The organism is Bacillus sp. FSL L8-0199, assembly GCF_038005705.1.
Classification (GTDB): Bacteria; Bacillota; Bacilli; order Bacillales; family Bacillaceae_G; genus Bacillus_A; species Bacillus_A cereus.
In genome coordinates, this window is the sequence record NZ_JBBOTS010000001.1 from 5,067,974 (window position 1) to 5,183,316 (window position 115,343).

The window sequence follows — 115,343 nt, forward strand, 5'->3', positions numbered from 1 at the left end:
ATTAAACCTTTCACAGCCTGGAGTAAGTATGCATATACGCAACTTAGAAAACGAATTTGGCACTACGCTTATTCAACGCTCCCCGAAGCACGTCCAAGTTACTGAAGCTGGAAACATATTATATATACATGCAAAGCAAATGCTCTCTCTTTACGAAGATGCTAAACAAGAAATTAATGAACTACATAACGTTGTAACAGGAACACTTCGCATTGGTGCTAGTTTTACAATTGGCGAATACTTACTTCCAAAAATACTGGCTAACTATGCGAATGAAAATCCACACGTCGAAGTTCATACTTTCATCTCAAATACAGAAGACGTTTTGCAAAGCCTTCGCTCTAATCAAATTGATATCGGCCTAGTGGAAGGACAAGTCGTATACGCCGACGTAGATGTTGAAACATTTATGCAAGATGAAATGAAGCTCGTCGTCCCGCCAAATCATCCATTACTCCGCACAAATGAAATAAATGAAAGTACACTCCAAGATCAAGTATGGGTATTAAGAGAAAGTGGTTCTGGTACACGCGCTTATAGTGACCGCTTTATTCATCAACACCATTTAAAAATGAAACGATTCTTTACATTCAGTAGTATCCAAAGCGTAAAGGAAGCTGTTAGTGCCGGGCTTGGCATCGCTATCCTTTCTGATTGGACTGTACGGAAAGAGCTATTAGCAAAAGAACTATTCCACGTCGAAGTTCCAAATGAACAACTAATCCGTCCGTTTTCCATCGTGCGCGGTAAATATTTCATTCCATCTAAAGCCATTCAAGTGTTCTTAAATCATGTAGATTCTTTTGCGAAAAAACAGAGTTGACCTTCACATTAGTGTGAAGGTTTACAATACATGTAAAAGGAGTGAAATACATTGCGAATTGGAGAATTATCAAAAGAAACTGGCATTAGTGAAAGATCACTAAGACATTACGAAGAAAAGGGCTTACTCCCTTCTAAGCGCCTTGCAAATGGCTACCGTGATTTTGATGAAAGTGCCATCGAAAAAGTGGAGCTTATTCAAATGTACTTACAAATTGGCTTAAATTTAGAAGAGACGGCAAGGATGCTGCGCTGCCTTGAAATTGAACCGCACCTGTACGACAATCCGTGCAGCAGTATCCTTACACTTTACGAAGATAAACTCAATGAAGTAACAAAGCAAATCACATTACTTTCCAACATCCAAACGAATTTGCAAAAACACGTTTCACTCCTAAAACATGCAAAAGAAAAGGAGTGATTACATGTTTGTTATACATGGCAGTTCAAGACAAAACGGAAATACAGAAGCTTTAACACATATGATGATAGAGGACATTGAAACAGAACAAATTTATTTGCGTGATCATACCGTCTATCCTATTACAGACCAACGTCATGATGCAGAAGGATTCCAATCCGTAAATGATGACTATGAGCAGTTAACGAAACGCATGCTAGAACACGACACGATTATCTTTGCTACACCATTATATTGGTACGGAATGAGTGGACATATGAAAAATTTTGTTGATCGCTGGTCACAAAGCTTGCGCGATACATCCCTTCATTTCAAAGAAAAAATGAAAGGCAAAAAAATGTATGTTGTCATCGTTGGCGGGGACAACCCAAAGGTAAAAGCATTACCGCTTATTGCTCAATTCCAATATATCTTTGATTTTGTTGGCTCTTCATTTGAAGGTTATGTTATTGGGAATGCGAATGGACTGGATGAAATTAAAAACGATGCTGAGGCGCTGACAAAAGCACAATTGTATAATGATACATTCAAAAATAGCGAACAGAAATAAGTTTGACAAACCCTTTTGTATGCGCATACAATAAAAGTAATATTATGAAAGGAAGGTACTTTGACCAATGAAGTTCTAATTCTCTTATTTATTTCATCCATCACAAATAGTGAACAAAAATGATGAAAACTAGCAGAGGATTAGTCTGTCCATTTGTCGATACTTTCTTTCGAAACGATCATGTAAAAAATCGTTTATTTATGTACGATTTTTTACATACAAGGGCGACGTTTATCCTCTCTAGTGAAACTAGGGAGGTTTTTTTATGACTATTTTATTCGCAAGTAATATTGAAAAAAGCTTTGGTGATCGCACACTATTTACATTACCATCACTGGAAATTCAAGCACAGGATCGCATAGGAATTGTCGGAGTCAACGGAGCTGGTAAATCTACGTTATTACAAATATTAAGTAAAGAAATAGAAGCTGACAGAGGCATAGTAACTCATCATAGTTCTATCAGCATCATTCCTCAGCTTAGTGAGGAACTACCGGAAACCGCTTCCTCTCTCTCAAAAGGAAAATGGAGTATTTCAAATGTTACAGATGCAATGAGCGGCGGTGAGCGAATGCGGCTAAAGATTGCCCATGCTCTCGAACAGGATGCAGGCATTTTATTCGCTGATGAACCAACAAGCCACTTAGATATGGTTGGTACAGAGCAATTAGAAAAGGCACTCTTATCTTATAAAGGGGCTCTTGTTTTAATATCACATGATCGTGAATTTCTAGATAATATATGTACTAAAATTATTGAAATTGAAGACGGTACGATTCAAGAGTATAAAGGGAATTATTCCAACTATCGAAAACAAAAAGAACGTGAACGAATACAAAAACAAGCAGAGTATGAGCAATATGTACAAGAAAAAAATCGTTTAGAGCAGTCCATTTTACAAAGAAAGCAACGTGCTTCTAACATGACAAAAATCCCAAAACGGTTCAGCTCATCTGAATCTAAACTGTATAAATTAAGTGGGGCTCACGGCCAAGAACAGGTTAGCAAAGCAGCAAAAGCATTAGAAACACGCCTCGAAAAATTAGAAAAGAAAGAAAAGCCGAAAGATTTTTCTCAAGCTCAGTTTGACGTACAATACCATACACCGATTCATAGTAAAGTGGCAGTACAGTTTAATAAAGCAACAAAGAAAATAGGCGACCGCACACTATTTAAAAATATGAATGGAACTATTGCCCCTGGTGCAAAGCTTGCCGTTTTAGGGGCAAATGGAAGCGGCAAAACCACTTTGTTCAACATGCTTCTCACAAACGAGCGTGGCATGCAGCTATCGAAAAGTTGTAAAATTGGATACTTCGAACAAACATTATCTATTTTAAAAACAGATAAAACCATTTTAGAAAATGTTCTAGAAGAAACAAACTATACAGAAGCATTCGTTCGCACAATACTTGCACGACTTCTATTCCGCCGTGAGGATGTTCATAAACCTGTGCACGTTCTAAGCGGGGGTGAACGAATGAAGGTTGCACTCGCAAAAGTATTTTTAGGAAACTATAATATGCTTCTGCTAGATGAACCGACAAACTATTTAGACTTAGCAACGCAAGAAGAATTAGAAACCATGTTACAAGAATATCCTGGCACAATACTTTTCATTAGCCATGACCGTGCCTTTATTCGCTCTGTTGCAGACCATATTCTACAAGTAGATGAGAGTGAACCAAGAATCTTCCACGGTAATTACGAGCAATACACAAAAAGAACCACTGGAGATTCTGTAAACGTTACTGAGCAAGAATTGTTACGATTACAAACAAAATTAACAGAAGTCATCAGCCGGATTTCCATTCCAAATCATCACGATGACATCACATCTCTCGAACAAGAATACGCAAAATTATTAACTCAAATTCAAAAATGTAAAGAAGCGCTCTGATGTCTTCCCTATATATCGACGGGGCCTTCCACATTTCCCAAGAAATATTGACACTTCGACATATAAAGTAAAAAGCCGTGCATCAGCACGGCTTTTTACTTTATATGCGGACAGCAGTCCCGCTCACTGCAACCATTAGCATCCCTTCGCGAACTACTTCGTAATCCACGTCAATACCAACAATTGCATTTGCATTTTTTTGTCTTGCGAAAGTTTTCATCTCTTCCATTGCGATGTCACGCGCTTCTTTTAATTTACTTTCATAAGCGCCAGCACGACCACCGACAACGTCACGGACAGAGGCGAAAAGGTCACGAACGATATTCGCACCCATAATCGCTTCTCCATTGACGATATCGATGTACTCAATAATTTCTTTTCCTTGAATTGTAGACGTTGTTGTTACAATCATACTTTATTACCTCCCATATGAGATTTTTACCTACTTATGGTGCACTAATTCAGCACAAATTATATTTACGAACTAAACTGCGCTTCGTATAATCTGCTGTATCCTCCGCCTTGCTCAATTAATTCATCATGTGAACCTTGTTCTGCAATACCATCTTTATTTACAACGACGATGCGATCTGCATTTTTAATCGTTGCAAGTCTGTGAGCGATAACTAGCGTTGTGCGACCGACAGCTAATTCAGCAAGCGATTTTTGAATCGCAAGTTCTGTCTCTGTATCTAGTGCAGAAGTTGCTTCATCCAATATTAAAATTGGTGGGTTTTTCAAGAACATACGAGCAATAGCTAGACGCTGCTTTTGTCCACCTGAAAGTTTCACGCCGCGCTCACCGATAACAGTATCTAAACCTTCCGGCTGTGAGTAAATTAAATCTTCTAACTGCGCACGTTTTACTGCCTGCCAAATTTCAGGCTCTGATGCCTTTAAATTTCCGTAAGCGATATTTTCACGAATTGTTCCTGAAAATAAGAACACGTCTTGCTGCACAATTCCAATTTGCTTACGAAGTGAAGATAATGTCATATCTTTCGTATCAATCCCATCAATTTGAATTGATCCAGATGATTGCTCATAAAAACGTGGTAATAGGCTACATAACGTCGTTTTCCCAGCTCCTGATGGTCCAACGAACGCAACCGTTTCACCTGCATGTATTTTCAAACTAATGTCATTTAAAATTGGTTCTTTATTTTCATATCCGAACGTAATGTTGTTATATTGAATATCACCATGTACATGTTTAACTTCCATTGCATCTTTAGAGTCTACAATGTCAGGCTCTGTTTCAAGAAGCTCTACATACCTTTTAAAACCAGCGATTCCCTTCGGATAGCTTTCGATTACCGCGTTAATTTTTTCAATTGGGCGGAAGAAAATATTCGTTAATAGAACGAATCCGATAAATCCACCGTACGTTAATTCTCCTTGCAGAACAAACCATGTACCGCATATTAAGACGAAGAGCGTTACGAGCCGCATGAGCATATAACTAATCGATGAATTTAACGCCATAATTTTATACGCCATTAATTTCGTTGTACGGAAACGAGCGTTGTTGACAGCAAATTGCTCTTTCTCAAACTTTTCATTTCCGAATGCTTGTACAACACGAATTCCCCCAACATTGTTCTCAATGCATGCATTAAAATCAGCAACGTCTGAGAATAAACGTCTAAATGTACCTGTCATTTTTTTATTGAAGTAAAGTGCTAACCATAATAGGAATGGAATGACGAAGAACGTTAATAACGCTAACTTCCAGTTAATCATCATCATAAATGAAAATGCCCCAACTAAAGTCATTACGGCGATAAATAAATCTTCCGGTCCATGATGAGCAATTTCCCCAATTTCCATTAAATCGTTTGTAAGGCGGGAAATTAAATGACCTGTTTTATTATTGTCAAAAAATCTGAATGATAGCTTTTGAATATGATCAAATAATTTCTGCCTCATATCTGTTTCAATGTTAACACCAAGCATATGTCCCCAATATGTAACGACATATTGTAAGCCTGCATTTAACATATAAACTGCGAGTAAACCGAAACAAGCCCATAAAATAAGCGTCCAGTTTTGCCCTGGCAATAACTTATCAATAAATTGATTTACGATAAGCGGAAAGCCGAGTTCTAATAATCCTGCGACAACCGCACAAGAAAAGTCGAGTATAAATAAACCTTTATACGGTTTATAGTACGAGAAAAATTTACGCAGCATATCTTACCTCCATTTTCCAAAATTAAAAAGACTCCCTAAATGATAACCATTATCAAATAATTATTCAAGTTATCCGTCTATGAAACTGAAAATAAGCTTTGCGATAGTTGTCGTTTTTTGCTGGAAAGTCGATATATTCGAATAGTCGCCGATATATTTCGAGTTGCGCTGATATATTTGCAAAATCGCCGATATATTTCAAGTTGCGCTGATATATTCGGATAATCGCCGATATAAATTTCATTTACTAACTATCCTCCCCCCAAAAAACAAAAAAGGTACCACCACAAGGTGATACCTTTCCTTCTATTACATCGCTTCCGAATCCCACTCGTGCTCCTGCTCAACGAATACAATACCTAATTCGTGATGCCCACCAGCATATAATGCAGTTTGTGCAAGACGAAGCTCACCATTTGTATCTAATACTTCTAATTTACAAAATGCTCCTGTCGTCTTCGTTTGAAGCGCATCATAAAATTCCTCAGCGCTTTTTGGAATAACTCCATTTACTCTCGTAATAATTTCTCCAGGTAGTAATTTCAGCTCTGCTCCAATTGTATTTGGAATTGTATCTAGTACAACGAGCCCATCATTGCGTGCAGCAAAATATGCTGGTCTTGTTTCATCGGCAATTTTCTCTTGCATCGAGATTGTGAAACGCCCAAGCATTGCGACTCCCATCGCGATAATTGCAAGTACGTGCCACCAATAACTTGCGATTCCTAAAATAAGCACAAGTCCTGCTAATCCATAAACACGTCTTCCTGTAAATAATAAAGCTTCCGTCGGCTCATAACTTTTAATCTTTCTCATAAATCCAATTAAAAATGGAACGAGGAATAGAGAATATGTATTTGAACCTATTGAAACGACAGGCCACCATGAAATAAACTGTGTTACCGCATCACCCGGTACAAGAATAAAAATAGGAACGATCCATAAACGCTTTGATTCGTGTAAACCAATCTTTAATCCACGCTTCCCCTTCCTAATCCTCGGCGTCGAATATCCTACTGCGTTTTTAGAAATCAATAAACCTTCTACAATAAGCATAACGCCTAGTAAAATAGCAAGGGATACAATGGTACTCTCTTCACCTTCTCGAAGCTGTAAGAAGGAAACTGGTAGCTTAGAAGATAATAAAACACATACAATCGCAATGCTAAATGTATAAGCTGCCGATAAATATCGATACATAGCCGTTAATCCAAATAATAACGTCCAAATTAAAATGGCCCATAAGCTTGCTTTAGAAACAACAAGTCCAAGCCCAATCGTAATAATAGATACTACTAATCCGTATCCAATCCCTGCAAATAGAGAGGTTCGCAGTTCAAACCAAATATCATAAACTTTAAAAGAAAAATCTTTTCGTTCTCTTAACATACGTAAGTATCCAACGAAGATACTACTTATTACAAATATATAGACAGCAGGGTGTAAGAAAAAACGTCCAACTGCCCGCATTATTTCAAAAATCCACGCCTCCATGAACTCATTCACCACCATTTATATCATTCTTTCTTTTTATATTATCATAACTAAACAAACGTTTGTTTAACACAAAAAAATACAGGCAGCAAACTGCCTGTATTTCTTCTTATTTTGCCATTAATTTTAATGCTGACTGTAATTGTAGATCATTTTCTCCAGAACGAATTTTTTCGATAATTTTAGTTTGAATCGCTTCAGCTGTCTTTTTATCAAGCTGTCCTGTCGCTTCCATCTCATTTGCATTTTGGAATGCTTTCAGAGCCGATTCTGTCTCTTTACTAAAGTATCCATCTTCACGACCTGGTACATACCCTAAGCTCTTAAGCATTTCTTGAGCATGTTTTACTTGTACATCATTTGAATTGTATGAAAGTGTTTTTTCAATTTGAATTGGTGTCGCATGATAATAATTTGGTTGCTTCACTTCTACTGTTGGCGCGATTCCTTTTTTATGAATCCAGTTCCCATCCGGTGTTAACCATTTAAACATCGTTAATTTAATGTTGCTGCCGTCTTTAAATGGAACAGCTTGCTGGACAGTACCTTTACCAAATGTCTTTTCACCAATTAAATCGTATCCTTCTCCTTCTTTCAGCGCACCCGCTAAAATCTCTGAAGCAGAAGCACTTCCATTATCAATTAATACTGAAATTGGATATGGTTTTCTCGCTTTCAGTTCCGTAGAGAATTTCTTCTTCTCACCATTTCGCTGCTCTACTTGTAGCATCGGCTTTTTATTCGTCATAATTTCCCCTAGTATATCTTCTACACTATTTAAATAGCCACCAGGATTACCACGCACGTCAATAACTAAGCCTTTTATATTTTTCTTCTCTAACTCTTTTAACTGATCCTTAAATTCTTTCGCTGTATTTTCAGCAAAAGAAGTGATTTGCATATAACCGATATCTTTTCCGCTCTCTTGCTTCACAGAACTAAACACTGTAAAGATTGGAATTTTTTCACGCTTAATTTTAAATACGATCGGATCAGTTACTCCCGCACGTTTAATTTCAATTGCGACAGTCGTTCCCTTTTTACCACGAATTTTTAATACTGCTTCTTCACGTGATAAGTCTTTCACACTGTTTCCATCTACAGATAAAATTTGGTCATTCGGTTTAATTCCTATCTTTTCTGCTGGTGAACCTTTAATTGGCGATACGATAATAAGCTTACCGTCCGTCTTGTTCACCTCAGCCCCAATCCCCTCTAATTCGGGATCAAGCGATTCACTAAACTGTTTGGCTGTTTCTTTATCCATATACGTGGAATAAGGGTCCTTCAGCGTAGACAACATACCTTGTATTGCACCTTCAACTAACTTTTCATCTTTCACGTCTTCCACATAACGTGAATCAATTAGTGCATACGCCTCATTAATTTTTGCCAAATTCCCTTGCGCAGTGCTAGCATTCCCACTCGAAATTGTTTGCGTTACTTCTGATGGGTTAACCCCAAATACAGACATGCCTGCAAACATTCCGCCAGCACCAATTAAAAATGCAACAACCATTCCAATAATTGCAACTCTACGTTTCAATGCGGAATTCCCCTTTCCAAAACACACAGGTGGTGTAGCAAAAGGCATCACACAGTGTGTGATGCCTTTACCTATTTCTACTATATGATAAGCTTGTACGAATTATGTTTGCAACTTTTTATACTTTTAAGAAGCGACGAATTGACATTACACTTCCCCACATACCGATTAAAGCACCGATTAACACTAGTAAACCAGCTAATTGGAATACGAACGGACTGTATGGTAGAAGCTCGAAAATTGTTCCGCCAAGTTTTTCATTAAACACACCTTGCAACGAATTATACGTAATTAGAATTAGGCCAATTGGAATAATTGATCCTAATACTCCTAAGAATAATCCCTCTAGCAAGAATGGCCAACGAATAAACCAGTTTGTTGCACCAACAAGTTTCATAATTTCAATTTCTGTACTACGAGCATAAATTGTAATTTTAATTGTATTAGAGATTAAGAACATCGCTGTGAATAAAAGACCAGCAATTAACGCAATCCCAATGTTACGACCAGTTTTTACAGTATCAAATAATCGTTCAACTTGTCCTTTTCCGTACTGAACATTACTAACAAACTGCATTTTTTCAACCTTCTTCGCGATTGTCGCTGTATCGGTTGGTTCTTTTGCTTTTACAACGAATACGTTTTTAAGTGGATTATCTTGTTCAAATAACTCAAACGTTTTTCCACTATCACCTAAGCTTTTAATTAAACGTTTTAACTCTTCTTCTTTAGAAGAATATTTAATAGAATCTACTTTTGCAATCTTACTCATATCTTCTTCTAATTTCTTTTGATCCGCTTCTTTTGCAGCTGGATCAATGTGTACACGAATCTCTACATCTTGCTCTACTTTCGTCGCAAAATGGTTCATATTCATAATCGCTGTTAAAAAGACACCTACAAGTAATAATGTAACTGTTACTGCACTAACAGAAGCAAATGTCATCCATCCGTTACGTGATAGATTCTTTACACCTTCTCGCAAATGTCGACTAAGGGTCTTAGCCTTCATATCCGTATCCTCCCTCAATCTCATCTCGAACAATTTTTCCGCCTTCAATCGCGATTACACGATGACGGATTGTATTTACGATATCTGCATTATGCGTCGCCATAACGATCGTTGTGCCGCGCTCATTAATGCGAGTAAAAATATTCATAATATCAAGAGCTGTTTCAATATCTAAGTTACCTGTTGGCTCATCGGCAATTACAACCTTTGGTCTATTTACAATTGCTCTTGCAATAGCCACACGTTGTTGCTCCCCACCTGAAAGCTCACTTGGAAGTGCGTCTGCACGATCTTCAAGGCCTACAAGACCTAGAACTTCTGTTACACGCTCACGAATTGCATCCGGTTCTTCTTCAATTACTTCTAAAGCAAACGAAACATTCTCATATACTGTTAATTTAGGCAACAATTTGAAATCTTGGAAAATTACACCTAATTGACGACGGAAATACGGAACGTCTCTTTCTGCCAATGTTTCGATAGTAAGTCCATTTACATTAATAGATCCTGTAGATGGTTTCTCTTCACGATACATCATTTTAATAAATGTAGATTTCCCGGCTCCACTCGGTCCAACTACGTATACGAATTCACCTTGTTTAATGTTAACTGTAAGACCAGCAATGGCTTTCATACCATTCGGGTACTCCTTATAAACATTCGTCATTTTTATCATTATTTATCACCCAATACTTAATGATTTTTTTCAAAATACTTTTCTGTACATCTGAAAATAAAAGACATCCTTCATTTTCATTTAGTCATCCTTGTTGAAGGTAGTTTACTTATGCTTTCTCATAAGCAATACCACTCTATGTAATATATTTCAGCAAAATTCTACAAACCCCATTGTAACATCAAACGGTTTCCAATTTGGATACATTTTTGTTACAGTTATGTTACATACCAGAAAAAAGGAAAACGAGTTGACTATATTATCAACTCGCCCATTTCACCTTTTTTATTTATGTTCAGCTAACCATTCAGACACTTTTTTCGCATCTTCACCTTGAATAAGTCCTGGTGACATTGAACCACGGCCTTTTTTAATAATCTCTTCGATATCTGTAGCGTCGTACTTACCGCCTACTTTTCTTAAATCAGGTCCAGTTGCCCCTGATAAATCTGTTGCGTGACATCCCGCACAACTTCTTTGGAAAATTTGTTCTGCGCTGTCTGTGCTTGCAGACTGTTTCGAAGACTTACTCTCTTCTTTATTTCCGCATGCTCCTAAAGCAAAAACAACCGATGTCCCTAGCGCAATAGCCAACAATTTCTTTTTCACTTCTATCGCTCCCTATTGTTGATATTCTTTTTATTCCTAGCACACTCATTTTCATTATAAGCATTATCTTTATATAGAAAAACTAAGGTGTATTTCATATTCCTCAAAAATACAGTGAGAACCTTGATAAAATAAAGCTTTCATAAGTTGTTTCAATTCTGTGAACAACTTAAAAAACTTCTATAAAGTATCCTTTTTAAAAGGAAAATTAGAAAAGTTCTATATAAATCTTTACCCTATTACCGCTCTATTTTACTATTCTCTACTTTTTACAAAACAATATACAGCATTGTAATCTACATATAATCCCATCAAAAAGAGAAGTTGTCGTTTCCAACTTCTCTTCCTCTTTACTTCATCTATAAAAATAGAATCAAATTCTTTATATCCTCTATTGTCCTCAGCATGCGCCAACAATTTCGTTGGCTTTTTTTCGCTTATTAGATACGAGAACGTAAGTAAGCATCAATAAATGGATCAATCTCTCCATCCATAACAGCTTGTACGTTACCAACCTCCGTATTTGTACGATGGTCTTTTACAAGAGAATACGGGTGGAATACGTAAGAACGGATTTGGCTACCCCATCCGATTTCTTTTTGCTCTCCGCGAATTTCATCTAATTCTGCTTGTTGCTCTTCTAGTTTCTTTTGATATAATTTCGCTTTTAACATTTTCATCGCATGCTCACGGTTTTTAATTTGAGAACGCTCCGACTGACATGTTACAACCGTATTTGTCGGTGTATGTGTAATACGAACTGCTGAATCTGTCGTATTTACGTGCTGCCCACCAGCTCCACTTGCTCGGTACGTATCAATTTTTAAGTCTTCTGTACGTACTTCGATTTCAACTTCATCATTGAACTCTGGTACAACTTCACAAGATACGAACGATGTATGACGGCGCCCTGAAGAATCGAATGGTGAAATACGTACAAGACGATGTACACCTTTCTCTGCTTTTAAGTAACCGTAAGCGTTATGACCTTTAATTAATAAAGTTACACTCTTAATACCAGCTTCATCACCTGGTAAATAATCAACCGTTTCTACTTTGAATCCGCGTTTTTCAGCCCAGCGTGTGTACATACGTAATAACATAGAACCCCAGTCTTGTGACTCAGTTCCACCTGCACCTGGATGTAATTCTAAAATCGCATTATTTTTATCATAAGGATCACTTAATAGTAACTGAAGCTCATACTCATTCATTTCTTGAATTAAGCCTTTTACTTCTGATTCTAATTCCTCATGTAAATCTTCATCATACTCTTCTTTTAAAAGCTCATGCGTGATTTCTAAATTTTCGAACGTCTCATCTAACTGACGGAACTTTCCAACCATATCTTTTAACGCATTCGCTTCATTAATTACAGCTTGTGCGCCTTGTTGGTCATCCCAAAATCCTGCGCCCATCATTTTTTCTTCTAATTCTGCAATTTGTTTCTCCTTAGTAGGGAGGTCAAAGAGACCCCCTAAAAGCCGCTAATCGCTTAGCCATTTTCTCTAATTCCTGTCTAATTTCTACTAATTCCATTTCCTTCACCTCTATGTAATTGCTATTACTTTCGTATGAAAACAAGGGAAACTCTCTCCACTTATTACGGAGAGAGTTTAATCCTTCTTAATTATACATTTTTGATATAAAAGTTTGCAAAACAGCCAAAGCTACCGTCCTATATTACTGAACGATACCACAGCAGTTTTTATATTTTTTACCGCTACCACATTTACATAAATCGTTGCGGCCCACTTGGTCACCTTTTACAACTGGCTTTTTCTTTGCTTCTTCGCCATCGCTAGAAGGATGAACAGCTTCACCTTGAACAACTTCTTGACGTTCTAAGTTTTGTTCAATTTCAGCTTTCATAATGTAACGAGAAATTTCCTCTTCAATAGAGGCAACCATTGACTCGAACATCGCGAACCCTTCCATTTGGTACTCACGAAGTGGATCGATTTGACCGTAAGCACGTAAATGAATACCTTCACGAAGGTGATCCATCGCATCAATATGCTCTGTCCATTTCGTATCTACAACGCGGAATACAACAACCTTCTCAAACTCACGCATTTGCTCTTCTGGCATAAGCTTTTCCTTTTCATTGTATCGCTCTATTAATTTCGCGATAATCGGTTCGCTCATTTCCTCAGGAGCAAGGCGACGTAATTCTTCTTCTTTTACATCTCCGTCTTGAAGAAGGTTTGTATTTAAGTAGTCAACAAGACCTTTAATGTTCCAATCTTCTTCAATTTCCTCTTGTGTATGAAGGGCAACAGCACGTTCTACTGTAGATTTCATCATACCTTCAATAATGCCGCGTAAGTTGTCAGACTCCATTACCTCTTGACGCTGTTTGTAAATAACTTCACGTTGTTGACGAAGTACATCATCATATTGCAGTAACTGCTTACGTGCATCATAGTTATTTCCTTCAACACGTTTTTGTGCAGATTCTACCGCACGAGAAACCATTTTACTTTCAATTGGCTGAGAATCATCCATACCAAGGCGGTCCATCATTGCTTTCATATTATCTGAACCAAATCGGCGCATTAATTCATCTTCCATCGATAAGTAGAACTGCGTAACACCAGGGTCCCCTTGACGACCAGCACGACCACGTAACTGATTATCAATACGACGACTTTCGTGACGCTCTGTACCGATAACTGCTAAACCAACGTTTTTCACATCGTCTCCAAGCTTAATATCTGTACCACGACCTGCCATGTTCGTCGCGATTGTTACAGCACCTTTCATACCAGCCTCTGCAATGATATCTGCTTCACGAGCATGGTTTTTCGCATTTAAGATGTTATGACGTACACCTTTACGCGTTAACATTTTTGAAATAAGCTCTGAAGTTTCAATTGCAACTGTACCTACAAGAACAGGTTGCCCTTGTTTATGACGATTTACAATATCCTCAACAACAGCATTGAACTTACCTTCCATTGATTTAAAGATTAAATCGGCACGATCATCACGAATAATCGGTTTGTTTGTCGGAATTACAATAACGTTCATATTGTAAATGTTACGGAATTCCTCTTCCTCTGTTTTCGCTGTACCAGTCATACCAGATAATTTTTCATACATACGGAAGTAGTTCTGGAATGTAATTGTTGCAAGCGTCATGCTTTCATTTTGAATTTCTACACCTTCTTTTGCTTCAATCGCTTGGTGTAATCCTTCGCTATAACGACGACCTTTCATAAGACGACCAGTGAATTGGTCTACAATTACGATTTCGCCTTCTTGTACAACATAATCTGTATCACGGTGCATAACAACGTGTGCACGAAGTCCCTGATTAATATGGTGAAGAAGTGCTACATGTTTTAAATCGAATAAGTTTTCAATATGGAAAGCTTTCTCCGCTTTCGTAATACCATCTTCTGTTAGCATTACATTTTTCGTTTTCACATCAAATGAATAATCTTTTTCATTTTCTAACGTACGAACAAATGCATTTGCAAACATGTATAGCTCTGTTGATTTTTGAGCTTGTCCTGAAATAATAAGCGGCGTACGTGCTTCATCGACTAAAATAGAATCGACTTCATCGATAATAGCAAAGTGAAGTGGACGTTGAACGCACTGCTCTTTATATAAAACCATGTTATCACGTAAGTAATCGAATCCAAGCTCATTATTTGTGCTATACGTAATATCAGCAGCATAAGCCTCTTGTTTCTCTTCGCGTGACATACTATTTAAGTTAATTCCTACCGTTAAGCCAAGGAACTCATGAAGTTGTCCCATTTCGCTCGCATCACGTTGTGCTAAATATTCATTGACTGTAACAACATGAACACCTTTTCCTGTTAAAGCATTTAAATATACAGGTAATGTAGATGTTAACGTTTTACCTTCACCCGTTTTCATCTCAGAAATATTCCCTTCATGTAAGGCAATACCACCCATTAACTGTACGCCATATGGACGCATTCCAAGAACACGAGTTGCCGCTTCGCGAACAACCGCGAAAGCTTCAGGTAGTAGATCATCTACTGTTTCACCTTTTGTTAGACGTTCTTTAAATTCAAGCGTCTTTCCTTTTAATTGTTCATCAGTTAGTGGCTTAATAGATGACTCTAATGCATCAATTTGCTCAACTGTTTTCTGCATACGTTTAATTTGGCGTTGATTTACATCAAACACCTTTTTTAAAATACCGATCATAGGAAATACGCTCCTCTTTTTATTAAAATAAAACTTCCGATTGTTTTTCTTTTTCTCTATTACAATCAGTCGTTATAAAAATCAAATGTATGTTATGCCAATTTTTCTCCTAATTAAAAAAACTAAAATGTATATACCTAATGATAATTGTAACACTTGTCTCATAACTATGACAACAATCGGCAAGATGTCGGGCCTTATATTCAAAAAAAGTTTTTATTTCATTTGTTACGTTCCTTTTCTCTGTCTCGCTATTTCAATTTCACGTTACAAATTTCGTATTCAATCTAAGTCATATTCTTTCAAGTTTCCTTTTAAAGAATATGACTACCAGAAATTCCTTAATAAAATCTAAATCAACAATTACAAAAAGCCGGAAACTTTGCAGGTGCAGCATCCATAGATACTTACACCTACAAAAAAACTCCGACTTTAAAAGATATTGTTATGTTGCAAGATCTACAAACACCATTAAAATATAGCTGTATCAATCATAAATTTTATTAATTTATCGGTATTTCTAATTCATGATATTTCCCTTTCTTATCCTTTATACAAGAAATGAATTTCACTTTAGTTGATTCATTTGAAAAGTTTTTATAATTTTTATAAGGGTCATCTCCTATAAAATAATTTGTCCCTATATACCCTCGTACTGTTTTACCAGCAGGTATTACAGGATCAAACTGATATTTTTTAGGTAATTCCATTGAATAAGGGATTAAATTATAAAACTCACCTATTTTAGAATAAAACATTGTATCGGAAATAGACTTATTACTAAGCAAGTTAATATCTCGATTTGTTGTATTTGTAATATCTAAAGGTAAAACATACGTCACTACTTCACGGTCTTCATAGGGATCATAAACTTTTGTAGGATCAAGAGGATTGAGTGCATGAAACGTAACTCCTTGCCCATCTTCAAAAGTTCTATTAGATAAAAACTCATCTTTTACCACTTTATAAGATTCATTATTAAGATTTAATGTTTTAAATCTTAATAAACTAGCAAATATACATAGCAACAGACATAATCCAATACTTATTAAGATATGTTTTCTCGTCACTCTTAATCTACCAACTTTCCATTATTAACATGTACAATACGATCTACCATTTCATTATCTAGAACATGCACATCATGACTGGCTACAACAATAGTCGTTCCCTTGGCTTTTTCTACTTTCAAAATATCTAAAACATCTTTTATCCCATCACTATCTAAAGCATTAGTTGGCTCGTCTAATAACAGTAATTTTGGTTGTTCCATTAAAGCTTGCGCTATCCCTAAACGTTGTTTCATACCTAAAGAGTATCTTTTATACTTTCTCTTATCTGTTTTATCAAGTCCAACCCTTTGAATAATATTATAAATCTCCTCATCGGAGATTTATAATATTAATCGATGATAAAAATTTCAAATTCTGAAAACCAGTATACCCTGGAATAAAACTTGGATATTCAATCAATATTCCCATAGAATCAGGAAATTGCTTTTGTTTTCCAATTATTTCATTATCTATATAAACAACTCCAGAATTCAAACGCATTAACCCTGATATAGCGCGTAAAATCATCGTTTTACCAGAGCCATTATGCCCCTTCAAAACTAAAAATTCGCCTTTTTTTACTGACAAACTAATATTATCTAACACAATATTTCCTTTTAATCTTTTCGTCATACATTCACATTTAATATAATTGTCCATAAATTATTCACCTATCACATCTAGTTTTTTAAAACAAAAACTACCTAATAAAATCATTACAACAACAATTACTACTCCTATTAAAAGTAAATCATTATATTGAATAGATTGATTATTACCTAAAGTCAATTGAATTGAACTGTGATCAACAAAATACCAACGATTTGGCATAACAAAAGAGCCTAAAAAATAAATACTATGAAAGAAAATAGACAAAAATAGGTACAACAACATTAGTACAAAAACAATAGTTATCGGTATATAAAAAGTTAAGAACTCAAAAATCAAAGCTAATAAAAAGCTTATAATTATTTGAATTAGCATAGTACCTAATATCTTATAAGGAAATTGACTATATAAATTTAAAAAATTATACTCGCCTAAAGAAAGCAAATAGTAAGCGCTAAACCAAATAAAATACATACCAATCCAAATAATAATTATATAAAAAAACAAAGATAATATTTTCGTTAACCACAGAAAATGCTTCTTCTTAACACGAGGAAATAAATAAACACCATTCTGTTGAATATCTGAAAAAGCAAAATCCCCTACAAGCAACAAAGGAGTGATTTGAAAGAATATCCAATAAAAAGGGATAGAAAATCGCCCCTCCTTATAAAAATAAGATAAATCCACAAAGTCTACTCCATGAAAAAATCGATAAAAGGTAACATCTACTAATACAGATTCTTTACCATTACTAAGAGGCTGATTGTCTAAAAAAGCAATTGCAATAATAGCGTAAATTAAGAATTAAAAAACCATTATCTTGATGGAATCTCGAAACCTTACATATAAATCTCTTTTTAACAAATAATATAAGATCATAATGTAAACTAGACCACCTCTGTCTCATCATTCATAGAAATATAACTTTTTTTAGATAAAATCCATACACTTATAAAAAAGATAAAAAAACAGCCAAATAAGCGTATAAATAAACCAGTAGCATCTTCAAAGACATTTATATAAAAAGCATTTGTAAATAAAAATCCATGTAATATAAATCTATCTAATAAAACAGCAGTAATCATACATATTATTACAAGTAAACTAGGTAAAAATAATTGCAATAAAGCACTTATCATACATATAAAAACACTCGCAAATAATTGAATGCAAAATAATAATGGATAATTTACATCAACACTAGTTACAGCCATCATAGTTGACATCAAAAACAACTGTAAAATCATACTCCCAGCAAAAAAGTAAACAAAAACGAATAATTTTAAATAATATATAGAAACTAATTTCAATGCATTATTCACTCTGTAAACAACATAAATACTAAAAAAGTTCGACATAGAATATACAGAAAAAACAATTGTTAAAGGAATAAATATAGTCGACAAATTATACAACGACATAACCTTATACAAAGCTTCCAATTCGTTCATTTGCTCTTTTATAATTCCGGTTTCAAAATAATTGAACAAACAACCAATGATACTGACATTAAGTAAAAAGAGAATACTTAACCAAACATATTTCATCCTTATAGTTTCTTTCATAACATTATAAAAGAACATGCTTCCTACTCCCCCGTAAATAAAGAACTACAGAACAAAACCAAATACATAACAGTACACTAAGAAAAATTTGTAATTCAAAAAAGCCAAAATCTTTAATTAAATAATCTTTAGGATTGAGAATCCCTTTTCCAATACCAAGCCAAAAAATATGTAAAATAAATGGAACTAAATAAATAAAATAAACTCGTTTTATAAAAAACGAAACTGATAAAGCTAAACTCGAAAAAACCGCACCGTATAAACCATTTAAAAATACATACATTAGAAAATATAAAGTAGGGTACTTATAATAAACTATATGAAATTGAGCTGTTGGCGAAACAGTAGAAGCCATATAATTTAATATTGGATGCGGAGCAACTGTTGGATAAGTCATCACATATAAATAAAAATTAAATAGTAAAGGGACACTTATAATAAAAAAAGATACAATAAAATTAATAAAATAAAGCAGCTTAAAATAATAACATGTTCCCATCTTAGAAATAACAGGATAAATAAATCCATAATTTTTATCAATTCTATAAATCCCTGCTACAGCCATTGCGGAAAGCATAGGAAATATAAGTAAATAAAACTCACTATAAAACGATAATCTATTAAAATATAAAATATTAGATAAATATGGGGATACCTTTATAATCCCAGCATCGTTAAATCCTTTAGTTGTCACAAACATAGCAATATATTGAGCAATAACAATTACTAACATAATAAATAAAGACAACCAAAACATCCTACCTTTTAAAATCCTTCCTAAAAAGTAACTCATCTATAGCTCATCCATAAACCATTAAATTTAAATCTTTTTTAATATGAACAATTGATCCGCAACACCATAACATTTCTTTTCTTTATTTAACCAAATGTAACGAAAAGAAACATTTGCTCTCTCTCCTTCAAATTTAGGAAACTCAACTTCATACTGATAAACATCATTTGTGCCTTTTCTTTTTACACTCTTAACTTCTTGTTTCCACTGAATTACTTCTCCATCAGTTTGTTCAATCCGTCCCAAGAGATACGTTGGTTTTTTCTTATTCGTAACACCCGTCAAAAAAACATAATAATTTTCTGGTATAACTCCTAATTTCAATTTTTTATTTGAAAGCTTATCCTCTATTAAACTATCATTTTTTTCTATTTGTCCTTGAAAGAAATCATCACCATTTTCACTTTCCAAAAACACTTGTTCAAAAATAGTATTTTTGTTAATTCCTTTTAATTCAATACTTTTCAAATTATCTTTTTCCGTTAAAGTATCTTCAATATGTACAATAGGTTCATCTACTTTCTTTTGACAAGAAACTAAGAAACTAATACTCAATATAAAAAAACAAACTAAAATATTTTTTGAAATAAACCTCATTACAGCTCCTCCTATTTTAAAAATGAAATAACAGGAAAAGTCGTATAATCCGGATTTGAAACTATACGACTTTTTCTAGCACTATAAAATAAATAATTTCAATTTATAATTTCTAAATCAATATTCAATGTAAGGTCCACTAGGTCTTACACTATCAGGACTCCAAGCAGTAGGATAAGCATTATTTTCTCTAGAATAACCACCAAATCTCACAGGCACATTTTTCCCATGGTTTTCATATGCATAATTTTGAAAAAGATATGTTCTACCTGGTATCACTGTTCCTTCATGCTTACCTGAAACATTTACCCATTTTCTATCTTCTGCATTTTTATTTTTATCTGCTTCTGTCCAAACATTGAAAGAACCTCCGCCCTTCTCACTGCTCTTCACACGCATATACATAGAGGTAGGCGTCTCTTTAGGACGTGCATTAGTATAATCATATGGACTCCAAAGTCTAAAGGTAAAATTCACATGGTCATCCCTTGTACTAGCCTTAGCCGGTTCGGTTAAAGCGAAAGTACTAGCTAAAATACCTAACGATAAAACAGATCCAAATATAAAACGACTTTTTTTCTTAATGCTCACTAAAAGCACCTCCGATAATTTGTAGCATTATATTGATTGTATTTTTCCACTGAATGAATAAAATCAATATAATACAATATTATGGTAACAACACCTCAACACACCTTCAATGGATTTCAGAATATTTAATATTACTTTTACACTTGCGAACATTTCGTTAAATTTTTAAAAACAATACTATATCCCTAGCAAAGAATTACTTGTAAAGGTAGCTACATTCCTATGCTTGTTCCAAATAATAAAGAGTAACTCACCTCTCTAAGTTTCGAATTTTCTCCTGCTGTTTTGAGGAAATACCGCCTAAAAATCACTTCTTAATGAAATCGGCTACTTATAAAACTTTTTTAACCTTGCTGCGAAAAATACAAAAAAAGCGCAGCCATTTCGGCTGCGCTTTCGAATTATTATTTAGTTTCGATTAAACCGTATTTCCCATCTTTACGGCCATATACAACATTAGTTTCGTTTGTATCAGCATTTGTGAAGACGAAGAAATTATGTCCTAGCATATCCATTTGTAGGATTGCCTCTTCAACGTCCATCGGTTTTAAATCGAATCGTTTTGTACGTACAAGTTCTAATTCATCTTCTTCTACCTCATCCAAAACAGCTACTGCTTCTGGAAGGATAAAGTTCGTTTTCATAGAACCTTTCTCACGTAACTTACGATTGACTTTTGTTTTATGTTTACGAATTTGTCGCTCAATTTTATCAACTACTAAATCGATAGCAGCGTACATATCGCTATTAGTTTCTTCTGCACGAAGTAATAAATCAGTAAATGGTATTGTTACTTCGACACGTTGCTTGTCAGAGTATACTTTTAAATTAACTTTAATCTCTGGGAATGTATCAAAATAACGCTCTAACTTACTTAGTTTTTTCTCTACATATTCCTTTAATGCTGGAGTTACTTCAATATTTTCACCACGAATGTTGAATTTCATAGATGAATTCCTCCTTTCAAGCCTATGTATTATAATTTCGACATTGGCTTAAAAACTCCTTCTAACTTTTTTAAAAAAATTAGTGGAATTGCGATTTTTTTATCGTTTTTTGTTGAAATGAAAAGATGCATCGTTTCTATCTTTATTTTATCCTATTAACATCGTGAATAACGAATATTTCTGTGGACAATTCGTTACAGAAAAGAAACAACTTTTTGACAACTTATCCTATAACAAAAACCCCTTGCGAAAAACAAGAGGTTCTACTATATATAACGTTGCCACAAATGCAGCTTTCTCTTCCAAAAACAATATACCCTACAGTTTCACAACATTAGCTGCTTGTGGTCCACGTGCTCCATCTACAATGTCAAACTCTACTTGTTGCCCTTCTTCTAATGACTTATATCCATCTTGTTGAATAGCAGAAAAATGGACAAATACATCGTCACCATCTTCACGCTCAATAAACCCAAATCCCTTTTCTGCATTGAACCATTTCACTCTTCCTTGCATGTTCATTCCATTCCCTTCACTCTAAAAATCAGGGCATTCGCCCCATATTTTGACTATAACGAATGACAACATATGAAGTCAAAGAAGACTTATCGCCTTTTTATTATCCCTTTCGACACTTCCATATTAACTTCTACAAAGTGTCAAACTAGATACTTCCCTTGCCCCTCTTTCATATAACAAACTTCCGATTTGCCTAACTGTAATCCCTGTCGTATACACGTCATCAACGAGTAAAATATGTTGCCCAGAAAACATCTCTTCTCCCTGAAAATAAAAAGGATTGCTTCCTGACACCCTTTCTTTACGTGTCTTCTTACTTTGCTTTTCTGTTTCCCTTCTTCTTAATGATGGATAAGAAATTTTGACAGGCAAACAAGTTGCTAATAACTCAGCTTGATTAAAACCACGTTCAATTTCCCTTTCCTTACTAAGCGGAACAGCGATAACGGTTGAAACATTGGCAAAATACTTTTGAAATAAACTTCGAAAAGGACGATAAAAAATGTGCACTAACTCTGCATCCCCCCGAAACTTAAACTGTGCTACTATTTCTTTCATCTCATCATCATACATATATAACGAACGGTTTTTAAAAGAACGATACTTCTCCTCTTTCGTCCACCTTATACAATCTATACAAATACCGTCTTCTTGAAATGAGGCAGGAACAAATTCTAAAGGTCGCCCGCACTCCATGCAAATTTCTCCTATAATATAGGAAAGTTTCTGCTCACATCTATCACATATATATTTTCTATGACACTTTACAAAAAAAGTGTACCAACTAATCTTTTCTACAAAACACTCATCACAAAGTAAACAATGCATTAATCGATCAATCCTTGTTCTTTCGCATTTTTATTCATACCTTGAATATGTTTTTTCGCGCGCACCATCGCCTCTGTCTTGCCATAGTGAAAATAAATGACCTCTCCATACGGTGCTTCAAAGCTCCGCCCTGCTCGGCCCGCAATTTGTACGAGCGCACTTTCTGAAAATATTTCTTCTTCCGCCCCTAAAACTGCGACTTGCAAATTTTTCACCGTTACGCCTCGCTCTAAAATTGTCGTTGTAACTAATAATGGGATTTCTCCCTTTCTGAAAGCCGCTACTTTTTCTTTTCTCTCCGGATCTTCTGCATGTACACCTTCAATTCGATTATTTAATGGTTTTAACAACAAGCTTATTTCTTCTATATATCGCACATGGGGGACGAATAAAAAAATAGGGAATTTTTTATTTAAGTATGTTTGTAACCACTGTAGTAAAACTCGAGGAATTCTTTTATGAATGAGGTTTTTTTTCCAATTCCCGCACCAACAAAATAAAGGAACTGGCAACGGATGACGGTGATATCGTCCAGAAACAATAACACCTTTTTGTTCACCTTTTCTAAATTTTCGCTTCCACGTTTCATCTGGAGTCGCAGTTAAATAAATACGCGCCGCTTTTTCTTTCATCGCTTGTTTTACCGCGTACTGTAACATTTGATCTGCACAATATGGAAAAGCATCTATCTCATCTACAACTATGACATGAAACGCCCTATAATAACGTAATAATTGATGCGTGGTCGCAACGACTAATACTGCATCTTTTTCTTTATCTACACTCCCTCCATATAAAGCCGCTACCTTTATATATGGAAATACTTCTTGTAATCTCGGTGCTAATTCCAAAACAACATCCGTTCTTGGCGTTGCGATACAAACTCTTTCTCCTTTTTGAAGCGCTTCGTTAATACCGTAAAACAACATCTCTGTTTTCCCAGCCCCGCAAGTAGCTAGTCTTGAATACCGAAAAAATTCGAGACAAAACAAAAGAGCACAGCCTGTATATAAAGTGCGACCAACACTCTATATACCGTCCACCTGATTGCGCCAGGTAAACACTTGCTATACTCTCATGAATTATTTTACATCATGTAGGGTTTCTTCAGCAACGTTTACCAAATTGGTGACGTTGCTTTTTTGTTTCCACAAAGGGGACATATAATATGGAAAGAAAACGTATCGATGTTATTGCAACTAAAGAAGCCTTCCACAATCTTTCTACATTCAAAGAAGTAGAAGAACTAAATAAAACTGTACGTGCATACAGAGACACTATCCGTATGTCTATTAAACGTACTGACGTACAATCTAAACTTATTACATTACTTGAAATTTTAAAGCGTCACAGTTGTAAATATGTAGGTGTTAGTTTCCTATGTAAAAATAGAATCGCTGAAAAAATGGAAGTTTCATATAAAACTGTACAACGTTTAATGAAGAAACTTGTGGATCTAGAGATGATTAAGCAAGTAGCAATGAAGCGTTCAAACGATATGTTACAAACTTCTAACGCTATTATCATTCAACCAATTGTGGAAGAAGTGTCCGACAAGGTAGATACTAAAAGTCCTAAAAAGTGTCCTACCATTAAAACAACCCCTGTTTCCTTAAAACAAAATATAAAAGATATAAACAAACGTAATAGTAATGAGAATGGCAATACTCCAGAAGAGAATATTGAACAAGCTGATTTTGTTGCTCACTGGGTACCACAACGTTTCGTTTCTTTAACTAGCTCTTTCTATTCTGAATCTAAAACAATTCAAGAACTGTGGAAGGTCGTAAGACAGTGCAATAAAGTTACAAATTTCTCTACAGGTGATAAAGCATTTGATAAGGACCAGGAGCTTACTATCGGCTTAAAAGCTATTAAAGAATTTGTTATGAAAATTAAGTCTGGTGCAAAAATGAAGAAGGGTAAATTCGCTTATTTCAACGGAATTGTAAACAACTTAATGGACAAGTTCTACTTTGATAAAGAATTTATGGGAGCATAATACCCCCTTAAAAATACGAACAAGTGTTTGATTTTTTGACATTATCTTGGTATTATATGGCTATATATTTCATACACAAAGTGAGGATACATACAATGAAACCATTAACTCCTAGACAAGCTGAAATACTAACATTCATCCAAGAAAAAGTCATAGAAAACGGATATCCTCCCACTGTAAGGGAAATCTGTAAAGCGACTGGACTGGCTTCTAGTTCCACAGTTCATGGGCATTTAATGCATTTAGAAGAGAAAGGTTATATTCAGCGAGATCCATCTAAACCTCGTACAATTAAAATTTTACAAGGAGGATTTAAACATGATTACCAATCCAATAGCATTTGAAAAGGACAAATTGATTAGGGATATTTATTCCAAACAAAAGGGTATTGGAGCTTTATTATTAAAATGCAAATACCGGCCAGAGATTGCGCACCTTATTTATAAATGGCATTCTCATAAAAACTTTTTTATCCAAAACGCTGCTATTACAAATATACCTTTAGATGAACTTAAAGAAAGACATAAGCAAGTTACTCAATTACTTGAGCAAGTAGAGTTATATACAATACAGTAAACATTGATAAATAATCCTAATATCTCCAATGTTTGATATAATGATTTTGTTATTAATTATCCGGAGGTTATCTCATGAGTTATGATACTGTAGCATCGCTACAACGTATGCAACAATTAGAACAAGCTCAAGCTGCAGCTGGGAAACGTTTAGTGCTAAAGCCAATATATTCGTCTGTAGATGTTGCGTTGATAATCGTTGCGGTTATTCTATTTATTCCAACATTTACTTTCTCTTTAGTGGCCTTTTTAGTTTACTATTATACAAAATTCTTTTTCATGAAAACACGATTAGTAAAAAATGTAGCTACTGGTGAAAAATTTTACGTTGATAAACAAGACTTCAAACAATATAAGAGGAACTTTAAGAAGAAAGAAAAACAAGTTAGAAGAATTTCTGATTTATAACAAACTACTGATTGCGATATTCATTTGCTAAATAGAAATATAATTAAGGGAGAATTATAATGACAAATTCTTTTGATAAAAAATCTTTAGATGAGAAAAGACAATGGTATGAGGAAGAAGTACAGAATTCCCAACCCTATAAACAGTCGGCTGCATATACAAAGGCCTTAATAGAAGATTTTAGAAAAGGACTATATGTAATCCCATTAGCTACTAGCCGAGATTATACATTATATAAAGAATCAGCTTTAATATTCGGCTGTGCTGATTTAGCAGGTTCATTACTATCTATAGATATGGTGTCTAGAGAAATATTGCTTAATGCTTCTAAGAGAGAATTAAGATATATGTTAGAAGCGGTAATAAAATATGCGGCTGTCGATCAGATATGCCATGGAAAAACATTAGAGGAAAAACTGGATTACTTATATAAAGAAATTCCTCGTTCTTCTATTAGTCCTATTAATGAACTTAAAGGTTTAACGGACCTTATGATTGCGGATACGAATGATCTTTACTCCTTACTATCACAATTTATACATCCGTCTATGAAGCAAATTAAGGAATATAAACTACAGTATGAGAATGGAAAAATCGGATTTGAAACACATAAAGAAATAGATTCCTTTAACCGTTTATTATTTAGGACTTTTGATACTATTTTATATTTATTATTAAAAAACATGGGGTATTATGTAACTAAAGATGTTTTTTACATTCTGAAAGATGATCCAAAATGGAAATTTTTCAATGGGAAACATGTTAAAACATTACCTAATAAATATAGATCAGAAATCCAAACTAAATAAAAAAGCCGACTCATTAAGAGCCGGCCCTTTTTATGATTACTATTTAAATGAACCCCAACTACTAACACGTTTTTCGTTTGAAGTTTCACCTGTTGCAATGTAACCATATCCGTTTGAACGCGGTTGACGTATCCACACATAACCGTCTTTTTCATAACCATACGCATCATATGTTACATTATCACCTTTATTAAGCGTAGCAATAATATTGCCGTCTCTTGGTTTATCACGTAAATGGATTGTTCTATCTAAAGTGAATACACCGTCTTGTTTGGTAAACCAACTAGAATCATATTGACTAGCTGCCATTGTTTCCTCTACTCCAGTAAACCAAGATAAAGATTTATCGCCAATCAATTGATTCAAATCACACTTACCAATACCAGGGACATTACCTGTCTCTGTGTATTGCCAAATATCGCATGGATAAGCTGGCTTGTTACCGCCATAACGAGGAATCCAAACAAAGTCAGATTTTACATTTGCCATACCAAACGGAGCATACATATGATGACCAACGTATAAACCAACTTTCTGAGCACCTAATCGGCGTAATTCATCAATAAATGCTTGTGTGCCCGCTCTCATATCATTCATTGTTTTTACTTCCACATCCGCAACCCATACTGTCGCGCTCTTGTCTCCACGATTCCAAAAGTCACGAGCTTCTATTCGTGCATCATTTTCAGAAACGAAGCGACAGAATGCATAGTTACCAAAAGGAATACCATGTTGCTTCATGGCTTGTACATATCCTTTATACAATGGATCTACATAATTTGAACCATCTTGTACACGAGCGATGATGAAATCAATGTATTGCTTTGCTATAGGCCAATTAATGTCACCATTCCATTTTGAAATATCTACAACGTAACCCATTATTTATCGTCTCCTTCGCTATTTACATCATGATCAGACCAAATACCTAATGCGATACCAACTGACAGCAAATAAGGTGCTAATTCATCCAAAAAGCTCTTAGCTTCTGGCACACCAAATTTCGTAAATAAAAATCCAAGTAAAGAAAAAACCGCAACCCATGTTTTCCAGTTGCGGAATCGTTTTTTAATATTTTCTTTTGACATATTACATGCCACCCTTCATTAGTAATCCTAATAACCCAGCTACAATCGCCCCAATGATGATTCGGAGAATCCATGTGGTATTTGCACTGATTTTATCTAATTGTTTATTAATGTTGATGATGTCCTTTTCATTCCCTAAAGTACGAGACTCTAAGCTTCGAATGTCATTCTTTATATCTTTCTGATCAGACTTAATTTGGAGAATCTCTTGCTTTAAATCCTGAATTTCTTTCATTATTCCACTCCTTTCAAAATAAAAAGAGAAGCACATTATGTGCCCCTCTTAATCTATAAAATCCGTATTTTATTAAAAGTAAAATTTAATATAAAAAACGTGGTAATATTATCCTTGGAATATATAAACACATAACAAAGGAGAACATAATGAATAAACGTTATTTAGAATTAGATTCTTTACGTGGTTTAGCAGCACTTTTTGTATTATTTTATCATTGTTTAAGAATATTCCCGGAATTCGATGCTGAGAATCCTATTCAAAGCAACAATTTTCTAGTTAATATTTTAAACAACACGCCTCTACGTGTGATATGGTCTGGTCACGAGTCAGTTATACTATTCTTCATTTTAAGTGGATTTGTATTGTCACTTCCATATTATAAAAATAAAAAGATAGAATACAAAACCTACTTGGTAAAACGATCATTCCGTATTTACATTCCCTATTTCGTAGCTATGATATTTGCTATTACAGCAACCCTTATGTTATCAAAAAACGGGATTTCAATGTATAGCGATTGGTTTAACAGAATTTGGACATATGATACTTCATTCTTAGATATTTTAAATCACATTTTATTTTTAGGTTATTACAACTCGAATCAATACAACACGGTCATATGGTCATTAGTTCACGAAATGCGTATATCTATCATTTTTCCTTTTCTAATGGTTTTTGTTTTGCGATTTAATTGGAAAACAAATATCATAATTTGTCTATTGCTAAGCCTTGTTTCTTTTGTATTTACTAAAACATTCATGCCAATCTATAATACGGATATTGCTAAAACTGTACATTATATGTCTTCATTTATGATAGGCGCTCTTCTGGCTAAGCATATAGAATTTCTTGTTGGTTTTTATGGAAAGATGAGCAAATCAAAAAAAATAATTGCATTTTTAATAGCGATTATTTCATATACATATCAAGGATTATTCCCGCATATTAACTTAATACATAAATTTTTGATTAATGAATATGCAATTACTGCAGGAAGTTCGTTATTTATTATAATTGCTCTATCTTCTGAATCCTTTTCAAGTTTTTTAAATTTAAAGCCTATATTATTCTTAGGTAAAATATCCTACAGCCTATACCTTTACCATACAATAATACTATTCTCGTTAATTTACACTTTTAACGATGTACTTCCTATTTATATTATTTTATTAAGTACAATTGTTATATCTGTAATCGTTGCAAGTATTGCGTACTATTTAGTCGAGAAACCATCTATGAAGTTAGGTAGAAAGCTGAAAAATAAACAAGAAGAACAAAAGAAAATAGCTTAAACCGGGTATTTACAATTACCCGGTTTTTATTATTTTCATCAAACAGTAAAGGGAAAACCAAAAAGTAAAAGATAGTGCGCAACCATAACGAATACCTTTTATAAAGTTATCATTTCTCTCCATAACTCCTCCTGTTTTCAGTTGACTTACAAAATATGATAATTAAGTTGTATTAACCTACCGTTAAAAAGATGATAATTAAATGTGAAAATTATTTAATTCCCGAAGAAAGTTACTCCAAAGTGACAATTATCTTCTATGTTTGCTATATGGATAGCAACTCCTGAATTGTCGTAGGATTTTATATCAGCATATCCTACAGTAATTCCGCCTACTTTAGGAGTATACTTGTAGCTATTCTGAAACCAATCACCTAAAGTTGTAGCCACAGGTCTTTTTGCGAAAATCGAACGGGTTCAGATGATAATGTATATATCATATCGACATTGATTTAATAAGTTTTAAATAGCATATATCCATCTCTTTTCAAAATAAAAAGAACAATTTATTACTGTTCTTTAGGTTCCGTTTGTTCAGTTGTGCTACTATCTTCCGTTCCTCCTGGTTCTTTTGGTCCTTCTTTAACAGGAACAACTTGCTTTACATCGATTCTAGAGAAGATGTAGTCGCCAATTACGACTGTGATTGTATTATTACTGTTCAATTGCTCATTTAAGAAAATCGGGTCATAATCGTTTGTTGTAATCTCAATTACTTTCCCACCATTTGTATGAACCTCTACCTTTTTAGTACCTTCCACATCAGAAATACTTAATGGAATAATACGTTTTACATCAATACGTTGAATAATGAAATCACCAATCAATACCGTGATTAAATCATTACTATTTAACTGATCATTAAGTACTTGTGCATCGTACATTTCAGTTTGTATTTTATGTTTTAGTCCACCTTGTGTATGGATTTCAATTGTTTTCATTAGAATGTACCTCCTATACGTGATTGAATGAATAAACGTGAAATAATATTAGCATTTACTCGTCCTAATTTATCCGGTGTAATAGTTATCTCATGCCACTTGTTACGCTCTATTTTCCCTCCACCATCTTTAGAAAGATAAGGAATAAGATTAATATTCTGCGCTGATGTAGAATCCACAGGGACTATATTTCCATCTACCTTTACTGTTACTCTACTTGGCTTCTCTGATAACTTGTAAATACCATGCTGAATATCATGCATATGGTCAGGCAAGCTGATAGTATGCGTATGATTTGGGATATTAATTTCATGCGTATGATTCGGAATACTAATTTGATGTGTATGATCGGGAATTTGCACACTATGTGTATGTGCCGGTATAGTAACACTATGAGAATGTGCTGGTATATTCACTTGGTGTTTATGCGATGGCACATTAACCGTATGACTATGTGAAAAAGCATCACCAGGGATAACAACCTCATGTAAATGGTATCCCCAATTCTCTGAACCTACACTGTTTTGTGGAACACCAGACATTAAATGCATCTCTGCAAATGATTTTTGTGTTGTACTTGGAACTGCACCTCCACCTGCTTCACTAGTAAATGAACCACCACCACCTGAAGTAGAAGTTTGTGTACTTCCTCCACCAGAACTAGAAGTTTGAGTAGATCCTCCTCCGCTTGAAGTCGAGTTTACAACTCCACCACCTGCACTGGTTGAATTTACAACAGCTCCACCTGCAGATGTAGATTCCACAATTGCTCCTCCACCTTTAGTTGCTTTACTATACGCCCTAAATTCTTCAATCTCATATGTCAGTATAAGAGAGTTTATATTCACCAGATCTTCTGGTAAAAAGAACTTAATTACAGCTGGGTTTTCAGGGTCACAATTATCGTTATAATCGTGTGAATCAATATTTGTAGCACCTTGTGAATATGTCTCATTAATCTTTTGCCTACGCTCCAAATCAGCTTGTGTTGTCCCTAAATCTTCAATAGGATCTCCAATCACCAAACTCATATTTAACGGATTACCAGTAACATCAGATTTACTTTTCTTCATTAAACGTACATCTACTTCAATTCCTAATTCTTCATCATTAATCCGAATCAACTTTCCAACTTCGTATTTTTCCAATTTATATGGGTCAATCAACTCATAATCGATAGATTCTACAGAATAAGAAACTTTTGGAATGCATTTTTTATTTAACATTGCTTGTCCTGAACTAAATAACGTGTCTACATTTTCGAATCGTTTATCCGCCCATATATACTTGTGGATACCATATTTATCAATAATATGTTGTGGTGCTTCAATATACGGTTTACCTGTAGGATTCACTTTTGAGATATCCAATTGGTTAACTCCTTCACCATACCCTAAACAATACAATCGAGTAATGATATCTGTAGGATCTTCCTCTTTACGAATACCTTTAAGGTTCTTTCTATATCTTATTTCACCAGTTATTTCATTACTTACTTTCACAAGATTTAATGTCCAAGGGTAATTGCCAATCGAATCATCCCATGTCCACTCATACGGTTCATCAAATGGTTTTGGCACACTAAACACTGGCCCCAATACTGTATTTTCGTGTTCCCAACTGTAATGAAAATACCTAATGAAATCACATTTCCCTAGTCGCCAATGTTTAATTTCTTGTTGGCTCAGTAAATATTCAAGTACTTCCCTGGTTGTATAATTTGATAATTGATGATAACGAAAAAGCACGTCACTAAGTAAAGTAGCTAGAACGTGCTCACATTTGTACGTTACTGTTTTTGTATTCTCATTTTTCACAGTCTCTTTAGGAAGAATACGAAACATTCCTATACGTTTACCATTATCAAATAGTTCAAGGAAATCAAATGCGGTTATTTCTTTATCTTTTAAATCGTTTAAAGGTAATGAAAAAGCAGCCGTCCATATTGAATTGAACTGCTGCTCATAACTTATTTTAAAAGCATTCTCTAAATATGCCTTTAACTGTAGTTGTTTATTATAGAGTTTTAACATATAATCACTCTCCTACCCAAGTACCATAAGACTAAAATGTGTACCTTCTTCAACATTGTCTAAATTTAAACCTATATCAGTAGTTTTATCAAAAATCTTTATATCTACAGATGTTTTGATAGAATTTCCAGCGTGAATAATGTATTTTCCGCTGGACAAAAAGAAGTCAGGAGTAGCTTGTGGAATAGGTCTCTTTCCTGTAAATGGTTCAGTATACGTAATTCGGATTGTGTATGGATCAGGCAAAGAAACAGTACCTCCACTATTGTAAAAATCATCCCTTATCTCCCAATTACCATTATTTTTTCTAATTTCATATCCTTTATTAATTGGCACATACGTTTCTAACTCGAATTTCCGTTGTGTTTTTACATTAATACGTAAATTGCGTAATTGGAATTCTCCAGCTTCTAATGTTGGCAATCCAACTGTAACACGAGCCTTATTCATTCCCTTCGCATTTCTAAATACAAGTTTAGATGTGAACTCCGCCCATTCATATTTTTTATTTATTGAGACAGATTCTATATTCGAATATGATGTATCATTGTAATATTCATCGAATGATATTTTAGGAAGCTCCCCATTTATACTACGAACCTCACATGCGACTTCAATTATATCGCCAACTACTAATTTATCAAAGGAATCGTAAATGTAACCAGCTTTTGTCGTATCTGTTAATATATGAACGATTCCTGTTTTCGAATCAAAAGTAAATGTATTATTTTGCACAGTATTAGATTTTGTTAAATACGTATATTTTGCAATTTTTTCAGCATAATCAAATGATTTGAACCTATCATAGAATGTCAATTATCTCACCTAACTTCACAACAAAATATCTGTGGTAATACTATCAATACCATCTTCAACTAATTTATCTACTTTATTTAATTCATTTACCGTCCAGGTTGTTATTTTTAAACCTTGAGCATGCGCTAATTTGATATTAGAAGACGTAGCTGCTGTATATTCCACATGAATAAAAGAATTCTTTAAGCGCTTTGTAAAAGCTAAATCATCATTAGTGATTGTCCCAAGAATCAGCCCAACATAAATTTTGTTACTAACTTCTCTTATTTTTTCTAGGTAATATCTTGAAAATGATATTACAGCACAATTTTGTAGAAATCCTGTTTGTTCTAAAGCTGAAACAAACGAATTAATATCACTATCATTATTTATTTGTTTCAATTCTATGATTGGTATCATATTCCATTTGCTACAAACTTGTAAAAACTCTTCTAAAGTAGGTATTTTCGTCCCCATATATTCATTTATTCTATTCCCACCAATTACATTTAAAGATTTAATCTCTGCTAAAGTCATGTTCTGAACTTTACCAAGAGATCCTGTCATTCTTTCTAATGTTTCATCGTGTAAAATAACAAATTTCCCATCCGCAGTAACCCTAACATCGGCTTCAGTGAGTTTGTACCCTAATTTACCTGCTAACTCAAAGGCTGGAATCGTATTTTCAGGGGCAATCCTACTCACTCCACTATGCGCCGAATATAATGGACCCTTAGTAGAATTTTTGAAAATTAAATCCCCACTGGGCTTAGACTCCAATAGAAAAATATAGTCGTTATCTAATCTTTCTTTTAAAGAACTAGCTGAGTTACCGTCAGTATCCACTCTAGCTTGTGCCGCTTCAACTGACGAATCACCAGAAACAACAAGTTCATCAATCTGTTTTTGAACATTTACTACACCAGATACAGCATTATCAGCTTTCGAACTTGCATTTATTGCGTTCTCTATTGCGGTATGCGAATTGACTTCCGCTTTATATGATTTTCTTAAAGCTTGATTAGCATTATCAATACCTTGATTTATTTTCCCAACACCTTCTGGTAATTCATCATTTAATAAAACTAAAGGCGCATCTGCCATCTATTCCACCACCTATTTATTTGTATTTCCCTCGAAAGTCGAATGTTATTTTTAAGTTCAAATTTGTTCCACCTATTCTTACTGTATTTTCACCTGGAAATAGGTCGAGTTTTTCAAGATTACCAACCGTATTAAAGAGATGGTTTTTACCATTTTTCATAACTGTATATGTTGCTGCATTAATAAATAAAGTTTCATTATTTAAATCACCAAAAGAAAAACTCTCACCATTGATAGTAAGAGTTGCTGATTTTGCGCTACCAACAACCTCTATAACAGGTCGTACTACTAACGAACCATTATTATATACACTCAATATTTGCGGTTCGTTAACCGTGTATTGAGAGGTTTTATGATTAAATGGTATTTGTGTAGAAAAAGGTATACGTGTACCCCATTTAATTTTATCTGTACTTTTGACAATAGAATAACCACGTGGGTCATATGCAACTAAAGGTAATACAAACTTCCCATCTTCAGGTAGTCTATCTGGCGTAATTTGTTGTGCTAATTCTACATAATAAAATTTACCTGGGTCATAATCACGGACCATCTTAATTTTTCTTGGATTTCCGTACTTATCAAAAAAAAAGTCCGTAAATTTCTCAAACTTACTTTGCATTTCTGTATGAAACCTTTCCATAATCATCAACGGATATGAGAAAGGTTTCTCCTTCACTTCAGTTCCAAAAGGAATAACGCCCTCCACACCAGGAATACTATAAGTCTTACGATCAAAAATAGGTGTAATAGAATCCTCATAGCCCGGCTCACATATAAAACCAAAATCTTCAAGTCTATATTTATCATCTAATGTAATCATATAATCACCCCTTGACCACGAGCGCTAATTCTATTGTTTTGATTTAGCTGCTTACTCATACCAGGAGCAAGTTTTGTATTTAATTCTTCAGAGTCCACATAAACATGAACCACAATATCACCATTGGTTTGTGGCATAGTATCAGCGATACCTTTACCGATTGCACCAAGTGTTTTCTCATTTAAAGGTAAAACACCCTCTGGTCCAGCTTCTCCTGCACCTTGTAAGTTGCCACCGTTCATTCCAAAAATAGTCGGACGAGTAAAGATACCACCTTTAGCACGCCAGTCCACATTGATGCCTGATGGATAAGAGATTTCTTTACCTGCAATTGTTTTAGAACTAGTCTGCAGACTGAAATGTGGAAGCTTTGGCATTTCAGGTTTAGGGATTTTCAGCTTCAAATTATCAAAGAATCCTTTGATTTTACCCACAAACTCTTCTACTTTTCCAACCGCTTCTTTTATTGGATCAATGATGTTACGCTTGGCAGCATCAAATTTTTCTTGTGCAGCATTTTTCACTGCATCAAATTTTTCTTTCGCTGAATTATATAAATCAGTAAATTTTTGCTTAGCTGAATTATAGGCTTCAGTTACTGGATCAATCACATATTTTTTCACTAAATTCCACGCCGTAAGCGTATAGGATTTTATAGATTCCCAATTTGATAAAATCCAGTTAGCCAAATCTGCAAGTTTTTGCTTTGTTGTATTCCACAATTCTTGAACCGGTTGAATAACATACTCTTTTACCAAATTCCATGCTGCAAGTGTATAAGATTTTATAGTTTCCCACTTTTCAAGTATCCAATTGCCTAAATCACCTAGCTTTTCTTTACACCAGTTGTACGCTTCAGTAATCGGATCAATAATATATTTACTTATTAAGGCCCAGGCAATTTGAGTACCTGCCTGTATTAATAACCAACCTGCTTCTAAAACGACAGATATCGCCGAAATAATTGGATCTAAGACGGTGAGTATTGTATTCCACGTATCTTGCCACGCTTGTACTAATGTTCCCCATAATTGAGATGCTGTTTCCACTAAGGAAGCCCACCAAGACGACGCTGTTTCAACGATTCCAGACCATAAATCACTGAAAAATTGAGCTATTGGGTCGAAAAATGAATGGCACATTTCTAAGAATGAAGCCCACGCTTCAGAAAAGTATTCAACTGTGGAAGACCAGGCATCTTCACACGTTTGAACTATGCTATCCCACAATTCACCAAACCAATCTTTAAATTGCGACCATTTTTCGGAAAGCCAATCGGTTATCTGTCCCCAATTCTGTATGGCCCAAATAACGCCTGCTATTACCGCGGCAAGACCAGCAATAACTGCAATAACAACCCCTATTGTTGTACCTAATACCCCAACTGATACTACAACCGCAGCAATGATGGGTGCTAAAGTACCTACTACAGCTATTAATCCAGCAAAAATATAAACAAAATTTTGAACTGGTCCCGGTAATTTAGTGAACCAATCAACTACAGATTTAATTCCATTGACCAATGGTGGTAAGACAGCTTTAGTTAACTCAGCTAGTTTCTTTCCAACGGGCTCAAAAGCTGCTTGTGTTTCACGTAATGCTTTTTGAAATTGTTGTCCAAGTGATTCTTCCTGGAGCTTTTTCATTTCTTCCATTCGGCCATTTACATCACCAAGACCACCATTAACATCATTCAGACTTAGTACAGCTTCTGCGCCCATGTCTTCCCATTTAGTACCAAATAAAGCAACACCAATCTGGTTTGCTTTTACTTTGTCATCCATCTTTTGAAGGTCACCTAATACAGCGTTAAATACATCCGCTGCGGTTCCTTTTCCTTCGTTGAATGATTCCCATACTTTTTGTGTCTCTTCAGATAAATCACCAAATCCTTCAGATACACCCTTAGATCCATCTTGTACACGAATACCGAATTCTTTTACAAGGTCATTAATGTAATCGAGATTGTATGAACCACTTTTTGTCCCATTCGCAAGAATGGTGAACATTTCATCAGCACTAAATCCTGCTTGTTTAAATAACGGCGCATATTCAGAAAGGTTATCAAACAACTCATCTGAATAATTTAAACCTTCTTGAGCACCTGCAGCGAGTAAATCAAATGTTTCTTGTGTAGATAAACCAAACTGCGACATTAACTGTCCTGCACCTCTCGTAGCCTCGTTTAAATCAACATCATAGACTTTAGCAAGTGTTAAAACATCTTCTGATGCCATTTGTAACTCATCGTAGGGAACATCACGCATATTTTGATAGACTTTGATTAATGAATTATCGACCTCTTCAAGACTTTCACCAAATCCCTTTTTCCACACATCTTTTGAAATCTTACCGAGATTCTCTGCACCTTTTTGAGTTAATCCTAATGAAGATTGTATTTTCCTTTGAGACCTATCAAAATCTATCGCTATACCCACTGTGGCTTTACCAAGTTCAATTAACTGTTGAGACATTCCTTGAAGTATTTGAGTAGCTTCCATCATATTGTGCAAGTCTAATTTCTTCCCTAGTTGCTCCATACCATCTGCGGCTTGTGAACCACTTTGACCAACACTATGCAAAGAATTCTCAAATTGTTTCAGCGTAGTTTTAGCTTGATTTAACTTCGTTTCAAGTTGCTGCACTTCTGTAGAATTCTCACCATACACACGCTTTGCTGCACTTAATTGTTGCTCTAAGTTGTGGACGACTCTATCAGTCATTTCCATTTGCTGACGTAACTGTTTCTGTGCTAATTCCAATTTATCTGCTTCACTAGCATTCGCTCCTAGTTCGGCATTTTGAAGCTTGAATGAGCTTGTTAGTCGCTTTTGTTCAGCTTCTAGTTGTTTAGTATTAGCTTCAAGTTTCTCCATATCTCCACGTGCTTCTCGCGCTTCAATCGCTTGCTCTGAAAGACCTTCATTTACTCTTTTCATTGCATTATTAAGAGAAGTTTCAGCACGTTCGGCATCCAGTAATTTACCGTACATTTTATTGAGCTGTTCGGCGGTTGTATTAGTATCCTTAGACATTGCTTCAAATTCTGTACGTAACATTGATGTACGCTTTTTAGCGGCTTCCATTTGTATCTCAAGCTTCTTCTTTTCAGCTGCTAATTTATCAGTCATTGTGGCATCTTGCCCCATTGCTGCAATATGATTCTTGTATTCTTTTGCTGCGTTATTCATAACCATGTTAATTTGTTTCAATGTCTGAGCATACTGAACTTGACCATCCATTTTAAAATTAAGAACAACATTTCTTTCTTTATTCCCTGGCATATTTTCACCTCATTTCTTAATAAAATGGAGTCTGATCTAAATAAACCCTTTGTGGTTTTACTGCTTTCTCTTCAAGTGCTTCAGGGTTGTTGTATCTAAGATGCATAATGTATTGTTTTAAAAAATGATTAGGAGTGATTTTCCAAAAGTCATCCATACTTAAACCAAGCAACGTATTACCGACATAAAAATAAAAATCCCAATCCAATTCGGACTGAGATTCTTCATTTTCATTCAGTATGTTCTTTACTTTTTTTCTTTCTTCAACTTCTCCATATCTTCAATTTGGAAGTTTTGACCGTTAAAGATTTCAAATACTACTTGGAAAATACCTGGTACATCATAAAGTGGAATAGCATTTTTAATTTCGGTTGGTGTACACTCTGTTCCGCCGCTTCGCACCATTGCATAAATCAACGAGCGCATCAGTTTTGCTTCTTGTTCTCCTAAACTGAATTCTCCTTTTGCCAACATATCATTCATTTCTTTTTCAAACTCATGATATGGTTTCTCATAAGATTCTTCCACATAAGGGAATGATTCGAATGTAAAAATAACAGGAATTTCAACTCCCTGTATTTTAATTTTATTTAAATTTATATCAACGTTAACTAAATCACTTAAACGTGCCATATTATCACTCCTTATTGTCCTGTAGTTCCACCCAATTCTGCTAATTGTGACTTATCACAGATAACCTGTTTCATGAAATCCTCAACAGTAATACCAGTTGCTGAAGAACGAGCTTCCGAAAAGTCTACTTCTGTTACATCATTAAATAACAAGGGAGTAGCTTCCATAGCTAACGCTTGATCTTGAATTTCTGCTTCTTCCGTTGTGGTAGTAAATTTCTCTTCACCTGGTGTAACTTGTACACGAGGATACCAACGACCAATACGTGAACCGTCACTTAAAGGGGCTACAAAGCCAACTGCAAACATCGGAAACTCTTTTAATGTTGCCTTGTTGAATACAACACCTTTTTCAGCAAGATAACCGTAAATTGCATCTTTAACGATTTGTGGTAAGGCTACGTGACTTAAAGATAATGTGTACTTTGAGTTTTTACTTGCATTAACAAATAATTTATTAGATGCCCACTTTTGAGTTACTGTACTATTACCTGCAATACCAATCTCAACGATATTATCCATTTGATAGATTTCCTTATCATAAGTAGGAATCTGAGCTTTCGTATCTTTACCGCCTTCCATCATTGCAATATACAACGACTCAATACCTACTGGATACAATAGTTCTTTTTCTTTTGTTGCTGCCATTTGTATCATCCTCCCATTTTGTTTACTATTTTTTGAGCTAAAATTTCTGCTATCTTATCGCCTTCTGCATCAAAGGTATTCTGAACAAAGTGTTTTCCTTTCACACGACCTTTGCCATTTACTTTTTTATGACCATTTTCATATAGATACCAATACCAAGCTTCATCTTCGAATTCCACAGATACAAGATCATTTTTCACAACGACTTTCAAACTTTCTCTTAAGTGAGTTTTCTTGTTCTTATTGGACAATTTAATTTTTGGTTTTAACTTGCTAATAAAATAATTAGCCGCTTCTTCTAAAAATTGCTTTTCTACTTGTTTATTAACCCTAAGTAATGTATTAATATCTTCTAAGGCATCAGCAAAACCATTATTATTACTAGCCATTACTGAATGCACCTCACATACGTTATAAACTGCGTGATCGTATCGTCATTCTCGTCATAACCCATTCCATCAAATTGAGAATAGGACACGCCTGCATCATTAAATACAGCCTTTAATGGTTCGTAATCTTTTTCTGTACCATCTGTAATAACTGCAATCTGATACAGTGGCATTGACTTCATAACCTTTGATGATGCGCGTTTATGTTGTTCATTCACAAATTCATACACAATGTAAGGGTACTTTGCCGTTGTAGGAGCTTCGTCACGATATACTGGGATTTCTGATTTCTTCATGATGTCTCGTAATTCTTGAAAACTAATTTGCATAAGATAGTGATACCTCCATCAATCGGTCTTCTTCTTTTACATAAATGCGTTCGATATTATAAATACGGCCACCAACTTTTACACGGTAATCCTTTTGATTGTTTTCAATCTCTCGATCAATACGGACTTCAATTTTCTTTACAATTTCATTCGTATCTTTCGTTGTAAATTTATCAGTAGCCGTAACTCCAATGTTGTTATATCGAATTTTCCGTTCTAATGGATATCCCATAACAGGACGGTCTGTTTCTGGATCAATTGTTTCCCCTAATTTGAGTAAATCTCCCATCCATTTGAGTTTATTCGTCTTCCTCTTCATCCGCATAAACCTCCTGGACAAACATCGGTGTTAAAGCATCTAAAGCCTGTTCCAATTCTTTTTCAGCGACCCTGTAATCATAGAAAATGCCGGCGACCATGATAATTAGATATTCGGTCTGTTTGCCTGTCGCATTCTTTACATAAGTCTTTGCCTGAGTGATATAAAAAGAGAGCATAGATTCATCCATGCCCTCTTCCCAATGAATATGAGATTTTAATTTCTCAATTAATTCATCCATATTAAGCTCCAGTTGTTGCTTTCACTTCATAACGATAAACTGTTGGTTCAAATGGTGAATAGATTAGTTGTGCATCAAGTAATGAATACAACTTAAACCCTACTCGGTTTGTATTAGTAAATAGTTCTCTTAATACTTCTAATTCTAGTGAACCAGTAACATCTTGAATTTTAAACGAAGAGAAGTCGCCAAAATAGAAAATAGGTGTATCTTCTTGTCCTTCTTTACTGATTTCTTCCTCTTCTTCCACAAGGTATCCCAATAACTTGTAATCACAACCATCTTGAGCTTGTTCTAAAGGTTTTAATAATGGGAAACCATCTTTAGTTTTCATCTTCTCAATTTTTGTAATTGCTGCTGTATTAAGTACCCAGCGAGCTTTTTTACGAACAACTTTTGGCACACTATTTTTCATTGAAACAAGTTGATCATATAATTCAACATCCTCTGCTGTTGGTTTATACTCTACTGCTTTTTTAGCTAGTGCCCCTGGATTGACATTATCAGTTTCATCACCATGAACCATATAACGGACTTCTTTACGAACATAAGCTTTCTTTAATTCATCCATGACAATTTGTTCAATTGGTAAACCTGATTGTTTTAATAATTTTTTCGTTACAGTTGCTAATGCATCAAATTCTGTAGGTTCAAGGTATACTTCATCGAATTCGATGTCTGTTTCAGGGATTGGATTTGAACCTGTACGTTCTTTCTTATGACCTTGCGCTGTAGCCTTCTTAACTAAAATTGGATATTTCATATTACCAGTTGTTTTTACACCTTGACCAAGTCGACGCAAGAAGTTTTCTTCTTGAGCATAAGTAATAATTTCACTAGCAATGACTTCTGGAACTGTAACTGAGCCATTACCTGCTTCGATACCTAATGCACGTGCTTCCATTTCTGAAATGTTACCAACAACAAAGTTAGCAAATGCTGAACGAATTTCTTTTTCCTTCGCTTTAGTTGATTTTGCATTACGAGTAGATAATGCTGATTTAATAGCTGACATTGCTGCTTGACGTTGTTCCGGACTTACACCTGCATTCCCTTCTGGATTTCCAGAACGTCCTTCTCCACCTTCACCAGAACCTTCAGTGCCAGCATCGCCAGAACCTTCATCTCCTTCTTCGTCGCCTTCGTCACCTTCACCCTCATCTTCAAGGTTAGCTAAAGCATCAGCAACGTCTTGTAATTGCTTGTTAATTTCATCAATTTCTTCTTGAATTGCTGGTAAGTCTTCAGCACGTAATTCAGGATTTTCAACTTGTGTACGTAATTCTACTAATCTTTCATTGCTTCGTTTTTGTAATGCTAATAATAATTGTTTGTTCATTTTACTTTTCCCCCAAGATTTGATTTATTTGTTTAATCATTTTCATTCGTTGTCCAATTTCTTTGCCAATTTCTTTGCTACGAACTAAAGATACTTCCGTATCGTCATAAGCTGGTATTGAAACAACCGATATTTCATAAAGTTCTACTTCTTTAATGGTCCTTAATGCTGGTTCAACATTATAATCCCAATTCTCTTCGGTTATCCAAAATCCAAATGAGCATTGATTAATATCGCCCCTGGACATACTCTCAGCTAAATCTCGACCAACAGATGTATTAGGTAATTCAATTTCGAATTTAAGTCCTTTTTCATCCTCTTCTAGTCTCAATGTACCGCTTTTCGTTCTACCCAGGACATTATCCCAGTTGTGATTGAATAACGCTCTAATATCACTATTCTCAGAAAGAGAACGAGCAAATGCACCAGGTTCAATAACTTCATCAAACCATCCACCAATAGTTGTCTTTGAATTAAACACGGCTGCATAACCAGTTATCTTGGAAGGTTGTTCTTCCGTAGCATCTCTGGTACTTAATTTAGTGATGTCAAATGTCCGTGTTTCCTTTGTCTTTGCCATTTCCATCACCTCCCTTCAATGAATCATCTGTAGCTTGTTTCTCACCAATTTTTGATAAGTCATTTGAAATATAAATCGCTTGTGATTCAGGTGTATTCTGCATAGGGAATCCAAGCATATCCGCAACATTATCTGGCGATGTAATTCCTGTCCGGACAATGTTGTAAGCAATGTTTGTTTTCATGCTATAAGTAACAAAATCAAGGATATTAATCTTGAATTTAATACGTTTGTCCGAATTTTTTCCGAAAAAAAGAAGACTCAAATGGTCTTCAAAGTTTTTCATTATTGGTCTAACTGCCTTGTTATGCAAATACATCATTGCTTGTTCAAGGTCTTCCTTAATCAAGGCTGTATATGTGTCCACATTTACGCCTAAAAACTTACCTAAATCCTTTTTGTATACATTTAGATATGCTAAGGTCTTTTCATCGTCTAGCGGGCTTTTAAGTGTCTCTATTGAATATCCTTTTCCGAGTGGAATCATTTTGACTGACCTTGCATCATCGATGGATTCCAATTGATCTAAAATCTTTTTAATTAATTTGGACTGTGCACCATTCTGCGGATTAATATGAGCATCTAGCTTAAGTAAAAATGCTAGTAATCCACCTTTTTTGTACTTGTCAGTTAAAGTTTTCTCAGCTGACATAACACCTTCAAGAGTATCCTTACCTAAATCAAGAATACCTTTACCTTTTAGGTGATCGGCACCTATATTCTTCACATGACGAATCATAAATGATGGAATTTCTTCACCATTCACTTTAAAATGTTCTATCAATCTATCATCCAATTCTGTATAAACATTAGATGCTAGATGTAATTGGTCACCATCCAACACTGGAAAGACTTCACCTTGAAGTAAATAGGTATTAGTCATTAACTTAATGAATTCAGACTGTGTAAGATAATTATTTGGATTCTTTAAAACTTTAAGAGCTGAATCATTTTTAATTTCCTTACCGTCTTTGTCTTCTACAACAATCTCAGCCAACATCATTTGATTACTTATATCTTGTAACAACTCATAAACATCACTTGATTCCAAGATATTATCATCACCTGCATATCTACCACCATATCGAACAACATTATTGAAAATGTCTTCGAATAAACCACGCTTTTCAGCTTGTTTAATTAAAAAATTTGAAAGCCTATCCTTTAAACCCAATTTCTCACCGCCTTTCTATCTATAAATATCATCTAAATATTCATCGTAATCTTCATCTGGAATAGCATCTTCCATCATATTCAATGTTTCTTTATGGCCAATTAACATGGCCACGAATCCATCAATATGCTCTGGTGATTTACGTTTAGATGGTGTTTTTAAATTATTTATATTTGTAATTATTTTTGCGTTGCTTGCACAGAAAATAAGTAAAGGATTATCTGTTTTAATTCGGTCCTGAAGCAATAAGATTTCGAAGTCATCAAATGGTTCATTCATATGAGTTGGATACTGTGGAACTTCCACACATTGAATCCCAAGCATTTCCCACTTTTCAACGAGTTTTTCAGCAAGTGCTGGATCATAGTTTATTTGACGTAAATCAAAGTTCTCAAATACCCATTCCACATATTGATTGACCATTTCTTCATCAACTGTTTTACCAGGACAAATTGTAACAAATCCTTTTTCAGCTAATGCACGATAAGGAACATTTCTTTGCTGCTCTTTATCTTCAATTCCAAACTCAGGAATAAAATACATTTGCTTAACGATTAATATCGCATTTCCTTCATCATCGTATGTAGGAATATTTATCGAAACACAAGTTAAATCCGTACGCCTTGATAAATCCACACCGACAACACAAGTTAAACCTTCCACATCTTTTAAATAATCAACGAGCATTTTATCAAGCTGATCTTTATCAAAATATGTTTCTGCATAGTTAACGAATACATCCAAATGCTTTGATAAGAACTCAGCCTTATTAAAGCTGTTATTTTGAGCTTCTTTAAATGCATTTTCAAGAAACTCCATGTTAACTGATACATCCATATTTGGATTAACCATTCGCCAAACGTCTCGGTCTTCCCAATCAAACTTTTTATTTGGCTCATAAATCATCATGAACCAAGAATCATCTTTATCATTACTCAAAACATCTTTTGCATAAGTATAAATTTGAGTTCCAAGCGAGCCTGTATTCTTCCCTGCTGTGGAAGTGATGATGTTGAGTGGTTCTTCTTGGGCAATTTGCGCTGAACGTAAGTTATCGTATTGTTCACGGTCCATTTGAGCATGAACTTCATCGAAATAATTGATATACGGGTTTTTACCTTCATTACCAGCGTTATCTTTTGTAAGAACCTTGATTACATTTGCATATTTAATATCGTCTTCCACAAATGTGTACTTAACTGATTTAATCGTGTCTTCTTTACCTTTATAGATACGTGTATCCGGACGTAAATCAGGACTATTTTCAATCGTTAATGCAATTGGCCCGGCTGCATTTTGACATTGTTCAAAAGTATTCGCGGAAATATAACAATCAGCGCCTTTTACACCTTCTCCGTACATCGCATAAATGACTGGTGAACCGCCCATGATTGTTTTTCCGTTTTTCTTGGGAACCTGCAAATAAGCCGTACGAATTACTCGCACCGCTTTACCATCTTCATTATATTTTTGCCATCCATAAATGTTAGCAAAGTAGAACTTCTGCCAGGACTCTAAAATTAATGGCTGCCCTGCCCATTTTCCTTTTGCATGTTTTAAGAATGTTTCAGTGAAATAAATCATCGCATTCGCTTTTTCAACATCGAACCAAATATCTTTTCGTTTCTTCCATTTCTTATATCGTTTGATAGCTAACTTAATAGAATCAGGATATAAGTGTGGGGCTGCATCTACTTCAGAAACGAATATATCAGCGTAATTTGTTTCAAAATCAATCATCTATTTAACCTCTGCCTAAATTGTAATAATTTATTGCTATCACTAGGCTCCGTGGGCTCTTTTTCTGTTTTTCCTTTTTCGAGAAGAACCCCACTTTTTTTGATTAAATCTTTGTTCTTTCCGTCTAGTCCTAATTGCCCCAAATATTTCGCTTTTTGCTTAGACCAAACTTCGACTTGTTGAGCCAATGGATGCTTTGATTCTTTCACATCACCATTTACATTCTTTGTTTTTTGGACTGTTGGAAAGTTGGAATTCTTCCATAATCCATATTTGACGCTGTATATCTCAACTGCATCAAGATAAACTTCAATCAATGGATCGAGCGCTGGCGAATAAGTTCCGGCTTCAACCAAAACATCCATAATACGCTGCGCTTCTAATTCTTTTTTCTTTTCAGCTTCAATTACGACCTTCGATTTTCTGGCCATTCCTTAAATCACCACCTAAAAAAACGAATTTTTTTCAAAAAATCATTTTGAGGTGCGCGTTTGCACCCCCACTCCCTATCCCCCCATAAGGCCAGCTTTTCTTTTTTTAATAGGGGGGCTTATAGTTTCCAGTCGAACTTTTTCTTTTCCTGGTATTTTTCATTTGTTTCTCTTTCTACAATCGGATGACACCTAGAACAAAGTGTATCAATATTATCTGGATCTAATCTTAATGAAGGATTGATTTTAATTGGAACAATATGATGATGATGTGCTTGCTTACCAAACACAAACCTTCCACATCGTTGACACAATCCTTTATCTCTTTGATAACAGAATGACTTTAAATCTTGCCAGGCTTTTGTACGATAGAATGATCTGTTCTTTGAATAGACAACTGTCTTATTTCGTTTACGTTTATGATTGAGACAGTATCGTCCTTTATCGATTAATGTCTTGCAGCCTTGCTCAGCACAGTACTTCATGATAGTAACTTAATGATGTCTTCTTTCTTTTTAACATCAGCTGGTATCTCAACATTAATCGATGCAGCATGTTCACGTAATTCTTTCACTGTCATATCCTCTAATTCAGTTACTTTAACATCAATCACTTTATCGTCAGCAAATTTAGCAATCATACTCTTAGGATTTGCAGTTACTTTGAATCCTGGTTCTTCACCTGTAGGAACAAATAAACTTCGCTTTTCTTCATTATCCCAATACTCAGTACCTGATATTGTTTTTCTAACTTCAGTAATCATTTTGTTTCACTCTCCTTATAATTATTTATTGATAGCCATTAGCACTATAGAAACAAATAAAAATACTACAGAAATTATTAACACAATATCACCAATAACATCTTCCATTTTGTATCTACACCACCTATATAATTTTCACATAATAAAAAGCACTCCCTAAGGAATGCTTCAAATATTTCATATACTCTTATATAAAAATATCATTAGTAATATTAATGGTAAAAAGAGCAAGGTGTATTTTTTAAATCCCTCTCTAAATTTATACAATAATATTTCCATTTTATATTTCTTTTCATGTTCAGGCTTGCATGTCATATAGTCAACGCTAATATGATTTTCTTTTTCCAAAATTAACTTTTCATAATCTCGGTGAAGCTCCTTTAATTTAACTTGAGTGATTGAACTTGGATTAGCTTCTAATCTTTGCAGTTTATTTAATAACACATTTAATTGTTGATAGTTATTTTCAAAATTACTAGCACGTTCCTTATAATTTTTAACTCCCAAAAACATAGTGAAAAATGTTAATGATAAAGAAGATATTAGCAATATTTTTGTTATATTTCCTTCTCCATCAATAAACCATATAGACAAAAGTAAAACTACTAAAGAATAGAAGTATGAGGTTTTTTCGAAAAACTCATGTTTCTCTCTTAATCTACCTGAAGCTTTTATCCTTGATCTTCTAGTTAAATCAACCCTTCTCTTCAATTCATTAAATACATCCATGTCATTAATAATTGTATCTTGTTGTGTAATGTGTAAAACTTGCTCACTAACCTTTTGTTCAGTACTCATTCAAACATCCCTCCGACACTAATCATAATGTAGTTGGTAATGTTTGTCACCATTATATATAGACATAATAAAAGAGCAACCGTGCACCAGTTGCCCTTTCGTCAAAATCTTATGTTATTACTATAATTCATTTTTTCAAGGGTTTGTATAATGATTACTTACCTTAAGTAAATGTTAAGTTCTATTTGAGTACTCAACCTTTTCTCTCATGGCAGCATGTTTGTTGTAAATGTACTGTGAACTGTAGTTAAGTTCTTCAGCAATCTTTTCTAATGTCATGCCCTCCACATACTTAAGATATGCAATTTTATGTTCCAATCCTTTGAACGTATTAATTAATTTTTTCAGTTTATACATATCATTCATTTTGTGTGCTAATTCATATTCAATTGCTTCAATACGTTCTTCTACCTTTGCACCTTCCGATTCAGCAGTTAAACGTACTTCTCGCAAATCACCACTGACCCAGCGTTTTAATTCAGCTTTTGTTTTATCTAAGTTGTAATCTAGATACGCAATATCCTGTTCTAATTCTTGATATACCTTCAGCCAGTTAAACAAATGATGATTCACCTACTTTCTTTGGATCTTCCACAATTATTTTTACTAGCCATGCAATTTCAAATAGTTTTGGGCAAATCGTAATTGTTGGCCAATATATTCGTCATTTTCATTTCCACCACTTACAATCCAATCTCGTATTCGATTATTGATGTCTTGCAGCACTGGTAAAGGTAATTTAGATGATATTTCTTTAATTTGTTGTAAATAAGTCACTTAATCGCCTCCATTTCTACTACGAAACTTCAAATCTCATAAAACACGTTTCTTTACCTTTCTAAGACACTTTAACGCTTGTACATCTATTTGGATTCAGAAAGAAATAAAACTTCAAATTACTATGATTCTGACGGTCATTTTTATGTCGAAACATGTCGACAAGATTAATATCCTGAGCCGAAGCCCAGGACTTATATTTACTCTTCGTAAAATTCATCAATAGACATTTGAGAAGGCTCAAGAGTAATAGAAACATTTTCACCAGCAAATGGATAAAGCTTATTAATCTTATCTTTTGTATCACCTTTTACATTGAATTTAAGAACTGTTTTCTTGCTATCACGTTGAATAGAAACAAATTCAGCACCGATTGGTTCAACTTCACTTTTCTCCACAGTTAGATGAACAATAGTACCTGGCATTTTTAATAATTCGTCAGCATGTGGTAATTCATCACTTAATACATGGAACATTAAAACTTCCTTTTTATCATCCTTTTGCATTTTCTTGAATAAAACGTTCAATTGAATTTTAGTCATGATTTATTTCTCCTTTAATTGTTTTAGTTTTCATCATATGACACCTTTCTTTAGATACTCACGAGCCATGTATAAGAAATGATGATATATGTAATTACCGGTTGTAGCAGGCTCAATAAATACTGTTGAAAAGCCATATCGCACTTCAAATGTTTTTAAACTACCAAGTAACGCTTCAGGTTTGTATTGACTTATATACTCACCTTTTAATATTTTTTGATAACCTTTTAGATCCTCCACAAGTAGCACAAATGGATGTTTAGCGGCGCGAATCAATTCATTTTCAAACCTTGTACGATCTTTAATCGATTGAACTAATTCATCTACACCATTTTTACGTTCTACCCCAGCACTTAAATAAATATCTCGTGTAATACCCATTTCAGGATTCTTAGGAATTACCGCTGAATAATCAGCCGTATCAATTTTTCTAAGTCTGAATTTAACATCCTTTTTACGAAAATAATCAAGTACATGTTGGTTTTTCTGTTCTCTTGTATCCACCATGATTTCTAATGTATCCAGTATTTCTTTCAATTCTTTTTCTGAATATCGATAATGAATTGCTGGCATTTATTTCACCTTCCTAAAATGCAACATTGCACGATTGAATATTTCTTGTGAAAGCTCGTCCGTTAATTTATTTTCATAGTTGGCCACAGATTCTTTTACATATAACCAACCATTAAGTGAAAAGTTTAACGTTAATTCCATAACCAATCTTGCTGCAGCTTCATCATGATTAAACCAATCATTAATTTTTGGATTTATGTCTTGCTCAACACCGATAAAAAAATTAATAATTTTATCTATCGTTTGTTTTACTGCATGATCTTGGTCCGAATAATTCCCTTGCAAATATTTAATAATACGTAGCTTGTATTCCTTAATAACTGATTCAATTTCAGGAGCAACCTTTTCATGGTTCTCAATGTATAAATCATTTCCATCAAGAACGAGCTTCGCTCCCATCGATTGAACCTCAGCACATATCTGTTTTGGATGCATATTACACCTCTTTTATTAATGGGTTATCGAGGGTTACTAAGTTTTTTATTCAGTAACCCACTAAAAAGCCAGTCGTATCAGGGGTTCAAGACTCATTTAGGTTATCAGGGTTACTAAAGTTACTCGTTTTTCTATTAAAGCCCTATATATATATTATTTTTTTATTTATTTATTTTCTTATAGGCTGTTATAGGAAACTCAGTAACCTTAATAACCCATAAGCTATAAACCATTGATATAACAACATTTATATGGGTTATTAAAAAATAAGTTCAGTAACCCTTTAGTAACCCAATATCAAATCTTTTTCCTATTTATAGGAGTTATGTTACTTTTCTCCTCTTTATCATCCGCTGAAAACAAACTCGCACTAGCATAATTGTTTAATGTCATACCAATAATGAAAGTTTTGTTTTTCGCACCTTTTTCTTTTTTAAATCCACGAATTTCTAATTGACGATAAAAAGCACGATTCTTTAAATCCAATTCATTATTTTGATAACACCACTTTGTATAATTTTCATATAGTAGCTTCGCTTCAATTCTCTCTGTAGGATGTATCGTACAATTTTCATCTATGAAGGGAGCCAATATATCCATATCTTCACGATATTCTGCGGTCGCTGCCTTCACAGCTTCAGGAGCACGCAACCCTTCGGCCTGCCACTTCATGCAGCCCTCAACAGCCCACCGCAAAACACCAGGCATTTCCTTTGCTAATTTATCTGGTAGATCATAATCAATCTTGTCTTTAGGTATAGTTACGGTAAAAGGAATAAGCATAATCCTTCTCCAAATACCTTCATCCGAACCTTTAACAATTGGTTTATGGTTGGTAGTGAAGAAAACCTTAAACTCTGGTGTAAACTCGAAATATTCCTGGCGTAAGAAACGAGCTGACATTTTCTCACCACCGGTGATTTGTTTCACCAGGGCTTCAGATAATTGTTGTCCTTCTTCACTCTCAACAGCCGATACAAAACGAGCTCCATCTAATCTGGCCACATCGTTATTGATTCCTGAATCATTTCTCTTTTTTAAGAAAGTGTCACTGTTTGTCTGTCTTCCATAATCACCGAGTAGATCCTGGATGATATTAATAAAAGTAGACTTACCATTACGGCCATTACCAAATAAGAAAAACATTACTTGTTCTTTTGTTACACCGGTTAATGAATAACCAATAGCTTTCTGCAGGTAGTTAATTAATTCATGATCCGCTTCACCTGTAGGTGTTTTAAAAATACTTTCCAAGAAAGCTTTCCAGTTTGGACACTCAGCATTTTTGTCATACTTGATTGGAGAAATCTTTGTTAATAACAAGTCACGGTCATGTGGTAATAATTCACCAGTCTTTAAATCGATAACTCCGTTATCACAGTTAAATAAAAAGTTATGAGCATCTAATTCTTTCTTTTTCACTGATACCATCGGTCTTACATCCAATATGCTATTTATCCTAATTGACCGTCTTTCACACTTCTTAGCCCAATCATGCAGTAACTTTGATTGATATTTATCTTCTGTAGCCTTTGCTTCTCCATATATAGCTCTTAACGTTTTGGCCGTGATAGCTTCAATTTGTCTCTTACTATCCTCATGCCAATGCTTACCGTTCCATATAAGCCATTCCAACTCGTTACAATACCGAACATTTTCGCCATGATAATATGCGATACGTTCAGCATTTCCTAACTCAGTTAAATGAAACTTTGGTGTTTCATCGATAATTTCCTCAGTATCTTCAATTGAGTTATCAGAAATGTAAACTTCATACTTTTTCTCTTCAGGCGGTTCATAATCAGCTATTGTGGAAGGAGTTGAAAGAATTGCTGTATCAATTGTCATTTGGCCATATGTACGGCCATCACTTGAATGTGGTTTATCCCACTTCTCACGAAGTAAGGAAGACTCTCTAAACATTGAATCCATCTTTGCAGCATCTTTATCCGTCCAAAACGCTAAATGATTGCATAAAGCCATATCAGTTGAAGAATGATCTCCGTTAATCAACATGCCCTGGAATAAATCTTTAATGGCTGCACCGCTTTTACTATCAAACATTCGCTCCCATAATTCTGCATTCGATAAACTAGTAATATCTTCTCGTTCGAATGAAGTAGCGTTTTGTTTCTTTTCCGGCTTTGGCTTTTCTTTCAAATACTTCTCAAATAAGACTTTTAATTCTTCTGTTCTATCTTCCACAGGAACTTGATCCAAGCAATCACCGGTGAAAGTAAAATAGCGTCCATGTCTGTACACTTCTAATCCTATATCAACATTTTTCCGTCCTGTACCTGGTCCTTTTAATGGCAGCTTACCTTTTGCAATGATGTGGATACCATCACCACTTGGTGAGTATTCCGTGTAACTATTTACGATTTCAATAACATCCTCAGCTAAACTTGTAAGAGCACCTTCCTGAATACAATGGTCAATATCTATCCCAATGAATGGATCGTCCTTTGAAAACATGAACCCAATTCCGTCATAATCTCCTTGTTCATAGAATTTTATGATCGTCGGAAACGTTGACCAGCTCCGTTTATTATTTGATTGAGCCATTTCCCCATTGATTTGATAAGGAACTTTTGTTTTCTTACCGTTTCTTACTTCTGACCGCCATAAGATCCAATGAGGAGTGTTTTTAAGCTCTGCCGGTATTTGATTAAATTTATATCTCATTTGATTTTCTCCCTTTGGAAAAGGGAGCCGTTAGTAGCTCCCTCCTATTTGAATCTTGTTAATTAACTTTTAGAACGGAACATCCTCATCCGAAACTGTAAATCCAGTACTTGGAGCCGATGCTTCCGATTCTTTAAACCCATTTACTTGCGGATATTTTTTACCGTTATATTCACGCTCACCAACTACTACACGAAGATGTTTATTTAAAAGAGTATCTGCCCATTCCTTGTAAGAAGCGAATTTCATTCCTGTTGGAAATGCTGCAGCTTTAGAAATTGCTTGTAATCTCCACAGTGATTTTTCAGTTACAACAAAATTATCGAATAAAAGCTTCTGTCCTTGGAATGCCTGGTCTACATCACTACGAATTTCATAATCCACAACAATCATGTTGTTTCCGGATTCAGCTTTTTTTAATTCATAATTAACAACTGTTACCTCATATTCTCCTGGCTTAACTTGCTCAAATCCTTTAGCTTGTTCATGATCTACTGTAAACATTATTTTTCCTCCTTGTTGTTAAAAACTTGTAATCTATCTAAAGCAGCACTTAAATATTTAAGATTGAAATCTTGGAGTTTTTGTTTTGTTTTAAACTCAATTTCATCTAGCATCTTCGCTGCTTCATCACTGGATTCAACAATCTCTATAATTTTTGTAATAAGAGCATTTCTTTCATTTTCTTGCTCCGCTCTTACATCTACACCAAGTTCTAACCATTTATAAATGATTGCACCATGCTCCGGCTTAATTAATTCACCATTTTCATTTATTAAATTAGAATTATCTTTAGTTGGTGTAGCTGTATGATTTTGCTCCATACGTAGAACAATCATGAATTCATACTCCAAATCATCTTTCTGAATTGGTTTTAATCCTAACTTACGAATTTGAAGCTTATCATTATCATCACGCTCAGCTTGATATTCTTGTTTAGTACGTAACGTAGCGATAATATGAACATCATTTTCTGTAAGTGATTTAATGAACTCTTTAATAACCGGCTTCATTGTTTTCCAATCTTGAAAACGCCCACCTAAATCTTGTTGCTGGTCCAAGATACCTCCGATACCTTCCCAAGCATGTGAAAGACTATCTGCAATAACAACCTCACAACCACTTTTCTTTAATAATTCAATCGCTTGTTGGTATCGCACTGTAGAATATGGAGCATCGAGTTCAACATATTTAAAACTACCAATCTTGTAACCTTTAATTGTATTGTTTGCATAAAGAAGTGAACGTTTGTGCTCCGTATCGATAACACCAATCTTCTTCCACAATTCTTCTTCTGGTAAATCAGGATAAGCTTCTTTCATCATTCCATATGCCAGGATTAAAGAAGTTAATGTTTTACCTCCACCACTGGCACCGAATAAGGCTATACAAGCTTTCAGCTTTTCACGTTGTGCATCTGTTACTTTTAACGACATGTTTTACGCTCCTTTTCCAAACCTATTCTTTAATATCCAATTCTGTAGCTTTATTTTGCAGACTCTCCAACATTTGTGGGATATTAAGCCTTTGAATAATATCAACGGATAACTGTTCTTTCAGATTGTTTTCAAGCGCCTTGACTATTGTTTCTTCTGCATCTTTTCTTGCAGTTTGAATCATCGTGCTAACTTTAGAAGTAAGCTCCTTAGCAAGATAATTTTGAATGAAATACTCACTTATAGATAACTTTCTATCGCTTGAATACTTAGCCTCTCGGCCATGTTCATCAAGCGTTTTTTCTGTTAGGTAACGTTCATATCTCATACCAATAAACTCGCTAATCGGTATTAATTCCACTTCTGATCCCCAACCATTTTTCTTATATGGTATTTTTAATTCATCGATTTTCTTTTCTAAGGCTCCATGAATAAAAGTATCTACAACCTCATTTGCTTTTTCTTCAGCTTCACGTTCAATTTTCGATAAAACCTTTTGTTCTACTTTTTGAATCAATCTGTCCTGTAAGCCCGAGATAACCTTACTTTTGATTACATCATCAAGATTCTCGTCTTCATCTAACCAATCTACATCTACTTCAATTTTTACTTTAGCCATTTTTTAAACCTCCACACTATAAGAGATAGACTCAGGTTTAACTGTAACGCCTGGAACAATTTGACCTGTATCATCGATAACAACCTTTTCACCGCTGATTTCTACAATCTTGAGTGTCTTCTTTAAATCAGCCCATTTCACACTATTTTTGATGTACTCAGCAAGGTCATTTTGAATGACATAATCTAAAAGTAATGCTTCATCACCTTTATCCGGCGTTTCCTTACTCTTACGAGTTTTCGATTTACCGTAAGGCGTACTAATTGTTTTCTGTTTTGGATCCGCTGCAAGTTGTTCCGCATGGTAACGATGGATATGACTTTCAAAGAAACTAATACTATCGTGGATAGGCTTTAATTCTTTTTGCTCCCATTGTGCAATACGATCACGTTCAACATTTGCCAACGTTGTAATTTTCTTTTCTTCCGCTTTAAGTGCAGTCAATTTACGAAATGCCCAATTAAGGCCTTCTAAATCACTAATTTCAAATCGCTTCTCCGCATCCTGTAATTCATCAACTTCCGCTAATTCAATTGCTTGTAATGAGTTCATCAATATTACCTCCAAATATATTTTTAATTTCCTCTTTAGTGTGAAGGGAAAAATAAATTAAACCGTTTTTGGTGAAAGTAGCTTCAAATGGATATTCCGAACAATCACGTTTCACTACTTCAAGATTTCCTTGCTCATTTATGAGTTCTTCAAACAATTGATATTTGACATGTATTCGGTCATTATAGACACCCAAAATGCCACTTTTCTGCGCTAAACGTACAGCTTGTACATATTCTTCAATCGCTTTAATATCCATTAGGATTCCACCACCCTGGCATATTCCACTGTTTTACGGATAACTTCTCCTCCAACATCGTTGGCTACTTGTTTTGATATTTCATATTCGAATTCCATTGCTTCTTTTGGTAACTTCGTTACTACCAATGGACCTGGATTGCTAATAAATAAATTACCTACCCTTACTAGATATGCAGTTTTAGGCATTAATTGCTTATCCATCCTTTTACACTCCTTTACACGAAATCAATTCATGCTATAATGACCAAGAAATATGTTTTTATTAGACCGTCAGCCCCAACTGGCGGTTTTTCCTTTTATACAGCTCGAAAGCATTCAACACTTTGTTCCGCAATTAAGTAATTCGTTAGATTCCCTTCAAGTACGGCATTCTGTCCGAACATAAAATACTTATCATCTTGCTTAATTTCACAACCATAGAAATCTTTAATTGGATGATCAGGTTCTTTAGTAGATTCCTTTCCACCAATGTCTTCCACAAATATTGCATCGATATTACTCACACTAATGTGGAATGGCACCTTCGTAGCTGCACCTGTATATTCAATTTTTGTTAAAGAACCAAATCCATTTGTAATTGTTTTAAATTGTTCAGCTGTAAAACTAACCTTTGCACCTGATTTAAAAACCAATGTTACTTCCTTCAATTAACTCACCTCCCTTCGAGCTGAAACCTTACGGTTCATTTCCCTTAGCTGACACTTTGCTTCTAATTCAGTAATAAGTAATAACGCTGGACTCTTTCGCATCTCAGCACATTGCTGACGTACTTGAGATGCTTTCATTAATCTACTTGCGGAAAATACTCCATTCATGATTGGTCACGCTCCTTTTTTATTCCCTTTGTAAGTTAATATGGTACGTAATTTACCATCTTTCAGAACAACTTCCCTGTCATAATTCGACAAAATTTCTTCACGATTAATTCTTTCTACTTCTTCACCGTATCCCCAATATCCAGCACGAAGTAGAAATTCAGAATACCCTTCTGGAATCGGTAATTCATATCCATCTAAGGTAATTCTAGTTACCTCAATACCTTCTCTAATAATCATTTCATACACCTTCTACATTTCAATAGTGACTCCACCGCCAACTCTACTTAAAGTAGAGTCTACATTAAAAAAAATTTGATCATAACTAATTTCTAGCAAATCACAAATTTTCTTTGCATTTCCTACAGTCACCTCATCAGGATGATTTTCCATGTTTCTATACGTTTGAACATGGACATTTAGCTGTTGCGCCATTTCACTTTGCGTAAAACCTTTTAGTAATCGCGCTTGTTTAATAGTGAGAATCATCACTTTCACCTCGTTTCTATTCGCTTGTAAACTCATAATAATCTACTAAAAGTAGAATGTCAACACTGAAAAAACTATATCAATCTACTTTTATACCATTTCTAAGAATTAAAAGTAGAATTTTTTCGACTTTATATTGAATAAACTCTACTTTTAGTATAATATTATAGATATAAAGTTGACGGAGGTCACCAAAATGAGCATAGGAAAAAATATTAAAAAATTAAGGGATAAACATAATCTTTCACAAAAAGAATTCGGAGAAATAGCTGGTGTTTCAGATAAAGCAGTATCAACTTGGGAAAAAGGACTAAAAGAACCAAGAATGGGATCACTTCAAAAAATAGCCGATCATTTTGGGATTTTAAAAAGTGACATCATCGAAGATAAAGATTCTAATGTTACTCACATCAGACCTAACCAGCCAAAAATTGAAAACAATTGTAAGCCTGTACCACTACTTGGAGCAATATCTGCTGGAACTCCACTTGAAATGGTTGCTGTGGAAGAGTGGATTAATGTTCCAGTTGAAATAACTGATAGCCATCCTCATGCTTTTTTATTAAGAGTAGTGGGAGATAGTATGAGTAAAGTAATACCACCAAATATGTTAGCGTTGATAGATCCAGATGTTGAAATTAAAAATGGAGATATTGCTGCCGTTGCGGTTAATGGATTTGATGCAACTCTAAAAAGATTTTATAAGTTCCAAGATGGAATTACTTTAGAACCTGAAAGTTATAATCCTGAATATAAAACACAATTTTATGATTCTAAAACACAAGAACACACTCCTGTTGTAGTAAAAGGAAAATTAGTTTGGTATATGGCACCTCTTAACGCTAAATTCTAAATGTAAAAGGTGATTATTTTGACTAAAGCAGCTATCTATATTCGTGTTAGTACACAGGAACAAGTTGAAAATTATAGTATAGAAGTTCAAAGAGAACGGATAAGAGCATATTGTAAAGCGAAAAATTGGGATGTCTATGATGAATATATAGACGGTGGTTATTCAGGTTCTAATTTAGAACGACCTGCTATAAAAAAACTTTTAAACGATTTAAAAAGTATAGATATAGTTGTTGTATATAAATTAGATAGGCTATCACGCTCTCAAAGAGATACATTAGAATTAATTGAAGAACATTTTTTAAAAAACAATGTGGATTTCGTATCTATCACAGAGACATTAGATACCTCTACACCATTCGGTAAAGCAATGATTGGTATTTTATCTGTATTTGCCCAATTAGAACGTGAAACAATTGCAGAACGTATGAGAATGGGACATTTGAAAAGAGCTGAAAAAGGATTAAGAGGTAATGGTGGTGACTATGATCCAACTGGATATACAAGGCAAGATGGACAATTAATAATAAAAAAAGATGAAGCTGATCATATTAAAAGAGCATTTGATTTATATGAGCAATATTATTCAATTACTAAAGTACAGGAAGTTTTAAAAGAGGAAGGTTATACTATTTGGAGATTTCGAAGATATAGGGACATTCTTTCTAATACATTATATATAGGGCGTGTAACCTTTTCAGGGAAGGACTACGAAGGTCAACATGAACCTATTATTTCATTAGAGCAGTTTAAACGTGTACAGGCGCTTTTAAAACGTCACAAGGGACATAATGCCCATAAAGCTAAACAAAGCCTGTTATCTGGTCTAATAACCTGTTCTTGTTGCGGAGAGAATTATGTGGCATACAGTACAGGTAAATCTAAGGATATTGAATCCAAAAGATATTATTACTACATTTGTAGAGCAAAGAGATTCCCAGCTGAATATGAAGAAAGATGTATGAATAAAACCTGGTCGAGAAAAAAACTTGAAGAAGTTGTTATTTCTGAATTAAAAAGTTTAACCGAAGAAAAGAAACAGACTAATAAAAAAGAGAAAAAAGTAAATTATGAAAAACTAATTAAAGATATAGATAAGAAAATGGAACGTTTGCTTGATTTATTTATGAATACTACAAACATAAGTAAAAGCCTTTTAGAACAGCAAATGGAAAAACTTAATTTAGAAAAAGAAAAGCTCCTTCTTAAACAACAACGTTCCGAAGAAGAATCTATTTCTCATGAAGTAACTTTAACTATGATAGATGATTTATTTGAAACGTTAGAGTTTAAAGAAAAACAAATTATAATCAACAATTTTATAGAAAAGATTTATATCGATAATGAAAACGTCGAAGTAATTTGGCGTTTTTAAGTCATAACTTTTATGTATTCATTTCCGGCTATTCATACAGCCCAAATAAAAAATGATTCTTTTTGCTTAATAGCCTCTATAACTCCTTGCGCCGCCAAATTCTGGCCAGTAGACAACGTCCCGTTCCACTGTAACAAATTTGAATTCTTTTCTCTCTTTCTTTCAGCAATCCCGCGAACAAGTACAGCACATTCACTTACTCTCCCCATCGTTATACACTTCCGGCAATATGTGCACACTTTACTGCACCTTTTACATAAAAACGACGCAAATAGCCGCCGATCTACATTTCCACAGCGTTGGCACATATATTTAGAATTCTTCTTTTTTACACCTTGTACACATACAATCTCTCCCTTCTTTTTCAAATCGTTTAATTTCCTCTGTAAATCTGAAGAAAGTTCTTCTAATAGCAACTGTTTCCCCGCTACCATCAACAATCACCTCCAGCACTACTATAAACCTTTCTCATCATCTCGTAAAAACTCAAAAAAGCCGATAACCTACTTATAAAATAGTAAGCTATCGACTTTATACACTTTTTTTATTCTTTTATAAATCCTAGAATCGACCGTATCCTAAGAAATGTTTTTGGTTATACGAACTGTTAATATCACCGTACGCAATTCCTTTATCACTAGCATGAATCATTTGGCCATTACCAACATAAATACCAATGTGAGATGGACCTGCTTTATAAGTACCTTGGAAGAATACTAAGTCTCCTGGTTGTGGGCTATCTACTTTAGAAACTGAGTTCCAGTAACCCCTAACGTCTTGACGACCTACACCAAAGATGTAAGAAATGAATCCACTACAATCAAAACCACCGTTTGATGGGGATGCACTTCCCCAAACATATGGTAAACCTAAGTAGCTTTGTGCTTTACCAATTACGCCACCCACATTTGGAGCTGCCTTTTTCTCTTCTTGTTTAGGTGCTTCTTTCTTAGGCTCTTCTTTTTTTGGTTCTTCTTTTTTAGGCTCTTCTTTTTGAGCTTGTCCACCATTGTTTGCTGGTGCAGCTTGCTCTGCAGGTGCTTGTGCTGGCTGAGCTTGCGCAGCTTTAGCAGCTTGCTCTGCTTGTTTTTGAGCAGCAGCTTCTTGTGCAGCTTTTGCTTGTGCTTCTTCTTCTGCAATGCGTTGTAATTGCAGTGCTTGTTTCTCAAGCTCTTTCAATTGACCTTCCGTACTTGTCATTGAAGTTACAACTGTATCCATTTTACCGCTTAAATCGTTTACTGCTGTTGCTTTTTTCTCTTTTTCAGCGTCAAGTTCTTTCTTAGCAGTTTCAATTTGAGCTTGTGCTTCTTTTAATTCTTTTTGTTTCTCTTTTACCGTTGCAACATCTTTTTTCACACTAGCTTGGTCTTCTTGTTGTGTTTTCATGATATCTTCATCAGACTCAAGAATTTTAGAAACAGAAGTTAAACGATCAACTAAATCTGCAACGTTTTTAGAGTTTACAAGAACTTCTGTTACAACGTTCGTATTTGGTTGTTCTTGAAGTGCAACTAAACGCTTTCTTAATAGCTCTTCACGTTTTGCAATCTTTGTTTGTAATTCTGCAATATCTTTATTTTTCTTTTCAATTAATTGCTCAGTATCAGAAACTTTTTTCATTGTTTCATCAAGCTTTGCAGCATTCTCTTGAACAGATTTATCTAAACCTTGAATTGTTTTGTTTAAGTCATTCATTTGCTTTTGTAATTCATCACGTTCTTGTTGTTGTTTATGTAAAGTGTCATTTTGTGTGTTAATTTGTGATTTCACGTCAGAAATTTTATCTTCTGCAAATACATTTGGTGTTAGCCCAGAAAACATTAATCCTGCAACTAATGCACAAGATGTCATTTTTAGCTTTTTCATTTTATTTTTTACACCGCTTTCTTTTTTCTTTTTCCGTATATAACCTATAAAATTTATACCATAATTCGGGATTTTTTTTGCTAATGTTACGTTTTTGTAAAACAAATGTAATATTATATGTAGCTCTAGCGCAAAATGCGTATATTTTTGTATGTATGTGTAGAAATTTATATACTTTTCTCACTTCTATAAACAAAGAAAAAACGTAAGGAATCCCTTACGTTTTATTAAATATACGAATACGAATACAAATGAAATACTACTTCATCCATTTCTCAGCCCAATTTTGGACCTCATCCATAACACTTTCTAACGCTTTTCCCTTGTCAGTTAAGCCATACTCGATTCGAACTGGTACTTCTGGATAGACATTACGAACTACAATGCCCTCGCTTTCCAATTCCTTTAAACGCTCTGACAACATACGATCGCTCATATTTGGGATAATATCTGCGATTTCTCTAAAACGTTTCGACTCTTCAAGCAAAGATTTAATAATTAAGCCAGTCCACTTCTTACTAAGCAGAGTAAAAGCTGACTCAAACTTTGGACATAAACAAGAATTATGCTCCATATGTTTCACCTCTCTTCTATTATAATATAGTTTCTTGTAAAAAGTAAGTTATAAAACTTTCCTCATTATTTTATTTTACGTACATTTTACCATTTCCAAATATTAACTTGTCAACTAAACGTAACATACCCGTAAAAAAACCCTCTTAAAAAGAGAGCTTTTTATATCTTTATTACTTCGTATACCATCCAAGACCTAATGCACCTTCACCTAAGTGCGTACCAATTACAGCTCCAAAATAACCTGTACGAATTGTGACGTGAGGATATTTTGCTTCTAATTCTTTCTTCCATTCATTCGCTTCCTCTTCACGTTGCGCATGAATGATAACTGCTTCCATAGGTACACCTTTACTTGCTTGCTCATCAAAAATTTCAATGATACGTTTTAATGCTTTTTTACGTGTACGAATCTTTTCAAACGGAATAATGATTTTATCTCTAAAATATAAAACTGGCTTCACTTGTAACAGACTGCCGATGAAAGCTTGCGCGCTATTCAATCGACCACCACGCTGTAAATGATGTAAATCATCAACTACAAAATAGGCGTCCATCGTTTTCTTCATTTCATCAAAACGAGCGATAATTTCTTTTGGGTTCTTTCCTTCACTTGCTAACTTTGCACCTTCACGCACATAAAATCCTTGTACTTCACAACTAATTTCAGAGTCATACGTGTATACATCAATACCCTCTACCATTTGTCCAGCTGTCGTTGATGTTTGATATGTACCACTAATTCCACTTGATAGGTGAATACTAATAACTGCATCATAATCTTTAGCTAGTTCTTCATATAGCTCAACAAACTTTCCGATTGCTGGTTGAGAAGTTTTTGGAAGTTCCTCTTGTTCACGTACTTTCACATAAAAATCATCTGCTGAAATTTCAGCTTCTTCTTGATAAGATTCTGTTCCAAACACAACGTTTAATGGAATCATATATATATTGAGTTCATCACGAATTTGCTTCGGTATATATGCCGTACTATCAGTAACAATAGCTATTTTCATTTTCGTACCTGCCTTATAAAAAGTTTTATTTCCTAATTTTACACGAAAACTACAAATGGTGCATCCATACATGAAAATGCCGGTTGAAATTATACCTACCATCTCGACAAATTACAACAAAAAGATAAAATACTCACCAAAAACTTCAGCATATTTAGAAAAAATGTTTGAATATAAAAAGGCTCGCTTTTAAAATGGAAAGTACTAGTCATTTTGATAGATAGGGGCGTACACAAGTGCTATTACAATATTTAACAATCAAAGACTACGGCGAACACGAAATCGTCATTCAAAAATCAAGATTTATTTGTTATATTAGCCGAGCAACAACTGAGGAAGAGGCTCAAGAATTTATACAAAAAATAAAAAAACAACATTGGAATGCAACACATAATTGTTCCGCTTATTTAATTGGCGAACAAGATCATATTCAAAAAGCAAATGATGACGGTGAGCCTAGCGGTACAGCTGGCGTACCAATGCTGGAAGTACTTAAAAAACGTGGACTAAAAGATACCGTCGTCGTCGTAACACGCTATTTTGGTGGCATTAAACTTGGCGCAGGTGGATTAATTCGTGCATATGGAAAGTGTACAAGCGAAGGCGTTAATCATGTCGGTGTTGTCCAGCGAAAACTAATGCGTGTGATGCAAACCGAGATTGATTACACATTACTTGGCAAAGTGGAAAATGAATTACGCAATTCAAAATATGCCATTAAAGATATTCATTATCTAGAAAATGTCACATTTGATACGTATGTAGAAGAAGACGGCAAACAAGCATTTACAGATTGGATGATTGAATTAACAAACGGGAAATGTACAATTACAGAAGGAGATATGTTGTACTTAGAACAAGATGTTATCTAAGAATAACCCATTTATCACCTTCAAAGATTAATGTAGTGAATTACTTCCCTACAAATGAACTAACGAACTAAGGAGATTATATATGGAAGAACGTTATTATCATCTCCAAAATAGCAGAATAAAAAAGAAGCGAAGAAGGAAACTTTTCTTCTTCCTTATTTTCGCATTTTTATTTGGCAGCATAGGAGTTTATGTGTTAAATTCTTACTCTTCTCTTATGGGGATGTATAGTGGTTTTACTCGTGAAAAATCAGATTTAAGAAACCAAGATGTAGAAATTACAAAGGAACCTTTTACAATTCTCATTATGGGTATAGAAGATTATGCGACAGATGGTCAAAATGGTCGTACAGACTCATTAATGTTTGCAACAGTCAATCCAAAAACGCAAAAGATTTCACTTATGAGTATTCCTCGTGATTCTCGAGTTAAAATTGTTGGAAAAAATAAGGAAGACAAAATTAACGCTGCCCATGCTTACGGCGGAGAAGAAATGGCAATCAAAACTGTCGAAGGCTTTCTAAAAGTTCCTGTAGACCATTATATTAAAATTGATTTCCAAGGCTTTAAAGGTATCGTTGATGCTGTTGGTGGCGTTACCGTTGACGTACCCTTCGATTTCTGGGAGCGCTCTGACGTGGATTACTACAAAAAAATTCAATTTAAGCAAGGACAGCAAAACTTAAACGGTGAAGAAGCACTTGCTTACGTCCGTATGCGAAAGCAAGATCCAAATGGCGATTATGGTCGAGCTGCTAGACAAAGACAATTACTGGCCGCTGTTGCTCATAAACTAAACTCCACCTCTACTGTATTTAAAATTAAAGATTTAACAGCTGTCGTTGGAAAATATATAAAAACCGACATTCCTATTTCAGACGGACTTGCTCTTTACAATAAACTTTCTGGATTTGATCCTTCTACAATGCAAACGTTAAAGCTTGAAGGCGAAGACAAAAAGATAGGCGGTATTTATTACTTCCTTCCAGATCCAATCAGTGTAGAAACGGTGCGTAACGAAATTGAAAAAGAATTAGGAGAAAAAGCAAAAAATCCAACTACAAAAAACAACTCAAATCCTGATTTAAATTCAAGTTCTAACTCTAACGAACAAACAAAAAAAGAGACAAACCAAAATAAAACACCAACTGATCCGCCACCTTCTACAAATGCTCATGCAGAGTGGATTATGCGCAATCAGCCGTAAAAAAAAAGGCCCAATCTATCCGATTGGGCCTTTTTATTTACTTATTAAAGTGTTGTAAAATCGCTTCTACAATACGCTCTGATGCACGACCATCACCATAAGGGTTAGATGCTTTCGCCATCTTATCATGGGCTTCTTTATCTGATAACAACTCATCAGCAAGACCAAAGATTGTCTCTTCGTCTGTTCCTGCTAATTTCAGCGTACCTGCTTCAATACCTTCAGGGCGCTCTGTTGTATCACGAAGAACAAGAACTGGTACCCCAAGTGATGGAGCTTCTTCTTGTACACCACCAGAATCCGTTAACATTAAGTATGAACGAGCTGCAACATTGTGGAAATCAATTACATCTAGCGGCTCAATTAAATGAATACGGTTATGTTCACCTAAAATTTCATTTGCTATTTCACGAACAACAGGGTTCATATGAACAGGGTACACAACTTGTACATCTTCATGCTTATCAACAAGACGCTTAATTGCACGGAACATATTACGCATCGGTTCACCTAAGTTTTCACGACGGTGAGCTGTCATAAGTACAAGACGATCATTCCCAAGTTTCTCTAGTACAGGATGACTATATGTTTCTTTTACAGTCGTTTGTAGCGCGTCAATCGCTGTATTTCCTGTAATGAAAATACGTGACTCATCTTTATTTTCCTTCTGTAAGTTCGTTGCTGATTTTGCTGTTGGTGAGAAATGAAGATCCGCCATTACACCTGTTAATTGACGATTCATCTCTTCTGGGTATGGAGAATACTTATCCCACGTACGAAGGCCCGCCTCAACATGACCTACTGGAATTTGATTATAAAAAGCAGCTAAGCTTGCAATAAATGTTGTTGTTGTATCACCATGTACAAGTACAATATCCGGCTTCGCTTCTTTCATTACTTTATCCAAACCTTCTAAACCACGCGTTGTAACATCAATTAAAGTTTGGCGGTCTTTCATGATATTTAAATCGAAATCTGGCGTAATTCCAAAGATACTTAATACTTGATCTAACATTTGGCGATGCTGTGCTGTTACAGTCACAATCGATTCAATTTTTTCTGGGTGTTTTTGCAACTCTAATACAAGAGGTGCCATTTTAATTGCTTCTGGACGTGTCCCGAAAATTGTCATTACTTTTAAACGTTCAGTCATGTGATTGCCTCTTTTCTTTCACTAATTACAGCTTCTATTATGACATATAAAAATATACATGAGTACATCCCTTTTTAACGCATAACAGAAACTTTTCTATTACAAATACTTTTTCTTCCCACCGAGTAATAATCTATCTTTTGTTTCTTAACATCTTCATCAGTATAACAATTTCTCCCATCAAATAAAATAGGCTCCCTCATAAGTTGTACGTACTTTCCTAACGGATAAGCTTGAATATCTTCCCATTCTGTTACGATAAAAACCGCACTCGCATCTCTAATCGATTCATCTATACATCTACTATATTGTATAGCATCTCCAAATATATTTTTCACATATTGAATTGCTTTTGGGTCGTAAAGAACAATATCTGCACCTATATTAAGTAATGCTTCTATTATAATAAGAGATGATGCTTCTCTAATATCATCCGTATTCGGTTTAAAGGATGCGCCAAGAACTGCAATCCGCTTTTTATTCATATTCATAACTTTTTTCGCTTTTTCAATCAATAGCAGCTGTTGCTTATTATTTACTTCAATAACCGCTTTTAACAAACGAAAATCATGAGCAACATTTCCCGCAATTTGTACCAGTGCTTTCGTATCTTTCGGAAAACACGACCCTCCGTAGCCAATGCCCGCATTTAAAAAAGATGCACCAATTCTCTTATCCATTCCCATCCCTTTGGCAACATCCAATACATTCGCGCCTACCTTCTCACATATATTTGAAATTTCATTAATGAAACTAATCTTTGTAGCTAAAAAGGCATTCGACGCGTATTTAATCATCTCTGCACTTTTAATATCTGTAACATACGTTTCTAAACATAATTCACTATACAAACTCTCTACTCTTCTTGCTACTTCCTCACTATCCGCTCCAATTACAATACGATCTCCATGAAAGAAATCATAAATACCTGAACCTTCACGCAAAAACTCTGGATTCGATACGATATGTACTGTATGCCTCCCTTTTAACTTCTCCTCAATCCATCCCTTCATTACATCATTTGTACCTACTGGAACTGTACTTTTCGTAACAACAATAATATCGTTCGTCGCATATAATCCAATATCGTTACAAGCACTCTGAATATACGTTAAATCTGCCGTCCCATCTAATAAAGGCGGTGTTCCAACTGCAATAAATATAAACTCTACATCATCAAATGCCTCTTCTTTATTTGATGTAAAAGTTAAAGCATTATTCTCATATGCATAATTTATTAATTCATGTAATCTAACCTCATAAATAGGTAAATCCCCTTGTTTTATCCGTTCAATTTTTTCATCATCTATATCAAAACATGTAACTGAATGCCCTAATTTTGCCAATCCTACTCCTGTAATCAACCCAACATATCCAGTACCTACTATCGTAATTTTCATTTCCTTTTCGCACAGGAATTTACAATAGAAAAGATATGAACTATAGAACTCTCCCTGCGCTTCCCCCTCTCACGTTAAAAATGAGAAAACCCTTTTCCTTTTTCATTATATGAATTACTTCCCTTACTTTTTTTAAAGTTTTTGTAAAATTAAATGCACTATAAAGTAAAACTTAATCAGTGAGAATGAGGCTGCCAGGTCACGTGTAATAAATTCCCACATTTTAACACGAGACTTACTCATTTCTACGTGCAACACTTATAATACTGAAATAAAAGTATTCACTATCGAAGAAAAAGAGAAAATGTCACATTCCGAAGTCCAGTACGATTAACCTTCTTATATGATTCAACATTCTATATACAATTGTCATATATTTTATTCGCTTCCATTAACCGTAAAAAGAAAAAAAGATTGAATTCTAATCTTTTTGTGATACCATATGTTATGAGCCTGTAAACAAACATCATAATTTTCAGATAAATATATTTTCAAAAAAAAAATTACGTTAGACTATAAAGGGTGGGGTATTAATGGACTCACAAGTGATTTATGCCATTTTGGCATCTTTCATCACTGTACTTGTCGTTACTCCTTTAGTTATTAAATTAGCTTTTAAAATAGGAGCGACAGATAAGCCAAACGCACGTAAAGTGCACCAAAAGATTATGCCACGTCTTGGCGGGTTAGCAATATTTATTGGTGTAGCTGTAGGATTTGTTGTCGGTGGCTTATATGAGCAAAGAATGTTATCGATAACGCTAGGTGCAATTATCATTGTAATCATCGGAATTTTAGATGATATGTACGAGTTATCTGCGAGAGTAAAATTCGGTGGACAACTGTTAGTTGCCATTATGATTGTAAAAAGTGGATTATTAGTGCAAGTATTATATATCCCATTCATTGGGGATACTGAACTTGGATGGCTTGCTTATCCAATTACAGTATTTTGGCTTGTAGGTATTACGAATGCAATCAACTTAATTGACGGCTTAGATGGATTATCTGCTGGGATTTCATCTATCGTACTTGCAACGCTAGCATATATGGCCTTCACTAGCCCATGGGGTACTGGAACAGCTATTATCTTGCCACTTGCATTAATTATATTAGCAAGTACAATTGGATTTTTATTCTACAACTTCCATCCAGCAAAAATTTTCATGGGAGATACAGGAGCACTATTTTTAGGATACTGTATTTCTGTTATATCGTTACTTGGATTATACAAAAGTGTAACGTTATTCAGTTTTATCGTTCCAATTATCATTTTAGGTGTACCTATATTTGATACGATATTTGCAATCATCCGTCGTATCGTAAATAAAAAACCTATTTCAGCACCAGATAAATCGCATTTACATCACCGCTTACTTGCAATGGGATTCTCTCATCGCAAAACGGTACTAATTATATACGCATTCGGTATTTTCTTTAGTGTAAATGCCATTATTTTTACTACTGCAACGTTATGGTTATCCATTATTCTTCTTTTCGCTTTGATTTTCTTCACAGAAATCATCGCTGAAATAATCGGGCTTGTACATGAACGCTACAAACCAATCATTTCCTTTTATAAAAAAGTGAAAAAACGCGAAGACTAATTGTAGTATAGCCTTTTCAATTATGAAATATTCAAATAGCATCCTCTTTCTTATAAGAGGATGCTATTTTTTATTCTCATTTTATATTTCCAAAATATAGATTGTTTGAGAGTTCCTCTATTGGAGAAAGATATACATAATAAGAAAAGTATCAAGTTTTCTTTTTTACATCTTGATTGTCAAACTGAGGGTGAATGTTATGATCAAGCGAGTATTTCAATGTATTATTTTATTTTTAACGATTACTATGTACGTATCATCTAATACTGAAGCAACAACTGTTATTCCTGCTGAATATCATCCAAATACTGAAACAACTTCTCCTACACAAAAAATTGCGTACTTAACATTTGATGACGGACCAAACAAATATACTACACAAATTTTAAACATCTTAAAAGAAAAGAACGGAAAAGCAACTTTCTTTGTTATTGGTGGAAAAGTACCACATTATAAAAAGACAATGCAACGATTAATTAAAGACGGACATTATATCGGACTTCACAGTATGTCACATGATGTAAAACGCCTTTACACTGGTGACCCTTCCACTTTAATTGCAGAAATGGAGCAAACACAAAGCATTGTCCAGCAAGTTACGAAATTAAATACACATCTCGTTCGCGTTCCATATGGTAGTATGCCTTATTTAAAGAAGAATTACCGTGACGCACTTGTATCGGCCCAGTATAAAATGTGGGATTGGACGATCGATACATACGACTGGAAAAGCTATGACAATCCTTCTGCCATACTCGAAAGAGTACGTAATCAAAGTGATGAACAAGTCGAAGTCATTTTAATGCATGATTCGAGTGTAACCGTACAAATACTGCCAAAAGTAATTGATTACTTACAGTCACAAGGATACAAACTTCTTCCCTATAATCCTTCTTCTCATCTCAAGGTAAATTTTTGGAAAGACACAAGATTGTAACAGCTTTAGTGCCTATGTGCTAAAGCTGTTTTATTTTTCTCTTCCCACCCTTCCCATTTTTGTGTAAAATTTTAAATAGTGATGAAGTTTCGAGGTGAATAGAAATGAAACGAATAGATCTCATTTTTAACGCAATACAAAAAGGCAATTATACAGAAGGTGTAACCGCATCAGAACTCGCTACATTTCTGCAACTAGATCGCGCCAATGTAAGTAGCGATTTAAACAAACTTGTAAAAGATAAACGTTTATTAAAAACAAATACGCGACCTGTTCGTTTTTACATAGAAACGAACACTTCGTTGGAAACGCATTCAAAAGACATAACTTCATTGGATACATTTGCAATTGAAAATACGAGCCTTAAAATTGCAATTGAAAAAGCGAAAGCTTCTATTCTCTATCCTCCAAACGGTATGCATACTTTACTACTGGGAGAAACAGGGGTCGGAAAGTCTATGTTTGCTTCTTTAATGCACGAATATGCAATTGAAGTTGAACAGCTTCCCAAAGATGCACCATTTATCGTCTTTAACTGTGCTGATTATGCAAATAATCCCCAGTTACTACTCGGGCAATTATTTGGGATTAAAAAAGGAGCTTATACAGGAGCAAGTGATCAAAAAGGGTTAATTGAAAAAGCACATGAAGGAATTCTTTTCTTAGATGAAGTACATCGCCTGCCTCCAGAGGGACAAGAAATGCTTTTCACCTTTATTGACCGCGGAGTATACCGCCGCCTTGGAGAAACAGAGAACGAACGTAAAGCACAAGTATTAATCATTACTGCAACAACAGAAGAACCAAATTCATTTTTATTAAAAACATTTACAAGACGTATACCGATGACTGTTACGCTGCCACCACTTCGTGAGCGTACACATAAAGAGCGCTTTGCTTTACTACAGCTATTTTTCACAAATGAAGCAATTCGTCTGCGAAAAGACATTCACGTTAGCCCAAATGCAATGCGTGCTTTCGTCTTTTACAATTGTCCCAATAACATCGGTCAATTAAAAACAGATGTTCAAATTGCATGTGCGAAAGCCTATTCTGATTTGGTCACAAAGAAACGTGATTCTGTCTATGTTTCAAGTACAGATTTACCTTGGTATATGAAAGAAGGGTTGTTCATTGAAAGAAAGAGCCGTCACTTATACCAAATACCAAATGAAACATTTGTATTTACAGGTGAGGAAGGTTGGAGTAATCATAAAACAGAAGATGAAAAACGCTCTTCTATTTACGATTATATTGATTATAAATACGAAGAACTTCAAGCACGTGGTATTGAAGAGGAAGAATTAGAATTACTAATAGAAAATGATGTTCAAAGCTTTTTCGTACAATATTTTAACCAAATATCCAAAAAAACAAGCCATGAAAATGTTTTTAAAATTGTGGATCGTAATATCGTTTCCGTATGTGAAAAAATAGCGGAACTTGCTGAAAAGCATTTATCTAAGACGTTTGATGAAAAAGTATTTCTTGCTTTAAGTTTACATGTACAGACAACTCTACAACGTTTACAAAGCGGAAAACAAATACATCACCCACAATTAAATCAAATTCGTACGAAATATAAAGAAGCTTTTTCCGTAGCTATGCAATGCATTCAACTACTGGAGGAAGAATTACAAATAACAATGCCTATTGATGAAGCTGGCTTTTTAACAATGTTCTTCGTTGTTGATCCAATTCCTGCCTCACAAACAGAAGTAAAAGTATTAATATTAGCACACGGTAATGGCATCGCAACTGAAATGGCAAACGTTGCAAACGAACTTCTCGGTATTGAGGAAGTAACCGGTATTGATATGCCGTTACACGAATCACCGAAAGATTTCTTGGAACGTGTGAAAGTGTATATGAAAACACTACAAAATGTAAATGGGCTTCTCTTACTTGTCGATATGGGGTCACTTGCTTATATCGGTGACATATTAGAAACGGAGTTCAAAATCCCTGTACGTGTTCTCTCGATGACGAGCACACCACATGCACTAGAAGCAGCTCGAAAAGCTCAGCTCGGTTATTCATTAGATGCGCTGTATGAAACAGTAAAAAATTTAACACCGTTTTACTTAAACGTACAAGAAGAAAAGAAAAAACCTCTCTCTCCAATGAAATCTGTTATTTTAACAGCTTGTTTAACTGGTGAAGGAAGTGCTTTAGCTATTCAAAAAATGTTAGAGAACTATTTACGATTTGATAAAGACTTAATTGAAATTATTCCGATTAGTATCGTCCATGAAAAAGATTTAACGAAAATGATCGAGAACATAAAAAAAGAGCGTAATATCATTTGTATCGTCACGAATTTCGATGTGCAAGTGCCGTGCTTAACATATCATTTCCAAGACATCGTAAACTACACAGCGATTCAGCCCATTCAAGAATTAATTACGTATGAAGAAACATATGCAAAAATGGCGGATATTCTTGAACAACAAATGCAGCGTAACGATGGGGCATTACTTATTAAAACAATTCGTTACGCATTAAATACAATTCAAGAATTAATTTCCTTACAGCTAACTCCTGATAGCTTAATGGGGGTTATTCTGCATATGAGCTGTATGGTTGACCGTCTTCAAAAAGGAGAAAGCCTTCTTCCTCACCCTGATAAAGAGAAAAGAAGACAAGATGAATACTGGATGTATATGAAAGTAAAAAAAGCATTGCAACCGATTGAAAATACATTTGAAATACAAATACCTGATGACGAAGTATTTTACGTTATGGACTTCTTTATTAAAAATCAGCCTGTTAAAAATTAATTGAGGCCGTTTTTAAAAATATCGACCGTAACGTGAGTTATATCGGCGCAACTCAGATTATATCAGCGATTTTCAAAACATATCGATTTACCGACAATAATCGCTAAAACTAGCACCTTATATAATGAGAAAAGGCTGTTCCAACATATGGACAGCCTTTTCCTCTACTTCTTTACTTTTCTAACTCGCCCTCTTATTTCTCCTCTTTTTTGTGATTTCGTATGGACATTAACATATACATTTGCTTGAATAATTTCTTGAAGTAAATGTACAAATGATTTCCCTTGTAAAGGTCCCTCAAAATCCTCTACATTCACTACACCAGTAATACTTCCCTCGTTCAAACTAATCCCTTGCTCCAGTGGACCATACAAATATAAAACAACAGGACCAATTTGAGTAGACTTCCCTAAATGAATTTGACACGATGTAACCTTTTCTATATTTTTTAGTATTACTCTGTAATGCAATTTCGTTAAATCATCACTAAAAATAAACTCTGCTACCCCAAAAGCTTCTGTATTTACAGGAGGCACTTCCCTCTTACCTGTTAACCTGGCAAAGAAATGTGTTGTCATAAGGCATTCTCCTTATATAAATTTCCCAGCACTACTTCTACTACTTTATGGTTTAGACATAATCATTTATGACTTTTTCAATTTTAATTACAAAGAAAAGATTCACAAAATCTTTACATTAAAATCGTTCCTGTAGATTGAAAGTCTCTTGTATAATGCACATAGAAAAACATTCTAGGAGGTTATTTTGAAAAAAAACAAACACATCTTTCACACATTATTAGAGATTTTTCTCGTCTCATTTAAATTAGGACTTACTTCATTCGGCGGTCCTGTCGCTCATCTCGGCTATTTTCACCACGAATACGTGCAAAAAAGAAAATGGATGGATGAACGAAGCTATGGAGATTTAGTAGCGCTATGTCAATTCCTTCCTGGTCCTGCCAGCAGTCAAGTCGGTATGGGGGTTGGGTTATTAAGAGGCGGACTATTAGGAGCTATTATTTCATGGATTGGATTCACTTTACCGTCTGTACTTGTTTTGGTTTTCTTCGCCTCATTCCTTAATCAGTTCGATCTTGGAAGTGCTGGCTGGATTCATGGACTAAAACTTGTAGCAGTAGCTATTGTCGCTCATGCCATATGGGGAATGGCGCGAAAGTTAACTCCAGATCGCAACCGTGCGACGATTGCGATTGTAACTGCCGCAATTGCCTTATTATGGCCAAGTAGTTGGACACAAGTCATCCTTATTATAATATGTGGCTTTATCGGTTGGTTTTTATATCGCAACCAACCAATTAGCCAATCTCAAAATATAAAAGTACCTATTTCAAAAAAGATAGCAGTTTCTTGTCTCGTCTTATTCTTTGGACTATTACTACTGCTACCGATATTAAGACCGTTTTCTTATTACATCGCTTTATTTGATAGTTTCTATCGCTCTGGCGCACTTGTATTTGGAGGAGGACACGTCGTGCTGCCCCTTCTTGAAGGTGAGTTCGTACAAAACGGAATGATGACGAAAGAACAGTTCCTAGCTGGATACGGATTAACACAAGCAGTACCAGGACCACTATTTACATTCGCCTCTTATATAGGAGCAGTATTAAACGGGACGCTTGGGGCAACACTCGCAACAATTGCGATTTTCCTCCCTGCTTTCTTACTCGTTATTGGTGTTTTACCATTTTGGAACAGTGTGAGAAAAATATCATTCATACAAGGCGCACTACTTGGTGTTAACGCCGCAGTTGTTGGTATTTTAATTGCCGCTTTTTACGATCCTATTTGGACGAGTACAGTTATAAATGCTTCAGATTTCGTTTTCGCTTCGCTTCTTTTTTGCTTACTAGCTTTTTGGAAAACACCACCTTGGGTTATCGTTATACTGGGAGCCTTTGGCGGATATATTCTGTCCATTTTATAAATAGAAAAAACGACGGCATGATGTAGCCGTCGTTTTTTCTATTAAAACTTCACAAGCTCTATGCCTTCTGGCAACTCACTCTCTGTTAAAATACGCAATTCCTTCACACGATCCATTACGTAAGAAGAACGCTTCACAAGCTCTGGATCAATATAAGCTGGATGAACCATAATTTCTACCGTTTGTTCACCTTGTACTCTTTCTTTTAACTTCACAAAGTAATCTTCCGTCACACCATCCGCATAAAAGTCACTGTAAAACACATCAGAAAATGGATGCACCGCTCTATCTTCCTCACAACGACGAATCGGAACATTATATTTAGCCGCTAATCTCTCAAGAACATCATGTAAAATCGGTAAACCATGCACATGATGATGACTATCTAAATGAGTTGGTGTTAATCCGTAAGATAAAAACTTCTCAATTTGAGCAGTCCATTCTCTCTCAACTTCTTCTGGATTTATATTCCCTTCCCTTACAACACTTTGTTTATGAAACGATCCGTTTTCCCCTACGAGTGACGGTACATCCTTTAACAGTGGTTCTCCTGCCGTTAATACGAGATGTACGCCTACTCCGAGTAGGTTATACTCTTTCGCTAAGCGTACCGCATGCTCTGTTCCTGGCATATTCATCATCATCGTCGTTGAATTTACAAGTCCATTTATATGCCCATCAATAATGCCGTAATTTGTACCTTCTGTAAGACCGAAATCATCTGCATTTACAATTAACTTAATCATCATAATACCTCCTAATAGAATAAAAAAAGCGGGCTAAATAGCGCCGCTTTTACTTCTCTACCTTTTTGAAGAACTGCGGAAGATACTCTTTATGTGCTTCCAACATTTCATCTAAAATTTGTTTTGCAACTTTATCTGATGGTACAAGTGGATTGATTGTCATAGCAAGCAGCGCCTTATGATAATCCCCTGTAACAGCAGCTTCAATTGTTGTGCGCTCGAATGATTTAATTTGTTGTACTAAACCGCGAACTGGTACTGGAAGGTCTCCAACTGCAATTGGTTTTGGGCCTTCTTTCGTAATAATACAGTTCACTTCAACAGCTGAATCATGTGGTAAGCTTGCAATTGTTCCGTTGTTTCGTGTATTAACAGGCTGGATATCACCTTTATTATTGTAAATAGACGTAATTAAGCTACATGCTGCATCACTATAATAAGCTCCGCCACGTTTTTCTAATTGTGGTGGTTTAATATCTAAGTTCGGGTCTTTATATAACTCAAATAAATCATTTTCTAATTGTTTTACTACTTCTGCACGTGTACCTTTTTCAACAGAAGCTTCTTTCTCTTCTTCTAACATTTCACGTGTTTTGTAGTAATAACGATGGTATGGACATGGAATCGCACGAAGTCCGCGAATAAAGTCTGGCTCCCAGTTAAGCGCTGCGATATTTTCCATCGTAATTTGTTTTTCTGGATCTGTCACAAGCTCTAACACACGGTCCATTACACTTACGCCATCTAAGTATACATCTAGTCCGTATACCATATGATTTAAACCTGCGAAATCAACGTGAACACGACTTGCATCTACTTCAAGTAATCTTGCAAGACCCATACGAATTCCGATTGGAACGTTACATAGACCAACTACTCTTTGAATATTTGTATAACGAAGGACAGCCTCTGTTACCATACCAGCTGGATTTGCAAAGTTAATTAACCATGCATTTGGACAGAGCTCCTCCATATCCTTACAAATATCTAAAATAACAGGAATCGTTCTCAATGCTTTGAATAAACCACCAGGACCATTCGTTTCCTGACCGATTACATCATACTTTAACGGAATTGCTTCATCTTTTGCACGTGCTTCTAATAAACCAACGCGAAGTTGTGTTGTTACGAAGTCAGCATCTTTTAATGCCTCACGGCGATCAAGTGTTAAATGTACCTCGATTGGTAAGCCTGATTTTTTCACCATACGTTTCGCTAAGTTACCAACGATTTCTAACTTTTCTTTTCCTGCCTCAATATCTACTAACCAAATTTCACGAACAGGAAGCTCATCATAACGCTTAATAAATCCTTCAATTAACTCTGGTGTATAACTAGATCCACCGCCGATTGTAGCAATTTTAATTCCAGTCATGCTTTATTCCCCTTTCGCTTCAAGCTTTTTATAAAGATCGATAAACTCTGCTGCTAATTCTTTCACTGTAATCGCATTCATTAAATGATCTTGTGCGTGAATTAAAAGAACACTAACCTCTGTTTTTTCTCCTCTTGCTTCTGATTGTATGAGCTCTGTTTGGAAATGATGCGCTTCATTAATCGCTTCTTTTGCCTTTACCATCGCTTCATCTGCTTCTGCCATTTTCCCCTGTTTGGCAAATTGAAGTGCCTCCATCGCAAAGCTTCGTGCGTTACCACTATTTAAAATCAATTGGAATGGAATTTGTTCTGCTGTAGTCATCATAATTACCGCCCTCTCTATAAGGTTCAACCGATTTAAATACCCCTTCAGTTTGAACATGTCTATTAAAGTATGAATTTATTAATGATAGTTTAGTGTTCATATAGATGTTTTTCATCTTTTTGAACATGATATAAAGGTAATTATTCTGACGAGCTATAGGAACTCGCCAGAATAATATTTTTTAAAGTGATACTGAATTGTCGCTTCCTTTTGTTTCAGCTTTTGCAGCCTGTACATAAGTACGGTCACACATTAATACGAATGGATAGTAAATTACTACCGCGATTGCAAAGTTTACTACTTGTAATGCTGCACCAGCGATGCTTCCGCCCGCTACAAGATAACCACTAAAGATTGGTGGCATTGTCCATGGAACTAAAGCAACTGTTTTTGGCACCCATCCTAAAGAAATTGCTGTATAAGAAGTAATTACTAATACAACTGGTGTAAGTACGAATGGAATGATTAACGCTGGGTTTAATACAATTGGTGTACCGAAAATAACTGGTTCGTTAATGTTGAAGAAACCAGGACCGATAGATACGCGCCCCACACCGCGAAGCTGCGCACTTTTTGCAACAAGCATTACCGCTACTAGGAATGCTAATGTTGCACCTGATCCACCGATGTACACATATACATCAAAGAATGGTTTTGTGAAAATATGTGGTACATCATATGCAGACATACCATCGTTAAATAATTTAATATTTTTTTCTAATGCTGGTAAATAAATCGGGTCAATAATACCACCAACGATATTAGGACCATGTAATCCGAAGAACCATAATACATGAATAAGTAACGCTACAATAATTGCACTTGGTAATGTACCTGCTAAACCTTGTAATGGTACTTGAATTGTTTCAAATACGATTTTATGAATACTTGTTCCTGCTAATTTCACTGCTAATTGAATACTTGCTGTTACGATTAAAATAACGAATGCTGGAACTAACGCTGCGAATGATTTCATTACTGCTGGTGGAACACCATCTGGCATTTTAATTGTAATATCTCTTTGAACGAAGAACCTAAATGCCTCTGTTACAAGAAGAGCTACAATGATAGAAACGAATAAACCTTGTGATCCTGTCCACGCTAAATCAATACCGCCTTCTTTTGGCGTTGTCGGAGAAATAATAATTAATGCACCGAATGTAATAATTGCTGCTGACAATGCGTCAACGCCGTAAGATTTCGCTAAATTATAACTTATCCCTACTGCGACTATGAGGGCGAGTATAGCGAAGGAACCTGCCCACATACCACCGCCGATATCTTTCCAAACGTCACCGAATGCACCTTTCATAAATTTTTGGAATGCATCCACTGGTAAGTTATTAACAAGTATTGCAAATGATCCAACTAAGATAAGAGGCATAACTGCGATAAATCCATCACGGATCGCAACTAAGTGACGCTGCGACCCAATTCTACCTGCGATTGGAACTAAATATTTCTCCATAAATGCAATAAACTTTTGCATTTCGCTTCCCCCCTAATTATTTTTTAAGTGTTAATGCGTGATCTAAAACTGCTTCTCCATTCATCATGCCGTAGTGCATTGGATTGATAACGTCGATTCCAACGTTTCTCTCATCAGCAAGCGTTTTCATTGAAGAAAGCATGTAACGAACTTGTGGTCCTAGTAATAATACATCTGCTTGATCGATATTCGTTTTTACTGCATCCCCAGATACAGCCCAAATCTTGCCTTCTAAACCGCGAGCTTTTGCAGCCGCTTCCATTTTTGTAACTAGTAAACTTGTAGACATCCCTGCTGAGCAACATAATAAAATATTCATTTGAAAATCCCCCTTGTGTAGTATAAAAAATTTATGTTTTATTTATTTTTCTTTACGCTATTTATTAATGCAATTAGCGTGCCAACTTTTTAAAACCACTAAAATCAGCACTTTTTCGACTATTTTCTTTGTGTGTTAACGCTTTCAATTAGTGTGTCGTCCAAAAAACACACAGTGTGTTATAAAACAACACGCTTTTAACACATAACTGTATGAAAATAGATTAGTGTTTAGTTGTCTAGTTGTGTTTAATATGAAAAAACACTAAAAAAACTTTTTTATCGTAGGAATCTAGTAAAAAACAACATTTTCTTGGGCTCAGTCTTCTATCTATTCTATTGTCCAAGCAAACTCTACTAGATTACATAAAATAAAATAGAATAAAATAACACAATTCGAAAGGGGATTCCTATGCCAAAACATAGAAAAAAAAGCAAAATAAAGATTTATAGAATAACAAGCTATAAAAAAGACAAGCGTTCTGAATTAGACTCTGACAAATTTGAACTAGAACAGCAGGACAAGCATGATATACAAGACAAACAGGACAAACAGGATAAGCAGAATAAGCAAGATAAGCAAGTACAATCGGAAAATGTAACTATAGTACCTACAGATTCACACAGCTTAGATGTGTGGGATGAAATTTCTCTAAAGGAAATACAAGCTGGTGAACATACGAGCCTATTTGAAGAAAAGAGTAATTATCAAAATATTAATTTAGTCCAAGTAAACGATGTTCGCTTATACTTGGACAAGCAACTACAATTCAGTTCCGTTGATGAGCAAATTTATCATGAAGCACTTGTACATCCGATTATGGCAAAAGTAATTGATCCAAAACGTGTTCTCATATTAGGTGGTGGCGATGGCCTTGCCTTACGAGAAGTTTTGAAATATGAAACTGTGCTACATGTAGACCTTGTTGATTTAGACGAGGCAATGATTAATATGGCACGTAATGTTCCAGAAATAGTATCTTTAAACAAAAATGCTTTTTTTGATAATCGTGTGAACGTGCACGTATGCGATGCAAAAGAATTTCTAAATTCACCTTCATCTTTATACGATGTAATCATTATTGATTTTCCAGACCCAGCGACAGAATTATTAAGTACTTTATATACAAGCGAACTATTTGCTCGTATAGCTACATTCTTAACAGAAGATGGTGCTTTCGTCTGTCAATCTAATTCACCTGCTGATGCACCTCTAGTATATTGGAGTATCGGTAATACAATTGAACACGCTGGATTAACTGTGAAGAGTTATCATACAATCGTTCCTTCTTTCGGAACTGACTGGGGATTTCATCTTGCTACTAATTCTGCACATGTACTCGATCAAATTGAACAATTATATGTAGTACCAACTCCTCGAACATTGCCTGCTCTTCTTTTTCCTTTATTTCAATTTAAAGAAGAACATTTAGAACAACGTAACCTCGCTCTTTTAAATTCAGAATCAAATCTTATCTTACATCAATGCTACAAACAGGAAATGAAGTTTTGACAATATTATAATAAGGAGTGCTACCCTATGGAATATTCTACTTTTGGCAAGCATATAATAGTAGATTTGTGGGGAGTGGACTTTTCCCTATTAGATGATATGCAATTTTTAGAATATCATCTAGTTACAGCTGCAGATTACTCTGGTGCCCATGTTTTAAACGTAAGTAAAAAAGAGTTCCAGCCATATGGTGTTACTGTATTAGTGTTATTATCAGAAAGCCATCTTTCCATTCACACTTACCCGGAACAAAATTTTGCAGCTATTGACTGTTATACTTGCGGTACAACCGTTGAACCACAAATATCGATTGATTATATCGTAAATATATTAAAACCGGAGCGGATGCATATAAAAAGATTAATTCGTGGTATAGGAGAAATTGTTACTGCCGATTAATTATAACTCTTACTCATCCGAAAAAAGGAGGATTGTAAAATACCATCAGTGGGATGAACATTTCGCTGATGGTACAGGCACATACATAAAATGAAATTTTAATTAGTGGGTGTTTTACTGCCCGTTAATTCAAGATAAAAAAACCTTGCATAAGCAAGGTTCATTCATCCACCGACATCTTCCTATATAACTCTACAAACTCACTCGCTAATTCTTTCACCGTAATTGCATTCATTAAATGATCTTGCGCGTGTACCATTAAAAGAGTAACTTCGGTCTTTTCGCCACCAGCTTCTTTCTGGATAAGCTCCGTTTGTACACGGTGCGCCTCTTTTAATTCCTCTAGTGCTTCTTGTAATTTAGCTTCAGCTTCTGTAAACTCCCCACGCTTCGCACAATCAATTGCTTCCATTGAACAACTTCTCGCGTTTCCCCCATGCAAGATTAAATGAAAAGCTTTCGTCTCTATCGTATCCATTTTAGTTCTTTACTCCCCCTTTTCTTCCGCCAGTTTTTGTTTATCCCATATTTTTAAGAACGGTAAATAAATGAAGAATGCTAGCGCAAAGTTAACAAGTTGCAAAATAACACCTGAAATTTTCCCGCCCGATCCTAAATATCCACTAAAAAGAATAGGTGTCGTCCAAGGTACAGCGGCCCCACTCGGACGTGCGACCCATCCCCATTCCATTGCAAAGTAAGAAACAATTGTTAACACAACTGGAACTAATATGAATGGAATTAGTAAAAGTGGGTTCATTACAATCGGCATACCAAAAGTTACCATCTCATTAATATTAAATATACCAGGTGCAATTGACAATCTCCCTAAACTTTTTAATTGTTGACTTCGTGCAAATAGTAACATTCCGACAACTAGAGCAAGCGTTGCACCAGAACCGCCCATATAAATCCATAAGTCAAAAAACTGTGCCGTAATCGTATTTGGTACATCTTGCCCAGCTTGAAAAGCGACTCGGTTTTGATCCATTAACGACAACCAAACGGGGCTCATTACACCACCAACAATAGTAGCACCATGAATTCCACACGACCAAAGAACATGAACGAGAATAACTGCTATTATTGCGCCCCAAAGACTAGCACCAAGTACACTAAGTGGTTCCTGTAAAATTTGTCCTACAATATTATGGATACTGCCAAAAGAAGTATTTTCTATAATTAAGCGTAAAATCCAAATAACTGTTACAACAATAAATCCTGGAACAAGTGCCGCAAATGAACGCGTGACAGCTGGTGGAACTGTCTCTGGCATCTTTATAATTATCTTTTTTTGTACAATAAATCGATACAGTTCAGTAGATATAAGTGCAATAATCATTGCTACAAATAACCCTTGGCTTCCCATTAATGCAGCTGGGATAGCGCCTTCTACAAGTACACTTTCTTTTGTACTTGGTATAATATATGCAACTTGAAATGGCGTCGCAAGTAAAAACGTCACAAGCGACAATGCCCCGGATGCTAAAGCATCCACTTTATAATACTCTCCAAGCCTGTAAGCGATTCCAAAAACAGCTATTAAAGCCATTATATTAAAAGTTGCACTAACTGGATACCCTAAAGCTCTCTGCCAATTCTCACCAAACAAACCTGCCATAAACTCGTTATATCCGGGTATCGGCAGTGCACTAATAATGAGGAAAAACGATCCAATAATTAAGAAAGGCATCGTTAAAATAATTCCATCTCGAATTGCTTGTAAATGCCTCTGCTCTGCAACCTTCCCTGCTACCGGCATCACATACTTCTCTAAAAACCGTATCATCTATCCCACTCTCCTCATGGTTTCATTGACAAAGCTGCTTGCAAGATAGCTTCTCCATTACAAAGTCCGTAATGAACAGATTGAATGACATCAACAGGTATCCCTTTATCCTTACATAATTCTTTCATTTTCGGTAATAAATAACGTACTTGCGGTCCAAGTAAAAGGACATCAGCTTTATCAATATGACTATTCACTTCAGAACCCGATACTGCCCAGATTGTTACTTCTATCCCTCTTTTCTCTGCTGCTTTCTCCATCTTTGTAACAATCAAACTGGAAGACATTCCCGCTGCACAGCAAAGTAAAATATTCATCCCGCTTCCCTCCCCTTTTTTCTCTACCTAAATTATGGTGCACTCCTTGCCACCACTAGGTTACAAATATATATGTCTAGATTTCCTGCTGTATGCCGAGCTTAAAAACAAAAATTTCTTGGTTTTCGCGCTATTCCATTTATCCGTATTCTCCTAGTAAAGAGAACTCTAACTCGCTATAATGATTCAGTATGACTTTTTTTAATTGATAGGAGGATATATTTATGAAGGCATATCGCTTTCCACTTATTTTATTATCTTCTATCCTAATTGGTGGTTTCATTGGTTATTTCATGGGTGCCGATGCAGTTGCTTTAAAGCCGCTTGGTGACATTTTCTTAAACTTAATGTTTACGATTGTTGTACCTCTAGTGTTCTTTAGCATCGCATCGTCTATTGCTAATATGGATGGATTAAAACGTTTCGGTAAAATTATGTCTAGTATGGCTGGGACTTTCTTATTTACAAGTATTTTAGCTGCTATTTTTATGATTATTGTTGTGAAAATATTCCCGCCAGCACAAGGTGTTGTACTAGAACTAACACAACCTGACAAAGCCGGCAAAGCTGTTAGTGTTGCAGATCAAATCGTCGGTATTTTAACAGTATCTGACTTCTCGAAGTTACTATCTCGTGAAAATATGTTAGCTCTTATTTTCTTCTCTATCTTAATGGGGATTGCAACTTCAGCAGTTGGCGAAAAAGGAAAGCCATTCGCTACATTCCTACAGGCTGGTGCAGAGATTTCAATGAAGGTTGTATCTTTCATTATGTACTACGCCCCAATCGGACTTGCTGCTTACTTTGCAGCATTAGTTGGCGAATTCGGACCACAACTTCTTGGAACTTACTTCCGAGCAGCAATGGTATACTATCCTGCTTCTCTAATTTATTTCTTTGTATTCTTCACATTCTATGCATACCTTGCAGGTCGCAAACAAGGTGTACAAGTATTTTGGAAGAACATGGTCTCTCCTACAGTTACATCACTTGCAACTTGTAGTAGTGCCGCAAGTATTCCAGCAAACTTAGAAGCAACAAAGAAAATGGGTATTTCTTCAGACGTTCGTGAAACAGTTGTCCTTCTTGGTTCTACTCTTCATAAAGATGGCTCTGTTTTAGGCGGCGTATTAAAAATTGCTTTCTTATTCGGTATTTTCAACATGGAATTCGAAGGACCGAAAACATTAGCAATCGCACTTGTTGTTTCTCTATTAGTAGGAACAGTAATGGGCGCTATTCCAGGCGGCGGTATGATTGGTGAAATGTTAATCGTTTCTTTATATGGCTTCCCGCCAGAAGCATTGCCAATTATCGCAGCAATCAGTACAATCATTGATCCTCCTGCAACGATGTTAAACGTAACAGCAGATAACGCTTGTGCCGTAATGACAGCTCGCCTTGTAGAAGGTAAGAACTGGATCAAAAACAAATTTGCTTAATAAATAGAAAGAGGATGCTCCAAACGAGCATCCTCTTTCTTTGTTGTTAATCCATTCCGCCACAAATTTGTTAAAACCTTCACAAATATTCCACACCTCTTATCCATTCTCCGTACTATAATCATGTATGGAAAAGGAGATGGATCTAATGACTCAAAGCGCACCAGAATTTAAAGTTTTGCAAAGCATTGCATTTCTCGCTGTCGTTTTGCAAAGTTCTTTATTATATACAATGAATCAAGGAAATGTCTTACTTGAGGAATCCCTCATTATGGGCATGCTATTTAATCTTGCAAAATTCTCAGCACCAGCATTCATATTTATCGTTGGATTTCACTTAATTCGTCACTATACGAAGCAATTAGTATATAAAGAATATATTTCTGAAAAAGCGACACACTTACTCATTCCTTATTTCTTTTGGTCTATTCTTTACTTATTAACAACAAATGATCTTATTACGTTACAAAGTGGAATAAAAAGTTTATTACTCGGAACAGCCGCGCCCCATCTTTGGTACGTTATTATGATGTTCCAAATTCACTTATTGTTCCCTTTACTATGCACACTTTTTTATTGGTTTCAAAAACGAACAGAAAATAAAAAAGACATATATAAATATATGACCTTTTTCGCTTGCCTATATTTTCTATTAATGTGGTTCTCTTCTCACTATATTTTTAATGGAGAAAAATTAACAAGTTCAACAATTTTACATTATACAGATCGATCATTTCTATTCTACTCATTCTATTTCGTTATGGGCGGCATCGCCGCTGTAGCACTAAAAACTTGGCGGCTATTCGTCATGAAACATATCCCGCTTATAACAATATTATTTTTCATCTTATTTTTATTCATCAATTATGAGTTGTTTAGTTTTTACGGAGCAAACTCTATTCATTTAACTGTTTCTACCTATTTAAAACCATCTATGTTTTTATATATCGTATGCGAAATTATCATACTGTATGTGTTATCTATTATGATAGTACAGCGTCGTGGTTTCTTATATAAAACGTTACGTTTCATTGGAAATTACACGTATGGTGCTTATTTAGCTCATTTATTCTTCTTGCAACTATGCACAAAACTTCTTTCCTTATTCACGCTGCAAGAAAATACTATATTATATAGCCTATTACTATTTGTGTTAACGGCTATTATCTCTATTTCAACAATGGTCATTTGTAGCACGGTACCATTTCATACTTGGATTACAGGTCCTTCTCCTACAACAAAGATGAAATGGACGAAGGTTGTATTACGAAAAAATCATAAAAAACTATTCAAGCCATATATTTGATATAATAATACGCATATAAAAAGAAAGCGAGAGACACCTATGATTAATCAAGTTGGACAAATTATGCTATATGTAAATAACCAAGACGAAACAGTACAATTTTGGACAGAAAAAGTAGGGTTCCAAATCATTGCGGAAGAAAATAACGGAAACGGATTCCGCTGGATTGAAATTGCACCGGCGAAAGAAGCAGGAACAAGCATCGTCCTTCACGATAAAGCGTTAATCGCGAAGATGCAACCTGAACTAAACCTAAATACACCTTCACTTATGTTCTTCTCAAATGACTTAGACCGTCTATATAAAGATCTTTCTGAGAAAAATGTCACAGTTGGACAGGTTGTAGATTTACCTACTGGTAGAGCATTCAACTTTGCTGATAATGAAAATAATTACTTTGCAGTAATGGAACGCAAATAAAAAATAAGCTATCCGAAAAAATCGGATAGCTTATTTCATTTTAAGAAACTTGTTCTGCATTCGTTTCTCTATGCTGTATATGGCTCGTGACCCAAGCAATTCCACCGGCAACAACGAGATAACATAACAATATTAAAATTTGCATTTGTAATTGCGACCAATCTCCTAAAGAGATAACATCTTGTAATCCTCTAAGAGAATGAGACATTGGGAGAAACTGTCCAATTTTGCTAAGAACAGCTATGTTTAATTCTCCTGGGAAAGTACCTCCGCTCGTCGCTAATTGCAGGACAAGAAGCGTTACCGCTAAGAACTTTCCAACAAGACCAAATACTGTTACTAGCATAAGAATAAATGTCATAAACGTAAAGGAAATAACAATACTTGATAAAACAAAGAGTGGCACACTTGCGACTTCTAATTTCATAACACCTAGCACAACTACATCTACGAGTAGAGCTTGAATAAGTCCAATTAAATATACCAATCCTAGTTTATTAATAAAATGTACCGTTCCGCTTACCTTCATGTTTTGTCTGCGGCCAAGAGGTAAAATATTCGATGCCATAATTCCGCCAACATAAAATGCAAGTGATAAGAAATATGGTGCAATGCCTGAACCGTAGTTAGGAACGTCAGAAACTGTTGACTTCACTAACTGAACTGGCTCTGAGAACATCGTATTGCGTGCATCATCATTACGAACATCCGCTATCTTCTCTGCGCCCTCTCCTAATTTCGTAGAAAGTTCTTTCGCACCATCATCAAGTTTAACAAGTCCATTTGTTAATTTACTAGCACCGTTATTCAGCTCCGTTCCACCACTCGCAAGCTGATTTACACCTTCTTGCAGGGATGTAAATCCATTTCCCCACTTCATAAATCCATCAGCCAAATTCGATGCACCATCTGCTATCTTTTTCGTTCCAGCAGTAGCTTCATTTAACTTAAATCCGAATGTATTCATGCCTTCTTCAATCTTATGTTGACCATCAGTTAGCTTCTTCGCACCTTGTGTCAATTGTTGTTGGCTATTATTTAAAGTACTTGTTGCTTTAGCTAGTCCATTAGACGTAGCAACAATTTTTTGAAAAGCGGGATCTTGCTGCACTTCTGGATGATTTTTCACGTACTCTTCTAATTGTTGTTTCACACTATTTGCCGCACCATCCGCTTTTACTTGCCCTTCAGCAAGCTTCTCACTTCCGCTCACCCATTCATTTGTACCAGCACTTAATTCACTAATTCCTGATTGTAACGTTTTTTCACCTTGTGCTAATAACTCCATACCACTATGAAGTGATGTCGCTCCTTGACTCAGCTCATTTGCTCCCCCCGTTAAGGCAGATTGGCTAGACGCAAGCTTGTCACTTCCTTCTTTCAATTTCGATGTCCCGTCACTTAAACGATCAATACCATTCGCAAGCTGACTTGCTCCATTTTTTGCATCGGTCGTTCCTTCATGTAATTTCCCCGCACCGTTACTTGCATCACTCAACCCTTGTGCCAAATCTTGAAACTTTGAAAAGACACCTTCTGTATAAGATTTCGTAATACTGTTTGAGATTTTTGTTTTCATATTTTCAACAGCTGTCGTTCCAATTTGAGCCGCTACAAAGTTTTTACCTGGATTTACTTTGTACTGCAACTTTGCTGGCTCTGGTTTCTCATTCATAAGTGTACTTACCTTTTTAGAGAAATCTTCCGGAATCGTAACAACCATATAATATTTATCTTCTTTTAACCCTTCATCAGCATTTTTTTCTGATACGAAATGAAAAGCCAATTCCTTATTTTCTTTTAAATTTTTAACAAAATCGTCTCCTGCATGAATTGTTTTTTCATCCATCGCAGCGCCCTTATCTAAATTCACAACCGCAACAGGTAATTTATCTAATTTTCCGTACGGATCCCAATATCCAGCTAAAAAGAATCCTGAATAAATTAACGGAACGATTAATAAAAAAATTAAAGCGATACGTCCATGTTTATGGTGCCACATCGCTTTCCAATCTTTAAATATAAGTTTAATTCCCTTCATGAAACATACTCCTCTTCTAATTTAACACCCTTCGAATGGTTTAACAGATTTACTATACACGTCACTTTACATACTGTATAATACATCTTTAATTATTAATTCATTCCTTTTGGTCTATAGAAAGGAGACTCGAAATGGAACTGCTCCAGTTAAAATACTTTCAGACAGTTGCACGACTAGAACACATGACAAAGGCAGCTGAAGAATTGCATATCGCGCAACCTTCACTCAGCAAAACAATCGCTAGACTCGAAAAGGATTTAGGAGTCCCTTTATTTGATCGCCAAGGCCGACAGATTACTTTAAATTCTTTCGGAAAAGTATTTTTAAAACGAGTAGAACGTATTTTTCATGAATTAAGCGAAGGGCAACGAGAAATTAAAGATTTAGCCGAATTACAACAAAGCTCTATTACGCTGGCCGTTTCTATTCCGAGAATATTACCAGAACTACTTGGCTCTTTTTTACTAGAACATCGTAACGTTCGATTCCAACAATTTCTTGCATCCACTCCTTCTATGAAACGACAACTAGATAATATAGAAATTGACTTTTGTATCTCCTCTGTGCCAATTGAAGGTGAGGAGATTGTTTGGGAACCACTTATTACAGAAGAAATTTTCTTAGTCGTCCCTTCAGGCCATCGTTTATCAGGCCGAGAAAATATCCACCTGCATGAAGTAAAAAACGAACCGTTTATTAGTATGAACACTGGCTATGGATTTCGACACTTAACGGATGGATTTTGCAAAGAAGCTGGTTTCACTCCGCATATTGCTTTTGAAGTAGATGAACCGACCGTGATTAGCGACCTCATTAAGCAAGGTCTCGGCATCGCTTTTGTTCCAAGTTTAACTTTATTAAAAAACTCTACTTTAGCATCAAGCAAGTTGCGTATTATTGAACCCAATTGTCAGCGAACCATCGGATTAAGTTGGTCAAAAAAACGCTACTTATCAAAAACAGCTCAGCAATTCCGTGAATTTGTGATTGATTACTTCTCCAACATTAGGACGTAAAATTATATCAACAAATAAAAGTTGCCACCCTCATATGGTGGCAACTTTTATTGTTCACTCTTTTTTAATTCCATTTCAGCTAAAAGTGGTAGTACATTATCAAAAATATGCGTATTATTATTTTCACCTGTTACATATCCACCGTAATATCTACTAAATACGTTATCATTTCGGAATGTGGCCATATGATCATACAATTCTTTCGCAAACTTTTTATCACCTGTTTGTAGTACGTACAAAATCGTTAATCCGTATGCGGCTGGCGATTCATAATTCACAGTTTGTTTTCCCGTTTCTAAATTGTAACGACCGTATAGCTTTCCATCCTCCTGGAATTTCTTCTTTATAAATTCCAAATAAGCAGCTGATGAAAGACCACCTAAACTTCGATGATATGCAACGTATGATTGGTCAATAAGATTCACTTCTTTATCGTACGTAAATGTACCATCTTCTTTATACTCTTTCGGGAATGCCCAGCCATGCCTTGGATAATCCGCTAAAAATTGAACGACTTCCTGATATTGCTGAGCAGAAACTTTGTCGTACTTCTTCATATAGGAGAATGCACGTGGATTTATGTATGATGTTGTTACAAAATTATTTTGTTTCCCTGCATCTGCATCATAATAATCAACATAATAATTATCTTTTTTATTATAACGAAGTACAGCATCACTTAATTGATCGGCAAGGTTTTTATAACGCTCTTCCTTATACATTTCATAAGCACGATATAATTGTTCTATAATACGAAGATCATCTATAAGTGCATTTGTAGCTGACTGCCTCTCTCCCTTTTCAGAGAGTTTCCATAAAACGATATGATTCTTATATACGAAATTATCTTGAATAACCTTTACTTGCTCATCAAATAACGCCTGATCATCTTTATCAAGTGTATATTGTAACCATAATCCCGCTGATTCTGATAAAGCTTCACGTCCCTTTGCTTCACCCGTACCTGCCTTAGTATCTACTAAACGATACGTGGCAAGCGTTCCATTGTCATTCACCATATGCCTTAAAATAAAATTTTCTGTACGGTTTCCTTGTAAAGCTGACCAAAATACAATTCCACCTAAAGCGATTAAGAAGATAACTCCAATCCCTATATATAAACGTTTCCGCAATCTTTTCACCTCCCTAGTAAGGCTAACCTTAATTTTATCAGAACATACATAAATTTAAAAAAGACAATCCACTAGATTGTCTCCCCCATTTCTATCCCTCGCAAACCTCTTTAGAAGGTTTATATAGCGATTGTACAAGTCGATCATATTCACGACGTGTAATCTCTTTATTATATAGCTTCAATAATAAATCTCTATGCTCTTTTGAAAATGCCATCTTTTTAATGACTTCAGGATACATAAAACACCCTCTCCATTTCACATAAACTTCTTCTTTCCGAAAAACAGAACTTATGTTCGCATAAAAGATTATAAAAGATTCCTGTAAAAAAAACAAACAAAACATGAGAAACTATTTATTTCTTTCTATTCGAAATATTACAACATTATATTATCATATTCACTTTTTAAATACATATATATTTTTGGTAGTTTTTTTGAATAAATCTTCCAATTCAATCAGAAAATAATGGCAAAAAAGAAGAGGAGTTTACATATGGATACGGTAACATTAGCAAGAGCATTTTTTGGTTCTTCATTAGCATTCCACATTATTTTTGCAACACTTGGCGTCGGACTTTCATTGATGATTTTTATAAGCGAAATACTCTATCACTGGAAGAAAGACTCCGACTATGCCATTATGGCGAAAAGATGGACAAAGGCGTTTGCTATTCTTCTCGGTGTAGCAATTCCAACTGGAACAATTGTTGGTGTGCAAATCTCACTTCTTTGGCCTGGTTTCGCCAAAATTGTTGGGCAAGTTATTTCTGTTCCCTTCCAAATTGAGATTTTCGCCTTCTTTTTGGAGGCTTTATTCATGTCGATTTACGTATATGCAGCCGATAAACTTCCTCCATTTATGAGATTAATCTCGCTATTTTTCGTCATGCTTGGTGCCACGGCATCCGCCGTGCTTATTACATCAGCAAATACATGGATGAATACACCAGCAGGCTTTTCAATGAATCCAGATGGATCTGTTTTTAACGTTGATCCGTGGAAAGCTTTCTTTAATCCAAGTTTTGGCACAAGTGCATTTCATGTCGTTATTACGGCTTATGCAACTGGTGCGGCTGTCATTGCTTCTATTGCTGGATTTAAATTATTGAAGAAAAATTTAAGTACACGTGAAATTGCTTATCATAAAAAAGGGCTGCTATTAGGGCTTGTGGTTACATTTATTACAGGCGCTACGATGTGGCTTTCAGGACATGAATCAGCGATTGCCTTACATAAACACTCACCTGAAAAACTTGCATCTGCTGAAGCTTTATTTGAAACGACATCACACGCACCGCTATCCATTGGTGGAGTTGTGGATCCTAATACACTTGAACTAAACTATGCACTTGAAATTCCAAACATGCTTAGCTTATTAGTGGGACTAGACCCTAGCACTGTCGTAAAAGGACTAAACGAATTCCCACAAGAAACATGGCCACCATTTTATACACATACACTATTCAACTTAATGGTCGGCACTGCTGCGTTTACCTTCGCTGTTGCAGCAATTGCGCTCTTATATTGGTACTTCGTTTACCGAAAAAAAGGAACAGAATTACCGAAGTGGCTACTTTTGGGGGCTGCCGCATGCGGACCAATTATGATGCTCGGTATTGAATTCGGATGGATTTTCAGTTGTAGCGGTCGTCAACCATGGACAATTTATGGTATGCAACGTACCGTCGATGCATCTACACGCGCCGATTTCGTCGGTCCTTTATTTGTTTTGTTCATCATTTTATATATTGGACTCGCTATTTTAACAGTCATTGTTCTACGGACATTCTTTAGAAGACATCCATTAAAGAATGATTTACAACACCAAGGAGGCGATTCTCATGCATGAGGAAAGTATTGCAATCATCATCTTATGGGCCCTTATTTTCGTATACAGTATACTAGGGTCCATTGATTTTGGCGCTGGTTTTTGGGGCATGGTATACGCAAAACATCCGACGCTCGCTGCTAAACTTGCGAATCGGTACTTATCACCAACTTGGGAAGTAACAAATACGTTTCTCGTTTTCGTCGTTGTCGCATTTCTCGGCTTCTTTCCGAAAGCGGCCTTTACTCTTGCGACAGTAATGTTCGTACCAGTTATGTTAATTTTAGTGCTCATTGCAGTACGTAGTACATTTATGGTATTTGCTTACTCCTTGCCAAAATATCAATACCTTCTTCGGGTTATTTCAGGTATTACTGGTCTATTAATTCCAGCACTATTAATTACCGTTTTACCCGTTACAGAGGGAGCCTATATTACAATGTCTGAAGGAAAGGAAGTACTCCTATATGGAAAACTTCTTTCTAGCCCAGTTATCTACTGTTATATGCTCTTCGGACTAACTTCTGAACTATTTCTCTCCTCTCTCTTTCTTGCTGATTTTTCGAGAGAACAAAGTTCAGAAGATACGTATAGAATTTATAGAAGAAATGCTATCATCCTTGGTCCTGCAACGCTCGTTACGGCAATTATTGCCCTCGTTGTAATGGATCCACAAACACATTGGCTTATGCAAGGATTAATAAAGCAATTCCCGTGGTTTACAGTTTCTATTGTTTTATTCGTTATCGGATACTCGTCCCTTTGGTGGACAAACAAAAAGTACAATACACTAGGATACCCTCGCATTGCCGTTTTAGCTGTCGTCGCTCAATATGCATTTGCAAGCTATGCTTACGGGGTCGCGCATTTACCGTATATTATTTATCCTGACGTAACTGTATTTACAAGCTTTACAACGAAAGAAACGTTCTATGCACTGCTCATTCTATACGCAATTGGGATTGCAATTTTATTACCAGGATTTATTTTCTTCTGGAACTTATTCTTGAAGGATCGTACTTTTTTGAAGGAAAAATAATATAGCATTGGAGTCTGTTCCAAAAGGCATTTTGGGATAGGCTCCTTTTTTCATGTTTTGTCGATAAGTCTATACATTTTAAAAATCGCTGATATATTTTCAGTTGCGCCGATATATCTCAATAATCGCTGATATATTTTAACTTGCGCCAATATATCTCAATAATCGCCCATATAAATTTCATTTACTATCTTACTGCCCAATAATTTATAGACTCCTCTCATAATAGTTATTTCACTATTCGTGACACTTGTCCTTTAGCTTGAAAAACACATATTCACTTCATCTCGTTATACGTCTAGTTCTTCTTATTTTTTGCTGAATATACTACCAATATAAACTTGAGACAAGCTACATCTGTTTAAGGGAAAATAGAAAGGTAGGCAAAATATGAGCATTGAAATATGGATTACTATTATTGTATTCTTCTTAACAATGATTGTTATCTTTTGGCGGCCTAGAGGTTTAAATGAGGCGTGGCCAGCAGCAATCGGAGCTGGTATCATCATAATTACTGGACTTGTATCAAAACCAGACATCATGGATATTATAAGTAAAATTGGCGGTGCTTCCATAACAATATTAGCAACTATTGTTATGGCAGTTATATTAGAAAGCTTCGGTTTCTTCCATTGGTCCGCAGCGAAACTAGCAAATTTAGCAAAGGGTTCTGGGCGCCGCTTATACTGGTATATTCAATTATTATGTTTTCTTATGACTCTTTTATTTAATAACGACGGTAGTATTTTAATTACAACTCCAATTTTAATTCTTCTTCTAAAAAACCTTCAATTAAAACCACATCAACAAATTCCTTATTTATTAAGTGGTGCTTTAATCGCTACGGCATCTAGTGCACCAATTGGTGTAAGTAATATCGTAAATTTAATCGCATTAAACATCGTCCATATGACTCTTTATATGCATACTGCTATGATGTTTGTACCTGCAACATTAGGCTTATTATTTATGTCATGGCTCATGTATACAGTTTTGAAGAAAAAACTTCCAAAAAAATTACCTGTTTCTTCATATGATATTGAAGAAATTTTCTTCACGAAAAACTTCCATCCACTAAAAGGAAATAATTCTGTTGATACGAAACAAAAACGGACAAGATTCATGTTAAAAGTATTAGGTTTCGTCTTCCTTATGCGCTGTCTTCTATTCGTTGCATCCTTCTTATCCATCCCAATTGAAATCGTTGCGGTACTTGGTTCACTCGTTCTGCTCATTTGGAGATGGTACTACTTACGAACAAATCCTGTCGACATTTTGAAAAAGACACCGTGGCACATTTTAATTTTCGCCTTCTCTATGTACGTCATTATTTACGGACTACACAACGCAGGATTAACAGCTGCACTTGTACAATGGCTCGAGCCATTTGTGAATCAGCATCTACTCTATGCTAGCTTTGCGATGGGCGGACTTGTATCCATCCTCTCTAACGTCTTCAATAACCATCCTGCCCTTATGATTGGTACAATCACATTAACAGAAATGGGACTAGATCCAGTCACATTAAAAACTATCTATCTTGCAAACATCATTGGTAGTGACATCGGTTCACTATTACTACCAATTGGCACGCTAGCTTCACTCATTTGGATGTATATTCTGAAACAAAACAAAATTAAAGTAAAATGGAAAGACTATTTAAGTGTATCCCTTATCGTTATCCCGCTCACAACAGTCGTCACACTATTCCTCTTATTCTACTGGGTACATCTCTTCTTCGCCTTATAAACAACAGAAGCCCCATTTGCTACCGTCTTAGCAAATGGGGCTTCTTCTATAATAAAGTTAGGTACTACAGTGTGATCAATCAAGTAAAGAGGTGTAACATGTTATTGATATAAATGACTACCAGCTTCTTTAAATTCTTCTGCTTTCTCTTTCATTCCTTTTTCAATTGCTTCTGTCGTTTCTAAATCATTTTCTTTTGCATATTCACGAATATCATGTGAAATTCTCATACTACAAAACTTCGGTCCACACATTGAACAGAAGTGAGCTGTCTTTGCCCCTTCTGCAGGCAACGTTTCATCATGATATTCCATCGCACGTTCAGGATCTAAAGATAAATTAAATTGATCGCGCCAACGGAATTCGAAGCGTGCTTTTGAAAGTGCATCATCACGCTGATGAGCCGTTTTATGTCCTTTCGCAAGATCAGCCGCATGCGCTGCAATTTTGTACGTAATAACACCCGTGCGTACATCATCTTTGTTTGGCAAACCTAAATGTTCTTTCGGCGTTACATAACAAAGCATCGCTGTTCCAAACCAGCCAATCATCGCAGCTCCAATTGCAGATGTAATATGGTCATAACCTGGTGCAATATCTGTCGTTAGTGGCCCAAGTGTGTAAAACGGCGCGCCCTGACAAATATCAAGCTCTTTCTCCATATTCTCTTTAATTAAGTGCATCGGTACGTGTCCAGGTCCTTCAATCATAACTTGCACATCATGTTTCCAAGCAATTTTGGTTAATTCACCAAGTGTTTCAAGCTCAGAAAACTGTGCTTCGTCATTGGCATCTGCAATAGACCCTGGACGTAATCCATCTCCAAGAGAGAACGAAACATCGTACTGCTTCATAATTTCACAAATCTCTTCAAAGTGAGTATATAGGAAGTTTTCTTTATGATGGAATAGACACCACTGCGCCATAATCGAACCACCGCGCGAAACGATACCTGTCGTACGCTTTGCCGTGATTGGAATGTAACGAAGCAATACACCAGCGTGAATCGTAAAGTAATCAACGCCTTGCTCCGCCTGCTCAATTAACGTATCACGATATACTTCCCACGTTAAATCTTCTGCAATTCCGTTTACTTTTTCCAGCGCTTGATAGATCGGTACAGTTCCAACTGGTACCGGCGCGTTACGAATAATCCACTCCCGCGTCGTATGAATATTTTTACCTGTAGATAAATCCATAATCGTATCTGCACCCCAGCGCGTTGCCCATGTCATCTTCTCTACTTCTTCTGCAATCGAAGAAGATACAGCTGAGTTTCCGATATTGGCGTTTACCTTCACATGGAAATTACGCCCGATGATCATCGGTTCAGCTTCTGGATGATTAATATTCGCTGGTAAAATAGCGCGACCTTCTGCAATTTCCTTACGAACAAACTCCGGCTCTACCCCTTCACGAATCGCAACGTATTCCATCTCAGACGTAATAATGCCATTACGTGCATAGTGCATTTGCGTAACGTTTGCACCTTGCTTTGCTCTAAGCGGCTGGCGATCCATTTGCGGGAAAACAGGTGTATGCTTCGAAGCTACTTTCACACCGTCATCCTCTGGTTTCACCTCGCGCCCTTCGTATGCTTCTACATCACCACGCCCCATAATCCAAGAGTGGCGCGGCGTTGGAATTCCTTTTTCCAACTCGACCTTATACGCAGGATCTGTATAAGGACCGCTCGTATCATACACACGGATTGGTGGATTTGGGACGCCATTCGTTTCACTTTGTTCAATCTCACGCATCGGCACTTTCATACCTTCTCGTGGTCCATCCACATATACTTTCTTACTCCCTGGTAAACTAGATTTCAATTCAATTTGCTCAGCTGAAACAGATTGTTTCATAATTTTTGTTGCCCCCCTGTTCGTGACAAGGACGAGATATGGCCAGCGCATGCCAAAATAAAAAGAGCCAGGTCCATAAAAAAATAAGGACCTGGCTCATAAAGACATCATTATGTAAAGCCGTTAACTTCCCTACGCTGGTACGAGCCAGATCAGGTCCAAAGGGTTAAGAAGTTCACGCGCTTCTCTCTCAGCCTACGCATACGTTAGGCACCCCTAGTTTATCACTGATTTAATTTTCAATACTTTCCCATCATACACCATAATCTGAAAAATTCAAAGTTTATTTCTTTTGTTTTTTACGGAATCATCCACGTTATACGATGCTTTTAAACAGTTTTAACAGGAGACAACATCTTTACCCCTTATTGCTACAGGAGTCTTGGCGTTCAATACCCTTTCTAAACTGTTCCATTTAGTTACTTTATTCCATGAGAATTTACCAACTAAGGGATTAGCAACTACCACAATAAATTCAATCCATACAAGAGTTAAAATGCTATTCAAAAAGGCTTGTGAATGGGATGGGGATTTATCAAGAAGAACCCTATGGATGGCTCAAAATTAAAAGGAAAGAAACAAGAGATACAGCCTTACGATCAAAAGGAAATCATTAAGATTTTGGCTTTAACGGAGCAAAAAAAAGAAATGAATAAGATGCTATTCCAATTAGCTATCGTTACTGGCATGCGTAGGGGCGAGCTATTAGGCTTAGAATGGGGACATCTTAATTTTGATAATGATATGATTCATATCCAACAAACAGTTGGCAGAGCAGGCAAAGAGATACTATTAAAAGAGCCTAAAAAGAGCAAATCAAAAAGAACTATTTCTATCCTTCCTGCTTTTACAGTCAAATTAAAACAATATAAAAAGTACTTGGCTAAAAAACGTATTGCCTGTGGTGATCTGTAGGAAGGTGAAGAACATTTCTTCTTATTCTCAACATGGACTGGTAAACCACTTACTCCTGAAAAAGCTAGCAGTAGGTGGCATTATTTCCCCCAAAAACATGGATTACGCCATATTAAATTACACGGGCTACGTTTCACTCATGCTACCTATTTATTAACGCAAGACGAAAATTTAAAAGTCATATCAGAACGTTTAGGACATAGCGATATACAGACAATCATGAATATATACGCTCATGTATTAGAAGAAGCAAGTAAAAAAACAAGCAGCCATTTTGAAACGCTACTTGCTCAAAGGATATCTTGATTATCCGTAACTGTAGGTATTGTAGGTAAGAAAACAGTCATAAGAATACATTTTATTAGATAAGAAAGAGCATCACAGCCTAAAAGCCAACTTATTTTATCTCTGTTTTCAAAGTATAGTTCTCTAACAATTTATAGTAATGCTCTTCTTTCGAACGCCAAAAAACATTACTTTTCTTTTTATAATATAAAATCCATTTCCGTAATAATAATGGTTTTTTATTTAATTTATCTCCCTCAGCTTTTATATCTTTAAATACCGAAATCCAATAACCAAAATTATATTTTCCATCTTGATAAAGGGTTGGTGGTTGAATATTTTTAATGGAGATAATAAATACATTGTTACTCGCATAAAGATTTATACATTTTTTATTAGGATCATATTTAGTAACAAGGTTAATCTCCTTAATAATATTTAATAAATTTCTCCACTGCTCTTTAAATTGCTCTTTCTCTTCCTCTAATCTTCCATTTAATTTATGGACTGTAGTTATTTTAGCCCCAATATAATCTATATTCAAAACTTTTGCTATAACACTTCTATGTGTTCCCTGCATCGAAACATAATAACTATCGAAATCCTGATAGTAATCAAAGATAATATCTGATTCCTTTTTTATAAATTCCTTAAACTCTTCAATCCCATATCTCTGAACACTTTCTAAATTCTGTCGTATTCTATTCAAACTATATAATTGTTCTAGCCAACTCCCTTCTCTTCGTTTAGAGTTATCAACCCCTTTAAGCTTTTCTAACGGAATCATTGCATATTCACTTTCAGAATATGAATCAAACCATCTTGCTAAAGGCACTTTTCCAACACTTGTATCCCTCATTCTTTGCAGATGCGCATCCTCAATAAACTGAAGCAAAAAATCCGTTGTAAGTACATCTATTTTCTTCGTCCTGATTGGAATAACTGTCTCTTTTGGTAATTCCTTAGATTTTAAAGGTGGCATCTCCCTAACACTTTTAGACGTAACTTCTCTTAGTTTTTCTTCATATGACGGCTGCTTCTTGTTTTCTTCACTCCATTCTGGATAGTTAATTACCTTTTCGTTATCTGCTTTATCCTTTTGTAACGGCAGATTTTTCGTCTCTTTAAATTGAGAAACTTGCTCTGCACTATATTCTTTTACTTTATATTTAATATCAATATCTCTTACATTTAACAAAATGATTCTTTTATCTTCATAATAATCAACGATATTCCCTTTTATAAGAGCCAGTTTTCGATTTCCATCTGTCTTTTTATCGATCCATTTCAGTAAACTTTTTAATGTCATTTGAAATCTCTTTTTTCCATTCCCATTATAAATCAGCATAATACGTATTTGATCTGGTTTATTTTTATAGAACGGGTAAGCAAACCCATACCCTTTTTGCTCTAATTTCTCTAAGTCATTTTTATCTAAAAAACCTTCAACTATAAATGTATGATTAGGCCTTTTTTCCCATAACAATTGATAGCTTTCTCTTTTATATAGTTTATTAGTAACATATAATTGCCTTAATACGTTTCTAATGATTAAATCATCTTTACTATGCAGTAATTCAATAAGTTCACTAATAGTTCTAATATATTCATTTCTAACTCCGGGAACCTTCCTTGTAATAATTTTCTCTGGAACTGCTAAAACTTGATTCTTTGCAGATTCTTTCTTTTCTTTCGATTTTATTACTTTAGTCTGTTTGCTGCCAAACATATCTCGTTCATCTATATCCACTACTAACTTTTTGTCTTTGGGGACATCCCTAAATCGCTCTCTAACTGGAATAGTCTTCAAAATATATGAGCAGTCGATACAGTGTCCCTCTCGCCCTTCTCCCTCAGGCATCAAATTAAAAAAACGATTATCTGGTCCTCTGTTTACCACCTTGACTTCAGCTTTACAACCAGATTTAAGATGATTTTCACAATATAAAGTATACCCTTTAATATATCCTTGATCTCGTATAGTAATGGCCTCATCAGGTTCTATGTATCTTACGGTATCTCCATGTGAATAAATTGCTCTCTGCATTGACTCTGTACTTCTGGCCATTTTAACACCTCGCCTATATTTTTTCAGTTCTACCACTTCTATAATTCAATTTTACTATAGATGATAAAAGTAAAAATTAAAAAATCAGACATTTTAATCATATATAAACCTAAAGATATAATATATTTCAGTAACAAGTACCACTTCTTGTTAAAAGCACTATGCGTTACATAGTTGCATATATAAAATTTCTACTAAGTAATAACTGTTTCTATTTTTTATACAAATAAAAAAGCTCAAAATTATTAAAGGTGATCCACCGTCTATTTCACTTACCCTGTCAAGACAAGCTATCTTCAATTTTAGAAGAAAGACTTTCTTTAATAAATTGAGCTTTATAAACAACATTGTTCAATTATTTTATTTAAAAATTATCTTTCTTTTTCTGCCCTAAAAACCACTTCCAAAAAAATTCCTTATTTACATCTGCCCCATAAGTGGTGTTTCATCATTTTAAACCCTACGTTATACAACAGTAAAATCCCTATATAACTACATTTATGCTTATTCTCATTTCTATAATAGACATTACGGTATCATCCAAGTTAAATAATATGCCTGAACATAAGTCATAATCCCCACAATTATGACGAAGAACAAGCTATGTTTCACTGTAAAACGGAACAAATCCGATTCTTTTCCGGCAAGACCAACTGCTGCACAAGCGATCGCAATCGACTGCGGGGAAATCATTTTCCCTGTTACACCGCCTGTTGTATTTGCTGCAACGAGAAGCACTTCAGATACGCCGACTTGCTGCGCTGTAATGGCTTGTAAATTTGAGAACAGTGCATTCGCAGACGTATCAGACCCTGTTAGGAATACGCCAATCCAGCCTAAGAATGGTGAGAAGAACGGGAATAGTCCGCCAGTTCCGGCTAATGCTAACGCTAACGTAGAAGATAGACCAGAATAGTTTGCGATAAATGCAAACCCTAGTACAAATCCGATAGATAGAATTGGCATTTTTAATTCGCTTAACGTTTCTTTAAATGTCACTGCTGCATCTTTTACATTCATTTTCAAAATAAACATAGAAATGATACAAGCAATTAAAATCGCTGTTCCAGTTGCCGATAATACATCAAACTTCAGAATTGCCTCGTAAGGCGTTGGTTTATTTACAATTGGCTCTGCTTTCATTACTAGATTATGCAGACCTGGAATTTCAAACTTAAATACAAGACTTTCTAAAGCCCCTCCTGGAGTGAATAATGCCTTAAAGAAACTTTGGCTCCAAATGACTACCATAACCGTTAATACGATAAATGGGGACCATGCCTTCACTACTTTTCCAAACGTTAATTTTGGCATCGATGCTACTGTCGTTGTTGCTGCTACTTCACTATTTGCTTGCCCAGATTGATAAGTTTCTTTCGGCTGCCAAACTTTTAAGAACAGCGCTAAACTAATTAAACTTACAAGTGCCGATGTAATATCCGGAAGTTCCGGTCCTAAAAATGTCGCTGTAATGAACTGCGTAATCGCAAATGAACTACCCGCTACAAGTAACGCAGGCCACGTTTGTCTTATCCCTTTAAATCCATCCATTAAAAATACGATAAAGAATGGAACAAATAATGATAGGAACGGTAATTGATGCCCAGCCATTTGTCCAATTTTATGTGGATCAATACCTGTTACTTGTCCAGCAACTGTAATCGGAATTCCCATCGCTCCGAACGCCACTGGTGCAGTATTTGCAATCAAACAAAGACCTGCTGCGTATAAAGGATTTAACCCAAGACCCGCAAGAAGCGCTGCTGTAATCGCTACTGGTGCCCCAAATCCTGCCGCTCCTTCTAAAAATGCTCCAAATGAAAATCCAATTAAAATAACGAGTAGACGATGATCGTTCGTAATCGATAATACCGATGCACGAATCACATCAAATTGACCTGTTTTTACAGAAATTTTATATAAAAATACGGACATAATGATAATCCAAGCAATTGGCCATAACCCGTACAAAAAACCGTATCCGGTTGCTGCCATTGCCATCGTGAACGGCATTTTATAAGCGAATAACGCTACTAAAACTGTAAGTACAACTGTAATAAATCCTGCCACATACCCCTTCATGCGGAAAACTGCTAAAGCTAAGAAAAAAAAGATAATCGGAATAAGTGCGACCGCTGCCGAAATCCAAATGTTTCCGAATGGATCATAAACTTGTGTCCATGTGTTCATTGTTCTCTCCCCCTAAAGAATCCCCTTTTAAATAGAATAACCTCATCAATAGACTATCAGGTCATCATACCTTTAAGCCTAAAATAAAAAAACGTTTAAGAAAACGTTTCCAACAACTTTCATTTATACTGTACCATAACAATTTCTATTAAAAAAGATTTTTTTGAAAATTTTATTATTTAACAGAAAATCTTACAAAATCGTCACGTTCTTGTAATGTTCATCGATAGGAAGTTTGCCAAAATTATTGCATAATAATAGTATAACAACAGAAATTATTCATGAGGTGATATATATGAACGGAAATAAAATATTAGCTGCGTTATCATACTTTAGTGTACTATTTGCCCCTATCTTATTCCCTATTATCGTTTGGATCGTGGGAGACGCTGAAACAAAACCACATGCAAAACGTGCTCTATGGACACACATCATTCCAAGTATCGCTACATTCATTGGCGTAACTATTCTAGGAATTATGGGTCTTGGATCTGATCAACCAGATGTAACACTTGGAATTGGATCAATGATTGTCTTAGCTATTTGCGGAATCATCAGCTTATACTACTTCATCTGGAACATTGTAAAAGGAATTAAAGTGCTGAAAGCTTAATTTTAAACAAATGTTTGTTTAAAAAGGGCCCCTTGCAATTTGCAAGGGGCCCTTTTCCTAATTCGTTCACTTTATCTTCTGCGTTTCTTCTTTTTTCTCATCATTTTCTTTCGGCGCGTATTCACTTTATCCGCTATAATGTGGAGCGTACTCGCCACAACAATTCCCATTAAGAACGTTACAATTTCAACCTCATGCTTCTTCGCAATTTCTATTAAATTACCATCCAGTGCGATTACATTTAATAGTAATAAAAATGGAGAAAAGACGATTAACATGTACGCAATACGAATTACATCACCAAGTATAATCGTATGTGTAAAGAAAGATCGATGCGGCATTACTTTCTTATAAGGATACCAAAATATACGTAAGAAACCCCATTTGTTATAAGCATTACTGTACGTATCTAAATCTGGTGTTAAAAATGAAGTACCTACTAAAAAACCAATCGCAAAAGTTAATAAAAAATCAAAATTTGTTAATCCATACGAAAAGAGCAAAAACAAAACAACCGGAAGGGATATTAAGTTTATTTTCGTATGCGTTCTTCCTGATGGCATAATGCACTTCCTCGCTTACGTTCGTCCTGTCACCTTATGACAGGTTTCACCTATTGACCTAATTTCTGATCGATAAATGTTGTGTCTATATCCGAACCAAACCATTCTGCCAACTTCACTCGTGCCTTATCTTTCACATCTTCATTGACGTATAACGACACCTGTATTAGTGCGGCCGTTAACGCCCCCAAATCATCCGTATAGCCAATTCCAGCAATGAAATCTGGAATCGCATCAATCGGTGCAATAAAATAAGCAAGTGCTCCAATTACAATAATTTTCACTCGTTTTGGAACATCGGGTCTTTGCAAAACGTAAAACAGTAATAAACTTGCATAAATGACCGATTGCCCTGCTTGCTTTGCAACATGTTTTACTTTCTTCCAAAACGCTTCAACTGAAAATTTTTGTTTCATGTAAAAAGCCTCCCTATTTTTAAAAAGAAATAAGCTACAATATGTTATCAGTAAAAGTTCATGGAAATTACACAAAACCTATCAATGAACTTTTATTGTAACAAACAAACTAAAAAAGAACAAGTGTTCGTTAATTTTCACACTATTTCCTTCATATAATAGATTTCTAGATAACCCTTATCCATATTCATTTCTTATTTCTCAACAAAGAAAATTTTCACTTCCACTTAACATTCTGCTCTACCTTTGTTATATTTTCTAGTTGACGGACATATAAACGAATGTTAAAGTTTTCTCTGGTAGTGACAAATCTTATACAAAAAATGTAAAATGTTATAGTGTTTCTCAGAAATGAATTTTGTTGTATAATACAGAAATGACGTTATGCTTATGAGCAACAAAAGAAACCAAAAGGGTATGCATAGTTATAGTCGTATATGGGTGAATATAGAACCTTTAATTATGGCCAAGAAAACTATGTATTTTTTATTTTAACATTTTTCGCTCCAAAATCGACCAAGCCTGATAGAGAAAGGGTGGAAATGAATGAAAGAAACCTTGAAATCACAATTTCAAAATGTGCGTTTCACTGTATTCGTAGCTTTAGCCTTATGGCTGAAAACTTACCTTATTACACGCACAAGCTTTGATTTAAAACTTGAATCTTTCATGCAAGAATTCATTTTATTCCTTAGCCCATTAGCAGCATCATTACTGCTTGTTGGTCTTGCATTATTTGCAAAAGGGAAAAAACGTAACTATATAGCACTTGGAATTAATTTTGTCTTAACAATCGTTCTTGTTGGTAACGTAATGTTCTACGGATTCTACAATGACTTCGTTACATTACCGGTGCTAGGACAAACATCTAACTTCGGAAGTTTAGGTTCTAGTGTGAAAGAATTATTTAACTACAAAATTATCCTTGCATTTGCAGACATTATCATATTCTTCGTTCTGTTGAAGAAAATGAAAAACTTTGCACCTACAGAGCGTGTAGCACGCCCGATGCGTTCCCTATACTTCGTATCAACAGTTGCTATCTTCTTCGCAAACTTAGGACTTGCAGAAGCTGAACGCCCAGAACTATTAACACGTTCATTCGACCGCGTTATGCTTGTTAAAAACTTAGGATTATATGTACACCAAGTATACGATCTTGGCTTACAAGCAAAATCAAGTTCACAAAAAGCGTTCGCTGACGGTAGTAAATTACAAGAAACAGAAAACTACGTAAAAACAACACAAAGTAAACCAGATCCAAATATGTTCGGTACTGCAAAAGGGAAAAACGTAATTGTTGTCTCTCTTGAGTCATTACAAACATTCTTAATTGGTGCAACAGTTAACGGACAAGAAGTTACACCATTCTTAAACCAATTTACGAAAGAAAGTTATTACTTTGATAACTTCTTCCATCAAACTGGTCAAGGTAAAACATCTGATGCTGAATTCCTAGTAGATACTTCGTTATATCCACTAGACCGCGGTGCTGTATTCTTTACACACGGTAACAATGAATATACAGCAACTCCAGAAATTTTACGTCAGCAAGGGTATCACACGTCGGTATTCCACGCAAACAACGCAACATTCTGGAACCGTAACATTATGTATCCAGCACTTGGTTATGATCGTTACTACAACGAGCTTGATTACAAGATTACGCCAGAAACAAAATTAAATTGGGGATTAAAAGATATCGAATACTTCGATCAATCTATTGATATGTTAAAACAAGTGAAGCAACCATTCTATACTCGCTTCCTTACTTTAACGAATCATTACCCATTCACTTACGATGACAGTACAAAATTAATCGACGAATATAATTCTGGTGATGGAGTATTTGACCGTTACATGGTAACTGCTCGTTACTTAGACGAAGCAATGAAACACTTTATTGAGCGTCTAAAAGCAGAAGGTATTTACGACAACTCAGTAATCGTATTCTACGGTGACCACTACGGTATTTCTGAAAACCATAACCGTGCAATGGCACAGTTCTTAGGAAAAGAAGAAATCACTGCATTTGACCATATGAACTTACAAAAAACACCGATGTTTATTCACGTTCCAGGTCAAAAAGAAGGTAAAACAATTTCGAAACCAACTGGTGAAATTGACATTAAACCAACTATTCTAAACTTACTTGGTGTAGATTCTACAAATGACGTTCGATTCGGTCATGATGTATTCTCACCTGATAATAAAGGATTTGTTGTTCTTCGTGACGGTAGCTTCGTTACAGATAAATACATGTACACAAACAGTACATTCTATGACCGTGCTACTGGCGAAGTTGTACAATTACCGAAAGAAGAATCCCAACCACTAATTGATCGTGCCCAAAATGAATTGAACATGTCTGATAAAATCATTGAAGGTGACTTACTTCGCTTCTCTGAAAGTAATAAGATCAAAACTGGTGAAGTAAAAACAGTTATTAAAGAAGAAAAGAAGAGCGCTGAGTAATCTCAGCCTCTTTTTTATTTTCTTCCATACAACTACTTATATTCATTAACTTTAAAATTACATAACCTTTACCAAATATTCACATAGTGTTAATGAAGAATCTCTATAATAAAATATGTAAACGAGGTTCTACATATTTCTTATCTCTCATCTTTCGTAAGATCCCTTAAAGAAATGTGTAAATCTTTTGTTTCTACTTTCTTATAATTGTCTTTCAACTTGTTTTGTTTCCATACACAAAGCATTCAACGAGACAATGTCCCTATGAAAGATAGCTACCCTCCTTGTGCAGCATTCCATAAGAATGTTGCTTTTTTTTATTTAAAAGCAGGATTCTCATTTCTTATTTTCGAATTTGTATATACAAAATGCTGTAAAGTGAAACTTTAATCAGCCCTCACCAATCGGGCATTTACGGGCAGTAATTCGCCCACTTCACTTCTTTGCTCTACCCGAATTTGTAAGTAGGGGCTTTACTGCCGTTAATGCGGGGTAAATCATCCTTATTTCTCTATGATTTACAAATACATATACGGTCATATGTAGAGAATTGCTCACATAAAAATTACTATAGTGATTTTTATCTCGCATGAATGAAAGTTTCACGTTACTTACGTACTTACGAAAGGATGGGACGGAAATTGGCATACGAAAAATTTGTACTTTGGAATGATGAAGTTATTGATACAACAAAACAACAAACGTACATAGAACTTGAAGAGAGAGGTTCGCAGTTCGGAGATGGTGTCTATGAGGTTATTCGCCTATATAAAGGGAACTTTCATTTATTAGATCCGCACATAACGAGATTATATCGATCCATGGAAGAAGTAGAATTATCGCTCCCTTTCTCAAAAGCTGAGCTCATCACTTTACTTTACAAATTAATTGAACGAAACCATTTCCACGAAGATGGCATCATTTATTTGCAAGTATCTCGTGGTGTACAAGCTCGCACACATGTATTTTCATATGACAACCCTCCGACAATTTATGCCTATATTACAAAAAAAGAACGACCAGCTTTATGGATTGAATATGGTATACGCGCTATATCAGAACCCGATACTCGCTGGCTACGCTGTGACATTAAATCATTAAATTTATTACCAAACGTACTAGCTGCTACGAAAGCTGAACGGAAAGGCTGTAAAGAGGCACTTCTCGTAAGGAACGGTATTGTAACGGAAGGAAGCCATTCCAACTTCTTTTTAATTAAAAACGGAACGCTTTACACACATCCAGCCAATCACCTTATTTTAAATGGCATTATTCGTCAATATGTCCTTTCTTTAGCGAATACTCTTCACATTCCTGTGCAGGAAGAACTTTTCAGCGTTCGTGACGTTTATCAAGCAGATGAATGCTTTTTTACAGGCACAACGATTGAAATTTTACCAATGACCCACCTTGATGGGACCGCGATTCAAGATGGGCAAGTTGGGCCTATCACCAAAAAACTGCAAAAATCTTTTAATCAAATCTTATTACAATCCAATATGGCATCTTCTTAAACACGAATAATTTCTGTCCTTTCATATTCAATATATGCATTTAAATGGAAATCAAGGTGTAATTTTATGCCTTGATTTTTTTCTTGTAATCTTTTTGTCATATTCAGATTCCTATATAAGTCTTGACAGTAATCGACATGCTCTTTAGAATTTTTAACAGTTGGTAAATATTTCTTCACTACATTACAGACAGAAAGGAATCGACAAATTATGAAAAAGTATCTTGCCGGTCTTGCGGCAGTGTCTGTAGCAGGAGGAGCAGCACCTACACTTGATAGTGTTCAAGCTGCACCTGAACAAAATACACAAAAAGCTGCTACAACTGTCCAAGCTTCTGCATCAAACAGCTCATCTTATAAGGTAAACGCGAGCGTATTACATGTTCGTGCGGGATCAAGCACTTCTCACGACATCATCTCACGCGTTTATAACGGTCAATCACTAAACGTGATTGGCGAAGAAAACGGTTGGTTCAAAATTAACATTAATGGACAAACAGGCTTTGTTAGTGGCGAATTTGTATCAAAAAGTGGCGCAGCAAACAACAATGTAAGTACAGGTGGAAACAATAAAGTTACCGCTGATGTATTACGTGTACGTACAGCTCCTAACACATCTAGTTCTGTTTCTGGGCGTGTATATGAAGGACAAACATTAAACGTAATTGGACAAGAAAATGGTTGGGTGAAAATTAACCATAATGGACAAGTAGGTTATGTAAGTGGCGAATTCGTATCTGGCGTTTCTTCTAATGCAGGTTCTTCAAACAACAATACGAATAATAACAACCAAGAAGTAAAACCAGCAAGCGGAAACTATACAGTAAATGTATCTTCCCTTCGCGTTCGTACAGGTCCTAGCACTTCTCATACAACTGTAGGTTCTGTCAAAAAAGGACAAGTAGTACAAGTTGTTGGCGAAGTTCAAGATTGGTTCAAAATCAATTACGCAGGACAAACTGCTTATGTAAGCAAAGACTACGTAACAAAAGGCGGTTCTAACGAAAACGTTACAGAAGGCAACAAACAAGAACAAAACAATAATAATGGAACTATTCAAACTGGTGGTTCTTACGTGGTTAACGCTACATCTCTACGTGTTCGTACAGGCCCTGCCGCTTACCATAGTGTAATTGGTGGCGTTTTAAATGGTACAACATTAAACGTAGTTGGATCTGAAAACGGTTGGTTTAAAGTAAATTACCAAGGAAAAACAGGCTTTGTTAGTAGCGAATTTGTGAAATTCGTTAAAGGTGGCACTACTACTCCTGAGCAACCAAAACAACCTGAAAAACCTAACCAAGGTGCAATTGGCGACTACTACATTAATGCTTCTGCACTAAATGTACGTAGCGGCGAAGGTACAAATTATAGAATCATAGGCGCACTTCCACAAGGACAGAAGGTTCAAGTAATCTCTGAAAACTCTGGATGGAGCAAAATTAACTACAACGGTCAAACTGGTTATATCGGAACACGTTACCTGTCTAAAACACCAGTTGGAGGCGCAGTAGATAATAAGCCTAACAATAACCAAAATAACAATCAAAACAATAACAACAATAATAATACAGGCAATAATAGCGGCGACAGTTCTTCCGTACTTGCATATGCAAAATCAATGCAAGGTGTACCGTACGTTTGGGGCGGAACTTCTGCTAACGGCGTAGACTGCAGTGGCTACATCTACCACGTATTTAAGAAATTTGGTCATAACATTAGCCGCCAAAGTGTTGCAGGATATTGGAGTAGCCTACCAAAAACTTCAAGTCCACAACCTGGTGACTTAATTTATTTCCAAAACACTTATAAATCTGGTCCTTCTCACATGGGTATTTACCTTGGGGGCGGATCATTTATCCAAGCTGGAGATAAAGGTGTCGCAATCGCTTCATTAAGTAACTCTTATTGGAAGAGCCACTTCTTAGGATACACGAAAGCACCTTAATTAATAGTTTCAAAGCCTTCTAGTTTACTAGAAGGCTTTTTTTGCTATGAGTTCAACATATTACTCCCTTTCTCCTACCTTCTCTCTACAAAAATAATGTATCCATTCTTCCATTTCATACACTTTATTCTACAAAAACAATGCATAACGTTATCATAATGTATATATTTTCATAAAAAACATAACCTATTTCATGTCTATTTATTTTATATGTGTTTTTTTGAAGAATTTTCTTTTTATTTAAACTTTTCATTAGACGTTTGACCTCCGATGTCCATTATGATAAGTTACTAAAGATGTTATATTCGCAAACGTATAGACAACTGGTTTATACACTGTTTTTACTATGAGGAAGGAGCATACACTGCATGAATCTTTTATGGGGAATTGGCGGCGTGATTGGAGTATTAGCAATTGCTTTCTTACTATCTTCCAACCGCAAAGCTATTAATTGGCGCACAATTTTAATTGCGCTAGCATTACAAATGTCATTTTCATTTATCGTATTACGATGGGACGCTGGTAAAGCAGGTTTAAAACACGCTGCTGACGGTGTTCAAGGATTAATTAATTTTTCTTACGAGGGAATTAAGTTCGTTACTGGGGATTTAGTCAACGCAAAGGGACCTTGGGGATTTGTATTCTTTATTCAAGCACTACTTCCAATCGTATTTATTAGTTCATTAGTAGCAATCTTATATTATTTCGGTATTATGCAGAAATTTGTTAGCATCGTTGGTGGTGCATTAAGTAAACTTCTTGGAACTTCTAAAGCAGAAAGCCTAAACTCAGTAACGACTGTATTTTTAGGACAAACTGAAGCTCCAATTTTAATTAAACCTTACTTAGCACGCTTAACAAATAGTGAATTCTTCACTATTATGGTAAGCGGTATGACAGCTGTTGCTGGATCCGTTCTTGTCGGTTATGCAGCAATGGGTATTCCGTTAGAGCACTTATTAGCAGCTGCAATTATGGCGGCTCCATCGAGCTTATTAATTGCGAAACTAATCATGCCAGAGACAGAAAAAGTAGATAATAACGTTGAACTTTCTACAGAACGTGAAGACGCAAATGTTATTGATGCAGCTGCACGCGGCGCATCTGAAGGTATGCAACTTGTTATTAACGTAGCAGCAATGTTAATGGCTTTCATCGCATTAATCGCTTTATTAAATGGATTATTAGGATGGGTTGGTTCTCTGTTCGATATTAAACTTAGCCTTGATTTAATCTTTGGTTACTTATTATCACCATTCGCAATCTTAATCGGGGTTTCTCCTGGTGAAGCGATACAAGCAGCAAGCTTTATCGGTCAAAAACTTGCAATCAACGAATTCGTTGCATACGCAAACTTAGGACCACACATGGCAGAGTTCTCTGACAAAACAAATCTAATTTTAACATTTGCAATCTGTGGATTTGCAAACTTCTCTTCTATCGCAATTCAATTAGGTGTAACAGGAACGTTAGCTCCTACTCGCCGTAAACAAATTGCACAATTAGGGATTAAAGCAGTTATCGCTGGTACATTAGCGAACTTCTTAAACGCAGCAGTTGCAGGTATGATGTTCCTATAAACTTATATAGAGTCTTCTCTTTCTACAAGAGGAGACTTTTTTCATGCAATCCAAACGTCTTTTATGTATCTATTAATCAATTTATCCTAAATATAAGTACATTATGATACAATAATGTTTAAGTCTTTTTATTTTTCTTATGAAAATAGAGATACTACTTGTTGTTGCCCTTCAAAAGAGTTTAACGACATAGTCAATTTCTTAATAATTGCGCATACTACAAGTATCTATTGATGAAATAGCTTTAAGGAGGAAAGTTTTGTGAAAGATAAGTTCTATAAAATCCTCTCTATGTGGATTTTACAAATTGTATTTTATTTTACTACTGTATATGTGACGAAATATGAGCATGCTCTCATTTTTACAATAATATACGTAATCGTAAATGTACTATTCTTATTTTTAGCTGACAAAACAGCATTTGTTTTCTTCATACTAGGAACCATTATTTCCGTATTTTATTTGTTCTATCAAGCATGGCTTCACTTATGGAGTACATCAGATCAATGGCAATATATGATTACCCACTTCCTGATGGCAGCTAACTTCTTCATTGTATATATAACAACTCACCTATTGAAAAAAGTGGTTCATGAAAATAAAGCTTTAACTGAGCGTGTGAGAACATTGGAACAATATATTGGAGAATCCAAATTACTAACAAGACAAGAATTTGAGAGACGCCAAGCGTTATTAACGACTGCAATGAATCGTCGTAATGAAACAGGCATTATTGTTTACTTTGATTTCACTTCCTTTAGTAAATATACAAAGGAAAGTGTTATGGACCGTGTAGCTTCTTTATTAGTTGAAACGGTAAGGAATGATTTTGACCTTGCTGCTGAATATGATAATAATACGCTAGTTATTTTATTACAAAACACAAATGAAGCTGGTGCTGACATTGTAATGAACCGCCTAAAACCAAAAATGGAGCAATGGCTTGCTGCTAAAGCAATCAAAGATATAAAAATTTCACGCGAGCAAATTGGAAACAAAGGACAGACACTGTTATGATGACTCTCGTTATACTTCTTTTATTCCTTCTGTTTTGCGTACTCGTTTTTTGGATTAGTATCACATTTTCAATTAAATATGTACTTATTTTTACGGCCTTTCTATTCTCTGGCTTACTCGTTTACTACTCTTTCTTAACAATCGCGGGCTTAATTCACCGAAATAGTAAACGAAAAGATCGTACGCTAGAACATTATCCGAGCGTCGATATTTTCATACCTGCCCATAATGAAGGCGTCGTTATTAAAGATACTTTAGAGGCGATGGCAAAGATTGAATATCCAGGAAAGCTAACTATTTATTTATTAAATGATAACTCTCAAGATGAAACACCTGAAATCGGCGATGATTTCGACAAAGCTTATGCTCATATTCGCCATATTCGTGTTCCTCCCGGTGAACCGAAGGGTAAATCACGTGTACTAAACTATGGGCTTAGTATTTCAGATGGTGAGTACTTCTGTGTTTACGATGCAGATAACCAACCTGAACCACACGCACTGCGAATGCTTGTAGAGCACGCTGAAACAACTGAAGATGCTGTTGGAGCTGTTGGACACGTTCGTACAGTAAACGAAAAAAGAAACTGGTTGACGCGAATGATTTCACTAGAATTCCAAATCTTCCAGCTCCTTATGCAATCTGGACGCTGGTTACTATTCCAAACGGGCTCGCTGACAGGAACAAACATGCTTCTTCGTCGCTCCGCACTAGAAGAGCTTGGTGGCTATGACCCTTACGCAATTGCAGAAGATGCTGAATTAACATTACGAATTACACAAAAAGGTTATCTCTTACCAATCGTCCCAGAATCAGTTACTTGGGAACAAGAACCAGAGCATTTAAAAATTCTTATTAAACAACGTACACGTTGGCTCCAAGGAAATTTATATATTTTAGAAAAAATGTTCTCATCATTAAGTTTCTTTAAAGGAAAGCTGCTTGTTCATTCCTTACAACAAGTTCTAGTGTATGTTGTATTTTGGCTATTCCTAATCATTTCGAACGTTTGGTTTGTAATTGGGCTGCTCGGGATATTCCAAATTCAATATAGCATTCCGCTACTATTTATGTGGTATGTCGCATATATTACATATGTTTCTCAATTATTTAGTGCCCAGAGTGTCGAACGAACCTTTACACCGACTAATATTTTTATTAGCGTTATTATGTACTTTACGTACGCACAGCTCTTTACGTACTTATTTATTCGTAGCTTAATCTTATACTTACGTGCAAAGAGCAAGAAACAAGTCATTGGCTGGGATAAAACAGTTCGATTCAAAAAAGATAAATAATAAAAATAAGCACAGAGCGCCGTATGCTCTGTGCTTATTTATTGCCGTATAAATTATATATCAGACAATACCCCTTAGCTGAAAGTAATTTCACGTCCATCCCCCAACGAACGATCGACCTTCATTTATATACGAAAAAGTGATTGCTATTTTTGTAGAACCAATTGCTTCTCTTGCTGTTCTTTGCGCGTTTCAGTCTTAGGTTCCGTGCTTTCTTGGACACTACGATGTGCCACACGTTTCAAACAAATATGCTTCCACTTTCTTTCGTAACGTTTCATTATTCTAGATGTCCCCCTTGAATGCGCTTTAAAACTATTTGAAATCGCTTACAGGAAATAATATAGCACATATATATAAACGTGACAACACATTTCCGACAATTTTTTGTCAAAAATATGAATAGAATTCGTAAGGGATCGAATATTGTCGAAACCTATCGTTTTTTCTTCGTATAAAAGGCATACTACTTATATGGTAAAGTATTTTATTTCCCCTACCCGCATTTCAAATTCCTTCTATATAAAGTGAGATTTTAATCAGTCATCACCAATCAGACTTTTACAGGCAGCCCGATTTCTTTGCTTTTGCTGACTTTTGAGTTGGGGGGCTTACTGCCCGACAAATAGAGGGATTAAAAAAAGAGCTGATATAAAATCAGCTCTTTTCCTTCTATTATTAATGACGCTTCATACGTCCTTCTTTTTGTAACTCTTTAAATAATGCTGCCATCATAAAGAAAATAACAAAGACGAATGGGAATGCTGCAATGATAGCTGCCGTTTGTAAGGCTTCTAATCCGCCAATATATAATAAGGTAGAAGCTATCGCGGCTAGAACGATACCCCAAATCATTTTAATACGATTTGGTGGGTTTAAACTACCATGTGTCGTTAACATGCCTAAAACAAATGTTGCAGAGTCTGCAGATGTAATAAAGAATGTAGAAATAAGAAGAATCGCTAAAACAGATAAAGCTGATCCAAAGCTTCCCATCTGATCGAACATAGCAAACAATCCTACTTCTGTTCCCATCTCTTTAATTTTTTCAAAGATATGTGCATCACCAAACAGCTCCATGTGAATACCAGTCCCGCCGAAAACGGAGAACCAAAGCGCACCGATTACGGTCGGTACAAGTAACACACCGATAACAAACTCACGAATTGTACGACCTCGTGAAACACGAGCAATAAACGTACCTACGAACGGTGACCATGCAATCCACCATGCCCAATAGAAAATTGTCCATGACTGAATCCATTGATTTCCGCCTTCATCCAATGGACTTAAACGGAAACTCATACTTGGCAATTCCTGAATATACGAACCTATTGTTGAAGTGAAGTAATTCATAATAAAGTTTGTTGGACCTGCAAATAATACAATAATCATAAGTGCAAACGCAAAAATAATGTTCGTATTACTTAAATATTTAATTCCTTTATCAAGACCTGTTTGTGCAGATAACATGAAAAGAACTGTTACGATTGCAATAATAACTAACTGTGTCGTTAATGAATTCGGGATAGATGTTAAATAGCTAACACCACCTGCAATTTGTTTTGCACCGAGACCTAATGACGTTGCAACACCAAACACAGTTGCGAAAACAGCTAACACATCAAATGAATGAGCAATACGCCCGTGTTCCCCGCCCTTAAATAACGGACCTACTGTCGCACTAATCGTACTTGCTTTTCCTTTTCTAAAGGTAAAATAAGCAATACATAACGCTACAAACGCATATAGTCCCCAAGGATGTAATCCCCAATGGAAAAATGAAAAACGCAGTGCAAGGCGCGCACTTTCCTCAGTTGCACTATCTCCAAACGGAGGTGCGTATAAATGATTTAATGGTTCGGCAACGCCCCAGAAAACTA

113 protein-coding genes, 6 pseudogenes and 1 riboswitch (2 of these 120 running past the window's edge) are annotated in these 115,343 nt (G+C 35.4%); of the genes and pseudogenes, 35 read left to right on the top strand and 84 right to left on the bottom strand.

The genetic code is table 11. The features are described 5' to 3' along the window. The 4 genes from NST86_RS26280 to abc-f all read left to right on the top strand — a co-directional run. Positions 1–823, top strand: partial view of a LysR family transcriptional regulator gene (locus tag NST86_RS26280; RefSeq protein WP_001099987.1) — the 3' portion only. It extends 71 nt beyond the left edge of the window; the window shows 823 of its 894 coding nt (coding positions 72–894); its start codon lies beyond the left edge, outside the window; its stop codon occupies positions 821–823. A 51-nt stretch (positions 824–874) separates the two neighbouring features. Beyond that, entirely contained in the window at positions 875–1,243 is a 369-nt protein-coding gene (locus NST86_RS26285) for a MerR family transcriptional regulator (RefSeq protein WP_227593300.1), read from the top strand. A gap of 4 nt (positions 1,244–1,247) precedes the next feature. Next, positions 1,248–1,793: a flavodoxin family protein gene (locus tag NST86_RS26290; RefSeq protein ID WP_000497613.1), complete on the top strand. Its 546-nt coding sequence runs from the start codon at positions 1,248–1,250 to the stop codon at positions 1,791–1,793. A gap of 265 nt (positions 1,794–2,058) precedes the next feature. After that, positions 2,059–3,693 (top strand): ribosomal protection-like ABC-F family protein, encoded by a 1,635-nt coding sequence (abc-f, locus tag NST86_RS26295; protein ID WP_227593299.1) that lies wholly within the window; start codon positions 2,059–2,061, stop codon positions 3,691–3,693. Positions 3,694–3,793: 100 nt separating this feature from the next. Here abc-f and NST86_RS26300 read toward each other — a convergent pair whose 3' ends face one another. The 20 genes and pseudogenes from NST86_RS26300 to comFA all read right to left on the bottom strand — a co-directional run. Next, positions 3,794–4,105 carry a heavy metal-binding domain-containing protein gene (locus NST86_RS26300; protein ID WP_000637523.1) on the bottom strand — a complete coding sequence of 104 codons (312 nt, stop codon included), beginning with the start codon at positions 4,103–4,105 and terminating at the stop codon, positions 3,794–3,796. Positions 4,106–4,170: 65 nt separating this feature from the next. Continuing rightward, entirely contained in the window at positions 4,171–5,886 is a 1,716-nt protein-coding gene (locus tag NST86_RS26305) for an ABC transporter ATP-binding protein (RefSeq protein ID WP_044795027.1), read from the bottom strand. Between the two features lie 309 nt (positions 5,887–6,195). After that, on the bottom strand, positions 6,196–7,380 hold the full coding sequence (locus tag NST86_RS26310; protein ID WP_140159118.1) for a PDZ domain-containing protein: 1,185 nt from the start codon (positions 7,378–7,380) through the stop codon (positions 6,196–6,198). A gap of 109 nt (positions 7,381–7,489) precedes the next feature. Continuing rightward, positions 7,490–8,926, bottom strand: a complete 1,437-nt coding sequence (locus NST86_RS26315; RefSeq protein ID WP_445661331.1) for a S41 family peptidase — start codon at positions 8,924–8,926, stop codon at positions 7,490–7,492. A gap of 118 nt (positions 8,927–9,044) precedes the next feature. Further along, a complete protein-coding gene (gene ftsX / locus NST86_RS26320; protein ID WP_000645027.1) occupies positions 9,045–9,938 on the bottom strand; it encodes a permease-like cell division protein FtsX in 894 nt (297 codons plus the stop codon). After that, entirely contained in the window at positions 9,928–10,614 is a 687-nt protein-coding gene (ftsE, locus tag NST86_RS26325; protein WP_000594321.1) for a cell division ATP-binding protein FtsE, read from the bottom strand. The genes ftsX and ftsE overlap by 11 nt, the downstream gene beginning before the upstream one ends. A 285-nt stretch (positions 10,615–10,899) precedes the next feature. Beyond that, positions 10,900–11,223, bottom strand: coding sequence for a cytochrome c551 (gene cccB / locus NST86_RS26330; RefSeq protein ID WP_103622726.1), 324 nt, complete (start codon positions 11,221–11,223; stop codon positions 10,900–10,902). 440 nt (positions 11,224–11,663) lie between these two features. Further along, positions 11,664–12,762 (bottom strand): peptide chain release factor 2 gene (prfB, locus tag NST86_RS26335; RefSeq protein ID WP_096001716.1). Its coding sequence is split into 2 segments (ribosomal slippage): positions 11,664–12,689 and positions 12,691–12,762, totalling 1,098 coding nucleotides; the frame shifts between segments, so codons are not numbered across the junction. A 144-nt stretch (positions 12,763–12,906) separates the two neighbouring features. Then, entirely contained in the window at positions 12,907–15,414 is a 2,508-nt protein-coding gene (gene secA / locus NST86_RS26340) for a preprotein translocase subunit SecA (RefSeq protein ID WP_000579388.1), read from the bottom strand. Positions 15,415–15,917: 503 nt separating this feature from the next. After that, positions 15,918–16,445, bottom strand: coding sequence for a hypothetical protein (locus NST86_RS26345; protein WP_033668381.1), 528 nt, complete (start codon positions 16,443–16,445; stop codon positions 15,918–15,920). Between the two features lie 41 nt (positions 16,446–16,486). Continuing rightward, positions 16,487–17,126: pseudogene (locus NST86_RS26350) on the bottom strand (ATP-binding cassette domain-containing protein). Between the two features lie 3 nt (positions 17,127–17,129). After that, the gene (locus NST86_RS26355; protein WP_227593301.1) at positions 17,130–17,876 is read right to left on the bottom strand and encodes a hypothetical protein; all 747 of its coding nucleotides are present in this window, start codon (positions 17,874–17,876) and stop codon (positions 17,130–17,132) included. An 89-nt stretch (positions 17,877–17,965) separates the two neighbouring features. Then, the gene (locus NST86_RS26360; RefSeq protein ID WP_000466507.1) at positions 17,966–18,661 is read right to left on the bottom strand and encodes a hypothetical protein; all 696 of its coding nucleotides are present in this window, start codon (positions 18,659–18,661) and stop codon (positions 17,966–17,968) included. Then, entirely contained in the window at positions 18,648–19,436 is a 789-nt protein-coding gene (locus NST86_RS26365; protein ID WP_000120044.1) for a hypothetical protein, read from the bottom strand. Before NST86_RS26365 ends, NST86_RS26360 begins: the two co-directional genes overlap by 14 nt. A gap of 27 nt (positions 19,437–19,463) precedes the next feature. Further along, complete coding sequence (locus tag NST86_RS26370) at positions 19,464–20,033, bottom strand: hypothetical protein (protein ID WP_061664408.1); 570 nt, start codon at positions 20,031–20,033, stop codon at positions 19,464–19,466. Between the two features lie 117 nt (positions 20,034–20,150). Then, positions 20,151–20,624, bottom strand: a complete 474-nt coding sequence (locus NST86_RS26375) for a hypothetical protein (protein ID WP_227593298.1) — start codon at positions 20,622–20,624, stop codon at positions 20,151–20,153. Between the two features lie 404 nt (positions 20,625–21,028). Further along, positions 21,029–21,571, bottom strand: coding sequence for a ribosome hibernation-promoting factor, HPF/YfiA family (gene hpf / locus NST86_RS26380; protein WP_000671186.1), 543 nt, complete (start codon positions 21,569–21,571; stop codon positions 21,029–21,031). A 318-nt stretch (positions 21,572–21,889) separates the two neighbouring features. Continuing rightward, positions 21,890–22,087, bottom strand: a complete 198-nt coding sequence (cspC, locus tag NST86_RS26385) for a cold shock protein CspC (RefSeq protein WP_001990088.1) — start codon at positions 22,085–22,087, stop codon at positions 21,890–21,892. 126 nt (positions 22,088–22,213) lie between these two features. Continuing rightward, positions 22,214–22,918 (bottom strand): ComF family protein, encoded by a 705-nt coding sequence (locus NST86_RS26390; RefSeq protein ID WP_033683590.1) that lies wholly within the window; start codon positions 22,916–22,918, stop codon positions 22,214–22,216. Further along, positions 22,918–23,874: pseudogene (gene comFA / locus NST86_RS26395) on the bottom strand (ATP-dependent helicase ComFA); the annotation flags it as partial. The gene NST86_RS26390 and the pseudogene comFA, both read right to left, overlap by 1 nt. 212 nt (positions 23,875–24,086) lie before the next feature. On the opposite strand from comFA, the gene NST86_RS26400 reads away from it, so the two are divergent. The 5 genes and pseudogenes from NST86_RS26400 (at position 24,087) to NST86_RS26420 (ending at position 26,712) form a co-directional block, all read left to right on the top strand. Then, the gene (locus tag NST86_RS26400; RefSeq protein ID WP_340934620.1) at positions 24,087–24,920 is read left to right on the top strand and encodes a helix-turn-helix domain-containing protein; all 834 of its coding nucleotides are present in this window, start codon (positions 24,087–24,089) and stop codon (positions 24,918–24,920) included. A 95-nt stretch (positions 24,921–25,015) separates the two neighbouring features. Further along, positions 25,016–25,261 (top strand): annotated as a pseudogene (locus NST86_RS26405) (LexA family protein); the annotation flags it as partial. After that, the gene (locus NST86_RS26410) at positions 25,239–25,496 is read left to right on the top strand and encodes a hypothetical protein (RefSeq protein WP_340934623.1); all 258 of its coding nucleotides are present in this window, start codon (positions 25,239–25,241) and stop codon (positions 25,494–25,496) included. The pseudogene NST86_RS26405 and the gene NST86_RS26410, both read left to right, overlap by 23 nt. A gap of 74 nt (positions 25,497–25,570) precedes the next feature. Further along, on the top strand, positions 25,571–25,903 hold the full coding sequence (locus NST86_RS26415; protein ID WP_340934625.1) for a hypothetical protein: 333 nt from the start codon (positions 25,571–25,573) through the stop codon (positions 25,901–25,903). Positions 25,904–25,962: 59 nt separating this feature from the next. Then, a complete protein-coding gene (locus NST86_RS26420) occupies positions 25,963–26,712 on the top strand; it encodes a hypothetical protein (RefSeq protein WP_340934626.1) in 750 nt (249 codons plus the stop codon). Positions 26,713–26,751: 39 nt separating this feature from the next. Here NST86_RS26420 and NST86_RS26425 read toward each other — a convergent pair whose 3' ends face one another. The 3 genes from NST86_RS26425 to NST86_RS26435 are packed head-to-tail and all read right to left on the bottom strand — an operon-like array spanning position 26,752 to position 28,035. Then, positions 26,752–27,594: a GH25 family lysozyme gene (locus NST86_RS26425; protein WP_340934627.1), complete on the bottom strand. Its 843-nt coding sequence runs from the start codon at positions 27,592–27,594 to the stop codon at positions 26,752–26,754. Beyond that, complete coding sequence (locus tag NST86_RS26430; RefSeq protein ID WP_061657754.1) at positions 27,594–27,800, bottom strand: hypothetical protein; 207 nt, start codon at positions 27,798–27,800, stop codon at positions 27,594–27,596. Before NST86_RS26430 ends, NST86_RS26425 begins: the two co-directional genes overlap by 1 nt. 1 nt (position 27,801) lies before the next feature. Then, entirely contained in the window at positions 27,802–28,035 is a 234-nt protein-coding gene (locus NST86_RS26435; RefSeq protein WP_340934628.1) for a hemolysin XhlA family protein, read from the bottom strand. Positions 28,036–28,184: 149 nt separating this feature from the next. Between NST86_RS26435 and NST86_RS26440 the strand changes: the two genes are divergently transcribed. Next, positions 28,185–29,330 carry an acyltransferase family protein gene (locus NST86_RS26440; RefSeq protein WP_340934629.1) on the top strand — a complete coding sequence of 382 codons (1,146 nt, stop codon included), beginning with the start codon at positions 28,185–28,187 and terminating at the stop codon, positions 29,328–29,330. Positions 29,331–29,838: 508 nt separating this feature from the next. Here the strand turns inward: NST86_RS26440 and NST86_RS26445 are convergent. From NST86_RS26445 to NST86_RS26620, 36 genes and pseudogenes are all read right to left on the bottom strand, one after another. Then, on the bottom strand, positions 29,839–30,270 hold the full coding sequence (locus NST86_RS26445) for a hypothetical protein (RefSeq protein WP_340934632.1): 432 nt from the start codon (positions 30,268–30,270) through the stop codon (positions 29,839–29,841). Then, a complete protein-coding gene (locus NST86_RS26450) occupies positions 30,270–32,303 on the bottom strand; it encodes a phage tail spike protein (RefSeq protein WP_340934635.1) in 2,034 nt (677 codons plus the stop codon). The genes NST86_RS26445 and NST86_RS26450 overlap by 1 nt, the downstream gene beginning before the upstream one ends. 12 nt (positions 32,304–32,315) lie before the next feature. Then, a complete protein-coding gene (locus NST86_RS26455) occupies positions 32,316–33,119 on the bottom strand; it encodes a hypothetical protein (protein WP_340934637.1) in 804 nt (267 codons plus the stop codon). A 15-nt stretch (positions 33,120–33,134) separates the two neighbouring features. After that, complete coding sequence (locus NST86_RS26460) at positions 33,135–34,202, bottom strand: glycerophosphodiester phosphodiesterase (protein WP_340934639.1); 1,068 nt, start codon at positions 34,200–34,202, stop codon at positions 33,135–33,137. A 16-nt stretch (positions 34,203–34,218) separates the two neighbouring features. Next, positions 34,219–35,025 (bottom strand): phage tail domain-containing protein, encoded by an 807-nt coding sequence (locus tag NST86_RS26465; protein ID WP_340934641.1) that lies wholly within the window; start codon positions 35,023–35,025, stop codon positions 34,219–34,221. Continuing rightward, positions 35,022–38,309: a phage tail tape measure protein gene (locus tag NST86_RS26470; RefSeq protein ID WP_340934643.1), complete on the bottom strand. Its 3,288-nt coding sequence runs from the start codon at positions 38,307–38,309 to the stop codon at positions 35,022–35,024. Before NST86_RS26470 ends, NST86_RS26465 begins: the two co-directional genes overlap by 4 nt. Positions 38,310–38,555: 246 nt before the next feature. Then, entirely contained in the window at positions 38,556–38,942 is a 387-nt protein-coding gene (locus NST86_RS26475) for a hypothetical protein (RefSeq protein ID WP_100909983.1), read from the bottom strand. Positions 38,943–38,953: 11 nt separating this feature from the next. Beyond that, positions 38,954–39,589 carry a major tail protein gene (locus NST86_RS26480; protein ID WP_199690491.1) on the bottom strand — a complete coding sequence of 212 codons (636 nt, stop codon included), beginning with the start codon at positions 39,587–39,589 and terminating at the stop codon, positions 38,954–38,956. A 5-nt stretch (positions 39,590–39,594) separates the two neighbouring features. Then, positions 39,595–39,978 carry an HK97-gp10 family putative phage morphogenesis protein gene (locus NST86_RS26485; RefSeq protein ID WP_340934649.1) on the bottom strand — a complete coding sequence of 128 codons (384 nt, stop codon included), beginning with the start codon at positions 39,976–39,978 and terminating at the stop codon, positions 39,595–39,597. After that, positions 39,978–40,307 carry a hypothetical protein gene (locus tag NST86_RS26490; RefSeq protein WP_340934652.1) on the bottom strand — a complete coding sequence of 110 codons (330 nt, stop codon included), beginning with the start codon at positions 40,305–40,307 and terminating at the stop codon, positions 39,978–39,980. The genes NST86_RS26485 and NST86_RS26490 overlap by 1 nt, the downstream gene beginning before the upstream one ends. Next, a complete protein-coding gene (locus NST86_RS26495; RefSeq protein WP_340934655.1) occupies positions 40,297–40,626 on the bottom strand; it encodes a hypothetical protein in 330 nt (109 codons plus the stop codon). The genes NST86_RS26490 and NST86_RS26495 overlap by 11 nt, the downstream gene beginning before the upstream one ends. After that, positions 40,607–40,867, bottom strand: coding sequence for a head-tail connector protein (locus NST86_RS26500; protein ID WP_340934657.1), 261 nt, complete (start codon positions 40,865–40,867; stop codon positions 40,607–40,609). Before NST86_RS26500 ends, NST86_RS26495 begins: the two co-directional genes overlap by 20 nt. Before the next feature lies 1 nt (position 40,868). After that, positions 40,869–42,206: a phage major capsid protein gene (locus NST86_RS26505; RefSeq protein WP_340934659.1), complete on the bottom strand. Its 1,338-nt coding sequence runs from the start codon at positions 42,204–42,206 to the stop codon at positions 40,869–40,871. Between the two features lies 1 nt (position 42,207). Beyond that, the gene (locus NST86_RS26510; protein WP_340934662.1) at positions 42,208–42,786 is read right to left on the bottom strand and encodes an HK97 family phage prohead protease; all 579 of its coding nucleotides are present in this window, start codon (positions 42,784–42,786) and stop codon (positions 42,208–42,210) included. Next, positions 42,755–43,960 carry a phage portal protein gene (locus NST86_RS26515; RefSeq protein WP_340934664.1) on the bottom strand — a complete coding sequence of 402 codons (1,206 nt, stop codon included), beginning with the start codon at positions 43,958–43,960 and terminating at the stop codon, positions 42,755–42,757. Before NST86_RS26515 ends, NST86_RS26510 begins: the two co-directional genes overlap by 32 nt. A gap of 15 nt (positions 43,961–43,975) precedes the next feature. After that, complete coding sequence (locus tag NST86_RS26520; protein ID WP_340934666.1) at positions 43,976–45,700, bottom strand: terminase large subunit; 1,725 nt, start codon at positions 45,698–45,700, stop codon at positions 43,976–43,978. Continuing rightward, positions 45,697–46,131 carry a P27 family phage terminase small subunit gene (locus NST86_RS26525; RefSeq protein ID WP_016084503.1) on the bottom strand — a complete coding sequence of 145 codons (435 nt, stop codon included), beginning with the start codon at positions 46,129–46,131 and terminating at the stop codon, positions 45,697–45,699. Before NST86_RS26525 ends, NST86_RS26520 begins: the two co-directional genes overlap by 4 nt. A 119-nt stretch (positions 46,132–46,250) precedes the next feature. Next, positions 46,251–46,616: an HNH endonuclease gene (locus NST86_RS26530; protein WP_199717426.1), complete on the bottom strand. Its 366-nt coding sequence runs from the start codon at positions 46,614–46,616 to the stop codon at positions 46,251–46,253. Beyond that, positions 46,613–46,894: a hypothetical protein gene (locus tag NST86_RS26535; protein WP_199717427.1), complete on the bottom strand. Its 282-nt coding sequence runs from the start codon at positions 46,892–46,894 to the stop codon at positions 46,613–46,615. Before NST86_RS26535 ends, NST86_RS26530 begins: the two co-directional genes overlap by 4 nt. 177 nt (positions 46,895–47,071) lie before the next feature. Next, positions 47,072–47,692: an SLATT domain-containing protein gene (locus NST86_RS26540; protein WP_199717428.1), complete on the bottom strand. Its 621-nt coding sequence runs from the start codon at positions 47,690–47,692 to the stop codon at positions 47,072–47,074. 174 nt (positions 47,693–47,866) lie between these two features. Next, positions 47,867–48,253, bottom strand: a complete 387-nt coding sequence (locus tag NST86_RS26545; RefSeq protein WP_340934670.1) for a hypothetical protein — start codon at positions 48,251–48,253, stop codon at positions 47,867–47,869. A 45-nt stretch (positions 48,254–48,298) separates the two neighbouring features. Further along, a complete protein-coding gene (locus tag NST86_RS26550; RefSeq protein ID WP_340934673.1) occupies positions 48,299–48,469 on the bottom strand; it encodes a DUF6877 family protein in 171 nt (56 codons plus the stop codon). Positions 48,470–48,672: 203 nt separating this feature from the next. Further along, positions 48,673–49,011: pseudogene (locus NST86_RS26555) on the bottom strand (hypothetical protein); the annotation flags it as partial. Positions 49,012–49,044: 33 nt separating this feature from the next. Beyond that, positions 49,045–49,584 carry an ERCC4 domain-containing protein gene (locus NST86_RS26560; protein WP_086389740.1) on the bottom strand — a complete coding sequence of 180 codons (540 nt, stop codon included), beginning with the start codon at positions 49,582–49,584 and terminating at the stop codon, positions 49,045–49,047. Beyond that, complete coding sequence (locus NST86_RS26565) at positions 49,585–50,019, bottom strand: hypothetical protein (protein ID WP_340934676.1); 435 nt, start codon at positions 50,017–50,019, stop codon at positions 49,585–49,587. A 297-nt stretch (positions 50,020–50,316) separates the two neighbouring features. Beyond that, a complete protein-coding gene (locus NST86_RS26570; protein WP_340934678.1) occupies positions 50,317–52,704 on the bottom strand; it encodes a phage/plasmid primase, P4 family in 2,388 nt (795 codons plus the stop codon). Between the two features lie 69 nt (positions 52,705–52,773). After that, positions 52,774–53,208 (bottom strand): DUF669 domain-containing protein, encoded by a 435-nt coding sequence (locus tag NST86_RS26575; RefSeq protein ID WP_016109502.1) that lies wholly within the window; start codon positions 53,206–53,208, stop codon positions 52,774–52,776. Further along, positions 53,208–54,140, bottom strand: coding sequence for an AAA family ATPase (locus NST86_RS26580; RefSeq protein WP_340934680.1), 933 nt, complete (start codon positions 54,138–54,140; stop codon positions 53,208–53,210). Before NST86_RS26580 ends, NST86_RS26575 begins: the two co-directional genes overlap by 1 nt. 22 nt (positions 54,141–54,162) lie before the next feature. Beyond that, positions 54,163–54,759: a hypothetical protein gene (locus tag NST86_RS26585; protein ID WP_153602928.1), complete on the bottom strand. Its 597-nt coding sequence runs from the start codon at positions 54,757–54,759 to the stop codon at positions 54,163–54,165. A gap of 3 nt (positions 54,760–54,762) precedes the next feature. Then, positions 54,763–55,311, bottom strand: a complete 549-nt coding sequence (locus tag NST86_RS26590) for a host-nuclease inhibitor Gam family protein (RefSeq protein ID WP_340934683.1) — start codon at positions 55,309–55,311, stop codon at positions 54,763–54,765. After that, the gene (locus NST86_RS26595) at positions 55,289–55,570 is read right to left on the bottom strand and encodes a hypothetical protein (protein WP_340934685.1); all 282 of its coding nucleotides are present in this window, start codon (positions 55,568–55,570) and stop codon (positions 55,289–55,291) included. Before NST86_RS26595 ends, NST86_RS26590 begins: the two co-directional genes overlap by 23 nt. Beyond that, positions 55,570–55,773, bottom strand: a complete 204-nt coding sequence (locus tag NST86_RS26600) for a hypothetical protein (protein ID WP_340934687.1) — start codon at positions 55,771–55,773, stop codon at positions 55,570–55,572. The genes NST86_RS26595 and NST86_RS26600 overlap by 1 nt, the downstream gene beginning before the upstream one ends. Positions 55,774–55,868: 95 nt before the next feature. After that, positions 55,869–56,219, bottom strand: coding sequence for a YqaI family protein (locus NST86_RS26605; protein WP_340934689.1), 351 nt, complete (start codon positions 56,217–56,219; stop codon positions 55,869–55,871). After that, positions 56,220–56,387, bottom strand: a complete 168-nt coding sequence (locus NST86_RS26610; protein ID WP_340934691.1) for a hypothetical protein — start codon at positions 56,385–56,387, stop codon at positions 56,220–56,222. Positions 56,388–56,393: 6 nt separating this feature from the next. Continuing rightward, the gene (locus tag NST86_RS26615; protein WP_340934693.1) at positions 56,394–56,627 is read right to left on the bottom strand and encodes a hypothetical protein; all 234 of its coding nucleotides are present in this window, start codon (positions 56,625–56,627) and stop codon (positions 56,394–56,396) included. A 12-nt stretch (positions 56,628–56,639) separates the two neighbouring features. Further along, positions 56,640–56,876, bottom strand: a complete 237-nt coding sequence (locus NST86_RS26620) for a helix-turn-helix transcriptional regulator (protein ID WP_340934695.1) — start codon at positions 56,874–56,876, stop codon at positions 56,640–56,642. Between the two features lie 196 nt (positions 56,877–57,072). Here NST86_RS26620 and NST86_RS26625 point away from each other — a divergent pair, with 196 nt between their 5' ends. Both NST86_RS26625 and NST86_RS26630 read left to right on the top strand, forming a co-directional pair. Beyond that, the gene (locus tag NST86_RS26625) at positions 57,073–57,729 is read left to right on the top strand and encodes a LexA family protein (protein WP_340934696.1); all 657 of its coding nucleotides are present in this window, start codon (positions 57,073–57,075) and stop codon (positions 57,727–57,729) included. Between the two features lie 9 nt (positions 57,730–57,738). Beyond that, positions 57,739–59,103, top strand: coding sequence for a recombinase family protein (locus NST86_RS26630; protein WP_340934697.1), 1,365 nt, complete (start codon positions 57,739–57,741; stop codon positions 59,101–59,103). A gap of 35 nt (positions 59,104–59,138) precedes the next feature. Here NST86_RS26630 and NST86_RS26635 read toward each other — a convergent pair. The 4 genes and pseudogenes from NST86_RS26635 to NST86_RS26650 all read right to left on the bottom strand — a co-directional run. Then, positions 59,139–59,537: pseudogene (locus NST86_RS26635) on the bottom strand (DNA/RNA helicase); the annotation flags it as partial. Between the two features lie 127 nt (positions 59,538–59,664). Then, positions 59,665–61,077: a C40 family peptidase gene (locus tag NST86_RS26640; RefSeq protein ID WP_227593296.1), complete on the bottom strand. Its 1,413-nt coding sequence runs from the start codon at positions 61,075–61,077 to the stop codon at positions 59,665–59,667. A gap of 154 nt (positions 61,078–61,231) precedes the next feature. Next, positions 61,232–61,546, bottom strand: a complete 315-nt coding sequence (locus NST86_RS26645) for a winged helix-turn-helix transcriptional regulator (protein ID WP_000400857.1) — start codon at positions 61,544–61,546, stop codon at positions 61,232–61,234. Positions 61,547–61,718: 172 nt separating this feature from the next. After that, positions 61,719–62,561, bottom strand: coding sequence for a DegV family protein (locus NST86_RS26650; RefSeq protein ID WP_000684725.1), 843 nt, complete (start codon positions 62,559–62,561; stop codon positions 61,719–61,721). A gap of 236 nt (positions 62,562–62,797) precedes the next feature. Between NST86_RS26650 and NST86_RS26655 the strand changes: the two genes are divergently transcribed. Together NST86_RS26655 and NST86_RS26660 are read left to right on the top strand one after the other, a co-directional pair. Beyond that, the gene (locus tag NST86_RS26655; protein ID WP_000926672.1) at positions 62,798–63,433 is read left to right on the top strand and encodes a YigZ family protein; all 636 of its coding nucleotides are present in this window, start codon (positions 62,798–62,800) and stop codon (positions 63,431–63,433) included. 82 nt (positions 63,434–63,515) lie between these two features. After that, positions 63,516–64,640, top strand: coding sequence for an LCP family protein (locus NST86_RS26660; RefSeq protein ID WP_000392806.1), 1,125 nt, complete (start codon positions 63,516–63,518; stop codon positions 64,638–64,640). A gap of 37 nt (positions 64,641–64,677) precedes the next feature. On the opposite strand, the gene wecB is transcribed toward NST86_RS26660, so the two are convergent. Both wecB and NST86_RS26670 read right to left on the bottom strand, forming a co-directional pair. After that, the gene (gene wecB, locus NST86_RS26665; protein WP_000140145.1) at positions 64,678–65,793 is read right to left on the bottom strand and encodes a non-hydrolyzing UDP-N-acetylglucosamine 2-epimerase; all 1,116 of its coding nucleotides are present in this window, start codon (positions 65,791–65,793) and stop codon (positions 64,678–64,680) included. 74 nt (positions 65,794–65,867) lie between these two features. Next, entirely contained in the window at positions 65,868–67,193 is a 1,326-nt protein-coding gene (locus NST86_RS26670; RefSeq protein ID WP_000704933.1) for a UDP-glucose dehydrogenase family protein, read from the bottom strand. Between the two features lie 533 nt (positions 67,194–67,726). On the opposite strand from NST86_RS26670, the gene NST86_RS26675 reads away from it, so the two are divergent. From NST86_RS26675 to NST86_RS26685, 3 genes are all read left to right on the top strand, one after another. Next, complete coding sequence (locus tag NST86_RS26675) at positions 67,727–68,800, top strand: glycosyltransferase family 4 protein (RefSeq protein WP_000378318.1); 1,074 nt, start codon at positions 67,727–67,729, stop codon at positions 68,798–68,800. A gap of 199 nt (positions 68,801–68,999) precedes the next feature. Continuing rightward, a complete protein-coding gene (locus NST86_RS26680; RefSeq protein ID WP_000597149.1) occupies positions 69,000–69,737 on the top strand; it encodes a polysaccharide deacetylase family protein in 738 nt (245 codons plus the stop codon). A 104-nt stretch (positions 69,738–69,841) separates the two neighbouring features. Then, positions 69,842–72,517 (top strand): PRD domain-containing protein, encoded by a 2,676-nt coding sequence (locus NST86_RS26685; protein WP_000820967.1) that lies wholly within the window; start codon positions 69,842–69,844, stop codon positions 72,515–72,517. A gap of 164 nt (positions 72,518–72,681) precedes the next feature. On the opposite strand, the gene exsM is transcribed toward NST86_RS26685, so the two are convergent. Then, on the bottom strand, positions 72,682–73,095 hold the full coding sequence (exsM, locus tag NST86_RS26690) for an exosporium regulatory protein ExsM (protein WP_000207046.1): 414 nt from the start codon (positions 73,093–73,095) through the stop codon (positions 72,682–72,684). Between the two features lie 187 nt (positions 73,096–73,282). On the opposite strand from exsM, the gene NST86_RS26695 reads away from it, so the two are divergent. Then, the gene (locus NST86_RS26695; RefSeq protein WP_000739648.1) at positions 73,283–74,464 is read left to right on the top strand and encodes a chromate transporter; all 1,182 of its coding nucleotides are present in this window, start codon (positions 73,283–73,285) and stop codon (positions 74,462–74,464) included. Positions 74,465–74,505: 41 nt separating this feature from the next. On the opposite strand, the gene chbG is transcribed toward NST86_RS26695, so the two are convergent. The 5 genes from chbG to NST86_RS26720 form a co-directional block, all read right to left on the bottom strand. Continuing rightward, positions 74,506–75,210 (bottom strand): chitin disaccharide deacetylase, encoded by a 705-nt coding sequence (gene chbG, locus NST86_RS26700; protein ID WP_000593496.1) that lies wholly within the window; start codon positions 75,208–75,210, stop codon positions 74,506–74,508. Between the two features lie 49 nt (positions 75,211–75,259). Next, positions 75,260–76,585 (bottom strand): 6-phospho-beta-glucosidase, encoded by a 1,326-nt coding sequence (celF, locus tag NST86_RS26705; RefSeq protein ID WP_000145762.1) that lies wholly within the window; start codon positions 76,583–76,585, stop codon positions 75,260–75,262. Positions 76,586–76,588: 3 nt separating this feature from the next. Then, entirely contained in the window at positions 76,589–76,912 is a 324-nt protein-coding gene (locus NST86_RS26710) for a PTS lactose/cellobiose transporter subunit IIA (protein ID WP_000989055.1), read from the bottom strand. Between the two features lie 181 nt (positions 76,913–77,093). Next, positions 77,094–78,401 carry a PTS cellobiose transporter subunit IIC gene (gene celB, locus NST86_RS26715; RefSeq protein ID WP_149214742.1) on the bottom strand — a complete coding sequence of 436 codons (1,308 nt, stop codon included), beginning with the start codon at positions 78,399–78,401 and terminating at the stop codon, positions 77,094–77,096. A 16-nt stretch (positions 78,402–78,417) separates the two neighbouring features. Continuing rightward, positions 78,418–78,720: a PTS sugar transporter subunit IIB gene (locus tag NST86_RS26720; protein ID WP_001023569.1), complete on the bottom strand. Its 303-nt coding sequence runs from the start codon at positions 78,718–78,720 to the stop codon at positions 78,418–78,420. A gap of 411 nt (positions 78,721–79,131) precedes the next feature. Between NST86_RS26720 and NST86_RS26725 the strand changes: the two genes are divergently transcribed. Further along, positions 79,132–80,232 (top strand): polyamine aminopropyltransferase, encoded by a 1,101-nt coding sequence (locus NST86_RS26725; RefSeq protein WP_098905856.1) that lies wholly within the window; start codon positions 79,132–79,134, stop codon positions 80,230–80,232. A 27-nt stretch (positions 80,233–80,259) separates the two neighbouring features. Next, positions 80,260–80,631 carry an adenosylmethionine decarboxylase gene (gene speD, locus NST86_RS26730; protein WP_000456823.1) on the top strand — a complete coding sequence of 124 codons (372 nt, stop codon included), beginning with the start codon at positions 80,260–80,262 and terminating at the stop codon, positions 80,629–80,631. Between the two features lie 160 nt (positions 80,632–80,791). Here speD and NST86_RS26735 read toward each other — a convergent pair whose 3' ends face one another. The 3 genes from NST86_RS26735 to NST86_RS26745 are packed head-to-tail and all read right to left on the bottom strand — an operon-like array spanning position 80,792 to position 82,737. Then, on the bottom strand, positions 80,792–81,109 hold the full coding sequence (locus NST86_RS26735; RefSeq protein WP_000379645.1) for a PTS lactose/cellobiose transporter subunit IIA: 318 nt from the start codon (positions 81,107–81,109) through the stop codon (positions 80,792–80,794). 9 nt (positions 81,110–81,118) lie between these two features. Continuing rightward, complete coding sequence (celB, locus tag NST86_RS26740) at positions 81,119–82,420, bottom strand: PTS cellobiose transporter subunit IIC (RefSeq protein ID WP_000617789.1); 1,302 nt, start codon at positions 82,418–82,420, stop codon at positions 81,119–81,121. Positions 82,421–82,434: 14 nt separating this feature from the next. Next, positions 82,435–82,737, bottom strand: coding sequence for a PTS sugar transporter subunit IIB (locus tag NST86_RS26745; RefSeq protein ID WP_227593295.1), 303 nt, complete (start codon positions 82,735–82,737; stop codon positions 82,435–82,437). Positions 82,738–82,961: 224 nt separating this feature from the next. Between NST86_RS26745 and NST86_RS26750 the strand changes: the two genes are divergently transcribed. From NST86_RS26750 to NST86_RS26760, 3 genes are all read left to right on the top strand, one after another. Continuing rightward, positions 82,962–84,179 (top strand): dicarboxylate/amino acid:cation symporter, encoded by a 1,218-nt coding sequence (locus NST86_RS26750; protein ID WP_000649362.1) that lies wholly within the window; start codon positions 82,962–82,964, stop codon positions 84,177–84,179. A gap of 148 nt (positions 84,180–84,327) precedes the next feature. After that, positions 84,328–85,485: an acyltransferase gene (locus NST86_RS26755; RefSeq protein WP_227593294.1), complete on the top strand. Its 1,158-nt coding sequence runs from the start codon at positions 84,328–84,330 to the stop codon at positions 85,483–85,485. Between the two features lie 39 nt (positions 85,486–85,524). Next, entirely contained in the window at positions 85,525–85,905 is a 381-nt protein-coding gene (locus NST86_RS26760) for a VOC family protein (protein ID WP_000610162.1), read from the top strand. Positions 85,906–85,945: 40 nt separating this feature from the next. Here the strand turns inward: NST86_RS26760 and NST86_RS26765 are convergent, their stop codons facing one another. After that, positions 85,946–87,946, bottom strand: coding sequence for a YhgE/Pip domain-containing protein (locus tag NST86_RS26765; RefSeq protein ID WP_025966395.1), 2,001 nt, complete (start codon positions 87,944–87,946; stop codon positions 85,946–85,948). A gap of 134 nt (positions 87,947–88,080) precedes the next feature. Here NST86_RS26765 and NST86_RS26770 point away from each other — a divergent pair, with 134 nt between their 5' ends. After that, positions 88,081–88,965: a LysR family transcriptional regulator gene (locus NST86_RS26770; RefSeq protein WP_000421942.1), complete on the top strand. Its 885-nt coding sequence runs from the start codon at positions 88,081–88,083 to the stop codon at positions 88,963–88,965. Positions 88,966–89,012: 47 nt separating this feature from the next. Here NST86_RS26770 and NST86_RS26775 read toward each other — a convergent pair whose 3' ends face one another. Together NST86_RS26775 and NST86_RS26780 are read right to left on the bottom strand one after the other, a co-directional pair. Beyond that, positions 89,013–90,098 (bottom strand): hypothetical protein, encoded by a 1,086-nt coding sequence (locus tag NST86_RS26775; protein ID WP_001231668.1) that lies wholly within the window; start codon positions 90,096–90,098, stop codon positions 89,013–89,015. A 91-nt stretch (positions 90,099–90,189) separates the two neighbouring features. Next, on the bottom strand, positions 90,190–90,339 hold the full coding sequence (locus NST86_RS26780; protein WP_000283179.1) for a hypothetical protein: 150 nt from the start codon (positions 90,337–90,339) through the stop codon (positions 90,190–90,192). 255 nt (positions 90,340–90,594) lie between these two features. On the opposite strand from NST86_RS26780, the gene cydA reads away from it, so the two are divergent. The 3 genes from cydA to NST86_RS26795 all read left to right on the top strand — a co-directional run bounded on the left by cydA (position 90,595) and on the right by NST86_RS26795 (position 94,717). Next, positions 90,595–91,950 (top strand): cytochrome ubiquinol oxidase subunit I, encoded by a 1,356-nt coding sequence (cydA, locus tag NST86_RS26785; protein WP_000381982.1) that lies wholly within the window; start codon positions 90,595–90,597, stop codon positions 91,948–91,950. After that, entirely contained in the window at positions 91,943–92,968 is a 1,026-nt protein-coding gene (locus NST86_RS26790) for a cytochrome d ubiquinol oxidase subunit II (protein WP_193533290.1), read from the top strand. The genes cydA and NST86_RS26790 overlap by 8 nt, the downstream gene beginning before the upstream one ends. Before the next feature lie 390 nt (positions 92,969–93,358). Then, the gene (locus NST86_RS26795; protein WP_000021119.1) at positions 93,359–94,717 is read left to right on the top strand and encodes an arsenic transporter; all 1,359 of its coding nucleotides are present in this window, start codon (positions 93,359–93,361) and stop codon (positions 94,715–94,717) included. 101 nt (positions 94,718–94,818) lie between these two features. On the opposite strand, the gene thiC is transcribed toward NST86_RS26795, so the two are convergent. Continuing rightward, complete coding sequence (thiC, locus tag NST86_RS26800; protein ID WP_000814479.1) at positions 94,819–96,579, bottom strand: phosphomethylpyrimidine synthase ThiC; 1,761 nt, start codon at positions 96,577–96,579, stop codon at positions 94,819–94,821. A 112-nt stretch (positions 96,580–96,691) separates the two neighbouring features. Then, a riboswitch (TPP riboswitch) is annotated at positions 96,692–96,807 on the bottom strand. A gap of 429 nt (positions 96,808–97,236) precedes the next feature. On the opposite strand from thiC, the pseudogene NST86_RS26805 reads away from it, so the two are divergent. Continuing rightward, positions 97,237–97,800, top strand: a pseudogene (locus tag NST86_RS26805) (site-specific integrase). Between the two features lie 91 nt (positions 97,801–97,891). Here NST86_RS26805 and NST86_RS26810 read toward each other — a convergent pair. Together NST86_RS26810 and lldP are read right to left on the bottom strand one after the other, a co-directional pair. Further along, the gene (locus NST86_RS26810; protein WP_061664415.1) at positions 97,892–99,847 is read right to left on the bottom strand and encodes a hypothetical protein; all 1,956 of its coding nucleotides are present in this window, start codon (positions 99,845–99,847) and stop codon (positions 97,892–97,894) included. Between the two features lie 528 nt (positions 99,848–100,375). After that, entirely contained in the window at positions 100,376–102,037 is a 1,662-nt protein-coding gene (gene lldP, locus NST86_RS26815) for an L-lactate permease (RefSeq protein WP_227593292.1), read from the bottom strand. Between the two features lie 295 nt (positions 102,038–102,332). Here lldP and NST86_RS26820 point away from each other — a divergent pair, with 295 nt between their 5' ends. Continuing rightward, positions 102,333–102,650: a DUF4870 domain-containing protein gene (locus tag NST86_RS26820; RefSeq protein WP_001014099.1), complete on the top strand. Its 318-nt coding sequence runs from the start codon at positions 102,333–102,335 to the stop codon at positions 102,648–102,650. Positions 102,651–102,721: 71 nt separating this feature from the next. Here NST86_RS26820 and NST86_RS26825 read toward each other — a convergent pair whose 3' ends face one another. Both NST86_RS26825 and NST86_RS26830 read right to left on the bottom strand, forming a co-directional pair. Continuing rightward, positions 102,722–103,213, bottom strand: a complete 492-nt coding sequence (locus NST86_RS26825) for a metal-binding protein (protein WP_001139060.1) — start codon at positions 103,211–103,213, stop codon at positions 102,722–102,724. A 50-nt stretch (positions 103,214–103,263) separates the two neighbouring features. After that, positions 103,264–103,629: a YkvA family protein gene (locus NST86_RS26830; protein ID WP_000810369.1), complete on the bottom strand. Its 366-nt coding sequence runs from the start codon at positions 103,627–103,629 to the stop codon at positions 103,264–103,266. Positions 103,630–104,175: 546 nt separating this feature from the next. Between NST86_RS26830 and NST86_RS26835 the strand changes: the two genes are divergently transcribed. From NST86_RS26835 to NST86_RS26860, 6 genes are all read left to right on the top strand, one after another. Beyond that, positions 104,176–106,104, top strand: coding sequence for an LTA synthase family protein (locus NST86_RS26835; RefSeq protein ID WP_000665350.1), 1,929 nt, complete (start codon positions 104,176–104,178; stop codon positions 106,102–106,104). Positions 106,105–106,733: 629 nt separating this feature from the next. Then, on the top strand, positions 106,734–107,618 hold the full coding sequence (locus NST86_RS26840) for a D-amino-acid transaminase (RefSeq protein ID WP_080119342.1): 885 nt from the start codon (positions 106,734–106,736) through the stop codon (positions 107,616–107,618). Between the two features lie 210 nt (positions 107,619–107,828). After that, entirely contained in the window at positions 107,829–109,565 is a 1,737-nt protein-coding gene (locus NST86_RS26845; RefSeq protein WP_000760292.1) for a C40 family peptidase, read from the top strand. Between the two features lie 368 nt (positions 109,566–109,933). Continuing rightward, complete coding sequence (locus NST86_RS26850) at positions 109,934–111,145, top strand: NupC/NupG family nucleoside CNT transporter (RefSeq protein WP_001051029.1); 1,212 nt, start codon at positions 109,934–109,936, stop codon at positions 111,143–111,145. A 261-nt stretch (positions 111,146–111,406) separates the two neighbouring features. After that, positions 111,407–112,162 (top strand): diguanylate cyclase domain-containing protein, encoded by a 756-nt coding sequence (locus tag NST86_RS26855; protein WP_074624915.1) that lies wholly within the window; start codon positions 111,407–111,409, stop codon positions 112,160–112,162. Then, positions 112,159–113,460 (top strand): glycosyltransferase family 2 protein, encoded by a 1,302-nt coding sequence (locus NST86_RS26860; RefSeq protein WP_000988751.1) that lies wholly within the window; start codon positions 112,159–112,161, stop codon positions 113,458–113,460. The genes NST86_RS26855 and NST86_RS26860 overlap by 4 nt, the downstream gene beginning before the upstream one ends. Positions 113,461–113,606: 146 nt before the next feature. Here the strand turns inward: NST86_RS26860 and NST86_RS26865 are convergent, their stop codons facing one another. After that, positions 113,607–113,741 (bottom strand): hypothetical protein, encoded by a 135-nt coding sequence (locus tag NST86_RS26865; protein WP_000833067.1) that lies wholly within the window; start codon positions 113,739–113,741, stop codon positions 113,607–113,609. A gap of 397 nt (positions 113,742–114,138) precedes the next feature. Then, a protein-coding gene (gene opuD / locus NST86_RS26870) for a glycine betaine transporter OpuD (protein ID WP_001229104.1) crosses the window boundary here: on the bottom strand, positions 114,139–115,343 show its 3' portion. It continues 310 nt past the right edge of the window; the window shows 1,205 of its 1,515 coding nt (coding positions 311–1,515); its start codon lies off the right edge, out of view — the gene reads right to left on this strand; its stop codon occupies positions 114,139–114,141.

Bases quoted from the DNA above. Each gene is read 5' to 3' on its own strand.
- NST86_RS26290 (WP_000497613.1), top strand. From the start codon at position 1,248: ATGTTTGTTATACATGGCAGTTCAAGACAAAACGGAAATACAGAAGCT.
- abc-f (WP_227593299.1), top strand. From the start codon at position 2,059: ATGACTATTTTATTCGCAAGTAATATTGAAAAAAGCTTTGGTGATCGC.
- NST86_RS26300 (WP_000637523.1), bottom strand. From the start codon at position 4,105: ATGATTGTAACAACAACGTCTACAATTCAAGGAAAAGAAATTATTGAG.
- NST86_RS26305 (WP_044795027.1), bottom strand. From the start codon at position 5,886: ATGCTGCGTAAATTTTTCTCGTACTATAAACCGTATAAAGGTTTATTT.
- NST86_RS26310 (WP_140159118.1), bottom strand. From the start codon at position 7,380: ATGGAGGCGTGGATTTTTGAAATAATGCGGGCAGTTGGACGTTTTTTC.
- ftsX (WP_000645027.1), bottom strand. From the start codon at position 9,938: ATGAAGGCTAAGACCCTTAGTCGACATTTGCGAGAAGGTGTAAAGAAT.
- ftsE (WP_000594321.1), bottom strand. From the start codon at position 10,614: ATGATAAAAATGACGAATGTTTATAAGGAGTACCCGAATGGTATGAAA.
- secA (WP_000579388.1), bottom strand. From the start codon at position 15,414: ATGATCGGTATTTTAAAAAAGGTGTTTGATGTAAATCAACGCCAAATT.
- NST86_RS26360 (WP_000466507.1), bottom strand. From the start codon at position 18,661: ATGTTCTTTTATAATGTTATGAAAGAAACTATAAGGATGAAATATGTT.
- NST86_RS26365 (WP_000120044.1), bottom strand. From the start codon at position 19,436: ATGAGTTACTTTTTAGGAAGGATTTTAAAAGGTAGGATGTTTTGGTTG.
- NST86_RS26370 (WP_061664408.1), bottom strand. From the start codon at position 20,033: ATGAGGTTTATTTCAAAAAATATTTTAGTTTGTTTTTTTATATTGAGT.
- hpf (WP_000671186.1), bottom strand. From the start codon at position 21,571: ATGAAATTCAACATTCGTGGTGAAAATATTGAAGTAACTCCAGCATTA.
- cspC (WP_001990088.1), bottom strand. From the start codon at position 22,087: ATGCAAGGAAGAGTGAAATGGTTCAATGCAGAAAAGGGATTTGGGTTT.
- NST86_RS26390 (WP_033683590.1), bottom strand. From the start codon at position 22,918: ATGCATTGTTTACTTTGTGATGAGTGTTTTGTAGAAAAGATTAGTTGG.
- NST86_RS26400 (WP_340934620.1), top strand. From the start codon at position 24,087: ATGGAAAGAAAACGTATCGATGTTATTGCAACTAAAGAAGCCTTCCAC.
- NST86_RS26410 (WP_340934623.1), top strand. From the start codon at position 25,239: ATGATTACCAATCCAATAGCATTTGAAAAGGACAAATTGATTAGGGAT.
- NST86_RS26415 (WP_340934625.1), top strand. From the start codon at position 25,571: ATGAGTTATGATACTGTAGCATCGCTACAACGTATGCAACAATTAGAA.
- NST86_RS26420 (WP_340934626.1), top strand. From the start codon at position 25,963: ATGACAAATTCTTTTGATAAAAAATCTTTAGATGAGAAAAGACAATGG.
- NST86_RS26425 (WP_340934627.1), bottom strand. From the start codon at position 27,594: ATGGGTTACGTTGTAGATATTTCAAAATGGAATGGTGACATTAATTGG.
- NST86_RS26430 (WP_061657754.1), bottom strand. From the start codon at position 27,800: ATGTCAAAAGAAAATATTAAAAAACGATTCCGCAACTGGAAAACATGG.
- NST86_RS26435 (WP_340934628.1), bottom strand. From the start codon at position 28,035: ATGAAAGAAATTCAGGATTTAAAGCAAGAGATTCTCCAAATTAAGTCT.
- NST86_RS26440 (WP_340934629.1), top strand. From the start codon at position 28,185: ATGAATAAACGTTATTTAGAATTAGATTCTTTACGTGGTTTAGCAGCA.
- NST86_RS26445 (WP_340934632.1), bottom strand. From the start codon at position 30,270: ATGAAAACAATTGAAATCCATACACAAGGTGGACTAAAACATAAAATA.
- NST86_RS26450 (WP_340934635.1), bottom strand. From the start codon at position 32,303: ATGTTAAAACTCTATAATAAACAACTACAGTTAAAGGCATATTTAGAG.
- NST86_RS26460 (WP_340934639.1), bottom strand. From the start codon at position 34,202: ATGGCAGATGCGCCTTTAGTTTTATTAAATGATGAATTACCAGAAGGT.
- NST86_RS26465 (WP_340934641.1), bottom strand. From the start codon at position 35,025: ATGATTACATTAGATGATAAATATAGACTTGAAGATTTTGGTTTTATA.
- NST86_RS26470 (WP_340934643.1), bottom strand. From the start codon at position 38,309: ATGCCAGGGAATAAAGAAAGAAATGTTGTTCTTAATTTTAAAATGGAT.
- NST86_RS26475 (WP_100909983.1), bottom strand. From the start codon at position 38,942: ATGGCACGTTTAAGTGATTTAGTTAACGTTGATATAAATTTAAATAAA.
- NST86_RS26480 (WP_199690491.1), bottom strand. From the start codon at position 39,589: ATGGCAGCAACAAAAGAAAAAGAACTATTGTATCCAGTAGGTATTGAG.
- NST86_RS26485 (WP_340934649.1), bottom strand. From the start codon at position 39,978: ATGGCTAGTAATAATAATGGTTTTGCTGATGCCTTAGAAGATATTAAT.
- NST86_RS26490 (WP_340934652.1), bottom strand. From the start codon at position 40,307: ATGCAAATTAGTTTTCAAGAATTACGAGACATCATGAAGAAATCAGAA.
- NST86_RS26495 (WP_340934655.1), bottom strand. From the start codon at position 40,626: ATGAAGAGGAAGACGAATAAACTCAAATGGATGGGAGATTTACTCAAA.
- NST86_RS26500 (WP_340934657.1), bottom strand. From the start codon at position 40,867: ATGGATGAATTAATTGAGAAATTAAAATCTCATATTCATTGGGAAGAG.
- NST86_RS26505 (WP_340934659.1), bottom strand. From the start codon at position 42,206: ATGAACAAACAATTATTATTAGCATTACAAAAACGAAGCAATGAAAGA.
- NST86_RS26510 (WP_340934662.1), bottom strand. From the start codon at position 42,786: ATGGCAAAGACAAAGGAAACACGGACATTTGACATCACTAAATTAAGT.
- NST86_RS26520 (WP_340934666.1), bottom strand. From the start codon at position 45,700: ATGATTGATTTTGAAACAAATTACGCTGATATATTCGTTTCTGAAGTA.
- NST86_RS26525 (WP_016084503.1), bottom strand. From the start codon at position 46,131: ATGGCCAGAAAATCGAAGGTCGTAATTGAAGCTGAAAAGAAAAAAGAA.
- NST86_RS26530 (WP_199717426.1), bottom strand. From the start codon at position 46,616: ATGAAGTACTGTGCTGAGCAAGGCTGCAAGACATTAATCGATAAAGGA.
- NST86_RS26535 (WP_199717427.1), bottom strand. From the start codon at position 46,894: ATGATTACTGAAGTTAGAAAAACAATATCAGGTACTGAGTATTGGGAT.
- NST86_RS26540 (WP_199717428.1), bottom strand. From the start codon at position 47,692: ATGAGTACTGAACAAAAGGTTAGTGAGCAAGTTTTACACATTACACAA.
- NST86_RS26560 (WP_086389740.1), bottom strand. From the start codon at position 49,584: ATGCCAGCAATTCATTATCGATATTCAGAAAAAGAATTGAAAGAAATA.
- NST86_RS26565 (WP_340934676.1), bottom strand. From the start codon at position 50,019: ATGCATCCAAAACAGATATGTGCTGAGGTTCAATCGATGGGAGCGAAG.
- NST86_RS26570 (WP_340934678.1), bottom strand. From the start codon at position 52,704: ATGAGATATAAATTTAATCAAATACCGGCAGAGCTTAAAAACACTCCT.
- NST86_RS26575 (WP_016109502.1), bottom strand. From the start codon at position 53,208: ATGTTTACAGTAGATCATGAACAAGCTAAAGGATTTGAGCAAGTTAAG.
- NST86_RS26580 (WP_340934680.1), bottom strand. From the start codon at position 54,140: ATGTCGTTAAAAGTAACAGATGCACAACGTGAAAAGCTGAAAGCTTGT.
- NST86_RS26585 (WP_153602928.1), bottom strand. From the start codon at position 54,759: ATGGCTAAAGTAAAAATTGAAGTAGATGTAGATTGGTTAGATGAAGAC.
- NST86_RS26590 (WP_340934683.1), bottom strand. From the start codon at position 55,311: ATGAACTCATTACAAGCAATTGAATTAGCGGAAGTTGATGAATTACAG.
- NST86_RS26595 (WP_340934685.1), bottom strand. From the start codon at position 55,570: ATGGATATTAAAGCGATTGAAGAATATGTACAAGCTGTACGTTTAGCG.
- NST86_RS26600 (WP_340934687.1), bottom strand. From the start codon at position 55,773: ATGGATAAGCAATTAATGCCTAAAACTGCATATCTAGTAAGGGTAGGT.
- NST86_RS26610 (WP_340934691.1), bottom strand. From the start codon at position 56,387: ATGAATGGAGTATTTTCCGCAAGTAGATTAATGAAAGCATCTCAAGTA.
- NST86_RS26615 (WP_340934693.1), bottom strand. From the start codon at position 56,627: ATGATTATTAGAGAAGGTATTGAGGTAACTAGAATTACCTTAGATGGA.
- NST86_RS26620 (WP_340934695.1), bottom strand. From the start codon at position 56,876: ATGATTCTCACTATTAAACAAGCGCGATTACTAAAAGGTTTTACGCAA.
- NST86_RS26625 (WP_340934696.1), top strand. From the start codon at position 57,073: ATGAGCATAGGAAAAAATATTAAAAAATTAAGGGATAAACATAATCTT.
- NST86_RS26645 (WP_000400857.1), bottom strand. From the start codon at position 61,546: ATGGAGCATAATTCTTGTTTATGTCCAAAGTTTGAGTCAGCTTTTACT.
- NST86_RS26650 (WP_000684725.1), bottom strand. From the start codon at position 62,561: ATGAAAATAGCTATTGTTACTGATAGTACGGCATATATACCGAAGCAA.
- NST86_RS26660 (WP_000392806.1), top strand. From the start codon at position 63,516: ATGGAAGAACGTTATTATCATCTCCAAAATAGCAGAATAAAAAAGAAG.
- wecB (WP_000140145.1), bottom strand. From the start codon at position 65,793: ATGACTGAACGTTTAAAAGTAATGACAATTTTCGGGACACGTCCAGAA.
- NST86_RS26670 (WP_000704933.1), bottom strand. From the start codon at position 67,193: ATGAAAATTACGATAGTAGGTACTGGATATGTTGGGTTGATTACAGGA.
- NST86_RS26675 (WP_000378318.1), top strand. From the start codon at position 67,727: ATGGACTCACAAGTGATTTATGCCATTTTGGCATCTTTCATCACTGTA.
- NST86_RS26680 (WP_000597149.1), top strand. From the start codon at position 69,000: ATGATCAAGCGAGTATTTCAATGTATTATTTTATTTTTAACGATTACT.
- NST86_RS26685 (WP_000820967.1), top strand. From the start codon at position 69,842: ATGAAACGAATAGATCTCATTTTTAACGCAATACAAAAAGGCAATTAT.
- exsM (WP_000207046.1), bottom strand. From the start codon at position 73,095: ATGACAACACATTTCTTTGCCAGGTTAACAGGTAAGAGGGAAGTGCCT.
- chbG (WP_000593496.1), bottom strand. From the start codon at position 75,210: ATGATTAAGTTAATTGTAAATGCAGATGATTTCGGTCTTACAGAAGGT.
- celF (WP_000145762.1), bottom strand. From the start codon at position 76,585: ATGACTGGAATTAAAATTGCTACAATCGGCGGTGGATCTAGTTATACA.
- NST86_RS26710 (WP_000989055.1), bottom strand. From the start codon at position 76,912: ATGATGACTACAGCAGAACAAATTCCATTCCAATTGATTTTAAATAGT.
- celB (WP_149214742.1), bottom strand. From the start codon at position 78,401: ATGCAAAAGTTTATTGCATTTATGGAGAAATATTTAGTTCCAATCGCA.
- NST86_RS26720 (WP_001023569.1), bottom strand. From the start codon at position 78,720: ATGAATATTTTATTATGTTGCTCAGCAGGGATGTCTACAAGTTTACTA.
- NST86_RS26725 (WP_098905856.1), top strand. From the start codon at position 79,132: ATGCCAAAACATAGAAAAAAAAGCAAAATAAAGATTTATAGAATAACA.
- speD (WP_000456823.1), top strand. From the start codon at position 80,260: ATGGAATATTCTACTTTTGGCAAGCATATAATAGTAGATTTGTGGGGA.
- NST86_RS26735 (WP_000379645.1), bottom strand. From the start codon at position 81,109: ATGGATACGATAGAGACGAAAGCTTTTCATTTAATCTTGCATGGGGGA.
- celB (WP_000617789.1), bottom strand. From the start codon at position 82,420: ATGATACGGTTTTTAGAGAAGTATGTGATGCCGGTAGCAGGGAAGGTT.
- NST86_RS26745 (WP_227593295.1), bottom strand. From the start codon at position 82,737: ATGAATATTTTACTTTGCTGTGCAGCGGGAATGTCTTCCAGTTTGATT.
- NST86_RS26750 (WP_000649362.1), top strand. From the start codon at position 82,962: ATGAAGGCATATCGCTTTCCACTTATTTTATTATCTTCTATCCTAATT.
- NST86_RS26755 (WP_227593294.1), top strand. From the start codon at position 84,328: ATGACTCAAAGCGCACCAGAATTTAAAGTTTTGCAAAGCATTGCATTT.
- NST86_RS26760 (WP_000610162.1), top strand. From the start codon at position 85,525: ATGATTAATCAAGTTGGACAAATTATGCTATATGTAAATAACCAAGAC.
- NST86_RS26765 (WP_025966395.1), bottom strand. From the start codon at position 87,946: ATGAAGGGAATTAAACTTATATTTAAAGATTGGAAAGCGATGTGGCAC.
- NST86_RS26770 (WP_000421942.1), top strand. From the start codon at position 88,081: ATGGAACTGCTCCAGTTAAAATACTTTCAGACAGTTGCACGACTAGAA.
- NST86_RS26780 (WP_000283179.1), bottom strand. From the start codon at position 90,339: ATGTATCCTGAAGTCATTAAAAAGATGGCATTTTCAAAAGAGCATAGA.
- cydA (WP_000381982.1), top strand. From the start codon at position 90,595: ATGGATACGGTAACATTAGCAAGAGCATTTTTTGGTTCTTCATTAGCA.
- NST86_RS26790 (WP_193533290.1), top strand. From the start codon at position 91,943: ATGCATGAGGAAAGTATTGCAATCATCATCTTATGGGCCCTTATTTTC.
- NST86_RS26795 (WP_000021119.1), top strand. From the start codon at position 93,359: ATGAGCATTGAAATATGGATTACTATTATTGTATTCTTCTTAACAATG.
- thiC (WP_000814479.1), bottom strand. From the start codon at position 96,579: ATGAAACAATCTGTTTCAGCTGAGCAAATTGAATTGAAATCTAGTTTA.
- NST86_RS26810 (WP_061664415.1), bottom strand. From the start codon at position 99,847: ATGGCCAGAAGTACAGAGTCAATGCAGAGAGCAATTTATTCACATGGA.
- lldP (WP_227593292.1), bottom strand. From the start codon at position 102,037: ATGAACACATGGACACAAGTTTATGATCCATTCGGAAACATTTGGATT.
- NST86_RS26820 (WP_001014099.1), top strand. From the start codon at position 102,333: ATGAACGGAAATAAAATATTAGCTGCGTTATCATACTTTAGTGTACTA.
- NST86_RS26825 (WP_001139060.1), bottom strand. From the start codon at position 103,213: ATGCCATCAGGAAGAACGCATACGAAAATAAACTTAATATCCCTTCCG.
- NST86_RS26830 (WP_000810369.1), bottom strand. From the start codon at position 103,629: ATGAAACAAAAATTTTCAGTTGAAGCGTTTTGGAAGAAAGTAAAACAT.
- NST86_RS26835 (WP_000665350.1), top strand. From the start codon at position 104,176: ATGAAAGAAACCTTGAAATCACAATTTCAAAATGTGCGTTTCACTGTA.
- NST86_RS26840 (WP_080119342.1), top strand. From the start codon at position 106,734: ATGGGACGGAAATTGGCATACGAAAAATTTGTACTTTGGAATGATGAA.
- NST86_RS26845 (WP_000760292.1), top strand. From the start codon at position 107,829: ATGAAAAAGTATCTTGCCGGTCTTGCGGCAGTGTCTGTAGCAGGAGGA.
- NST86_RS26850 (WP_001051029.1), top strand. From the start codon at position 109,934: ATGAATCTTTTATGGGGAATTGGCGGCGTGATTGGAGTATTAGCAATT.
- NST86_RS26860 (WP_000988751.1), top strand. From the start codon at position 112,159: ATGATGACTCTCGTTATACTTCTTTTATTCCTTCTGTTTTGCGTACTC.
- NST86_RS26865 (WP_000833067.1), bottom strand. From the start codon at position 113,741: ATGAAACGTTACGAAAGAAAGTGGAAGCATATTTGTTTGAAACGTGTG.